This window comes from Bacteroides sp. An51A (genome assembly GCF_002161565.1).
Taxonomy (GTDB): Bacteria; Bacteroidota; Bacteroidia; order Bacteroidales; family Bacteroidaceae; genus Phocaeicola; species Phocaeicola intestinalis.
In genome coordinates this window covers 57,672-173,014 of sequence record NZ_NFIC01000004.1, presented here as the reverse complement: position 1 = coordinate 173,014, position 115,343 = coordinate 57,672, and the positions used below count along the sequence as shown (strand labels likewise).

At 44.5% G+C, this 115,343-nt stretch carries 97 protein-coding genes, 1 tRNA gene and 1 pseudogene (2 of these 99 cut by a window edge); 38 read left to right on the top strand and 61 right to left on the bottom strand.

Going from position 1 to position 115,343, the window contains the following annotated elements; genetic code table 11:
• The 5 genes from B5G04_RS09040 to B5G04_RS09020 form a co-directional block, all read right to left on the bottom strand.
• Positions 1-605, bottom strand: the 5' portion of a protein-coding gene (locus tag B5G04_RS09040; RefSeq protein ID WP_022041308.1) for a 2-C-methyl-D-erythritol 4-phosphate cytidylyltransferase. 61 nt of this gene lie to the left of the window's left edge; the window shows 605 of its 666 coding nt (coding positions 1-605); its start codon is at positions 603-605; its stop codon lies beyond the left edge, outside the window.
• Positions 602-1,153 carry a DJ-1 family glyoxalase III gene (locus B5G04_RS09035; RefSeq protein ID WP_087207245.1) on the bottom strand — a complete coding sequence of 184 codons (552 nt, stop codon included), beginning with the start codon at positions 1,151-1,153 and terminating at the stop codon, positions 602-604. The genes B5G04_RS09040 and B5G04_RS09035 overlap by 4 nt, the downstream gene beginning before the upstream one ends.
• Positions 1,154-1,157: 4 nt before the next feature.
• Positions 1,158-1,991 carry a TonB family protein gene (locus B5G04_RS09030; RefSeq protein ID WP_022041310.1) on the bottom strand — a complete coding sequence of 278 codons (834 nt, stop codon included), beginning with the start codon at positions 1,989-1,991 and terminating at the stop codon, positions 1,158-1,160.
• Positions 1,992-2,135: 144 nt separating this feature from the next.
• Positions 2,136-2,552 (bottom strand): biopolymer transporter ExbD, encoded by a 417-nt coding sequence (locus B5G04_RS09025; protein WP_022041311.1) that lies wholly within the window; start codon positions 2,550-2,552, stop codon positions 2,136-2,138.
• A 4-nt stretch (positions 2,553-2,556) separates the two neighbouring features.
• Positions 2,557-3,279: a MotA/TolQ/ExbB proton channel family protein gene (locus tag B5G04_RS09020; protein ID WP_022041312.1), complete on the bottom strand. Its 723-nt coding sequence runs from the start codon at positions 3,277-3,279 to the stop codon at positions 2,557-2,559.
• Between the two features lie 118 nt (positions 3,280-3,397).
• Here B5G04_RS09020 and B5G04_RS09015 point away from each other — a divergent pair, with 118 nt between their 5' ends.
• Entirely contained in the window at positions 3,398-4,285 is an 888-nt protein-coding gene (locus B5G04_RS09015; RefSeq protein WP_087207251.1) for an NAD kinase, read from the top strand.
• Between the two features lie 71 nt (positions 4,286-4,356).
• Entirely contained in the window at positions 4,357-7,263 is a 2,907-nt protein-coding gene (locus B5G04_RS09010) for a M16 family metallopeptidase (protein WP_087207253.1), read from the top strand.
• An 85-nt stretch (positions 7,264-7,348) separates the two neighbouring features.
• Here the strand turns inward: B5G04_RS09010 and B5G04_RS09005 are convergent, their stop codons facing one another.
• Positions 7,349-8,026: a hypothetical protein gene (locus B5G04_RS09005; RefSeq protein ID WP_143270452.1), complete on the bottom strand. Its 678-nt coding sequence runs from the start codon at positions 8,024-8,026 to the stop codon at positions 7,349-7,351.
• A gap of 112 nt (positions 8,027-8,138) precedes the next feature.
• Between B5G04_RS09005 and B5G04_RS09000 the strand changes: the two genes are divergently transcribed.
• From B5G04_RS09000 to B5G04_RS08980, 5 genes are all read left to right on the top strand, one after another.
• The gene (locus B5G04_RS09000) at positions 8,139-8,630 is read left to right on the top strand and encodes a GNAT family N-acetyltransferase (RefSeq protein ID WP_022041316.1); all 492 of its coding nucleotides are present in this window, start codon (positions 8,139-8,141) and stop codon (positions 8,628-8,630) included.
• 511 nt (positions 8,631-9,141) lie between these two features.
• Positions 9,142-10,407: a GTPase HflX gene (gene hflX, locus B5G04_RS08995; RefSeq protein ID WP_022041317.1), complete on the top strand. Its 1,266-nt coding sequence runs from the start codon at positions 9,142-9,144 to the stop codon at positions 10,405-10,407.
• A complete protein-coding gene (locus tag B5G04_RS08990) occupies positions 10,404-12,407 on the top strand; it encodes a DUF4954 family protein (RefSeq protein ID WP_087396902.1) in 2,004 nt (667 codons plus the stop codon). The genes hflX and B5G04_RS08990 overlap by 4 nt, the downstream gene beginning before the upstream one ends.
• A 30-nt stretch (positions 12,408-12,437) precedes the next feature.
• Positions 12,438-14,210 carry a TlpA disulfide reductase family protein gene (locus B5G04_RS08985; protein WP_087397090.1) on the top strand — a complete coding sequence of 591 codons (1,773 nt, stop codon included), beginning with the start codon at positions 12,438-12,440 and terminating at the stop codon, positions 14,208-14,210.
• Positions 14,211-14,359: 149 nt separating this feature from the next.
• Positions 14,360-16,006 (top strand): fumarate hydratase, encoded by a 1,647-nt coding sequence (locus B5G04_RS08980; protein ID WP_022041320.1) that lies wholly within the window; start codon positions 14,360-14,362, stop codon positions 16,004-16,006.
• 123 nt (positions 16,007-16,129) lie between these two features.
• Here the strand turns inward: B5G04_RS08980 and B5G04_RS19790 are convergent, their stop codons facing one another.
• Together B5G04_RS19790 and recQ are read right to left on the bottom strand one after the other, a co-directional pair.
• Positions 16,130-16,300, bottom strand: coding sequence for a hypothetical protein (locus B5G04_RS19790; RefSeq protein ID WP_158098033.1), 171 nt, complete (start codon positions 16,298-16,300; stop codon positions 16,130-16,132).
• A 35-nt stretch (positions 16,301-16,335) separates the two neighbouring features.
• Positions 16,336-18,153: a DNA helicase RecQ gene (gene recQ / locus B5G04_RS08975; RefSeq protein ID WP_087247681.1), complete on the bottom strand. Its 1,818-nt coding sequence runs from the start codon at positions 18,151-18,153 to the stop codon at positions 16,336-16,338.
• 506 nt (positions 18,154-18,659) lie between these two features.
• Between recQ and B5G04_RS08965 the strand changes: the two genes are divergently transcribed.
• The 5 genes from B5G04_RS08965 (at position 18,660) to B5G04_RS08945 (ending at position 28,128) form a co-directional block, all read left to right on the top strand.
• Positions 18,660-19,130 carry a helix-turn-helix domain-containing protein gene (locus B5G04_RS08965; RefSeq protein ID WP_022041322.1) on the top strand — a complete coding sequence of 157 codons (471 nt, stop codon included), beginning with the start codon at positions 18,660-18,662 and terminating at the stop codon, positions 19,128-19,130.
• Positions 19,131-19,148: 18 nt separating this feature from the next.
• Positions 19,149-21,110, top strand: coding sequence for a dipeptidyl-peptidase III (locus B5G04_RS08960; protein WP_022041323.1), 1,962 nt, complete (start codon positions 19,149-19,151; stop codon positions 21,108-21,110).
• Positions 21,111-21,405: 295 nt separating this feature from the next.
• The gene (locus B5G04_RS08955) at positions 21,406-22,056 is read left to right on the top strand and encodes a DNA alkylation repair protein (RefSeq protein WP_087210114.1); all 651 of its coding nucleotides are present in this window, start codon (positions 21,406-21,408) and stop codon (positions 22,054-22,056) included.
• A gap of 556 nt (positions 22,057-22,612) precedes the next feature.
• Positions 22,613-23,932: a family 43 glycosylhydrolase gene (locus tag B5G04_RS08950; protein ID WP_087396900.1), complete on the top strand. Its 1,320-nt coding sequence runs from the start codon at positions 22,613-22,615 to the stop codon at positions 23,930-23,932.
• Entirely contained in the window at positions 23,929-28,128 is a 4,200-nt protein-coding gene (locus B5G04_RS08945; protein WP_239414066.1) for a two-component regulator propeller domain-containing protein, read from the top strand. The genes B5G04_RS08950 and B5G04_RS08945 overlap by 4 nt, the downstream gene beginning before the upstream one ends.
• Before the next feature lie 20 nt (positions 28,129-28,148).
• Here B5G04_RS08945 and B5G04_RS08940 read toward each other — a convergent pair whose 3' ends face one another.
• The 4 genes from B5G04_RS08940 to dnaE form a co-directional block, all read right to left on the bottom strand.
• Positions 28,149-29,648, bottom strand: coding sequence for a S41 family peptidase (locus B5G04_RS08940; RefSeq protein WP_087396896.1), 1,500 nt, complete (start codon positions 29,646-29,648; stop codon positions 28,149-28,151).
• A gap of 171 nt (positions 29,649-29,819) precedes the next feature.
• A complete protein-coding gene (locus B5G04_RS08935) occupies positions 29,820-30,155 on the bottom strand; it encodes a hypothetical protein (RefSeq protein WP_022041330.1) in 336 nt (111 codons plus the stop codon).
• A 169-nt stretch (positions 30,156-30,324) separates the two neighbouring features.
• A complete protein-coding gene (gene trxA, locus B5G04_RS08930; protein ID WP_087396894.1) occupies positions 30,325-30,642 on the bottom strand; it encodes a thioredoxin in 318 nt (105 codons plus the stop codon).
• Between the two features lie 44 nt (positions 30,643-30,686).
• Positions 30,687-34,484, bottom strand: coding sequence for a DNA polymerase III subunit alpha (dnaE, locus tag B5G04_RS08925; RefSeq protein WP_087396892.1), 3,798 nt, complete (start codon positions 34,482-34,484; stop codon positions 30,687-30,689).
• Between the two features lie 195 nt (positions 34,485-34,679).
• Between dnaE and B5G04_RS08920 the strand changes: the two genes are divergently transcribed.
• The 3 genes from B5G04_RS08920 to B5G04_RS08910 are packed head-to-tail and all read left to right on the top strand — an operon-like array spanning position 34,680 to position 36,442.
• Positions 34,680-35,369, top strand: a complete 690-nt coding sequence (locus B5G04_RS08920) for a phosphatidylserine decarboxylase family protein (RefSeq protein ID WP_022041333.1) — start codon at positions 34,680-34,682, stop codon at positions 35,367-35,369.
• 25 nt (positions 35,370-35,394) lie between these two features.
• The gene (gene pssA, locus B5G04_RS08915) at positions 35,395-36,102 is read left to right on the top strand and encodes a CDP-diacylglycerol--serine O-phosphatidyltransferase (RefSeq protein WP_087247504.1); all 708 of its coding nucleotides are present in this window, start codon (positions 35,395-35,397) and stop codon (positions 36,100-36,102) included.
• A gap of 58 nt (positions 36,103-36,160) precedes the next feature.
• Complete coding sequence (locus B5G04_RS08910) at positions 36,161-36,442, top strand: DUF4834 family protein (RefSeq protein ID WP_087396890.1); 282 nt, start codon at positions 36,161-36,163, stop codon at positions 36,440-36,442.
• Positions 36,443-36,492: 50 nt separating this feature from the next.
• Here B5G04_RS08910 and B5G04_RS08905 read toward each other — a convergent pair whose 3' ends face one another.
• Positions 36,493-36,969, bottom strand: a complete 477-nt coding sequence (locus B5G04_RS08905) for an Lrp/AsnC ligand binding domain-containing protein (protein ID WP_022041336.1) — start codon at positions 36,967-36,969, stop codon at positions 36,493-36,495.
• Positions 36,970-37,100: 131 nt separating this feature from the next.
• On the opposite strand from B5G04_RS08905, the gene B5G04_RS08900 reads away from it, so the two are divergent.
• The 4 genes from B5G04_RS08900 (at position 37,101) to rpsA (ending at position 41,854) form a co-directional block, all read left to right on the top strand.
• Positions 37,101-38,390, top strand: a complete 1,290-nt coding sequence (locus B5G04_RS08900) for a M64 family metallopeptidase (protein WP_087396888.1) — start codon at positions 37,101-37,103, stop codon at positions 38,388-38,390.
• A 180-nt stretch (positions 38,391-38,570) separates the two neighbouring features.
• The gene (locus tag B5G04_RS08895) at positions 38,571-39,122 is read left to right on the top strand and encodes a GNAT family N-acetyltransferase (RefSeq protein WP_087247506.1); all 552 of its coding nucleotides are present in this window, start codon (positions 38,571-38,573) and stop codon (positions 39,120-39,122) included.
• A gap of 127 nt (positions 39,123-39,249) precedes the next feature.
• On the top strand, positions 39,250-39,954 hold the full coding sequence (locus B5G04_RS08890) for an SIMPL domain-containing protein (RefSeq protein WP_022041339.1): 705 nt from the start codon (positions 39,250-39,252) through the stop codon (positions 39,952-39,954).
• A 112-nt stretch (positions 39,955-40,066) separates the two neighbouring features.
• On the top strand, positions 40,067-41,854 hold the full coding sequence (gene rpsA, locus B5G04_RS08885; RefSeq protein WP_022041340.1) for a 30S ribosomal protein S1: 1,788 nt from the start codon (positions 40,067-40,069) through the stop codon (positions 41,852-41,854).
• A gap of 302 nt (positions 41,855-42,156) precedes the next feature.
• On the opposite strand, the gene B5G04_RS08880 is transcribed toward rpsA, so the two are convergent.
• From B5G04_RS08880 to B5G04_RS08785, 21 genes are all read right to left on the bottom strand, one after another.
• The gene (locus B5G04_RS08880) at positions 42,157-43,098 is read right to left on the bottom strand and encodes a GDP-L-fucose synthase (protein ID WP_087396886.1); all 942 of its coding nucleotides are present in this window, start codon (positions 43,096-43,098) and stop codon (positions 42,157-42,159) included.
• 51 nt (positions 43,099-43,149) lie between these two features.
• A complete protein-coding gene (gene gmd / locus B5G04_RS08875; RefSeq protein WP_087396884.1) occupies positions 43,150-44,241 on the bottom strand; it encodes a GDP-mannose 4,6-dehydratase in 1,092 nt (363 codons plus the stop codon).
• A 170-nt stretch (positions 44,242-44,411) separates the two neighbouring features.
• A complete protein-coding gene (locus B5G04_RS08870; RefSeq protein WP_087396882.1) occupies positions 44,412-45,134 on the bottom strand; it encodes a WecB/TagA/CpsF family glycosyltransferase in 723 nt (240 codons plus the stop codon).
• 384 nt (positions 45,135-45,518) lie between these two features.
• Positions 45,519-46,712 (bottom strand): carboxypeptidase-like regulatory domain-containing protein, encoded by a 1,194-nt coding sequence (locus B5G04_RS08865; RefSeq protein WP_239414065.1) that lies wholly within the window; start codon positions 46,710-46,712, stop codon positions 45,519-45,521.
• Positions 46,713-46,804: 92 nt separating this feature from the next.
• Entirely contained in the window at positions 46,805-47,539 is a 735-nt protein-coding gene (locus B5G04_RS08860; RefSeq protein WP_087396878.1) for a YjbH domain-containing protein, read from the bottom strand.
• On the bottom strand, positions 47,536-48,438 hold the full coding sequence (locus B5G04_RS08855) for a hypothetical protein (RefSeq protein WP_087397088.1): 903 nt from the start codon (positions 48,436-48,438) through the stop codon (positions 47,536-47,538). The genes B5G04_RS08860 and B5G04_RS08855 overlap by 4 nt, the downstream gene beginning before the upstream one ends.
• A gap of 490 nt (positions 48,439-48,928) precedes the next feature.
• Positions 48,929-49,555: a DUF3226 domain-containing protein gene (locus B5G04_RS08850; RefSeq protein ID WP_087396876.1), complete on the bottom strand. Its 627-nt coding sequence runs from the start codon at positions 49,553-49,555 to the stop codon at positions 48,929-48,931.
• Positions 49,552-50,601 (bottom strand): AAA family ATPase, encoded by a 1,050-nt coding sequence (locus tag B5G04_RS08845; protein WP_087396874.1) that lies wholly within the window; start codon positions 50,599-50,601, stop codon positions 49,552-49,554. The genes B5G04_RS08850 and B5G04_RS08845 overlap by 4 nt, the downstream gene beginning before the upstream one ends.
• Before the next feature lie 86 nt (positions 50,602-50,687).
• On the bottom strand, positions 50,688-51,953 hold the full coding sequence (locus tag B5G04_RS08840; protein WP_087396872.1) for a glycosyltransferase: 1,266 nt from the start codon (positions 51,951-51,953) through the stop codon (positions 50,688-50,690).
• A 22-nt stretch (positions 51,954-51,975) separates the two neighbouring features.
• Positions 51,976-53,127: a polysaccharide pyruvyl transferase family protein gene (locus B5G04_RS08835; protein WP_087396870.1), complete on the bottom strand. Its 1,152-nt coding sequence runs from the start codon at positions 53,125-53,127 to the stop codon at positions 51,976-51,978.
• 48 nt (positions 53,128-53,175) lie between these two features.
• Positions 53,176-54,417: a Coenzyme F420 hydrogenase/dehydrogenase, beta subunit C-terminal domain gene (locus B5G04_RS08830; RefSeq protein ID WP_239414064.1), complete on the bottom strand. Its 1,242-nt coding sequence runs from the start codon at positions 54,415-54,417 to the stop codon at positions 53,176-53,178.
• Between the two features lie 11 nt (positions 54,418-54,428).
• Positions 54,429-54,599 carry a hypothetical protein gene (locus B5G04_RS19785; protein WP_158100078.1) on the bottom strand — a complete coding sequence of 57 codons (171 nt, stop codon included), beginning with the start codon at positions 54,597-54,599 and terminating at the stop codon, positions 54,429-54,431.
• Positions 54,596-55,477: a glycosyltransferase family 2 protein gene (locus B5G04_RS08825; protein ID WP_239414063.1), complete on the bottom strand. Its 882-nt coding sequence runs from the start codon at positions 55,475-55,477 to the stop codon at positions 54,596-54,598. The genes B5G04_RS19785 and B5G04_RS08825 overlap by 4 nt, the downstream gene beginning before the upstream one ends.
• Before the next feature lie 388 nt (positions 55,478-55,865).
• Positions 55,866-56,147 (bottom strand): hypothetical protein, encoded by a 282-nt coding sequence (locus B5G04_RS19320; RefSeq protein WP_143270451.1) that lies wholly within the window; start codon positions 56,145-56,147, stop codon positions 55,866-55,868.
• A gap of 136 nt (positions 56,148-56,283) precedes the next feature.
• Positions 56,284-57,138 (bottom strand): hypothetical protein, encoded by an 855-nt coding sequence (locus tag B5G04_RS08815; RefSeq protein WP_087396864.1) that lies wholly within the window; start codon positions 57,136-57,138, stop codon positions 56,284-56,286.
• The gene (locus tag B5G04_RS08810) at positions 57,126-57,950 is read right to left on the bottom strand and encodes a glycosyltransferase family 2 protein (protein ID WP_087396862.1); all 825 of its coding nucleotides are present in this window, start codon (positions 57,948-57,950) and stop codon (positions 57,126-57,128) included. The genes B5G04_RS08815 and B5G04_RS08810 overlap by 13 nt, the downstream gene beginning before the upstream one ends.
• Before the next feature lie 9 nt (positions 57,951-57,959).
• Positions 57,960-58,619, bottom strand: a complete 660-nt coding sequence (locus tag B5G04_RS08805; protein WP_087396860.1) for an acyltransferase — start codon at positions 58,617-58,619, stop codon at positions 57,960-57,962.
• Positions 58,620-58,659: 40 nt separating this feature from the next.
• Complete coding sequence (locus B5G04_RS08800) at positions 58,660-59,916, bottom strand: nucleotide sugar dehydrogenase (RefSeq protein WP_087396858.1); 1,257 nt, start codon at positions 59,914-59,916, stop codon at positions 58,660-58,662.
• A gap of 11 nt (positions 59,917-59,927) precedes the next feature.
• Positions 59,928-60,779, bottom strand: coding sequence for a glycosyltransferase family 2 protein (locus tag B5G04_RS08795; RefSeq protein WP_087396856.1), 852 nt, complete (start codon positions 60,777-60,779; stop codon positions 59,928-59,930).
• 61 nt (positions 60,780-60,840) lie between these two features.
• Positions 60,841-61,515: a CatB-related O-acetyltransferase gene (locus B5G04_RS08790; RefSeq protein ID WP_087396854.1), complete on the bottom strand. Its 675-nt coding sequence runs from the start codon at positions 61,513-61,515 to the stop codon at positions 60,841-60,843.
• A gap of 1 nt (position 61,516) precedes the next feature.
• Complete coding sequence (locus tag B5G04_RS08785; protein WP_143270450.1) at positions 61,517-62,746, bottom strand: hypothetical protein; 1,230 nt, start codon at positions 62,744-62,746, stop codon at positions 61,517-61,519.
• A gap of 142 nt (positions 62,747-62,888) precedes the next feature.
• Between B5G04_RS08785 and B5G04_RS08780 the strand changes: the two genes are divergently transcribed.
• Both B5G04_RS08780 and B5G04_RS08775 read left to right on the top strand, forming a co-directional pair.
• Positions 62,889-63,305: a helix-turn-helix domain-containing protein gene (locus tag B5G04_RS08780; RefSeq protein ID WP_087396117.1), complete on the top strand. Its 417-nt coding sequence runs from the start codon at positions 62,889-62,891 to the stop codon at positions 63,303-63,305.
• The gene (locus B5G04_RS08775) at positions 63,221-63,904 is read left to right on the top strand and encodes an IS630 family transposase (protein WP_143270429.1); all 684 of its coding nucleotides are present in this window, start codon (positions 63,221-63,223) and stop codon (positions 63,902-63,904) included. Before B5G04_RS08780 ends, B5G04_RS08775 begins: the two co-directional genes overlap by 85 nt.
• A 43-nt stretch (positions 63,905-63,947) precedes the next feature.
• Here B5G04_RS08775 and B5G04_RS08770 read toward each other — a convergent pair whose 3' ends face one another.
• The 6 genes from B5G04_RS08770 to B5G04_RS08745 form a co-directional block, all read right to left on the bottom strand.
• Entirely contained in the window at positions 63,948-64,943 is a 996-nt protein-coding gene (locus B5G04_RS08770) for a hypothetical protein (RefSeq protein ID WP_087396850.1), read from the bottom strand.
• A gap of 29 nt (positions 64,944-64,972) precedes the next feature.
• Complete coding sequence (locus tag B5G04_RS08765; protein ID WP_087396848.1) at positions 64,973-65,983, bottom strand: glycosyltransferase family 2 protein; 1,011 nt, start codon at positions 65,981-65,983, stop codon at positions 64,973-64,975.
• Positions 65,973-66,989, bottom strand: a complete 1,017-nt coding sequence (locus B5G04_RS08760; RefSeq protein ID WP_087396846.1) for a glycosyltransferase family A protein — start codon at positions 66,987-66,989, stop codon at positions 65,973-65,975. The genes B5G04_RS08765 and B5G04_RS08760 overlap by 11 nt, the downstream gene beginning before the upstream one ends.
• The gene (locus B5G04_RS08755; protein WP_087396844.1) at positions 66,986-68,533 is read right to left on the bottom strand and encodes a hypothetical protein; all 1,548 of its coding nucleotides are present in this window, start codon (positions 68,531-68,533) and stop codon (positions 66,986-66,988) included. Before B5G04_RS08755 ends, B5G04_RS08760 begins: the two co-directional genes overlap by 4 nt.
• A gap of 553 nt (positions 68,534-69,086) precedes the next feature.
• Entirely contained in the window at positions 69,087-70,493 is a 1,407-nt protein-coding gene (locus B5G04_RS08750; RefSeq protein WP_087396842.1) for a hypothetical protein, read from the bottom strand.
• Positions 70,494-70,582: 89 nt separating this feature from the next.
• Positions 70,583-71,056 (bottom strand): hypothetical protein, encoded by a 474-nt coding sequence (locus B5G04_RS08745; protein WP_143270449.1) that lies wholly within the window; start codon positions 71,054-71,056, stop codon positions 70,583-70,585.
• 153 nt (positions 71,057-71,209) lie between these two features.
• Between B5G04_RS08745 and B5G04_RS08740 the strand changes: the two genes are divergently transcribed.
• Together B5G04_RS08740 and B5G04_RS08735 are read left to right on the top strand one after the other, a co-directional pair.
• On the top strand, positions 71,210-71,716 hold the full coding sequence (locus tag B5G04_RS08740; protein ID WP_087396838.1) for a DNA-binding protein: 507 nt from the start codon (positions 71,210-71,212) through the stop codon (positions 71,714-71,716).
• Between the two features lie 269 nt (positions 71,717-71,985).
• Positions 71,986-72,402, top strand: coding sequence for an N-acetylmuramoyl-L-alanine amidase (locus B5G04_RS08735; RefSeq protein ID WP_087396836.1), 417 nt, complete (start codon positions 71,986-71,988; stop codon positions 72,400-72,402).
• 213 nt (positions 72,403-72,615) lie between these two features.
• On the opposite strand, the gene B5G04_RS08730 is transcribed toward B5G04_RS08735, so the two are convergent.
• The 5 genes from B5G04_RS08730 to B5G04_RS08710 all read right to left on the bottom strand — a co-directional run bounded on the left by B5G04_RS08730 (position 72,616) and on the right by B5G04_RS08710 (position 79,533).
• On the bottom strand, positions 72,616-73,341 hold the full coding sequence (locus B5G04_RS08730) for a CpsB/CapC family capsule biosynthesis tyrosine phosphatase (RefSeq protein ID WP_087396834.1): 726 nt from the start codon (positions 73,339-73,341) through the stop codon (positions 72,616-72,618).
• Positions 73,342-73,346: 5 nt separating this feature from the next.
• Complete coding sequence (locus tag B5G04_RS08725; RefSeq protein ID WP_239414078.1) at positions 73,347-75,659, bottom strand: polysaccharide biosynthesis tyrosine autokinase; 2,313 nt, start codon at positions 75,657-75,659, stop codon at positions 73,347-73,349.
• 403 nt (positions 75,660-76,062) lie between these two features.
• On the bottom strand, positions 76,063-76,833 hold the full coding sequence (locus B5G04_RS08720) for a polysaccharide biosynthesis/export family protein (RefSeq protein ID WP_087397084.1): 771 nt from the start codon (positions 76,831-76,833) through the stop codon (positions 76,063-76,065).
• A gap of 150 nt (positions 76,834-76,983) precedes the next feature.
• Positions 76,984-77,484, bottom strand: a complete 501-nt coding sequence (locus B5G04_RS08715; RefSeq protein ID WP_087397082.1) for a UpxY family transcription antiterminator — start codon at positions 77,482-77,484, stop codon at positions 76,984-76,986.
• 762 nt (positions 77,485-78,246) lie between these two features.
• Positions 78,247-79,533 (bottom strand): site-specific integrase, encoded by a 1,287-nt coding sequence (locus tag B5G04_RS08710; RefSeq protein WP_087396830.1) that lies wholly within the window; start codon positions 79,531-79,533, stop codon positions 78,247-78,249.
• Positions 79,534-79,834: 301 nt separating this feature from the next.
• Here B5G04_RS08710 and B5G04_RS08705 point away from each other — a divergent pair, with 301 nt between their 5' ends.
• The gene (locus tag B5G04_RS08705; protein ID WP_087396828.1) at positions 79,835-80,983 is read left to right on the top strand and encodes a M50 family metallopeptidase; all 1,149 of its coding nucleotides are present in this window, start codon (positions 79,835-79,837) and stop codon (positions 80,981-80,983) included.
• On the opposite strand, the gene B5G04_RS19780 is transcribed toward B5G04_RS08705, so the two are convergent.
• On the bottom strand, positions 80,919-81,149 hold the full coding sequence (locus tag B5G04_RS19780) for a hypothetical protein (protein ID WP_158100077.1): 231 nt from the start codon (positions 81,147-81,149) through the stop codon (positions 80,919-80,921). The genes B5G04_RS08705 and B5G04_RS19780 overlap by 65 nt on opposite strands.
• A gap of 250 nt (positions 81,150-81,399) precedes the next feature.
• On the opposite strand from B5G04_RS19780, the gene rplU reads away from it, so the two are divergent.
• Both rplU and rpmA read left to right on the top strand, forming a co-directional pair.
• A complete protein-coding gene (gene rplU / locus B5G04_RS08700) occupies positions 81,400-81,717 on the top strand; it encodes a 50S ribosomal protein L21 (protein ID WP_022038690.1) in 318 nt (105 codons plus the stop codon).
• Between the two features lie 21 nt (positions 81,718-81,738).
• Entirely contained in the window at positions 81,739-82,011 is a 273-nt protein-coding gene (gene rpmA, locus B5G04_RS08695) for a 50S ribosomal protein L27 (RefSeq protein ID WP_087396825.1), read from the top strand.
• Positions 82,012-82,093: 82 nt separating this feature from the next.
• On the opposite strand, the gene B5G04_RS08690 is transcribed toward rpmA, so the two are convergent.
• From B5G04_RS08690 to B5G04_RS08640, 12 genes are all read right to left on the bottom strand, one after another.
• The gene (locus B5G04_RS08690; protein WP_087396823.1) at positions 82,094-82,741 is read right to left on the bottom strand and encodes an HAD-IA family hydrolase; all 648 of its coding nucleotides are present in this window, start codon (positions 82,739-82,741) and stop codon (positions 82,094-82,096) included.
• Between the two features lie 135 nt (positions 82,742-82,876).
• Positions 82,877-83,059, bottom strand: a complete 183-nt coding sequence (locus B5G04_RS19775) for a hypothetical protein (RefSeq protein ID WP_158100017.1) — start codon at positions 83,057-83,059, stop codon at positions 82,877-82,879.
• On the bottom strand, positions 83,056-83,241 hold the full coding sequence (locus B5G04_RS19770; RefSeq protein ID WP_158100076.1) for a hypothetical protein: 186 nt from the start codon (positions 83,239-83,241) through the stop codon (positions 83,056-83,058). Before B5G04_RS19770 ends, B5G04_RS19775 begins: the two co-directional genes overlap by 4 nt.
• A 196-nt stretch (positions 83,242-83,437) precedes the next feature.
• Positions 83,438-83,782 carry a DUF2149 domain-containing protein gene (locus B5G04_RS08680; RefSeq protein ID WP_022039822.1) on the bottom strand — a complete coding sequence of 115 codons (345 nt, stop codon included), beginning with the start codon at positions 83,780-83,782 and terminating at the stop codon, positions 83,438-83,440.
• Entirely contained in the window at positions 83,779-84,372 is a 594-nt protein-coding gene (locus B5G04_RS08675) for a MotA/TolQ/ExbB proton channel family protein (RefSeq protein WP_087396819.1), read from the bottom strand. The genes B5G04_RS08680 and B5G04_RS08675 overlap by 4 nt, the downstream gene beginning before the upstream one ends.
• 31 nt (positions 84,373-84,403) lie before the next feature.
• A complete protein-coding gene (locus B5G04_RS08670) occupies positions 84,404-85,114 on the bottom strand; it encodes a hypothetical protein (protein WP_087396817.1) in 711 nt (236 codons plus the stop codon).
• A gap of 1 nt (position 85,115) precedes the next feature.
• Entirely contained in the window at positions 85,116-89,471 is a 4,356-nt protein-coding gene (locus tag B5G04_RS08665; RefSeq protein ID WP_087396815.1) for a cobaltochelatase subunit CobN, read from the bottom strand.
• A gap of 498 nt (positions 89,472-89,969) precedes the next feature.
• Positions 89,970-92,123, bottom strand: a complete 2,154-nt coding sequence (locus tag B5G04_RS08660; RefSeq protein ID WP_087396813.1) for a TonB-dependent receptor — start codon at positions 92,121-92,123, stop codon at positions 89,970-89,972.
• Positions 92,124-92,155: 32 nt separating this feature from the next.
• Positions 92,156-92,824 carry an HmuY family protein gene (locus tag B5G04_RS08655; protein WP_087396811.1) on the bottom strand — a complete coding sequence of 223 codons (669 nt, stop codon included), beginning with the start codon at positions 92,822-92,824 and terminating at the stop codon, positions 92,156-92,158.
• Between the two features lie 146 nt (positions 92,825-92,970).
• Positions 92,971-93,816, bottom strand: coding sequence for a calycin-like domain-containing protein (locus tag B5G04_RS08650; RefSeq protein WP_087396809.1), 846 nt, complete (start codon positions 93,814-93,816; stop codon positions 92,971-92,973).
• 230 nt (positions 93,817-94,046) lie between these two features.
• Positions 94,047-95,264 (bottom strand): L-serine ammonia-lyase, encoded by a 1,218-nt coding sequence (locus B5G04_RS08645; protein WP_013617249.1) that lies wholly within the window; start codon positions 95,262-95,264, stop codon positions 94,047-94,049.
• Between the two features lie 130 nt (positions 95,265-95,394).
• The gene (locus B5G04_RS08640; protein WP_013617248.1) at positions 95,395-97,890 is read right to left on the bottom strand and encodes an endonuclease MutS2; all 2,496 of its coding nucleotides are present in this window, start codon (positions 97,888-97,890) and stop codon (positions 95,395-95,397) included.
• Between the two features lie 157 nt (positions 97,891-98,047).
• On the opposite strand from B5G04_RS08640, the gene B5G04_RS08635 reads away from it, so the two are divergent.
• The 6 genes from B5G04_RS08635 (at position 98,048) to B5G04_RS08610 (ending at position 103,560) form a co-directional block, all read left to right on the top strand.
• Positions 98,048-98,132 (top strand) — tRNA-Ser (locus B5G04_RS08635).
• A gap of 412 nt (positions 98,133-98,544) precedes the next feature.
• A complete protein-coding gene (locus B5G04_RS08630) occupies positions 98,545-99,795 on the top strand; it encodes a site-specific integrase (RefSeq protein WP_087396807.1) in 1,251 nt (416 codons plus the stop codon).
• A 10-nt stretch (positions 99,796-99,805) separates the two neighbouring features.
• Positions 99,806-101,362 (top strand): RNA-binding domain-containing protein, encoded by a 1,557-nt coding sequence (locus B5G04_RS08625; RefSeq protein ID WP_087396805.1) that lies wholly within the window; start codon positions 99,806-99,808, stop codon positions 101,360-101,362.
• A complete protein-coding gene (locus tag B5G04_RS08620; protein WP_087396803.1) occupies positions 101,341-101,748 on the top strand; it encodes a hypothetical protein in 408 nt (135 codons plus the stop codon). The genes B5G04_RS08625 and B5G04_RS08620 overlap by 22 nt, the downstream gene beginning before the upstream one ends.
• Positions 101,749-101,993: 245 nt before the next feature.
• On the top strand, positions 101,994-102,344 hold the full coding sequence (locus tag B5G04_RS08615; RefSeq protein ID WP_087396801.1) for a helix-turn-helix domain-containing protein: 351 nt from the start codon (positions 101,994-101,996) through the stop codon (positions 102,342-102,344).
• Between the two features lie 4 nt (positions 102,345-102,348).
• Positions 102,349-103,560: a primase-helicase family protein gene (locus B5G04_RS08610; protein WP_087396799.1), complete on the top strand. Its 1,212-nt coding sequence runs from the start codon at positions 102,349-102,351 to the stop codon at positions 103,558-103,560.
• 87 nt (positions 103,561-103,647) lie between these two features.
• On the opposite strand, the gene B5G04_RS08605 is transcribed toward B5G04_RS08610, so the two are convergent.
• The gene (locus tag B5G04_RS08605; RefSeq protein WP_087395476.1) at positions 103,648-104,601 is read right to left on the bottom strand and encodes an IS30 family transposase; all 954 of its coding nucleotides are present in this window, start codon (positions 104,599-104,601) and stop codon (positions 103,648-103,650) included.
• A 354-nt stretch (positions 104,602-104,955) separates the two neighbouring features.
• Here B5G04_RS08605 and B5G04_RS08600 point away from each other — a divergent pair, with 354 nt between their 5' ends.
• The 5 genes from B5G04_RS08600 to B5G04_RS08580 all read left to right on the top strand — a co-directional run bounded on the left by B5G04_RS08600 (position 104,956) and on the right by B5G04_RS08580 (position 111,918).
• Complete coding sequence (locus tag B5G04_RS08600) at positions 104,956-105,894, top strand: toprim domain-containing protein (protein WP_087396797.1); 939 nt, start codon at positions 104,956-104,958, stop codon at positions 105,892-105,894.
• A 144-nt stretch (positions 105,895-106,038) separates the two neighbouring features.
• The gene (locus tag B5G04_RS08595) at positions 106,039-106,392 is read left to right on the top strand and encodes a MobC family plasmid mobilization relaxosome protein (protein ID WP_087396795.1); all 354 of its coding nucleotides are present in this window, start codon (positions 106,039-106,041) and stop codon (positions 106,390-106,392) included.
• Entirely contained in the window at positions 106,373-107,314 is a 942-nt protein-coding gene (locus B5G04_RS08590) for a relaxase/mobilization nuclease domain-containing protein (RefSeq protein WP_087396793.1), read from the top strand. Before B5G04_RS08595 ends, B5G04_RS08590 begins: the two co-directional genes overlap by 20 nt.
• A 21-nt stretch (positions 107,315-107,335) precedes the next feature.
• The gene (locus B5G04_RS08585; RefSeq protein WP_087396791.1) at positions 107,336-108,034 is read left to right on the top strand and encodes a hypothetical protein; all 699 of its coding nucleotides are present in this window, start codon (positions 107,336-107,338) and stop codon (positions 108,032-108,034) included.
• A gap of 131 nt (positions 108,035-108,165) precedes the next feature.
• Entirely contained in the window at positions 108,166-111,918 is a 3,753-nt protein-coding gene (locus tag B5G04_RS08580; protein WP_087396789.1) for an Eco57I restriction-modification methylase domain-containing protein, read from the top strand.
• Positions 111,919-112,099: 181 nt separating this feature from the next.
• Here the strand turns inward: B5G04_RS08580 and B5G04_RS08575 are convergent, their stop codons facing one another.
• Positions 112,100-113,551, bottom strand: coding sequence for a transposase (locus B5G04_RS08575; protein WP_087394992.1), 1,452 nt, complete (start codon positions 113,549-113,551; stop codon positions 112,100-112,102).
• Positions 113,552-113,620: 69 nt separating this feature from the next.
• Between B5G04_RS08575 and B5G04_RS08570 the strand changes: the two genes are divergently transcribed.
• Positions 113,621-114,715, top strand: a complete 1,095-nt coding sequence (locus B5G04_RS08570) for an ISAs1 family transposase (protein WP_087396241.1) — start codon at positions 113,621-113,623, stop codon at positions 114,713-114,715.
• Between the two features lie 114 nt (positions 114,716-114,829).
• Here B5G04_RS08570 and B5G04_RS08565 read toward each other — a convergent pair.
• Positions 114,830-115,343 (bottom strand): annotated as a pseudogene (locus B5G04_RS08565) (TaqI-like C-terminal specificity domain-containing protein); its annotated part runs 269 nt beyond the window's last position; the annotation flags it as partial.

Sequence of the window (115,343 nt, the reverse complement as noted above, 5' to 3'; positions counted from 1 at the left end):
CGGTTTCCTTCCACCAGTTCTACCCGATGTCCCCAAGCTTCTACCACCGAAGCATCATCCGTGAAACACGATGTGTAAGGTTGGGAATAAGCTTGTTTCAATAACGAAGAAAGAAAAACCTGAGGGGTCTGAACCAGCTTATAGCAGTTGCGTGGAACTGTCTGGCTATTTCCATTTTCTGTAACCTGACGCAGTGTTTCTACAACATCGGTTACAGGTATTGCTGCTCCTGATACTTCTGCCATACGGTAACACTCCGATATGACCTTGGATGACACAAAAGGGCGTACTCCGTCGTGTACACCGACTAATGCATTATCTTCTACCAGTGCCAACCCGTTTTTAACTGAATGGAAACGGGTTTCTCCGCCATTGGCAATACGATGAGAAAGTGTAAATCCATAGATTTTACACAAATGCCTCCAGTAGTCCTGTTGGTCTACCGGAAGCACTACAATCCGTTCGATAGTCTCATCGCAAGTGGAAAAGGTTTCCAGCGTACGCATCAATACAGGCTTCCCTTTAATAGGAAGAAATTGTTTGGGGATTTCTCCTCCCATGCGCAAACCTTTTCCTCCGGCAACAATTATTATGTATTTTTTCATTCAGCGAAAAGCATTCCATTTTTTACTTCTGCCACTTTGGCTGCTCCGGCCATTTTTTCAAGAATGGCAAATCCGAAAGCTGATGCAGCGGCAGGGCCTTTTCCCAAAATGAAGTTGTCGGCGATTTCTACCATATTGCCGGTATACTCAGCACCGTCCAGGTATTTGTCGAAGCCCGGATAACAAGTTGCCTTTTTCCCTTTCAGTAAGCCTCGGTTTCCGTATACCATCGGAGCTGCACAAATAGCTGCCAGTGGTTTGCTGGCTGTAGCAAAATTACGGACCAGTTTGTCTATTCCTGCATGTGCATCAAGGTTAGTGGCACCAGGAAGTCCTCCCGGCAATACAATCATCTCAATATCTTCTTCTTTCAAATCTTCTATCAGGCAATCGGCAACTACAGGTACACCATGGGCACCTTTTACCGTCGGTTCTCCCATTATAGATACGGTTTTTACATTCAGACCGCCACGACGCAAAATATCGAGCGGGAAAAGAGCTTCCACTTCTTCAAAGCCCTCAGCTAAAAAAATACAAATCGATTTCATACGCTTATTTCAATTTAAAGTAATAAGTTATTGTTCCTGACTGATTATTTACACCGTCTACCCGGTTGAATTGTGCCCGTCGTGCAGCTTCTTCCGCGGCACGGCGTAAAGTAGGATTTACAGTATTGGTACGCTTGTTGATTTGTGTACTGATAACCTTTCCTGCCGGGTTAACGACTATTGTAACCACTACACGTCCTTCGTCCTGTACATTGTAAGCCGGTAAAGGCAATCCTTCAGTCCCCAGTGACCGGCCGTTTAAATCGAATACTCCTGAGGCACCTACGCCCGAAGTCTTTCCTTCTTTTCCATTCCCTGTAGGGCTTCCTTGCATTCCTTCACCACTACCATTGCCGGTACTTCCCATCTTGGAGCCTTTTCCGAAAGCTCCGGCCACTTTACTGGAAGCCGCCTGTGCCGCAGCGCGTTCTGCTTCGGCACGCTTCTCTGCTTCGGTTTTTTCTTTCGGCTTTGGATGTTCTGTAGTTTTTTTGGGTTTTACGTCAGATGTTTCTTTTTGTTTCTGCTCCTGACGGGGCTCTTCCTTTTTCACTTGCAAGGAAGGCTCATCGGCTTGGGTTATCAACGGAGAGTCATCTCCACCATCAGGTAAAGATGCTTCCTGTTCTGCTGTTTCGGGCTGCGGCAACAAGTCTACCTCTGTCAGGGTATAAGGGTCGGCATCTCCTTCTCCTGTCTCAGTATTGCCCAGCATAACGGGCACTCCTCCCTCTTCTTGTTTGGGAGGAAGCGTCAGCACGTACAGGTACAAGAATACAAGGATTGCCACGTGCAACACCACTGTTCCTATAAGTCCGATTAACTTGCTTCGTTTCACGATTCTGTTGTTTTAAGTTGACAAGTTTGACGAGTTGACAAGTTAACAAGTTGACGGGTTGGCAAAGTCTTAAATACCTTAGTAAAGCCGTTCAAACCTTGTCACCATGTTGCCTTGTCACCTTGTCGCCTTGTTTCCTGTAATTCATTCTTTATCTGGTCTCCGTGTAGCGAGCACCATTTTGTAATGATTTTCATTAGCAATGTTCAATACCCGTACAATTTCACGGTAAGGGATTGATTCATCGGCATACAAAGCCACATACATATCCGGTTCTTTAGAAGCACATTCTTGCAAAAACGAAGGTACCTCATCAAGTGATAAAGGCATTTCGTCATCATTGCCGAATGCTCCGTAATAATTCAGATCCTTGTCGATAATCACCCGTACCATCGGTTTTGCCGAAGTCTGCTCAGATCCTTGAGGCAACAAGACCTTAATAGCATTGGGTGATACCATCGTAGAAGTAATCATAAAAAATATCAGCAACAGGAAGATAAGGTCGGTCATGGATGACATACTGAAGCTGGGTGATATTTTCTGTCTTCTTTTCAGTGCCATAAGCCTATCGGTTTTCGTCGGGTTCGTTCAATAGATCCATAAAGGCCATCGTGCGGGCTTCCATCTGACTGACCACTTTGTCTACCCGATAGACCAAATGATTGTAGGCAAACATCGCTGCAATACCCACAATCAGACCTCCTACTGTAGTAATCATTGCTTCGTAGATACCGCCTGACAGCAGAGTGATATCAATGTTATTACCAGCATTAGCCATATTCCAGAATGCACGTACCATACCTGTTACTGTTCCTAAAAAGCCTAACATCGGAGCCCCACTCGACACGGTAGCAATAATCGCCAGGCCATTTTCCAGTTTGGCTACTTCGATGTTGCCTGTATTTTCGATAGCTGCCTGTACATCCGAAACCGGACGTCCCATGCGCGTAATACCTTTTTCTATCATCCGTGCCGAAGGTGTGTTTACCATCCGGCAATAGTTGATTGCAGATTTTATTTCACCGGTTTTGATATAATCCCGGATACGGTCCATAAACAATGGGTCGTCTTTTGATGCCTTTCGGATAGCAAAAGCCCGCTCGAAAAATACATAGAAGGCTATTACCGACATCACTGCCAATACAATCATTATCCATCCGCCTTTGCAGGCCATATCCCATAAATTCATTTCCGGTTCTCCCGATGCAACTGGGGTAAGTACCGGATTCGCTCCCGCCAATGTGTCTGCAACGGCTTGTGCCGCCGCCAACAATGTCATAGTTACCATAATATTAATTGTTTTCAATTTATTTTTCTATCTTTGCGTCAACAAAGTGCAAAGTTAGCAGAAAATACGGACAACCTGCTTACTTTACTGAATAAAGATTGATAAAAAGCTACAAGATATGCAACGGACTCTTAGATTCGCCCTTTTCGGGAATACATACCAAGAGCATAAATCGGCACATGTCACACACCTGCTCGACATTTTACGGAGCAAAAAAGCCGAAATATGCATCAGTAATGACTTTTTCGATTTTCTCAAGCAACATACAAAAGCCAATCTGAAAGGCCTGCAGGTATTTCAAGGAAATGATTTCAATGCCGATATGGTGCTTAGTATCGGAGGTGATGGGACTTTTCTGCGTGCGGCAAGCCGGGTAGGTAAAAAAGAAATCCCTATTTTGGGAATCAACACCGGAAGGCTGGGGTTTCTTGCCGATGTATCACCCGACCAGATGGAGGAAGCCTTCGATGAAATCTATGCAGGGAAATACCTTGCCGAACCACGAAGAGTATTGCAGCTCCATACTGACAATTATGTCCTGAAAGGGTATCCTTTCGGCTTAAACGAAATTGCCGTACTTAAACAAGACAGTTCGTCAATGATTACCATACACGCTTATATCAATAATGAACTGTTATGTACCTATCAGGCAGATGGGCTGGTCGTAGCTACTCCTACCGGCTCTACCGGATATTCTCTCAGCGTGGGAGGCCCTATTCTTGTTCCACAAAGCGGTACCATCAGTCTTACAGCCGTAGCTCCGCATAGTTTGAATATCCGCCCCATTGTGATACGTGACGAGTGGGAAATCATACTCGATGTGGAAAGCCGGAACCATAACTTCCTTATTTCGGTAGACGGACGGAGTGAAACTTGTCGTGAGGGCACCCGTTTGCGTATTCGTCGTGCCGACTATTTCGTACGCATTGTCAAACGGTGTCATCATTCATTTTTCAACACACTTCGGGAAAAGATGATGTGGGGAGTGGACAGCAGAAACATTTAGAAACTATTTTGAAGAAATCCGAAACAGTTTCTTAAAATCAAAGCAAACAGAACTATTAAATCTATTTAAGTATGAACAAATTCAAATCAGTGCTTGGGGTATTCCTGCTTGCCTTCGGGCTGCCTATTATGGCAAAGGAATACCAGTATCAGACTGTGGAAGGCGATCTGATGAATGCCCGTATCTATACTTTGGACAACGGGCTGAAAGTCTATCTGTCGGTCAACGACGAGAAACCACGTATTCAAACCTACATTGCCGTACGTACAGGAAGCCGGAATGATCCGCCTGAAACCACGGGACTTGCCCATTACCTGGAACATCTGATGTTCAAGGGAACCCGCCAATTCGGCACTTCTGACATAGATAAAGAAGCTCCTCTTCTTGATGCTATAGAAAAACATTTCGAAGTATACCGAACCTTGAAAGACCCGGATCAGCGCCGTGCATATTACCACGAGATAGACAGTATCTCACAACTTGCAGCCCGGTACTTTATTCCCAACGAATATGATAAGCTGATGTCTGCCATTGGAGCCGTGGGGACTAATGCCTATACCAGCAACGATGTGACTTGTTACATAGAAGACATTCCGGCAAATGAAGTGGAAAACTGGGCGCGTATTCAGGCAGACCGTTTCCAGAATATGGTTATCCGTGGATTTCATACAGAGCTGGAAGCTGTATACGAAGAGTATAACATAGGTTTGGGAAGTGACACGGATAAATTGTTCAATGCACTGATGGCCCTGCTCTTTCCGGGGCATCCTTATGGGACGCAAACCACTATCGGTACACAAGAGCATCTGAAAAATCCTTCAATCACAAACATCAAGAACTATTTCCGCCGTTACTATGTGCCCAATAACGTAGCTATCTGTATGGCGGGAGACTTCGACCCCGATCAGGTAATCGCTACTCTTGATAAATATTTCGGTACTTGGCAGCCTAATCCGTCCCTTTCTCAACCCCAGTATGCCCCGATACCCGACCGCACTATGCCGAAAGATACAACAGTTGTAGGACAAGAAGCCGAACGCGTCTATATGGCATGGAAGTTTGATAAGGCTGCTTCGTTTCAAAACGACACTCTTGATGTAATAGCTGACATGCTCAGTAATGGCAAGGCAGGATTGATGGACCTCAACCTCGACCAGCAGATGAAATGGCTGGGAGGAGGTGCCTTTACCCTTCCGCTTGCCGAGTATTCAGGCTTTGTCGTAGCCGGATTTCCCAAGGAAGGACAATCGCTTGATGAAGTAAAAGCTTTACTCCTTGATGAAATCGGCAAGCTGAAGAAAGGCGACTTCGATGAAGACTTGATTCAAGCCGTGGTGAACAATAAAAAACTTTCTTTCTATACTACCCTTGAAAGCAACGAAGGACGTGCTGACCTGTTTGTCAACGCATTTATCAACCACCAGAAATGGAGTGATGTGACTGGTAAAATGGATCGCATCTCGAAAATAACCAAACAACAGATAATCGATTTTGCCAACCGTCATTTCCGTGACAATTATGTAACTGTGTACAAACGTATCGGAAACGATTCTACTATCAAGAAAATAGACAAACCGCAAATCACGCCCATTCCTACCAACCGGGATATGCAAAGTGCATTCGTGACTGAGATTGTAAATGCGGAAACAGCACCGATACAGCCCAAATTTGTCAACTTCGACAAAGACCTGACCAAAGGAATGACGTCTAATGGCTTGCCTGTACTCTATGTGAAGAATAATGAAAACGGACGTTTTTCACTTAATTATTATTTCGATTGTGGAGAAGAATGGAACAAATGGTTGCCTTATGCTGCCGATTACCTGGATTACCTGGGGACCGACAAGCTAAGTGCCGAACAACTCAAACAGAAATTTTATCAACTGGCATGTGACTTCGATATCAGCATAGGTTCTAAAAAAAGCAGCATCGCTTTGCGTGGCCTTTCCGAAAACATGACAAAAGCCATGGCGTTGATGGAAGACTTCATCGCTCATGCACAGGTGGATACAGCAGCATTTACCCAGTATGCGGCTCTGGAGATGAAAGGACGTGCCGACAATAAACTCGACCAGCAGAATAATTTCAGTGCACTTCAGGCATACAGTGTATATGGTGCCTACAATCCGGTACGTAACATCCCTTCTGCACAGGAGTTTGAACAAATCGACCCGCAAGAACTGGTTGACTTGATTCGAAACCTCAGCAACTACAAACATACTGTGCTTTATTACGGTCCGATGAATCTTGACGAGGTGACTGTATCCGTTGACCGCTATCATAAAACCGCAGCAATCCTTGCTGATGCTCCCGTTGGAAAGCCTTACACATTGCAGCCGACTCCGGCTAACGAAGTTTTCATTGCTCCATACGATGCGAAAAACATCTATATGATGCAATATCATAACGAGAACCATCCGTGGAATGCTGACCGGCAACCTGTCATCGCGTTGTTTAATGAATATTTCGGAGGTGGCATGAACACAATCGTATTCCAGGAATTACGCGAAGCACGCGGGCTGGCCTATAGCGCAGGAGCCAGCTATGTTACTCCTGCTTATAAGGATAAACCTGAATATGCCACGACATTCATCATTTCGCAAAATGATAAGATGATGGACTGCATACGCACATTCAATCAGATTATCGATACAATACCGCAAGCAGGTAAGGCATTCGACCTTGCCAAGCAGGCACTTCTGAAACGTCTTGCTACTGCGCGTACCACCAAGATGAATATCATCAATGCTTACCTCAACGCCACAGACAAGGGCATCGACTATGATATCAATGAAAAGATTTACAATACCGTTCCTTCGCTCACAATGGATGACATAGTCCGTTTCGAACAGGAAACGATGGCAGGCAAACCTTACCGCTACATCATTCTGGGGAACGAAAAAGAACTGGATATCAAATCACTTGAGAAAATCGGTCCTGTCAAACGTCTGACTACCGAAGAAATCTTCGGATACTGATGAGAATATCATTCCGCGCAAGGCATTCTCTGTATACTTTGCGCGGAATGCACCATTTCATATCGTGCATGGTATAAACAGGCTCTCAGTTTCCAAACACAAACCGGTAGTACTGTTCTTTGCTTTCTATTGTATATAAAACTTCCCAACCATCCAAGGGCGTTTCGTACACCCGTCTGTATAATTCCAATTCGTGTTGTAAAAGCTGGAAGTTATCATACAGCAAAGAAAGATTCAATGCTTTCATTACACGGATTGCCGAATATTGCATAGTGTCACGCTGCTCTTTAGCATAATGTCGCAATGTCAGTTCATAAATCGAATCTGCTTTCCGGAAATCATGCTTTGCCGTGTCGCGGAAGCCTGCCCTGTCTTCCAGGACAGCCTTCAAACTCCACATATCTGCAGCTATAGAGTCGGGCACATTGGTTGCCATCTTCCGCAAAAGCAATAATATCTCGTCTGGTTTCCAGCTGCGCACCAGGTAGACCAATTTCGTCAGATATACCTTTTTCAGTGCCGGACACATCAGCATTGCGTTGTCCAGTTTCTTCCTGATTGCTGAGTCGTATCGGCATATGGCCGGATGAGTACGATTTACAGCGGCCAACCAGAAAGCCGAGTCTGCACGCATCAGGCTGTCTGCTTCCATTAACAGGCGTTCTGCCATCTCCTGTCGGGGTAATACAGGTTGTTGTTTTCTCCCGCATGAAAGCACGGAAAGTAAAATAAACCCTAATATCAGGTTCCGGAATGTCTTCATAAGCATTATTCTCTTTTCTGTACAAAAATAAATAAAAAGCACTACCTTTGCATAGAAAAAGAGAAGATTTATCGCTTTCTTTATATAATCAGCAATAAACAATAACCTACAGATGAGAAAAGTTACCCTTCAAGATGCACGTGCCATAGCCGGCATTTATAATTATTATATCGAGCATACTACCTCTACTTTCGAACTGGAACCTGTAAGCGAGGAAGAAATACGCAATCGCATTCTCTCCATCTCTTCCCGTTATCCCTATTATGTCGAAGAGTCTGGCGGGCAAGTCACAGGATATTGTTATGCCCATCTGTGGAAAGAAAGGGCAGCCTATGCCCGTACCCTCGAAACTACGGTTTATGTTGCTCCGGGTGAAGAGCGCAAAGGCATCGGCACACGCCTGATGAACCGTCTTATTGACGACTGCAGACAAGCCGGCATTCACTCGCTGATAGCTTGTATTACAGCCGACAATCATCCCAGTCTTCTCCTGCACGAGCATCTGGGTTTCGTACAGGTATCACGTTTTCAGGAGGTCGGATTTAAGTTCGGTCGCTGGCTTGATATTGTCGATTGTCAGTTGTTGCTCTCTGCAGAGGAATAATCGGGCATAGGCCGGTAATGCTGGCACTTATACCGCGCAAAGTATAAACTGTATTTTATCATATTCAGATGATTTAAAAGGCTGTTGTTATTTTCTTCTTTTCTCAACTCAGATAGCTTCGTCTGGTGTAAGATTAATAATCTTCCGCTTGTAAGATTAATAATCTTGCAGCCTGAAGATTAATAATCTTACAGCGGATGAACCTATATGCGTTTGCCGACGCACCTCTATCCGCAGGCTTCTGCAACCGGCTGCATCTTGCAATGATACTATCCGGAAAGGCGGTAGTCAGTAGGCATTGGTTCGAATATTTACGAAATTTCGTCAGGCAATAAACTGTTTTGAATTTATCGTGCACACACGAAACGAACACATCAAGCCAAGAAAAACTTTTTGTAGAAATTCAAAACAGTTTCTAAAATAAAAGAATTTTGTCTTGATAAGGTTCCGTCAGTACTTTGTTTATATAGAAAATCTCTTTATATTTGCGTTGATTGAAATAAGAAGCTGGATGAAAGAATTTGTAATATCTGAAGCACAGACCGAAAAGGCTGTGCTGGTGGGTTTGATAACCCAGTCGCAAGACGAGCGAAAAACCAATGAATACCTGGACGAACTGGCTTTTCTTGCCGAAACGGCAGGTGCGGAAGTGGTAAAACGTTTCACGCAGAAGCTAGACACGCCCAATTCGGTAACTTACGTTGGAAAAGGAAAACTACAGGAAATACAGGCGTATTTGCAAGAACAGAACGAAAACGAAGAGACCGAAATCGGGATGGTCATATTCGATGACGAGTTGTCTGCCAAACAGATAAGGAATATCGAGAATGAATTGAAAGTGAAAATCTTGGACCGCACTTCGCTGATTCTGGATATCTTTGCTATGCGGGCGCAGACAGCCAATGCCAAGACACAGGTGGAACTGGCACAATACAAATATATGCTTCCACGCCTGCAACGGTTATGGACACACTTGGAACGCCAGGGGGGTGGTTCCGGTGCAGGAGGAGGTAAAGGCTCGGTAGGGCTGCGCGGACCGGGTGAAACGCAGCTGGAAATGGACCGCCGTATCATCTTGAACCGTATGTCGCTGCTGAAACAGCGTCTGGCGGAGATTGATACACAGAAGTCTACCCAGCGCAAGAACCGCGGCAGGCTGATTCGGGTCGCGTTGGTAGGATATACCAACGTGGGTAAATCTACGCTGATGAACCTGCTTGCCAAGAGTGAAGTGTTTGCCGAAAACAAACTTTTTGCAACGCTGGACACGACTGTGCGCAAAGTGATTATTGATAATTTGCCTTTCTTGCTTTCGGATACCGTAGGGTTTATCCGTAAATTGCCTACCGATTTGGTCGATTCGTTCAAGTCGACGTTGGATGAAGTGCGCGAAGCCGACTTGCTGGTACATGTGGTGGATATCTCGCATCCCGACTTCGAGGAACAGATACAGGTGGTGGACAAGACGATAGCCGAACTGGGGGCAGGCGGTAAGCCTACGATGATTGTGTTCAACAAGATAGATGCCTATACGTATGTACAGAAAGCCGAAGACGACCTGACCCCGAAAACCAAGGAGAATATTACACTGGATGAACTGATGCATACCTGGATGGCAAAACTGAATGATAACTGTATTTTCATTTCTGCCAGAAACAAGACCAATCTGGAGGAGTTGAAGAAAATATTATATAACAAGGTAAGGGAACTGCATGTGCAGAAGTATCCGTACAATGATTTTCTTTACCAGACTTACGATGAGGAGAGCAGCTTATGAATACCTATCGTTCGCTGACAAAAGAAGAAATCGGCAGGCTGGAAGTACAGGCTTGTACAGCTGCTGACTGGAACGAGGTGCAGGTGGCGGAAAGATTTACTACCGCACATGTACATCACGCCCGTTTCTCGGGGAAGATACGCCTGGGAGTGTTCGAGGGTGAGTTCCAGTTGGCTGGAGGGGTACGCAAGCATGCCGGACTGTCGTACGTGGTATTGCACAATGTAACGGTAGGCGACAATTGCCTGATAGAGAACGTAAAGAATTATATAGCCAATTATGATATCGGAGAATCGACGTTTATCGAGAATGTCGACATCATTTTGGTGGACAAGAAATCGCGCTTCGGCAATGGCGTGGAGGTTTCTGTACTGAATGAAACTGGAGGGCGTGAGGTGGTGATACACGACCATCTTTCCGCACATCAGGCATATATTATGGCATTGTACCGGCACCGGCCGTTGTTGATAGAGCGTATGAAAGCGGTAATAGAGGGATACGCTGAAGAACATGCCTCCGAGCGGGGAACCATCGGAAACCATGTGACAATTGTCAATGCTGGGTACATTAAGAATGTACGTATCGGTGATTGTTGTGAAATAGAAGGGGCCGGGCGGTTGAAAAATGGTTCCATCAATAGCAATGCTGTTGACCCGGTACATATCGGATATGGTGTGGTATGTGATGATTTCATCGTGTCGAGCGGTGCCCACATCGAAGACGGTACGATGATAACCCGTTGTTTTGTGGGGCAAGCCTGCCGGATGGGGCACAACTATTCGGCATCCGACTCACTTTTCTTCAGCAATTGTCAAGAAGAAAACGGCGAAGCATGTGCCATTTTTGCCGGACCGTTTACGGTGACACATCATAAGTCGACCCTGTTGATAGCAGGAATGTTTTCGTTTATGAATGCAGGCTCTGGGTCTAACCAGAGCAATCACATGTATAAGCTGGGACCGATTCACCAAGGTGCTTTGGAGCGTGGTGCAAAAACCACTTCCGATTCGTATGTCTTGTGGCCGGCACGCATCGGAGCCTTTTCTTTGGTAATGGGTCGCCATGTCAATCATCCGGATACGTCCAATCTTCCTTTCTCTTATCTGATAGAGGACAAGAATACGACTTATCTGGTTCCTGGAGTTAACTTACGGAGTGTAGGAACCATTCGCGATGCGCAGAAGTGGCCGAAACGTGATTTGCGCAAAGACCCGATGAAGCTGGACCAGATTAATTACAACTTGCTCAGCCCGTACACCATTCAGAAAATGATGAAGGGGCGTGAAATCCTGAAAGAACTGGAAAGAGTATCGGGCGAAACATCGGAAACTTATGCATACCAAAGTGCCAAAATCAAGAACTCGGCCTTGAACAAGGGAATCAGGTTTTACGAAACTGCCATTCATAAGTTCTTGGGAAATTCGGTCATCAAGCGGCTTGAAAACATTCGTTTCCGGAGCGACGAGGAAATTCGTCAACGTCTTGTGCCCGATACATCCATAGGAAAGGGCGAATGGGTGGACGTCTCGGGACTGATAGCACCTAAGAGCGAGATAGAACGGGTGATGAGTGAAATCGAGGCTGGAACATTGTGCACGGTGAAGCAGATGCACGAGCGTTTTGCCGAAATGCATGCTTGTTATTATACGTATGAATGGACATGGGCTTACGAGAAAATGTTGGACTTTTATCATCTGGAGGCCGACAAGGTGACTGCCCGGGATATTGTGGCTATCGTACGGCAATGGCAAGAGTCTGTGGTGTGGCTGGACCGGATGGTATACGAAGATGCCCAAAAGGAGTTTTCATTGACTTCGATGACAGGCTTCGGTGCCGATGGAAGCAAGACGGAACAACAGCTCGACTTTGAACAAGTGAGGGGGGTGTTCGAAAGCAATCCGTTTGTAACGGCGGTTCTGGAACACATCAAGGTTAAGACAGCCTTGGGCAATGAATTGATTGACAGGCTCAAGGGGCTGTTGAATGAAAATGAAGCGTGATGTATGAATAAAGATAAGGAGGAGTGTATTATGAAAAAGTATGTCTGGATATTGTGTTTGTTGGGCTGTATTGCCTTGACGGCACAGGCTGAAAATTATCGGAAAAGAGATGTTACCAATCCCTGTTTTGTGACTGCTACCACGTCGAAGATAGAAATCAAGAAAATCATTCAGACCGATGAACAGACACAGGTAGATGCTGTTTTGTATGGCAGGCCGGGTGAAGTGGCGGTCATTTCATCGAATACCTGTTTGCGGAGTGGCAAGCAAGAGTTTCCTTTGCGCGAGGCTGCTCATGTGTCTATCGATGGGAAAACGGTTCCCGAACGGATTCCGGATTCTGGAAAAATGGATATTATCTTGTCGTTTGCTCCGATACCCCAGGGTATACATACAGTAGATTTTGTGGAAAAAGACGAGGGGTGGACCATCTATGGAGTACAGCTGACGGGAATAGAGCCGTATGTATACGTACCCAGTTTCTTACAGACTCGACGTTTCGAACAAAGCCGCACTTTGCCTCAACCTCAATTGAAATCGGGCAAGGCGGTTATCAACGGTTATATCTTGGGTTACAACCCCTCGATGGAATTGGAAGTTGTCTTTCGGCATTCCGACTGGTTGTTTTATAATGAGTGGGGGCAAACCGTGCGTATACGTCAGGATGGTTCTTTCCATATCGAAACCGACTTGTTGTTGGCAGGGGGAGCCAAATTGCAGATAAACAAAGCACAACTGGATATGTTCCTTGTGCCGGGCGAAGAAACTACGGTATATATCCATCTGCCTCGGTTGAGCATGTCGGCTTCCCACCTGTTGAAGGAAAAGTACGGACAACAGCAAAAGGCATGGTTCGATGGAAGTATGGCGAACCTGAATGATGAGTTGGCTACGTGGGGCTATCCGTTATCAATGGAAGAAGACCCGGATTTTAAGTTCATGGCTTCTGAGCAGTCGGCAGACAAGTTCAATGAATTCGTAAAAGGACATTACGACAGGTATGAGCGTAATTTACAGGATGATAAAAAAGTGGGAGAAGCTTATCGTCAGTATGTCTTGTTGAACTTGAAAATGAATGAACTGGTAGTACTGGGGAAAAAAGGAGCGATGCCGGGTATCGTGAAGTCGCCCTATTTCCGTTACGGATACGACTATACCACATACCTGGAATATATGGAGCGCGATAAAGGACAGGTGGTAGACTTGTGGGAAGATGTGAAGAAAGCACGTGAGGTATATCAGAACTTTGTGAAAGAACATAGGTTCTCTTCCGATGACAAGGAGCTGATGAAAACCATAACTCAGCCTGAAATTCAGAAATATGTCAAGGAAAGGGCTGAGGCTCTTGAAGCGCAAGCTGCTTTGGCACAATCGAACAAGAGTTTTGTGATAGCCGAACTGGACAAGAATGTATCGGGGGCGGATATTCTGCCGTCTATCATTTCTTCTTACCGGGGACAAGCTGTCTTGATAGACTTTTGGGCAACATGGTGCGGACCGTGCCGGAAGAGCATGTTTGCCATTCGCGATTTAAAGAAAAAACTGGCATCGAAAGATATCGTGTATATCTATCTGACCGGACCTTCTTCACCTGAAGCTGAGTGGAAGACGGCTATTACGGATATCAAAGGAGTACATTATCGCCTGAAAAAAGAACAATGGGATTACCTGTGTCAGACGTATGGCATAAAAGCCATACCGGGTTATCTGGTAATCAGCTATGATGGCAAGCTGCAAGACCAATACACCGGTTTCCCAGGAACCGATGTGCTGATGAAAGACTTGCTTCGGGCAAGCGAGTGAATTTCAGAAACTCTTTTGAAAACGGAAACATCAAGACGAGAAAAACTTTTTGTAGAAACTTGAAAAACTCGTTTATTTAAGGAAATATTTCAATAATACTTTGTAACTTTGCTCACACGTAATAACTAACAATTAATATCTTATCGATTATGGCAACAACTCCAGAATTCAAGTATCAGCCGATGTTCGAAAAAGGTAAGGATACTACTGAATACTATCTGCTTACAAAAGATTATGTTTCTGTAAGCGAGTTTGAGGGAAAACCTGTTCTGAAAGTGGAAAAGGAAGGTCTGACAGCTATGGCAAATGCCGCTTTCCACGATGTTTCATTTATGTTGCGCCGTTCACACAACGAGCAAGTGGCAAAAATCTTGCACGACCCCGAGGCAAGCGAAAACGACAAGTATGTAGCACTGACATTCTTGCGCAATGCCGAAGTGGCAGCCAAAGGTGTATTGCCTTTCTGCCAGGATACCGGTACGGCAATCATTCACGGAGAAAAAGGCCAGCAGGTATGGACCGGTTATTGCGACGAAGAAGCATTGTCACTGGGAGTGTATAAGACTTATACCGAAAACAACTTGCGTTATTCGCAAAATGCGCCACTCAGCATGTATGAAGAAGTGAATACCCGTTGCAATCTTCCGGCGCAAATCGATATTGAGGCTACCGAAGGTATGGAATATGAATTCTTGTGCGTAACCAAAGGTGGAGGTTCTGCCAATAAAACCTATTTGTATCAGGAAACCAAGGCAATTCTGAATCCTGCTACGTTGGTTCCGTTCCTGGTAGAAAAGATGAAAACGCTGGGTACCGCGGCTTGTCCTCCTTATCATATCGCTTTTGTCATTGGCGGTACTTCTGCCGAAAAGAATTTGCTTACGGTGAAATTGGCTTCTACCCATTATTACGACAACCTGCCTACTACGGGCAATGAATACGGACGCGCTTTCCGCGATGTGGAGTTGGAAAAGAAAGTATTGGAAGAAGCTCATAATATTGGATTGGGTGCACAGTTCGGTGGTAAGTATTATGCACACGATATACGCATTATCCGTTTGCCTCGTCATGGTGCTTCTTGTCCGGTAGGCTTGGGAGTGTCTTGTTCGGCCGACCGTAACATCAAGTGTAAAATCAACAAAGACGGTATCTGGATTGAAAAGCTGGATTCGAATCCAGGCGAACTGATTCCGGAAGAATTGCGTCAGGCAGGAGAAGGAAATGCGGTTAAAATAGATTTGAACCGTCCGATGAAAGAAATTCTTGCCGAACTTGACAAATATCCGGTAGCAACCCGCCTGTCATTGAACGGTACGATTATCGTAGGACGTGATATCGCTCATGCCAAGTTGAAAGAACGTCTGGATAGAGGTGAAGACCTTCCGCAATACATCAAAGACCATCCGATTTATTATGCTGGTCCGGCAAAGACCCCGAAAGGAATGGCTTGTGGCTCAATGGGACCGACTACAGCAGGACGTATGGACCCGTATGTGGACTTGTTCCAGAGTCATGGAGGTAGTATGATTATGCTTGCTAAAGGAAACCGTAGCCAGGCTGTAACCGATGCCTGCAAGAAACACGGAGGTTTTTATTTGGGTTCTATCGGTGGTCCTGCTGCTATCCTGGCACAGAACAACATCAAGAGCATCGAGTGTGTGGAATATCCAGAACTGGGTATGGAAGCTATTTGGAAGATTGAAGTAGAAGACTTCCCGGCATTTATTCTGGTGGATAACAAGGGAAATGATTTCTTTAAACAAATCAAACCACGTTGTACCGGTAATTGCAAATAAGCTGCAGCTTTATACGCAATAAATAGAATGCGGAAGCACGGTGACACAAAGATTATCGTTAATCGGGTGTCGGAGTGCTTCCGCATTTTTTGTTTGGCAGTAGGGATAGAAATCGGGCTCTTATTAAGAAGCTGTTTTGAATTTCTCCAAAAAGTTTTTCTTGGCTTGATGTATCCGTTTTCGTGTGTGCTTTGGGCGATTTTTGGGTCCTTTTCGCTCCTGTTCTTCGTCAGATAGCCCGCTATCTTCCTCATCACAGAAGCGAAAATGCCTCAAAAACTCATCCCAAATCATCGCACGATAAATTCAAAACAGCTTCTAAAACGTTATCAGCTAAACCGTCGGATTACTTCGATAAATTCTTTCCCATAACGTTCTTTCTTGTATTCGCCAATGCCGCTTATTTCTCCAAAGGCATCGATGGTAGTAGGTCTGGAAGAGGCTAGCAAATGAAGTACCTTATCCGACAGGACAATGTAGGCAGGGATAGCCTGTTGGTCGGCAAGTTTTTTGCGAAGTGCCCGCAAGGCTTCGAACAGCTGGAGGTTTTCATCTTCAAACATTGTAGGTTCCGGTTGTACGGGAGTAATGTGTGACGCCGTTTTCTTCCTTTTACGCTTCTCGTGAGAGAGGAATTCTTCTCGTTTGATAACTACTAATTGTGCACGTTCGTGCCCGAACAATACTTTTTTTCCTGTCTCTGTTATTTTGAGATGATTTTTTTCGTTGTAGGCCACTTCAAAATATCCCAGGTTCAACATTTGTAACAGATAGTCTTGCCAGTCGCGTGCCGGTACATCTCGTCCGGCTCCATAGGTTTTCAGCTTGTCGTATCCGCGTTCGATGATATCTGCTGTTGCAGCCCCTTTCAGTATGTCTATTAAGGTACTTGTACCCACCTGTTGGTCAGTACGGGCTATGGCGCTTAGTGCCTTTTGCACCAAGATGGTTCCGTCGAAACGCTGAGGAGGATTGCGGCATACATCACAATTTCCACAATCGTGGTCCATGCTTTCGCCGAAATAGTTCAGCAGAATACGCCGGCGGCAAATGTCCGCTTCGGCATACTGTTGCATACGTTTCAATTTTTCCATGTTCAACTCTTGTTGTCCGCTTTCTGAGGCAAAACGTGAAAGTAGCACAATGTCTGCTAAAGAATAAAACAGTAAAGTGTCACTGGGCAGTCCGTCACGTCCGGCACGTCCTATTTCCTGATAAAAACTTTCGATACTTTTCGGAAGATTGTAATGGATGACCCAGCGTACGTTTGATTTGTCAATGCCCATTCCGAATGCAATGGTAGCGCATACCACCTGTATACGGTCGTTGATGAAATCCTCTTGAGCCGCATCGCGTGTAGCTGCACTCAATCCGGCATGGTAGACAGTAGTGGATATGCCGTATCCTTCCAAGATTTCTGCTACTTTTTCAGTTGTGTTCCGGCTCATGCAATAGATGATGCCGCTTTCTCCGGCATGGCGGCTGATGAAGTCTACGATGGTACGTATCTTCTCTTTCTGCTGATAGCCCCGTTTTACGTCAAGACTTAGGTTCGGACGGTCGAAAGATGATATGAATATCTGTGGGTCACGCATTGCCAGTTGCTTCACGATGTCTTGCCGTGTTATTTTGTCGGCAGTAGCAGTCAGTGCTACCACAGGTATTTGCGGAAATTGTTCACGCAATGTTTTCAGTTGGGTATATTCAGGACGGAAATCATGTCCCCACTGTGAAATGCAGTGGGCTTCATCAATGGCGAAAAGTGAGATACGGATGTCTTTCAGCAGGTAGTTGATTTCCGTCAACAGCCGTTCGGGAGAGATGTAGAGCAGCTTTACCCTGCCTTGCCGGCACTCGAAACGGATATTGGCATTGCTGGTTTCATCGTTGGTGCTATTCAAGGCACGTGCAATGATACCGTTGTTCTGTAAGGCTTCTACCTGGTCTTTCATCAAGGAGATTAGCGGAGAGACTACGATGGCGGTTCCTTCCATCAGCAATGCCGGTATCTGGTAGCAGAGTGATTTACCGCCGCCGGTAGGCATCAGTACCAAGGTATCTTTTTTTTGCAGGATGCAGTTGATGATATCTTCTTGCAACGGTCGGAAACTGGTATATCCGAAATAAGATTTGAGTGTCTTAAGCATTTCTGTATTCATATCAGGGTACAAAGTTAAGCGAATTTGAAGTCGGAATGCGCGGAATTGCTGATTATTTTTTCACTTTCATGTTTACAAGCCGTTTTTCCGGTGTGTCGGATAGGAACATCATGAATAGCAAAAAATCATTTGTCATTGGTAACGAAGTAAAGTATCCCGGAAACGTTCACATGGATGTACACGAGATTTTTCACAACCTTTCCTTAGATGGCAAGACCTCAGAGTTTTTTTGCAAGTCAATTTGGTACTACTAGAAAGGTCAATAGTCCTGCTTCTGAAACCGAACCCCGAAGTATTAGCTTCTAACTTCCAGCTGCCCGGCGGGCGATAACTTCTTCTGACTCCCTTTTTACTCCCGATTGGCATAAATAAATAAAAAAAATGGCATAATTCAAAAATAAGCAGCTAAATATGTTGTAGAATAGAAAAAAACTTACGTAATTTGTATAATTGCAACTATTCAATAAAATTACACTTATTATTTTAAAAGACAGATGAGGGAAAATAATCAACTAGAAGAAGTAGAACGTAAAGAAGAAGTCTCCGTGAGGAAGCCTTACAATGTGCGTGAACGCAAGATTAAGGAAGCTGCCTATCGCGATATGATCCGGGCAGAACTTGCGGATGAATTGTATGATAAGGTTCTGAATATTTTGGTCGTACAGAAAAAGTACAAAGACCCCAATTATTCGGCAAAAGACTTGGCAAAGGAATTAAAGACCAACACCCGTTATTTATCGGCAGTAATTAATTCCCGTTTTGGTATGAATTATTCGTGTCTGGTGAACGAATACCGGATTAAAGAAGCATTGCATTTGCTGGTAGACAAGCGCTATGCAGATAAAAATGTAGAAGAAATCAGCGCAATGGTAGGCTTTTCGAACCGGCAGTCGTTTTATGCAGCTTTTTATAAGAATACAGGAGAGACACCGAATGGCTACCGAAAACGTAAACGGGGAGTTTAAGAAACTAAAAATGTATTCATGGAAGAAACATTCTCTTATACGGTAGAGCAATTTGCGGATTTACAAATCTTGCGTTACCGGGTACCTGGGTTCGAACAGTTGTCTTTGAGACAGAAAATGCTGGTGTATTATCTTTCAGAGGCAGCATTGGAGGGACGTGACATCTTGTTCGACCAAAACGGGAAATACAATTTGCAAATCCGTCGTTTGCTCGAAACACTCTACGTACATTTCAACGGAAACCGTGATACGGAAGAATTCCGTTTGTTCGAAATTTACCTGAAACGCGTATGGTTCTCGAATGGAATTCATCATCATTATGCATGCGACAAGTTTGTACCGGGATTTTCACCCGATTATCTTTCCATGCTTATTGATGCTGTAAGTCCGTCGGTATTGCCACTTGCAGGAGAGGAAGATGTACAGGCTATGTGCAATAAACTCTTTCCGGTAATTTTTTCTCCGGATGTGATGCCTAAACGGGTTAATCAGACAGATGGAGAAGATTTGGTTCAGACCTCTGCCGCGAACTATTATGAAGGAGTAACGCAAAGTGAGGCGGAAACTTTCTATGCAAGACAAAAAGCATTGGGAAGTACCGATGAACCGGTAATGTATGGAATGAATAGCAAGTTGGTGAAAGAACAAGGTCAGATTACCGAACAGGTCTGGAAGGTGGGCGGGATGTATTCCGAAGCTATAGAGCGTATCATCGACTGGCTGGAAAAAGCCGAGACCGTGGCAGAAAATGAAAAACAAATCCAGGTCATCCGTCTGCTGATAGAGTTTTACCGTACGGGCAGTCTGCATACATTCGATGAATATTCCATTGCATGGCTGAAGGACACTAGTTCGCGGGTGGATTTCGTCAACGGATTCATCGAGAGTTATGGCGACCCGTTAGGGATGAAGGCAAGCTGGGAGTCGATTGTCGACTTCAAGGATTTGGAGGCTACACGGCGCACCGAACTGATTAGTGGCGAAGCACAATGGTTTGAAGATCATTCGCCTGTTGATGTGCGTTTTAAAAAGAAATCCGTAAAAGGTGTTTCGGCAAAAGTCGTTACTGCTGCTATTTTGGGAGGTGATTTGTATCCGTCAACAGCTATTGGCATTAACCTGCCTAACTCGAACTGGATACGGAGCGTGCATGGCTCAAAGTCTGTCACTATCGGCAACCTGACCGAAGCATACAATCGTGCCGCCAGAGGAAACGGTTTCCGTGAGGAATTTGTATATGGCGATACCGAACTGGCTCTGCTTGACAAGTATGCCGACATTACAGACGACTTGCACACCGACCTGCACGAATGCTTGGGGCATGGTTCGGGCAAGCTGCTTCCGGGCGTGGATGCCGATGCCTTGAAAGCATATGGATCAACGGTTGAAGAGGCGCGTGCCGACTTGTTCGGCCTGTATTACCTTGCCGACAGCAAACTGCTGGAACTGGGACTGCTACCCGATGCCGAAGCCTATAAGGCTGCGTATTATTCGTATATGATGAACGGTCTGATGACTCAGCTGGTACGGATAGAACCTGGTCATACGGTAGAAGAAGCACACATGCGGAATCGTCAGCTGATAGCCCGTTGGGTACTTGAACAAGGAAAGACAGACAAGGTGGTCGAAATGGTGGTGCGCGAAGGAAAGACCTATGTACGCATTAACGACTATCTCCATCTGCGTACACTCTTCGGACGCTTGCTTGCCGAAGTGCAGCGCATTAAAAGCGAAGGCGACTACGAAGCGGCACGTCTGTTGGTGGAAACGTATGGAGTACAGGTAGACCCGATTCTCCATGCCGAGGTGTTACGCCGTTACAAACGTCTGCACTTGGCTCCTTACAAAGGTTTTGTCAATCCCGTTTATACCTTACAGACCGATGCCGAAGGCAAGGTGACCGATGTACTGGTATCTTATACCGAGGGATATGCAGAACAGATGTTACGTTATGCCCGGGAGTATGCGAATGTGAAATAATAGAAATTCCATTACGAAGCGCATGGTATATCATTCAAGGTGGATATCAAAAGATAAAACGGCTTTTATTTTGTTGTCCTGAGGGAGGCTGTATCAAAAGAAAAAACGACTGTCAAAAAGTAATGTCATAATCGAATGGGTTTTCCGCAGGAAATAGGCACTCAGGATGACAAAATGAAAGTTGATTCCGATTTTGATACACTCTCTACTCAGCATGACAAATGATTTTTCGCAAATCATTTTTGTGCTACTATAACTTTTTTGTGGCTAAATGCCGACATTCAAAAAAAGAAATATGGACTTACACGAAACACTTAAAGAAATCAAATCAAAATTCCGTTTGTTTATGAACGGTCCCATATCGCAAAGCATGCGGGAGAAAGGGATGAATTACAAAGTTAACTTCGGGATTGAGTACCCACGTATTAAGGAGATAGCGGCAGAATATACTCCCGACCACGATTTGGCACAAGCCTTGTGGAAGGAAGACATTCGGGAGTGCAAGATTATGGCAGGGTTGCTTCAGCCGACGGAAACTTTTTATCCTGAAATTGCCGATATCTGGATAGAAGACATGCGTTATCCCGAGTTGGCAGAGTACACAGTGATGAACCTTTTCCAGCGTTTGCCTTATGCTGCGGAAGTCGTGTTCCACTGGATGGCAGATGAGCGCGAATACTTCCTTTTGTGTGGTTTCTTGCTGATGGCACGCCTGCTGTCGCGGGGACTTGTATTGAACGAACGTGCCGAAGCAGAGTTCATCGACCAGGCTTTTACCTCTGTTGAAAGCGAATATCTTGTAGTACAGCGGGCAGCCGCGCTTGCCTTACGCAAATATGCAGAGCAGTCTGATGCGAATGCGAAATTTATCCATAAACAACTCTCAACTTGTTTGAAATCGAAAAAGCCGGAAGTGAGAGCATTAATCGAAAGCTATATTGGATAAGAGCCTGTTTTATGCAACCTGCAAAAACAGGTACCGAAGGCGATGATAAATAAATATGGATATCCGCATTTTGCCCCCTACATGGGATGCTTTTTAAATAAATGCATGTCTGCCAACAGCCAATATATACCCCTGAAAAATGAATATATACTGCATCCGCGGTTGAATATATCTCCATCCGCGGTTGAATATATCTTCATCAGCAGTTGAATATATCTTCATCAGCGAATGCAGTACTACTGCGTTTTCAACTCATCGGGATGGGCTGATAGCGGATATTCAATTAAAGTATTATTACATCTCAGTTTTTGCATCTGTTTCCGGTTCGTTTTTCCGGTTTTATTCGTCTGATAGCCCGTTATCCTCCTCATTACACAAGCGGAAATGCCTCAAAAACTCATCCCCAATCAATACACGATAAATTCAAAACAATTTCTTAAACAAATTCCCGTTTTTTTTATTCGGAATAGAAAGATTTTCGTTCGGATAAAAGAATGATAATTATAGGTATTTGTGTATCTTTGTTGAATCATTTAGAATTGTTGGGTTTAGTATTATGAATAAAAGAGTGTTGTTTGTCTTATTGCTGTGTCTGGGGGCATTCTCTGGACTTGTAGCGCAAAATCCGATTATTTCCGGACAGTTTACGGCTGATCCCACAGCCCGGGTATTCGAAGGGAAAGTGTATCTTTATCCTTCGCACGATATTCCTAGTCCTGTAGAACGTTTGCAGGAATGGTTTTGTATGGAAGATTATCATGTGTTTTCATCAGAGGATCTGGTGAAGTGGACAGACCATGGGGTTGTACTTTCCCAGTCAGATGTGCCATGGGGTGATGCCGGCTCTTATTCGATGTGGGCTCCCGATTGTGTGTATAAGAACGGAACGTATTATTTCTTTTTCCCTGCCAGTCCAAAGGGTGAGAAAGGCTTCCGTATCGGTGTAGCTACGTCCGATACTCCGTTTGGGCCATTCAAGCCTTTGGCCGAGCCGATAGCTGGGGTACAGGGGATTGACCCTTGTGTGTTATTGGATAAAGACGGACAGGCTTATCTGTATTGGTCGGGAAGAGGATTGAATGTAGCTCGTCTGAAGGATAACCTGACAGAACTGGATTCGGCTCCAGTACTTGTGGCCGATGTGAAAGATGGGTTTAAAGAAGGGCCTTTTGCTTTCGAACGCAATGGTAAGTATTATCTGACTTATCCATGGGTAAAAGATAAAACGGAGTGTCTGGCTTATGCAATGAGTGATTCTCCGATGGGACCGTTTGAATATAAGGGCATCATCATGGACCAGTCGCCTACAGGATGCTGGACCAATCATCATTCGTTGTTGGAGTATAAGGGACAATGGTATTTGTTTTATCACCATAATGATTATAGCCCGGATTTCGACAAGAATCGTTCGGTATGTATTGACTCGTTGTTTTTTAATGCTGACGGGACTATCCGGCAAGTGGTTCCTACCTTGCGTGGAGTCGGGATTGCGGATGCCCGTAGCCTGATTCAGATAGACCGTTATAGCACAAAAAGTGAAGAAGGAGTTTTTATTGATTATGTGAATCAGGATGATAAATTCGAAGGGTGGAAGACATTTTTCAGTCATGAAGGTGCATGGGTTACTTTTCATCGGGTGGATTTTGGCGATGGAAAGTTGCAAAAGGTGAGCGCCCGGGTAAGTTCGGAGATGGGTGGAACGTTACAGGTCTGTGCCGATGGACATGTGATAGCTGATATAGAAGTGCCTGTTACTGTAGGACGTTGGCAGACGTTGACGGTGCCGTTGACCGGGTTGCAAGAAGGGGTTCATAATTTGTGTGTTTCTTTGTCGTCGGGAAGAAATGTGCAAGTTGATTGGATACGTTTCGAATGATATATAAAAGGAATAGGATGAAGCCGCTTGCCTTGTTGCTGGTTGTGCTTGGTTTGTTGGGTGAAGCCTTTGGGGGTATTTTATGTGCCCAAAGTAATTCTGCATCTTTTAATTACCGTTATGTAACGATGCACGAAGGTTTATGCGACAATACCATCCGTGCCATTCACCAAGACCGTTTCCACTTTGTATGGTTAGGGACTTCAAACGGATTGGACCGTTATGACGGTTATGAATTCAAACATTATTCTGTATCTTCCGGTTGGGAAGAAAGGGTTATTGAAAGCAATTATATTAATGACATTACCGAAGATAATAGTGGGCATTTGTGGGTAGCCACCGAGGCAGGAGTAATGTTCATTGATTTGGAAAGTGAGCAGGTTGAATCGTTTCGGGATTATGCAGGTGAACATCAGGAGATACTTCATTCGCCGGTCCAGACGATTTTAATTGATGAGTTCGAGAATTTGTGGATTGGGAAAAGTGACGGGTTGGTGTATGTCAGGCTGGATAAGTTTCGGCATATCCAGGATGTGCAGATTCTGAAATCGGATGTAGATATCCGTGTATTGGTCCAGCACGGTAACGAGGTATGGGCTGGCGGATACGGGTGTCTCTTCCGTTTTGCTTCTTCCGGAACCCAGTATTATGCATTGACGTCTTTGTGGACTGGACTTGATGTCTCGAAGCTGATTTTCACCAGTGCTTATGCTTATGGAGATTATTTGTGGCTGGGCACTCAGAGTGGATTGTATTGTTGTGACACACAGAATATGAAGTTTGTTTCTTATCGTCATGCATCTGATGACCCGGAAAGCTTGTCTTCTGATTTTGTAACAGATATCACCCGGAATACTTCGGGCGATATGGTGATAGGTACACGCAATGGTTTGAATGTGCTCAGGCAGGGTGGGCATTTTGCTAGGTATGGTAAGGGAGATGCTCCTCAGTCGTTGAATGATAATTTGATTAATCGGGTCTGGGTAGATGACGATAATGTATTTTGGGTAGGTACAGAATTTGGTGGAGTCAATATTTTGTCACCGGTACGGATTTCATTCACTTATTTTTTGCGTGGGTATGAAAAAGGCAGTCCGAATGTTATCAGTACGGTGATAGAAGACGATGAAGGAAATATTCTGGCTGGCCTGGTCGATGGAGGCTTGGCTATCCGTAGAAGAGGAAGCCGGTCTTTTCGTTTTTACAGGCATGTTCCTGGAGATTCCCGTTCTTTGTCGCATGATAATATATCACGCATTGTGCAGGATTTTGAAGGGAATTATTGGATAGCAACCATAGGTGGCGGAATTGACCGGTTGCCAAAAGAATGTCTGGATGCTCCTGTGTTCGAACATTATGATGTATCTACCACTCAGTTGCCGTCGAATGATGTTTACGATATCGCTTTGGATAGTCTACGCAATTCGCTATGGATTTGCTGCAATAATTACATTTATCTGTTAGACTTTTCTTCGGGAGCTATCAGTCAGTTGCATTATTATACCCATACGGGAGAGGAAATGTATAATATGCATACCATACTCGTAGATTCGCATTCCCGCTTGTGGATAGGTGGCAATGGAGTGGGGGTTATTGATTTGGCAAATCCGCAGGATACTTATGAATGTTTTTATTATCGGTATAAGCTGGATGCTTCAGAGCATGCAGTCAGTGAGAGGGTAACATGTATATTCGAGGCACAGAACGGTGATATTTATTTGGGTAGTCAGGGTAATGGTATTTATTTATTGGAGGATGCAAGGCTTTTGTCGGCGTGTAAGTTTAAAAATTACGATGTGAGATGTGGATTGTCGGATACAAGCATTTCAAGTATATTCGCAGATGATAGTGGAAACTTGTGGATTTGTACATTGAAAGGCGTTTATTTTTTTGATATTCTTACTCGGAGGGCTTTTAAGTTTGATCAGGAAGACGGATTGTTGGTGCCTCAGTTTTATCGGCGTTCAGGATGCAAGACCTCGGATGACCGTTTGCTGTTAGGTACTACCGATGGGTTGGTGGTCTTTTGTCCGGTTATGAACTTTCCAGTGCCAGAGCAGCGTAAGGTGGTGCTGACCAATGTTTCTTTTGGAGGACGGTCTTTGGTGCCTTATCTGGATGAGACCAATCTTTTATCGAGTATTGTCAATGCCCAAGAATTGCATCTGTATCCGCCCCAGAATTCGTTTGAAGTGACTTTCAGTTGTCTGGAGTATTTGGAACCGGAAAAGGTTTTTTATACTTACCGTATTCTTGAATTGGATAAAACCCCCAATATCGGATTGATGAACCGGATTGCAAGGTATACCAATCTGTCTCCTGGAACCTATACGTTGGAGATGCGCTGTACGAATCATGATAATACGTGGTCATCGCAACTGACCCGGCTAAAGATAATAGTTCATCCTCCTTTTTACCGTACCGGATGGTTTTATACGTTGCTGGCATTGGTCGCTATATTGGCATTGGGATATACCGTTTATGCATATAATTCCCGGCAAAAATATGTTCAGCGTCTATTGAAAAGGAAAATAGATGAACGTACACAAGAGTTGCATCAGACCATAACCGAGTTGACGACTTCGAGAGAAACCATTATCCGGCAACGGGATGAAATAGTGTCGATGTCCAAACAAATGGATGAGATAAATCGGGAGAAGTTGTCATACTTTACTAATATGGCACATGAGTTCAAGACACCTTTGACATTGATTCAGGGACCAGCCCAGCAACTGGAAGGTCAGCTTGTCGGAAAAGAGCAAAAGGAAAGTTTGCAAATTATCTTACGTAATGCCCGTTATTTGTTGTCATTGGTCGAACAACTGATAGATTTGCGTAAGATTGATACAAAGAAATTGACCTTGAATTATGAATGTTTTGACTTCAGGCGTTTTTTGAATGCTGTTGTAACCGATTTTTCCGGATTGATGAAAGAGCATCATCTGATTTTTTCTTGTAAGGTTCGTCTGAAGGCAGATTTTATTTCTTCCGATAAAGAGCATTTGCACAAGGTGCTGTTCAATTTGTTGTCTAATGCAGTCAAGCATACTCCCGAAAGAGGAATGATTACGTTGTATGCTTGCCAGTTTAGGAATAAGGAGGGAAAGATGTTGCTGTATTTATCAGTTTTAAATACGGGGAGTAACATCCCGCCTGAAGAGACCGAGCGCATATTTCATCGTTTTTATAGTATTAAAGGGCAAGAACGTTATTCGGTATATGGGCAGCGGAATACGGGAATCGGACTTCACATTGTAAAAGAAATTGTAAATTTGTTGGGTGGAGTCATTAAAGTTAAAAGTTCGGATAGGCGAGGGGTGGCTTTCCGGCTTTATTTCCCGGTTACATTGGCAGATGCCGAAAAAGAACCGGATGCCGTAATGCATCAGCAGCCTGTATTATTGGGTAATGATGCTGAAACTTATGTACCGGTAGATGGAAGTAAGCCGCTTTTATTGTTGGTTGAGGATAATCCGGATATGCGGTGTTATTTAAAAGTGATACTTGAAAAGTTTTATAATGTGGCAGAGGCCAGTGACGGCAATCAGGGGTATGATTTAGCATGCAAACTGGTACCCGATTTGATTCTTTCCGATTTGATGATGCCGATATGTGACGGTATTGCCTTTTGTCGGAAAATACGTGCAGACCGTTCATTGAAACATATTCCTTTTGTTTTGCTTTCGGCCAATTCGGACGCTGAAGCACAGACCGAAAGTTTTGGTAGTGGCGTTGATGGGTATCTGACCAAACCTTTTGATGAGGCTGTTTTGTCGGCCTGTCTTCAGTCTGTAATAAAAAACCGTGAGATACAGCGACGTAGGTCGGATGTTGAGCAGGAATTTATGCCGGAGTTGAAAGACCTTGCCCAGCCAGACAAGGTTTTTATGAATGAAGTTTTGGCAGTATTGGAGCGTAATTATGCTGACTCTGATTTTGGCGTAAAGGAGTGGATGGAGATGTTGCATGTCAGTTATGCAGTCATCTATAAGAAAATGGTTTCGTTGACAGGGCTTTCGCCTGTACGTTTCCTGCAGGTTTACCGTTTGCAGAAAGCGAAGTTGTTGTTGGAAAATAGTAGTAATGTAATTGTGTCTGAGGTAGCTTATAAGGTTGGTTTTAACGATCCGAAATATTTTACCAGGGTTTTTGTCCGTCAATATGGACAGACCCCCACCGCTTTCGTCAAGACTTGACGAAAGCGGCAGATGTCTGCTTATTGTATATCGGGCATTATCGTGTCGGAATGTTTTATAGCCGCCGGAGGAAGGAGAATCCGTTTCCCGAATGTGGCTTTTTGAGGCATAGGCAAACTTGGATACAAAGGAAGTTGGCTGTGGCTTCTTGTTGAGAGGTTTTCGTATTTACGTCCGGCACGGAGTAATGCTGCTTGCAGCAAAGGTTCGTTTACATCGCCTAGCTGGTAAGGAAGCATCGGATTGTCTTCTACCGTTACATCGGGTTGTAGTCCGTCGGGCATACAGGGCGTTTCTCCATTGGCGTTTTGGTAAATGCTGACCATAATATATACGCCCCAATTTTTGATTTCTTCCGGACAGCGTTGGTATGTATCTTCACCACTTAGCATCAATCCGGTACAATACTTGCCATGTGAGGCCGTACCTATCAGTTCTATGTCCATATAAGGCATTAGTCCGCTTAGCAGAGCTTCGGATGCTGAGGCTGTGCCGGAAGAAATGATTCCGTATATTTTCTTTAACCCGATGTTGGCGTCTTTGGTACTTATGTGCAGGTTAATATCATCATAGTTATATTCTGTGGTGAAGCGTGTTTCCAGGCTGATGCCTTCTTGGCGGTATATTTCTGTCAGATAATCATTGTAAGTTTCTTTTTCGAATATTTTTTTCGCTTCTACATCAGCTTGTGGGGCAAACATTGATGCCAGGACGTTTTCGGTTATGACATATCCTCCGCCGTTATATCTCAGGTCAAGTATCAGTTCGGAAATGTTTTCGCTTTTGAATTTCTTGCCGATTTCTACCAGTTCAGGGATAGCAATCAGGTCGAAACTGGCATAAGCCAGGTAGCCCACTTTTTTGCCGTTGAATTCGTAGACCGTATCGCATAATATCGGATTTTCATACAGGGTTGTGGCTGTCAGTTCTACTTCTTTGCCCGAAGCGGCAATCGAATTGCTTTCCCAATCTATTTCTGCAAGTGCAACGGTCAGCGAGGAAGCGTAATAAAGTTCTTGATAATTGTCTGTTGTAATGTTTTGTCCGTTTATCCATAAAAGGATGTCTCCCCGTTTCAGTCCGGCTTTTTCTGCAGGGCTTCCTGCTGATACATAATTGATTACACCGATACATTGGTTGTCGTCAGACACCAGGTAAACGGTCAGGTTCCATCCGAATGTTGTGGACACACCGCCTACGCTGCTGGTAAACGAATCCATATCATCGGTCATCATGGTCCATTTGTCGATATACTTGTCGCCTTCGTGGTATCTGATTTTATCTACAGTTTCAATAGGGTCTTCATTGGTTTCGATATTCCATGCTTCCAGGTCATCGTTGATATTTTTATTCCAATAATAATATGTACTCAAGATGTCTTTGCCTAATTTGTTGGCATAATAGATTTCATTGCTTATTGTTGTCGTTTCTGGTGTCTGGTCGGGCGTATCATCAGAGCAGGCTGTCCATATACAGCTCCCTGCCAGCAGAAAAAAGATTTTTAAAAGTGCTTTTTTCATACAGTCTTTTGTGTGTTTAATGTTGTCTTAATATTGAACTAATTGTGCAAAAGTAACAAAAAAAGCAGAACGAGCAACATTTTGTAGGAAATAAAGTGAATGGTGAATAAAAAATCCACAAAGACATTGGTGTATGTCTTTGTGGATTTATAAGAGGTAAGGGATAAGTGTTTATTCTACTTCTCCCAATGAGTTGCCGTATTCCATTTCGCCTTGCACCACGAAAAATACATCATCTGGGTCGAAAGGACCCATTCCGTCTTTCTTGGCTTCACCGACTATGTAGTTTACAATTTCATCCTGGTCGATGTTGATGTATCCTTCTTCATCGGGTTGAGCATCCAAACAGCCGCTGGTTGTATAGTAATCTACTATCAAGTCGAGCATATAATACAGTTCGTCATCCGAGAATTTGCCTTTTAAATCTTGCGGCAAATAATTCTTGATGAATGCGATGGTCTTTTCATCGTCTTCATCTTCCAACAAGAAATTGTCATCCATTCCCATAGTTCAGTTCTTTTTTTAGAATGAATATCCGCATTTTGTCAATCTGTCAGGTGCTATTTGGTATTAGCCTTGTATCTTTTGTAGGATAAATACAACTTTAGCCTTTGTTTCAGAATGGGGCAGATTGCGGATATTCATATTTAAGATTAATGATATTTACTTGAAGAAATTACTTCAACAAAGCTTCTACTTTTTCTTTCAGAGCGGCTTTTGTAGTAGCTCCTACTTGTTTGTCAACGACTTTACCATCTTTGATGAAAAGTACGGTTGGAATATTACGAACTCCAAACTGTCCGGGCAGGTCTGAATTTTCGTCCACATCACATTTACCGATGTTTACAGTGTCTTTGTATTCTTCGGCCAGTTCTTCAATATACGGGGCAATCTGGCGGCAAGGTCCACACCATGTTGCCCAAAAGTCCAATACTACTGGTTTTCCTTCTGCTACGATTGCATCAAAATTGTCATCTTTAATTGTCAGTGCCATAATTCAAATGTTTATTGTTATCAAAATATCTACGCAAATATATACTAATTTATTTTATAGTCCAACAAAGGTTGGGTTTTTAAATAATTTACTAGGTTTTTATGTACTTCAATCTTCAATGTGCGTGAAAGCAAGTTGACAAACATTTGTCCGTCTTCATCGCGGATGAAGAAGTATAATTCGGTATTTCCCGGACTGTCTTTTACCATAGACCCCAATTCCATAATCATTTCGTCATTGATAGCAGACAGTGGAGCTGTTACGGTCAGTTTTTCTATCAGCCGGTCTTTTACGTCTGGTAGCAGTTCAATGGTGTTGACTTTTATTTCCCATTCGTCAGGTTTCCATTGCTTGGGCTGGCATTTACCTTTTAGATAAAGGAACATACCTTCTACAAAAAAGTTCTTTTTATCTACCCATTCGTTGCCGAAAAATGCAAATTCACCTGTTCCTGAGTAGTCTTCTATTTTGGCTATGCCATAGGGTTTTCCTGTACGGGTATATCCTTCGCGTACACCAGTAACGATACCTCCCATGGTCAGGTCATGATTTTGCAGTGGTGTCAGGTCTGCCAGTTGTATCATGTGCGTATTGCATACATCTTCCAGTATGACAGCATATTCGTCAAGCGGATGGGCGGAAAGGTAGATACCTACCAGTTCACGTTCTTTATTCAAGCGTTCCAAATCGCTCCATGTCGGTGCGGAAATGATTTCCGGAGTTGCTATTTCTATTTCTTCGGTACCACCAAACAGAGAATTGGCCGTAGCTGCTTTGTCCAGCTGGTACCGGTTACCATAACGTACCAGTACTTCGGTGAACGTTTCTTCTTTGGCGTTTTTCATAAAGAAATCTTCACGTTTGATACCTGTAAAGCTATCAAATCCGCCTGCCAATGCCAGGTTTTCAATGTTTTTGCGGTTGCAAGCCGACAGGTTGACACGTTGCACGAAATCGAAGATGTTTTTGAACGGTCCGTTTTTTTCCCGTTCTGACAAAATGCTTTGTACAGCTGATTCGCCTACTCCTTTGATGGCACCTAGTCCGAACCGGATGTCTCCGTGGTAGTTTACCGAGAATTTCAGGTTACTTTCATTTACATCCGGTCCCAGTACATTGATGCCTGTAGCCTTACATTCATCCATCAGTTTGGTAATTTCGGTGATATTTGAAATGTTCCGGCTCATGGTTGCAGCCATGTACTCAGACGGATAATTGGCTTTCAGATAAGCTGTCTGGTAGGCTACCCACGAGTAGCATGTAGCGTGCGATTTGTTGAATGCATACGAAGCGAATTTCTCCCAGTCAGCCCAAATCTTTTCAAGGGTCTTCGGGTCGTGTCCGTTTTTCTTTCCCCCTTCGATAAATTTGGGTTTCATGTGATCCAGCTTGTCACGCAATTTCTTTCCCATCGCTTTACGCAGGGCATCCGATTCGCCTCGTGTAAAATCAGCAAGCAGGCGTGAGAGCAGCATCACCTGCTCTTGGTATACTGTAATGCCATAAGTATCTTTCAGGTACTTTTCCATGATAGGAATGTCATATTCTATTGGCTTCCGTCCGTGTTTCCGGTCGATGAAGTCTGGAATATAATCCATCGGTCCCGGACGATACAGGGCATTCATGGCAATCAAGTCTTCAAAAGTGGAAGGCTGAAGTTCACGGAGATATTTCTGCATACCGGCGGACTCGAACTGGAATGTACCGATGGTCCGTCCGTCGCTATATAATTTATAGGTAGCAGGGTCGTCAATCGGAATTTCGTCTATATTCAGTTGTATTCCCTTGCTGTGACGGATGTTTTCAAGGGCTTCTTTGATGATAGACAGGGTTTTCAGACCTAAGAAGTCCATCTTGATTAGTCCTGTTTCTTCGATAACAGACCCTTCGTATTGAGTCACCAGCATCTTCTCGCCGGTTTCTTTATCATCAGCTGTACTTACTGGCACCCAGTCGGTGATGTCATCGCGGCAGATGATTGTACCACATGCATGTACCCCTGTATTGCGTACATTGCCTTCCAGCATCTTTGCATATTTGATTGTGTCACGCAGGATTGGGTTCGGAGAAACCTCTGCCTCCTGCAGTTCGGGGACATAAGCAATGGCATTCGGGAGATTCAGCTTTTTGTCTGGAATCTTGTCGGGTATCAGTTTACATAGCCTGTCAGACTCGGAAAGAGGAAGCTTTTGCACTCGTGCAACATCTTTGATGGCAAGTTTGGTAGCCATGGTTCCATAAGTGATGATATGTGCTACTTTCTCTTGTCCGTATTTTTCTGTTACCCAGTTTAAAACGCGTCCTCGACCATCATCGTCAAAATCGACGTCAATATCAGGCAATGAGATTCGGTCAGGATTTAAGAAACGTTCAAACAGCAAGTCATATTTGATAGGGTCAATCTGTGTAATGCCCAGACAGTATGCTACAGCCGAACCTGCCGCTGAACCACGTCCGGGTCCTACGGAAACATCCAGCAGATTACGTGCGGCCGAAATGAAGTCTTGCACAATCAGAAAGTATCCGGGGAAACCCATGGTTTTCATGATGTGCAGTTCGAATTTGATACGTTCCTTTACTTCTTCACTCAGCTCGTCACCGTAGCGTCGGCGGGCACCTTCGTAAGCAAGTTTTGCCAGATAGTCTGCTTCCAGTTTGATACGGTATAATTTTTCGTAACCTCCCAGTCGGTCTATTTTTGCTTTGGCATCGGCTTCACTCATGACAATGTTCCCGTTTTCGTCTTGCGTGAATTCGTCGAACAGGTCTTTTTCAGTATATTTTTTACGATACTCTTCTTCTGTGCCGAAATCTTCCGGAATGGCAAAAGTCGGCATAATCGGAGCATGGTCTATTGAATAAAATTCAACCTTATCGCATACTTCACAGGTGTTGGCCAGTGCTTCGGGCACATCGCTGAAGATGGCGTTCATCTCTTCGCGCGTCTTCATCCACTCTTGTTTGGTGTAAAGCATGCGTTTAGGGTCGTCCAGGTCTTTGCCTGTGCTCAGGCATATCAACCGGTCGTGTGCTTCAGCATTTTCTTCGTCAACAAAATGTACGTCGTTGGTGCAGACCAGCTTGATATCGTATTTTTTTGCATACTCGATAAGTTTCTTGTTGACCGTTTCCTGCAATTTATAGACTTCGTGATTGGCGCGTGGCACAGTAGCTTTATGGCGTTGCAACTCCAGATAATAATCATCGCCAAACAGATTCTTGTACCATTGCATAGCTTCTTCTGCTTCGGCAAACTGTCCTGCAGTGATGCGTCGTGGTACTTCTCCTCCCAGACAGGCAGAACAAACAATCAGTCCTTCATGATATTTTTCAAGTTCTGCCCGGTCGGTGCGGGGGCGCATATAGAATCCTTCTGTCCAGGCTTTCGATACCAGTTTGATAAGGTTGTGATAACCTTGCAGGTTTTTGGCAAGTACAATCAGGTGATAACCACTTTGGTCGGGTTTACCGTTTTTATCGCTCAGCCGGTTGCGTGCGACATACATTTCGCATCCGATAATTGGTTTGAACAATCTTTTTTGGGCAGCTTCCAGTTGTTCGCGGCAGGTTGCCAAATCGGCTTCTACGTTTTCCGATTCTGTCTTTCCGCTTTCCAGTCCGGCTATTTTTTTCTTCAAGTCTTTTATTTCTCCGTTTGTGGCTCCGTTTTTCTTATTTACATAATTGAAAAACTCTTTGATACCGAACATATCACCATGGTCAGTAATGGCAATACCTTTCATACCATTTCCGATGGCTTTGTCTACCAGGCGGGTAATGGATGCTTGCCCGTCCAGAATAGAATATTGAGTGTGAACATGTAAATGAACAAAATCCTGCATAATTCAGTTTATATGGTAAAATCAGCCCAAAGATACCGAGTTTATGCGAAGAATCAAAAGACAAAGTTGTAAAGAAGGCAGAATTTTATGAAAAAAAGAAAGAAAGTCACAATTCTGAACGTTGTTTATTTGCAGGGTAGATAAATTAACTTTATTTTTGCACGATAAATAAAAGTGTGACCCATTGTTTCAAGTATGAATAAGATAAGAAAAAAGATAAAGAAGATTAGGCTGCATCAGGAAGGAACCCATATCTTGGTGAGCGCTGCCATCATACTCCTTATTATAAATATAGCTCTTTATTGGGGGCTGGAGTGTAAATGGCCTTTTTATATCGTGGCTTTAGCCAGTCTTTTTTTGTATTCGATGATGGTCAACTTTTTCCGTTGTCCGATACGTCTTTTCAATAAGGATACGGAGAAAATTGTCGTTGCACCTGCCGATGGAAAGGTGGTGGTGGTAGAAGAGGTGGACGAGCATGAATATTTTCACGACCGCCGGCTGATGGTTTCTATTTTTATGAGTATCACTAATGTACATGCCAACTGGTATCCTGTAGATGGAACCGTGAAGCATGTTTCCCATCAGAAAGGACGGTTTATGAAAGCATGGCTCCCGAAGGCAAGTACCGAAAACGAACGCTCGACCATTGTGATTGAAACACCTGAAGGACATACGGTCATGGCACGCCAGATAGCAGGAGCTGTGGCGCGACGTATCGTTACGTATGCTGAAGTGGGAGAAGAATGTTATATAGACGAGCATATGGGATTCATCAAGTTTGGTTCCCGGGTGGATGTCTATTTGCCTTTAGGTACAGAAATCTGTGTGCGGATGGGGCAGAAAACGGTCGGTAATCAGACGGTTATCGCCAAACTGAAATAAAGAATTAAAGGAAGGAGGAACAGAAATGGCCAATGCAATGATTCGGAACATTCCGAATACACTGACTTGTTGCAACTTGTTTTCGGGTTGCATTGCCTCATGCATGGCTTTTCAGGGCAATTATGTATGGGCGTTTGTTTTCATTATCATCGGTGCGGCTTTTGACTTTTTCGATGGTATGGTGGCACGTTTACTGCATGTTTCGTCTCCTATCGGTAAAGAATTGGATTCGCTGGCCGATGATATTACTTTCGGTCTGGCGCCTGCAGCTATTGCTTTTGCCTTGTTTCAGGAGGTGCATTATCCCGATTTTATCCAGAGCCTGCGTCCGGTATTGCCTTATACGGCATTTCTGGTTGCTGTATTCTCGGGGCTACGTTTGGCTAAATTCAATATTGATACACGCCAGGCCAGTTCGTTTATCGGTATGCCTACTCCTGCCAATGCTTTGTTCTGGGGTTCGCTGGTGACAGGCGAGCATGCCTTTCTTACTTCGCCTCATTTTAATGCCGTGTATTTGTTTGTACTGGTTGTGGTAATGTCACTTCTGCTGGTAGCTGAATTGCCGATGTTTTCACTTAAGTTTAAAGATTTGTCATGGCAACATAATAAGGTGAGTTATATCTTTTTGATTGGCTGCATACCTTTATTCTTGATTTTCCAGTGGAGTGGTTTTGCAGCTGTTATCATCTGGTATGTTATCTTGTCTTTGCTTTTCCGTAAAAAATCATAAAGAGACAATCGGTGGCACGGTTGTTGTACGATAAAAACAAACCAAAAGCCAATAGCTTATGTTTCATATTTTAGGATTTTTGTTTTTCTTCGTTCTGGTAATCTTGATTATCGGGCTGGTATTATTGTCTAAAATTGTCCGCACGATATTCGGATTTGGACGTAAGATGACACGGAGCGGTACCGCCGAAGACACTTATCGGCAACGTACGACCTATGCAGAAGATACACATCGTGATGACGAATCGCAATATTCGGATAAGGATTCCCGGCGCCGTAAGAAGGTTTTTGATAGCGATGAGGGGGAATACATTGATTTTGAGGAAATCAAAGATAAATGAAGAATGAAGAATACCTGCGGAGGAGAATTCTTCATTCTTCATTTTTCATTTTATTCTTCTTCTACCAGATCCTGGATAGGCATTTGCCGTTTGATGGCTTCGCGGAACGAGATGATGGTTTCCGAGCGCGAAAGCCCTAAAGGCTGTAGCTTGTCATGGATGATGTTAAGGAGATGGTGGTTGTTTTTTGCATAAATCTTAATAAACAAATCATATTGTCCGGTTGTAAAGTGGCATTCCACAACTTCGGGAATGAGTTTCAACGCTTCCGTTACTGAATCGAATTGTTCAGGGTCTTTCAGATACAGACCGATATAGGCACATGTTTCGTAACCTATTTTTTCTGGATCTATAATAAACTCGGAACCTTTCAGGATACCTAGATTGGTCAGCTTTTGAATGCGCTGATGAATGGCTGCACCCGATACATTGCAAGCTCGGGCGACCTCTAAAAACGGAATACGTGCATTATCTGCTATTAATCGCAGAATCTGTTCGTCTAATTTGTCTAATTGATGATGTCCCATTTATTTTATTTTAGTTTGATACAAATATAATGATTTTTCTTTCAAATGCCTATATGTGACTAACTTTTCTCAAGTTTTTAGCATGAATTTGCCAGATAGTCTTATCTTTGCGTACTAAAAACAGATGCGTCATGAGAAAAAGAATTATGTTTACACTCTTGGCTTTGCTCTTTTGGTGGAATGGAGCAGAGGCCCAAAGTTTCGATGACTATTTCATCGACAAAACACTTCGTGTTGATTATTTGTTCAATGGAGATGCCAGCAAGCAGGTCATCAGCCTTGATGAATTGGTTTCGCTTCCCGGATGGGCGGGGAGGAGACATGCGCTCGATCGTCTTCCCTTGGAAGGGAATGGAGATATCACGATGGTTGACAAGGCGAGTGGCAAAGTGATTTACCGTACTTCCTTTTCCAGTTTGTTTCAGGAATGGCTGGGTGAGAAAGAGGCACAGCTGCTTACACGTGGTTTTGAGAATACCTTCTTGTTGCCATATCCTAAATATCCGGCTATTGTGACCGTCCGTCTGAAGGATGTCCGGCATCAGCCTTGTGCCGTGCTGAAGCATGAAGTCAATCCGGAAGACATTCTTATCCACCAGAGAGGTACTTCTCAAATCACGCCACACCGTTATTTGCTTCAGAATGGAGCTTCGGATGCGTGTATCGATATCGCTATCCTTGCCGAAGGCTATACATCGGATGAGATGGAGCTTTTTTATAAGGATGCGCAAGACGCTTGCGAGGCTATTTTTTCTCACGAGCCATTCAAGCGGCTGAAACATAAATTCAATGTTGTCGCGGTAGAATCGGTTTCACAAGATAGTGGGGTCAGCATTCCTCGGAAGAACGAGTGGAAGAATACGGCAGTCAGTTCGCACTTCGATACTTTTTATTCCGACCGCTACTTGACGACCCGTTCGGTGAAGGCAATGCATAACTGGCTTGCCGGCATCCCTTACGAACACATTATTATATTAGCCAATACCGATACCTATGGAGGCGGAGGTATCTATAACGCCTATTTGCTTACGACGGCTCATCACGCTATGTTCAAGCCCGTGGTGGTGCATGAGTTCGGGCATAGTTTTGGAGGGCTTGCCGATGAGTATGCCTACGATGAGGCTCCCAGTCCGCTTTATCCCTATGAGGTAGAACCGTGGGAGCCTAATATCACGACCTTGGTCGATTTCGGAAGCAAATGGAAAGACCTGGTGCCTGAAGGTATTCCGGTGCCTACACCGGTGGAAACCGATCCGGCAAAGATTTATACCAAGGTAGGTGTTTACGAAGGTGCCGGATATACGAAAAAAGGCATTTACCGTTCTACCACTGAGTGCCGGATGAAAATCAACGAAGCTCCCTGTTTCTGTCCGGTATGCGAACGGGCACTCGAACGTCTGATCCGTTTTTATACTGAATAAAGAGGACAATCACACGTTTCGTGGCATTGTGTATTTGTGGATGTCATCATAGTAGAGATATACCGCGCATGATGTAAAAAACTCACAAACTTAAAAACTCACAAACTTAAAAACTCACAAACTTATAAACTCACAAACTTATAAACTCACAAACTTATAAACTCACAAACTTAAAATCTTATGCTTGTTTTTACACGTATAAACACCCAGCATCCTCATTACCCTTTTGTAGAAAAATTGCTGCATCTGTCTTTTCCCGAAGAAGAACGCCGTGACGATGAGGGGCAACGCTGGAACACGGACTATAACGAACGGTTTCATTGTTATCTGCTGACTGATAAGGATGAGAACGGAAAAGAAGAACTTATCGGTGTGATTACCGTATGGAAACTGGACGGTTTTTATTACGCCGAGCATCTTGCCACTTCGCCCCAGATTCGTAACCGTGGTTATGGGCGTCAGGTTATGGAGGCACTGAAGATGCAGTTTGCAGGGAGTGTCATTGTCTTGGAAGTGGAAAGACCTGATGACGAGATGAGCCGGCGTCGTATCGGTTTCTACCAACGTTGCGGCTTTAACTTATGTATGCAGGATTATTATCAGCCCCCTTATCGGGCAGGAGGAAAAGGGTTGCCGCTTTACTTGATGTATGCAGGTGCCGACGAGATAGACTCATATTATCCGCAGATACGTGACGAAATTTATCGGAATGTGTACGGAGTAAAGGTGTAGGGCGAACATTTCTCTTCTTCTGATTGTTTTATTTAACAGGCAAGATACTTGAATATTGCATATTTATTAGTATCTTGCCTGTTCTTAATCAGTATAGAGACCAAACGTTTAATTAAAAGGAAAGAGTATGAAAAACTGGAGAATGGAAGCCATTATACTGGCTGTAGGTATGCTTTTGTTGGGAGTGTTTATTAAAAACGGATTTAGCGAATTTGCTCAAAAAGACCGCAGTGTAAACGTGAAAGGACTAGCCGAAATGGAGGTTCCAGCCGACAAGGTGACGTGGCCTCTGGTATACAAGAGCTTGGGGAATGACTTGGGAGCATTGTATGATGACATCAAACGCTCGAACCAGACGATTTTGGAATTTCTGAAGGAAAAAGGACTTGCCGAAACGGAAATCAGTGTCAATGCTCCTGAAATCATCGACCTGAAGGCGGAACGGTATAGTAATAATAATGATACACCGTACCGTTATAATGTGACTTCGGTTATCACCGTTACTTCGATGAAGGTGGACCTGGTGCGTAAGCTTATCAGCGAACAGGGAGAATTACTGAAACGTGGGATTGCCATCACGGGAGGCGACTATCGGTATAATGTGTCATACGAATATACCAGTCTGAACAAAATCAAGCCGGGCATGATAGAAGAAGCTACCAAGAATGCCCGTGAGGCAGCCGAAAAGTTTGCCAAAGATTCAGAAAGCGAACTGGGCAAGATCAGACATGCCAGTCAGGGACAGTTCAGCATCAGCGACCGCGATGCCAATACTCCTTATATAAAGAAAGTGCGGGTGGTTACGACAATAGAATATTCGCTGGAGGATTAAAAAAACGGTTAAAAGTTTTCACTTTCAGGAATTTGTTATACCTTTGCACCCGATTTAGATCAATATAAAGTCTAACACAATTAGTTATTTACAAAACAATTATTTAAACTTAATGGAAAACTTAAAAGACGTAAAGCCCATTGAAGATTTCAATTGGGATGCTTATGAGAGCGGTGAGTCAGCATCAAGCATAAGCAAAGAAGAACAAGAAAAGGCTTATGACAACACCTTGAACAAGGTAGGCGACCATGAGGTGGTTGACGGTACCGTAATCGCAATGAACAAACGTGAGGTTGTAGTGAACATCGGCTACAAGTCAGACGGTATCATCCCGCTGAGCGAATTCCGCTACAATCCCGACCTGAAGGTGGGCGACACTGTAGAAGTGTACATCGAAAACCAGGAAGACAAGAAAGGCCAGCTGATCTTGTCGCACAAGAAAGCACGTGCTACACGCTCTTGGGACCGTGTCAACGCAGCGCTCGAAAACGAAGAAATTATCAAGGGTTACATCAAGTGCCGTACGAAAGGCGGTATGATTGTAGACGTATTCGGCATCGAAGCATTCTTGCCGGGTTCGCAAATTGATGTGAAACCTATCCGCGACTACGATGTGTTCGTAGGCAAGACGATGGAATTCAAGGTTGTAAAAATCAATCAGGAATTCAAGAATGTGGTTGTTTCGCACAAGGCGCTTATCGAAGCCGAACTGGAACAACAGAAGAAAGAAATTATCAGCAAGCTCGAAAAAGGCCAGGTACTGGAAGGTACTGTCAAGAATATCACTTCTTACGGCGTATTCATCGACTTGGGCGGCGTAGACGGTTTGATCCACATCACCGATTTGTCGTGGGGCCGTGTAAGCGATCCGCATGAAGTCGTTCAGTTGGATCAGAAACTGAATGTAGTTATCCTCGACTTCGATGACGAAAAGAAACGCATCGCTTTGGGCTTGAAGCAACTGACTCCGCATCCATGGGACAGCCTCGATCCGAACTTGAAGGTAGGCGACCATGTGAAAGGCAAAGTTGTCGTTATGGCTGATTACGGAGCATTCGTTGAAATCGCTCCGGGCGTAGAAGGACTGATTCACGTATCAGAAATGTCTTGGTCGCAACACTTGCGTTCGGCTCAGGACTTCATGAAGGTAGGCGATGAAATCGAAGCCGTTATCCTGACACTCGACCGCGACGAACGCAAGATGTCTTTGGGTATCAAGCAGCTGAAACCGGATCCATGGGAAACGATTGAAGAGAAATACCCCGTAGGTTCTAAGCACACGGCTAAGGTACGCAACTTCACCAACTTCGGCGTATTCGTAGAAATCGAAGAAGGTGTAGACGGATTGATTCACATCTCTGACCTGTCTTGGACGAAGAAAATCAAACATCCGTCAGAATTCACTCAGATCGGTGCAGACATCGATGTAGTAGTTCTGGAAATCGACAAGGAAAACCGTCGCCTGAGCTTGGGTCACAAGCAATTGGAAGAAAATCCGTGGGATGTATTCGAAACCGTATTTACAGTAGGTTCGGTACACGAAGGACGCATCATCGAAATGCTGGATAAGGGTGCCGTTATCGCATTGCCTTACGGTGTAGAAGGTTTCGCAACTCCGAAACACCTGGTAAAAGAAGACGGATCTCAAGCTCAGCTCGATGAAAAGCTTCCGTTCAAGGTCATCGAATTCAATAAGGACGCTAAACGCATTATCTTGTCTCACAGCCGTATCTTCGAAGATGCTCAGAAAGCAGAAGAAAAGGCAGAAAAGAAAGCTAAGCGTGCAGCTAAGAAAGAAGAAACTCCGATGATTCAGAACCAGGCTGCTTCTACTACTTTGGGTGATATCGATGCTTTGGCAGCATTGAAGGAACAGTTGGAAGGAAAGAACAATAAATAATTTCTTCTTTATATCAGAAAAAGGGATATGCTTTTGGGTATGTCCCTTTTTTAGTAGTACGCTCGGCATGAGTATTAGCTAACGGGTGCAAGTCCCTAATGAGCCCTAATAGCGGGAATCATACAGCCCAAAGCAAGAGTGTCCATTGCGAGTTAGAAATTCTATTAGGATGTATCCGGTGAATAGAATCTTTATTAAAACTCTTTGGTTGTGTATGTTTGAAAAATAAAAAAGCACCTGACGGGTACCGTCAGATGCTTGATGGGAAAAGGTGTTTTCTTGCGGTTATCATCACCTTTATATCACCGTTCTGCCCTCATGGGATTATTCAGAAAATCATCGTAGGCGAGGCGTATACCGTCTTCCAGTTCCGTCTTGTAGGTCCATCCCAAAGCAAAGGCTTTCGACACGTCGAGCAGTTTTCTGGGGGTACCGTTGGGTCGGGTCTTATCCCAGTGTATCTCGCCTTCATAGCCTACAACTTTAGCCACCAGTTCCGTGAGCTGCTTGATGGTCAGTTCTTTGCCGGTACCTGCATTCACCGTTTCGTTGCCTGAATAGTTGTTCATCAGGAACACGCACAGGTTGGCAAGGTCGTTCACATAAAGGAACTCGCGCAAGGGGCTTCCGTCGCCCCAGCAGGTCACGTAGGGCAGTCCTTGTTCCTTTGCCTCATGAAAGCGGCGGATCAGTGCCGGAAGCACGTGGCTGTGTTCGGGATGGTAATTGTCATTGGGACCGTACAGGTTGGTAGGCATTACGCTGATGTAGTCCGTACCGTACTGCCGGTTCAGGAATTCGCAATATTTCAGTCCCGATATTTTGGCTAAGGCATACGCCTCGTTGGTTTTCTCCAGCGGACCGGTCAGCAGGCAATCCTCCGTCATAGGCTGCGGTGCCATGCGCGGGTAGATGCACGACGAGCCGAGAAACTCCAGTTTCTTGCATCCGTTTTTCCATGCCGAATGGATGACGTTCATTTCCAGTATCATGTTTTCGTACATGAAGTCTGCCAGTGCCGATTCGTTGGCAACGATGCCGCCTACCTTCGCGGCGGCAAGAAACACGTATTCCGGCTTTTCTTCGGCGAAGAACTTCTCCACCGCTTCCTGCCGGGTCAGATCCAGTTCCTTATGGGTACGCACGATTATATTCGTATATCCTTGCCGTTGCAGTTCCCGCACGATGGCAGAGCCCACCATGCCCCGGTGTCCTGCCACGTATATCTTCGAATCTTTCTCCATATTACAAAATTCTCAATTGTCAATTGTTAATTATTAATTATTAATTGTCAATTACTTAACGACTCCCTTCTCCAGATACTCTTCCAGATTGGTTCGTACCCGTTCTCCGGCACGTTCCACGGCTACCTTTGCCATGTCGGCATCCACCATCAGCTTCACCAGTTCCTCAAACGTAGTCTTCTGCGGATTCCAGCCCAGTTCCTTCTTTGCCTTGGTCGGGTCTCCCCACAGGTTCACTACATCGGTCGGCCGGTAGAAGTCAGGCGACACTTCCACCAGCACTTTGCCGGTTTGGATATCGATGCCTTTTTCGTTTTCCCCTTCGCCTTCGAAACGCAGCTCGATGCCCACGTGGTGGAAAGCAAGCTGGCAGAATTCCCGTACGCTGTGCTGTACGCCTGTGGCAATGACAAAGTCTTCCGGTTTGTCGTTTTGTAGAATCAGCCACATACATTCCACGTAGTCTTTGGCATATCCCCAGTCGCGTAGGCTCGAAAGATTTCCCAGATACAGTTTCTCCTGTTTGCCTTGTGCGATGCGTGCGGCAGCTAAGGTGATTTTGCGTGTCACGAAAGTTTCTCCGCGTCGTTCCGATTCATGGTTGAACAAGATGCCCGAACAGCAGAACATATTATACGCTTCGCGATATTCTTTCACAATCCAGTAGCCGTACAGTTTCGCTACCGCATACGGGCTGTAGGGATGGAAAGGCGTATGCTCGTTTTGCGGCACTTCTTCCACCTTGCCATACAGTTCCGACGTTGATGCCTGGTAGATGCGGCATGTATTTGTCAGGTCGCACTGGCGTACTGCTTCCAAGATACGCAATACACCGGTTGCGTCTACGTCTGCCGTAAATTCTGGTGAATCAAATGATACTTGCACATGGCTTTGGGCGGCAAGGTTGTATACTTCGTCGGGTTTCACTTTTTTCATTACTTGCAAGATACTCATCGAGTCGCCCAGGTCGGCATAGTGCAGGTGGAAATGTGGAAGTCCTTCCAGATGTGCGATACGTTCACGATAGTCCACAGAGGAACGGCGGATGGTACCATGCACGTCATATCCTTTTTCCAGCAAAAATTCGGCAAGATACGAACCGTCTTGCCCGGTGATTCCAGTGATTAATGCTTTCTTTTTCATGTAGATATTTTTGAGTTTTTAAGTTTTTGAGTTTTTTTAGGTAACAAGTTGACGAGTTGACAGGTTGACGAGTTGACGAGGTCTTGAATAGTTTTGTCAATGGTATCTAAAACCTAGTCAACTAGTACCTGGTACCTTGTCAACTGAATAACACCTAGCCTGATAGTGTCTTATGTGAACTTTTCTTTGCTGATTAGCCATAAGAACTGAATGTTTCCTAAGATGTAGCGTTTCCACATACGCTTGGGTTCCCTTAATAACCGGTATAGCCATTCCAGTCCGTTTTTTTGCCAGGCGAGAGGTGCCCTGTGTACAGTTCCGGCGAAGAAATCAAATACGGCTCCGATGGTACCCGTGTGGCAGTTGATGTTCAGTTCGTTCCAATGCTGATATGTCCATTTTTCCTGTTTAGGGGCTGTCATTCCTATCCATAGCAAGTCCGGTTTAGCTCTGTTCACCACTTCTATCATTTTCCGGTTGTCCTCTTCCGAAAACCGTGCTTTGTAAGGTGGCGAGAACGTCTCTACTACGATTTTCGGGAAGTCTGTAGCACATCGCCGTTTTATCAACTCCAGCACTTTTTCGCTGCTTCCCATGAAGAAACATTTTCCTCCGTGGGCGTTCAGCCTTTTCATTTCCATCATAAACAAGTCCCATCCGGCTATCCGTTCTGTCGGTTTTGACAGTGCGTTCAGCCATTTGCAAGCCTTTACAATGCTTGCCCCATCCGGTATCAGTGCATCTCCGTTTTCCAGGGCTTCGGCAAATAGTTTGTCGTTTTGAGCCATGTTATACGAATAGGCATTGATGGTGTTTATCAGGACTTTTCCTTTAGGCAATGCTTTTAGTGTGTCCATGTTTTCCACGATGGACAAAGATTTTAGTTTTAACATGATTACCGAAAAAAAAGTTGTATTTTGTGTAGGTATTGTCTTGACCTTCAACAGATAGTCTCCCGCGTGAGCTTTCACCGTAATGACATATAGAAAAGTAGTGTGAAAGCACGTGATGAACAGGTACGGGAGAATTGGCAGATTACAATGTTGGCTTTGTCATCTCGTAAGGAGGTGGTTATCGAGGTATACGGTAGAGGTATTTTTTTTAGTTGACTAGGTACTAGGTACTAGTTGACTAGGTTTTAGATAGTTTTGTGGATGTTTGCCAAACTATTCAGAACCTAGTTCCTAGTACCTGGTTCCTAGTTACCTAGTATCTGTACCTAATTCCTAGTTCCTCTGACTCCGTTTAATTACTGGTTCTTTGGGGATATTCGATAATTAATTGCTTCCTCCAGTATGTTGACGGTTTGCCGTATAAGTTCCTATAGTGACGGTACCATAGTGTGTACCGCTGACAGAACGGTTACGGGCACTGACGGAGATTTGTTGAATCTCTTGCGTACCACTGATAGTGAGCAATGTTCCGATAGGCAAAGTTACGTTCAGCGGATAAGAACCGTTCACGGTTGTTGAACCGGCACCGAACATTTGTGCTAATTTTTCTATCAGCAAGGCGGTCAGCACATTGGTTCCGCTGGTTGTTATTTCTGTACCTATCCGGTAGGTATAAGTAGCGTCCCCTACGGTCATGTCGGCAGAACCATACAGGTTATCCCAGGTGTCTTGCGTGAACACGATAGGCTCTGAAGAATTTGAAACCGAAACTGTTACGTCAAGGAACATGGCGTATGAAGTAAATTCGGTTGCTTCGATTGTCACTTTTCCGTTCTCTACACTGATACGGCTGGGGTCTATGTTTACCCATTGACCGTTGACGTATTCTTTAGCTTGTGCTTCTCCTGCCAGTTCTTCATCCAGGGTAAATCCCAGTTCAATCGGTTCGCTTAAGGTAGCATTACTGTCACTACAACTCAAGGATGCTCCGGTCAGTAATGTATTGCTGGTTTCTTCTGCACGGCTCAACAGGTCGCTGTTGGCTGTGTATATCGGGGTGATTTCGATAGTCACGTTCTCCCCTTCTACCGCATTGGCAGGTACCACAGCGTCTACTACGATGGCGGCGTGGTCATTTCCTGTCAGATGTTCTGTGGTTACATTTCCCGAGGTCGACTCTGTTGTGGATACCGTGATTTCAGTTTTTACTTCGTTCGGAAGTACGGTATTCCATGTCAGGTTTTGCGTCTTGCCTGTATCCGTTACGGTCAGGCTGGTTTCTTGGGATTGTTTTCCGTCAGCTTCAGCTTTCAGGGTGTAACTTCCTGCTTTTACATCTTCGAATACATACATACCGTTGCTGTCTGTTTGAGAAGTGGCAGTGCTTGTTCCGCTCAGTGTTACGGTAGCTCCTTGAATGGCGCTTCCGTCCATGTTGCTGATAATTCCCGTCAATGTGTTTGACGCTACGGCTACGGTCGGAGGAGTTACATTGCTGTAGTCCGGATCGTCGTCACTACATGCTGCCATCCCGAATGTCAGGCTTGCAGCAAGGAGCATGAAAGCTCCTTTTCTCATAGAAAATCTCATTTTTTAAGTTTTAAAAATTAAACAAATTATTGATTTTTGTGTCGTTTTCAAGTATAAGGTTCGTGGCAAGCAAAGGTTTTTTATAGTTGTATCTGTAGCATAATGCCTCCCGAAAAATATTTTCCGTTTTGCAAGTTGGCTTGTACGAACAGCAGTTTCCAGAGGTAATAATCCACGCCGATATTGATATCGTTTCCGGTATATTCCACGATACCCCTCAGGTTCTTTTCAAAGGCTGGCCGGTAAGTGATGCCCCCTACGATGCCTTGCCATTTCTTGTTTGTCGTTTCTTTGTACCACCGGTAAGCAAGATGCACTCCCAATTCGTGTCCGTGCAGGTCGAAATGTTTCGTGGCGGCTGCATAGAAATTCTGGTAATAACTTGGCAAATCGTTGCTGACGATATGATAAGGGTCGTTTGTCCCGATGGCAATTGCCGGTATGTATTTTCGTTCTTTCAATATCCGTATTTTGACAGAGAGATACCGGTCTTTCATGAAATATTTCGGTTTCCCGTCTTTTATTCCTTTCAGCAGCGTACATGTATAGGCGAGTTCAATCCAGCTGAACGGGACAATGGACAGGAAATGGTTGAAACTGTGGAATTTATGCTGCACCCCGTCTTGTGTGTATTGCATGACGTCCGGTAAGAATTCTTTGTTGAGGAAAAATGTCCCGATACGTGCCGTACCTGTCGGGTTCATTTCTGCCGATGGTACATGGATTAGTCCAGATATGCCTGTATATTCTTGTGCTTGCAGACGGATTATTCCGATAAGCAGGGAAATTGTGAGGATAATGAGGGATTTTTTCATTGTTTGCCTCCTCCCTTGTCGTAAAAATCCGTTGTCATTCGGTTGACTCCCCACTGGAATGCATGACGGTCAAACCAGCCTTCCCGTTCGTTCTCTTCCGGGTCGGTTGTGTACATCTGGTTGGAGTATGGTTCTGCATTGAAATTGTTGGTCAATCGGAAGTTGGATGTCGGTCGGAAGTTTACTTTCCGGTATTTTCGTTTGTAGGGCGGAATCATCATTACCACCTTGAATCCGGCATTTTCTTCCCATTGGTCGCTATATTCGGCATATATACCAACGGTGCAATGCTTGAAATGCCGCATGATTTCCAGTTGTGCGCCATAATCTTTGTATACGTAGCGTCCTCCCCGAAGGCGGAACTGTGTATTATAACGGTTCAGGTATGCGTCCGCCCCTATCAATGCGGTCCATCGTTCGGGCGTACTGGCACGCCAGCCGGCTGCCATCGAACAAAAGCCTGTCCATCCCAACTGAGCTTCCAGTGCCAGCCAATCATTCAGGATGCACATTGTTTTGATGTCCAGTCCGTAGCGTTCATTTCCGAACCATCCGCCGCTTATTTTCAGGAAATACTTCTCTTTCCATGAATTTTCTTTCGAGATTACCGCCATATTCACCCGTACCCGTTTGTAATAGTCTCCATAGTCGTTATACACAGGGACGTAGATTTGGGCGGCAGCCTGCCATCCGTTACGTCCATACCATTTCACACTGGGGGTCAGGTTGATGAGTGCTTCATACACTTTGTTGTGAAAAATGTCCCGGTAGTGGAAATCCACTCCCATAAAGATATCCACATATCCCGTTCGGATGCTGTCTTGTGCTTTTCCCGCAACGCTTCCGAACGATAGCAGGAGCAACAAGCAGAACCATGTCCGTTTGTACGAAAATGTCATAAGATAAAGGGTTAGTCCGAACAGCTGGGCAGCGAATGGTTGGCCGATGGCAGTATGGTTTATCGGTGCAAGACGATATGCCGGGCTGTTTTTGGGAATATCATTGGTTACTTGCCAAAGTATCCTAGGATACTTCAGCATTTATTATAGGATACTTGGTCGTTTATCCTAGGATACTTTTTTATATGAATATTCGTATTTAACCAAATGACTTGTAGGGGCAGGGTCTGCCTGCCTGAAAACATCCATGTTATAGTCAATCAGAAATGAATTGCGAAAAATCTTTTGTCATGTTCTTGTGAGGATATGTCGAAATAGAATTTGACTATCAAAAAGCAATGTCTAAGGGAACGAAGTGAAGCATTTCGTATCCATCAGCATCCATTTTCGAGATTCTTTGCCAGTGCTCAGGATGACAAAATGAAAGTTGATTTATATTTTGACACACCCTCACTATTTTTTTCGCAAACCAATTTTGTTTTACTATGATTCATTGGGATAGAGAACTTTTCAAGAACTTTGTAAGTTCAGATAAAGCTTCAGCGTTTAAATTCCAATGTTTTTTATTTTGGTAATCTCTGTTTTTTTCTTTTATTTTTTCTTTTTCCGACCTTGATGTACCCAGCAGTGCTTCAAGGTAAGCGTATATTCTGGTTTTTTTGGCTGGAATAGTTAACGGGATACCGTTTCTCCACGGCAAGTGGATTTCTTTTAATGATTGCTCATAATTATCCCAACATTCCATGATTTGTTTGTTTTCCGGATTGATGATTTGTTCCAATAAATTTTCCAATTCGCCTTCGTCTTTGTTGTTTGGAAATAGGAATAATTCAAAGTTTGTTTGGGTTCGTCTTTTCCAATCCAATAATTCTGTTCGGCGTATTTTGCAATCGTCATCAGCATCAAATATCACGAGGTTGATGCCACCGTCGTCAGTTGTCCGTTGCATTTCATTAATAAATGTACCTTCTTTGTCTGTAGCGGTTAGGTTTGTGTAGCCGTTAGTTGATATGATGTTGTCCGAAGGGATTTTTTCATTGAAAACAAATTCCATAAGTTGTTCAATGAATCGTTTGTCGGCGGGACCTTCCACGAAAATTCGATAGATTTCTTTCATCTTCTGATTTCAATTTCATTGTCAATAGCTTCTTTCAATTCATTGTAACCATAGCGGTACACTTGGAAACCACGTTGTTTTGTTTTAGCTACGTTATATACGTTTGTTAGGTTTTGCAAATCTTTCGATTCATACATGGCATTTTCAAGTCCCATCAGACAATCCAAGTTATGAGTTGTGACGAAGAGTTGGATATCGTGTACTTGGATAAATCTTAAGATGGTTTTCCATATCAGTTTGTGTGCACTATAATGCATGCCGTTGTCTATTTCATCAATGAATACGATGTTGAAATCTTCACTGGTGATGGTTGACAAAATATTTATCATGCGTCTTGCTCCATCTCCTGCCATGCTGATGGGTAGAAGTTCCTTTAGTCCTTTTATTCTTAAATACAATCCGTCAGGCAATGCTTCTACGGATTCAATAGCAGGGTCAAAATCATGCAGGGCATTGATTACGATTTGTTTTCTGTTGCGTTTTACCAGCGTGGAAAAATGGGTCGTGGCGTTCGTGTCGTTTTTGTCAACCGGTATGAATAGCGCATTCAAGCTTTCATTATAATTATTGTCGGTTTCTTGTTGCAGGTTTCCGTCTTTCCCGACGATGATTTTCGAATGATAGGCAAACCCTTTTTCGTCTTCTTTGTCGAAATCGAAATTCAGCTGTTTGATAACCGATTGATTGGTCGAATTGCCTGTTGATGCATTTGTTTCATCATAAGCGGTTATGGGTGAGAAAGTCAGTCTCCTCATCTCTTTATTTGTCATCACTCCTTTCAGTAAAGGCTTGTTGTTGAAATCTACGTTATGAAACAAATACCTGCTGTTGTCTATGTTGTTGAATATAACCCCTCTGAGGTAATTTACCCGATTGGAAATGAGCGGATTCGACATACCGCTTAGCATAAATGCGGCTTCCAGTATGGATGTCTTGCCCACATTGTTCGCTCCTACAAAAACGTTGAGTTTTCGCAGGTTATTGATGTCCAGCGAGTCGAAACCTCTGAAATTCGTAATGGTTATTTCTTTAAAGTGATTGCTCATATCTTTGAGTTTTGTTTGCTTGGACAAAAATACTCAAACGGTTTGTAAATTCAAATCTTCGGGATTATAATAATTTAATTCTATGGTTATATATTTTGTCCGTTGTCTTTTTTTGCAGGCGTTGCTTTTTCAAAAAATATGATTTTAGTATACAGTTCCACCATCTGTTTGGCTTTGTTATCCCACGAAAGTTCCAGTTGTCTGGCTTTGCAGTTGATGGAATAAGTTTTTAACAGGTTTCTGTTGTTTTCAAAACGGTTCAAGGCTTCTGCAAAATCCTTGATGGATTGTTGCGGATTAGTTAGTTCGATTTTGTGACCGACTTTTTCATTTACTGAATCACCTTGTCCACATGTATTAAAACATAATACAGGCAGATTATTTCCGATGGCTTCCAATACTACGTGAGGTGTTCCTTCTGCCACACTGGTAAAAAGGAATACATCGCTTTTTTGCATGATGCGCAGCACTTCATTGTGTGTAATCGTTCCATGCCATTTGCATTGCTTGTCTATATTCAGTTCTTTAGCTAATGTTTGGTAGGGTACGCTGTCACCTCCACCCACTATATGTAGCTTGATTCTGGGATTCGCTGTTTTAGCTATACTTTGAATAGCTAAACCTAATTGTTTTCTGAAATCCATTTTTCCCACCCATAATACATCTAATGTATCTTTTTGGGTTTTGTCTATTATGGGGTGTTCTTGCACGTAGCAACCTGTTTCGTTTAGCAGTGGAGAATCTATGTGGAAGAACTTTTTAAATGCTTGCTGTGAGTTTGAAGATGCAGAGACAACGACAGATGCTCTTTCTACAGCTTGGTGTACACGTTGGGAGTATCGTAATTGGATGCCTGTCAGGAAGTTTTTCAGTTTCATGAACAGTTGTATTTTTAGTCCGGCTCCTGCTAAATAGGCAACAGGAAACTTTTCTTTCGCGTCTACAGGTCCCCATACGAAAGGAACATCAGAAATCTTCCACAAATACCCCGGCTCACGGAAACCGATCATGTTCAGTTGGTGCAGAATGTCAATGTGTGTATGCCGGCAAATATCCCTTGCCATTTCGTAAGTTTTCCCTTGCCACTCCTTATAATATTTATAGAAACGCCAGTCCCCTTGATTCCAGCACATCTTCCTGATTTCGTCCGATACGGGATTGTAATAGAAGTGCATGTTCTTACCTTGGGGTAGCGTAGGGACAACCGCTTCTATTTTGTCCTGGAATTCACCTTCAGTGATGATATGCAGTTCGCAATGCTTGGCAAGGTTTACGCACCAGTTCCAAGCCATGCCGGGTTCGCTGCCCATGTTAGGAGAGCAGGCATAGGCGTTGATGAGGATGGAAAGCATGATAAGTATTTATATCAGGAGCTTAAATATTGGTTTTCAAGAAAGCTATTGATTGTTCCCGAACTTGTTGGAGTTTCTTTTGTGCTTCTTTGAAATCTGGCATGTTAATGTTAACGGTATTTATGTCTATGTTATCAGACAACAATCTGTTCAGTAAACCTGTTGATGCCAATAACGATTCCATTCTCGAATTGTTTTTCTTGGCAGAAGAAACTACAGTATAAAAAGGGACACTGAAATTGACAGAAAAGGCTGTGCCGTGGAAAGAATTGGTTATCACATATTCGGCATGAGCTATTAAGAACAGAAATTCTGCCGGACCTGCATCGAGAATGTTGATAACTCCCGTGTCCTTCTTTACGTGGAAAGCCCGTTTGCAAATGCGGTATATAGGAATATTTCTTTCTATTCCTATTTGTTTTGCCAATTTGACGATAGCATCCGAATCCGAAAGTTGGTAAATCAGCACATATCGTTTAGGCATGTCGGGATATACTTTCATGTAAGGCATCCATTCCTGCTTGTTTAATAGCAAGGTCGGGTCAACCACCAACTCCGCATTTCTTCCTGTAAGTTGCTTTACCAATTCCACTCCGGATGCCTCCCTGACCGAAATCACATCTATATTGCTCAGCAGTTTCTTGAACCGTTCCTGTAATTCCGGAGCGATGTGCGAGACACCAAAACTTGAAGCATACGATATCTTTTTTGCTTCTTTAGGAGCAAAAGTAAGAAAATAGGGCTCGATGGAAGAATTGGCTGAAGGGTTCCACACTTGGTCACTTCCTACGATGTAAGTGTTATAGTCAAGGTTCGTTCGGTAAAGTTTTGCCATCGAATTATAGGGTTGGCTGAACTTCGTATTATCCCGGTGAAACGTCTCAAACCGTTTCAGTCGTATTCTTGTTGCCTGATGAAACAGAGGAAATACTTTATCCAGCAAGAAGTTGGCAAAACGGTACTTCAACCAATAGGCTAACTGTTCTTTTCCGCTCATCGGCACAAAGGGCTTTGACTGGTTTGTATCCTTGTATTTCCAGTTTTTATAATAGAGGTAATCTATGATTTCACAAGCGTATCCCAGTTTCTCCAATTTTTTCTGCAAAGCGAATGCCTGTAACTCTGCACCATAATTGTTTACCTTGTCAATAGTGATAATTCCTATTTTATTCATAGCACTATCATTTTTCTATTAAAGAAATATTTGATGGTTTAGGCCATTTTACCCCCCCCCTGTATTTGCATTTGTTAACAAATGTCGGAGCCTTTGGTCTTTACTCAATCGTTTCATTAATTTTGTCCGTTTGTATTTGATATGAAGCATCGTGGCTACTTTGAACACAGCCCAAAACAATTTATGTGGCATTCTATTGGTCAGTATGGCAAATCTAAGCTTGTCCGGAAGTAGCTTCTTCATCAATCCCGGTGCTAATACCATGGGGTGATACTGAATGAACTTATATCCTGTAAACAGGTGCGGATTACCGCCAATGGCTGTAGTCAATGCTTCATCAAATACATATATATCATCTGCCGATTTAACGAAATCGTTTGCTTTATCATTATTAGTCATGATAAGCGACACGCCTTGTTTGTAGTAGTCGGGTATAGATAACCCCCAAAAGTCGGCAAGGGTAATGTCCGCTACTCTTTCTATGCTGGCATAACGGCAATTGCTGCAACTCCTTCTGTCAAGTAGCCAACCTGAATAGATAGCATAAAACATATCTTTCTCTCTGGATAGTTTGCAAGGTTTTCCGTTCACTTCAATCGTTGTGCATTGTGAATATTTCCAGTCTTGCGTGCCTTGGCGTTTATCCCTGAAAGAGTAAATGCGTGGTGACTGATAGTATTTCAGATGCAAGTCCAGTGCTTCCTGACAGGCAATACCATGACACACTACTTCCACGGTAATCAAACGTTCGTTGTTTCTTTTGCTGCCCAGCAATCCATAAAGTGCAGCCACTTGGCATGGACAACCCGAGAACATAACCCAATAACCTGCTTTGAGTTTATTGACTACATCCTTGTATATGCCCGCGGTATTGCTTTGAATGTATTTACTATTGGCCAGTAATGATATGTCTTCCTCACGTTCTACCATAATATGCGATACACGATTGTTGGTTAGATTAGCTCCGACTACAGCTACTTTCTCTTCCTTGTGACTATGGAAGAAACTATGGGCTAATCCGGTGAAAGCACCACCTGAAGCGGCATCCAACCTTTCTTGTTCGTCTTTAGCCCAACCGCCATACACATGTGCTTGGGCCAATTCGTTCTTTCTCACAGGTGTAACAATCGGACAGGCTTTTTCGCACAATCCGCATTCCACGCAGTTCTTTGAATCCACGTTTACATACGTCATCCCGTTCTTTTCTATGACTTGAATGGCATTGTGCCTGCATGTGTCATGGCATGCCAAACATCCTGTGCAGTATTTGTCAGAAGCTAATCTTGGCATATAGGTTACAATTAAGAAGCTGTTTTGAATTTCTCCAAAAAGTTTTTCTTGGCTTGATGTATCCGTTTTCGTGTGTGCTTTGGGCGATTTTTTGGTTCTTTTCGCTCCTGTTCTTCGTCAGATAGCCCGCTATCTTCCTCATCACAGAAGCGAAAATGCCTCAAAAACTCATCCCAAATCATCGCACGATAAATTCAAAACAGCTTCTAAGTTTGGAAATTATTCTAAGAAAAAGAGACCATATAATTAAGTATGCGTAGCGTATATTCTTTTTTATTAAAAAAGAAGTAGTACTCCATCTTTTGTTTAAGAGAGAGAGGATAATCCCTTTTCCTATGATTTCAGCATTTAGTAATTGATGATATTTATTTGTGACAGATATACTTAGATAGCTGGATATGTTTTTTGTATAATCGTGATGAATATTGCTTAAAGAACTATATTCTCTATCGTATAACATAATGGGAATAGGCGTATAAGCAACTTGAAAACTCTCTAGCAATGTATCTGTGAAATAGGTATCTTCTCCTTTACATATTATAGGATGAAATCTAATTGTTGTAGAAAGAGAGGCTTTTTGTACAATAAATGCTCCAAGTCTAAGATTCCATACTTTGTACCAACGTAGTTTGAATGGATCGTTTATTATCCCTACTTGTTGGTAAGAGCAGCCAATTATTATTTTGTTTTTTGGAAATTGTATTTTATAATTAGCTGCACAAATTTTTACAGTTGGATATTTCAAGTGTAAATTCCATAAGACAGATAAGCAATCCTTTCCCAATTTGTCATCTGCATCCAGAAACAGAAGCCAATCTCCTATGGCTTCCTCAATGCCTTTATTACGAGCTTTAGAAACACCTTGATTTTCTTGGCTTATCAAGCGGATTCGATTATCTTGGAAAGATTTTACTATATCCGGACCATTGTCAGTCGAACCGTCATCAACAATAACTATTTCGAAATCTGTATAATCTTGAGATAAAACCGATAGGACTGTTTCTTTAATGCTGGAAGCTTTATTATAAAGAGGGATAATTATCGAAATCAGTGTATTCATCTTGATAAATTGTTATTGTTGCCTTCGTTTTTTATATGTCTGATATATTTCATTATTGTTCTTTTTTATTTACATGATATTACTATACTTATTTCGGTGAACTTCATTGACTGCATCATCTTATGAGTCTGTTGTATAGTATCTTACTGATTTCCTCTTAAAAAGCTGATAGGATTTAGCGATTGTTTTATTATTTTTCTTTCTTTTATTGAAGTTGGTAAAATCTTGAGTTTCACAAACCGCTTATTTTTCTTTCAAGAGGGTATGGACAGAATGCAGACACAACGGCATTAGTCCTCTATAGCAATACTTCTAACCACAGCCAATTACCAATTTATTCTACGAGGATTTTCAGACATCAACTTTAATAAAGAACAAAGGTGCTCTCTTAGTCATTGATAAACTCTTCTAAGCGTATGTAACTTTGCTTTATTATATTTTTGCAAAGTTTGTCTATGCCTATTAAATAAGATGAATAGGAGGGATTCCTGTTCTTTTTTACTCTATAAAAATCAGTAAATGCACATATTGCTCCTATAACAAGACTACCTCCAATTGAAATTATACTAAACGGATTTGCTTTAAGGGTACCCAAAGTACTTAAAACAGCCATAGAAACAGGTATTCCTGTTGTAATTGACGAAAATCCCATATTCCTCCAATTATCCATACTTTTTTATATTGTTCTTTAGAGTCTAATAAATCTTTCACGAAATCCATACTCACTTGTCCTGCATACTGAATATTTGAAATCCTAGCAAGATGACTGGTTAAATCATCAAATCTCTCTCTCAATAACTTCCCATTCACACCCTTTTCTTATATGCTTGATATAATTGTGAAATAAAGCCTTTTATTGTTTTGCATAATCCAATTCTTTTTATAGTAAAAGCAATAGGATTATGTAATTTATTTGCCCATTTCTTCAATTCTTTCCCATTAGAGTTCAGTACGACAGGCAAAGCTGCTTTTAAGAACGGAATACCGTGATGATTTGAACTGAATGGTATCTGATATAAGTTATGTTGTGGCTTTATATATTTATGCTGTTCCTTATCCCATGGGGAATGTTTGGAATAGAAATAGTAGATTTCAGTCTTCTCATTAATAAATGGGACAATGTCATAGTATTTATCTCTTTCATTTCTTAATCTAAATATCAATGGATTGATGGTTTCTGAGCTTTGTTCCAATAAAGAACCAATTTCAAATTGAGGATTAAATGCAAATACAGTCTGTGCATTGATAAGTGACCCATAAAGTATTGCAGCGTAACCTCCTGCCGAACTTCCCAAAGTAATGACATCTGTATAACCTTGTGTTTCTTGTTTTAGAAATGCTGCAAGCTTTTCGGGGGAATTGATGTTGGTATTAATGCCGGCTAAGTACCATTGCTTAAATACATCACGTATAAAGATGTGTTTGCTTGCCCTGTTTATCCGTGTATGATACCACTCGTAAAAGTCCTTGTTAACAATACGTTTCGTGAATATTCCTTCTGAGTTTGGATAATAGATGTCATTGCTACTAAAATAAATGACACAAGTATCAGCATCTCCATTTTTAGAACACTCTATCAAATAGTTATTGTTTGTTTCATATACTCTTCTGACGAGTGCAGAATCTGTTTGAAATACATAAGTGTTATCTAACTTTTCCATAGTTGTGGGAATAAGACTCTGATATGTATAGTAATGAAATGCCTGACGGCCGTCAATAGTCCGAAATTTTTTCTTTCATAGTGAAAAAAAGGCAAAGGTTCTGCATAGCCTAAAGGTGAATACAGGTTCTTTATTCTTTTTCGCAAGGGAACTTCCGGACGTGCCCATGCCGGGAGCTTGGGATTATTTTCACAATATCCTATATAACAAGGTACCACGAAGTTCTTTAGTCCTGCATGCGTAGAACGATAGCCATAATCCAAATCTCCAATAGCATGTCTGAATGTCCAATCTAAGTTTCCCAACCTTTCATACACAGATTTCGGAATCAGTACACAATTCCCATGAAATGTGTCGCACAGTTGAAGTTCTCCATTGGGGACAAGTATTTTGTTATTTTTATATCCGCCATAGGTCGCAATATCTTTATGCTTAGAGGTTGTAGTCCCCACAATAATAGATTGATGGTTTTGTTTATAGGAAGATTCTATCATAACTTTTAATGCATCTTCTATAAGATTTGTATCATCATTCAACCAAAGGTAAAAATCGTAATTCTGGCTTTTTGTTGCTACTTCCCATGCGGTGTACATCCCTCTGTTCCAAAATAAATTGCCATTTCCTTTTATAATATGCACTTGCGGATATTGTGCACGTATGGCTTCGGGTGTTCCATCGGTACAACCGTCATCCGTTAAGTACACATCCATTTGGTAGTCGACAGGAACTTCCTGTTTGAACAGGTTTTGGAGGCAGCATAATGTTTTTTCTTTACGGTTGTGAACCGTGAGCAGGACTGCGATTGATTTCATAAAAAGTCTTTAGGATTTTGAAATGTTAGAGCGTGTGTATCTATATCGGTCTCTATCCCAATTAATATCGGTTTTTAGCATTTTGGCTGGCGTTCCTCCATAAATAGCGTTTGGAACATTTAATTGATTAGTTACTATACTGCTATTGGCTATAATTGAATTATCAGCGATACAACTTCCTTTCAATACCCGTACATGAGCAGTTAGCCAGACGTGATTTCCAATAGTAACAGATTCTGCCCAATTGATTCGTTCATCAGTATTGGCTTTGATGATAGAATGGCTATCTCCGTTTCTTATTTCAATATCATTGGAAAACATACAATCATTTCCAATAGTAATAGTTTCACCCTCTGTTGAGGCTATATGTCCTCCTTCCATCGTAAAATTATTTCCAATAATTATTTTGCAATTGTCATCTTGTAGCCAAAAACTTGCATTTGAAATTATGGTACTTCCATCTCCAATTTTTAGAAGACAATTATTTCCGTATATTTTTATTTTACAATCTCTTAGCCTCGCTTTTCTTCCTATTACTATTTTATTGTTTTTGCCTGTAATAGAGAATTTTACATTCTTTAGGAAAGCTCCTTTGGCAATAATGTGTTGATAGTATTTCCAAGTATTATTTTTATGGATAAGGTTGTAGATAAATGCAATAAAATCCATAAGAAATGGATGTTTTTTCATTAATTGTTTGAGCATAGATTTAATCCCTCCTGAAAATATCTCGTGTATAAACTTTCTTTTTTACATCATCCAAGCAAATATCATAGCGGTTGGCAATGATGGCGTGGCTTTGTTGCTTGAAGCTGTCCAAGTTATTCACCACTTTGCTGCCAAAGAATGTGCTACCATCCGTCAAGGTCGGTTCATAGATAATTACCTCAGCACCTTTGGCTTTGATGCGCTTCATTACGCCTTGAATAGACGATTGGCGGAAGTTATCACTGTTCGACTTCATGGTCAAGCGATAAACTCTAATCACGCATTTCTTTTCTTCTGTCGGATTGAAATCGCCACGATTATAATAATCATAGTATCCGGCTTTATGGAGAACTCTGTCGGCAATGAAATCCTTGCGTGTCCGGTTGCTTTCCACAATAGCTTGTATCAAGTTTTCCGGCACATCCGCATAGTTGGCCAGTAGTTGTTTGGTGTCTTTGGGCAGGCAGTAACCTCCATAGCCGAAACTGGGGTTGTTATATTGCGTGCCGATACGTGAATCAAGACATACGCCGTCGATTATCGCCTTCGTGTCAAGTCCTTTCATTTCGGCATAAGTATCCAGTTCATTAAAGTAAGACACACGCAACGCCAAGTAGGTATTGGCGAAGAGTTTCACCGCTTCGGCTTCAGTTAATCCCATGAAAAGCGTGTCGATGTTCTCCTTAATGGCACCTTCTTGCAAAAGGGCAGCAAACATCTTTGCCGCTTCATCTAACCTTGCATCTCCTTCAGGACGACCGACAATGATGCGGCTCGGATAGAGGTTATCATACAGAGCTTTGCTTTCACGGAGAAATTCAGGTGAGAAAATGATATTGTCGCTATTCATTTTCGTGCGGATATTTTCGGTATATCCTACGGGAATCGTACTCTTTATCACCATAATGGCATTCGGATTCACCCGTTTCACCATCTCAATAACTTCCTCCACATGGCTGGTATCGAAGTAATTCTTTACCGGGTCATAATTGGTGGGAGTAGCGATAACTACGAAGTCCGCTTCTTGGTAAGCCGTTGCACCATCCAAGGTCGCAGTCAGGTTCAGCGGCTTTTCTGCAAGATACTTTTCGATATATTCGTCTTGGATGGGCGATTTACATTGGTTTATCAAGTCCACCTTTTCAGGTATCACGTCCACGGCGGTCACCTGATGATGCTGGCTTAGCAAGGTAGCGATGCTAAGTCCTACATAGCCTGTTCCGGCTACAGCTATTTTTAGGTCTTTGAAGTTTGTCATAGATAAATATCTTAAACTCTTTTCAAATATTTCTGATTCCTACGATTCCACAACTTTGGGAAGAGACATCTTAAATATATCGTACAATAATGGAAAGATGCTTTCATTACTCCACAATGCTTTTTTTCTAAATGAAATGTTTCTTTCGGAGGCATACCGGTAGGACGATGTAGTGCTTTCCATCGTTGATTGAATGGTATTTCAGGATTGCACCATCTGTCAATGGTTTCATGTAAATCGCATTCTCCGAGGAATTCTCCTGCCTGATACATTTTGATTCCTTTTTCTTTTGCACGAAGTCCATAATCAAAATCACCTTTGCTGTGAGTGAAATAGTAATCCAAGTTCCCTAATATATGGTAGACATACATTGGTACCAATACAATATTGCCATTGAAGTGGGTTACTTCCACAGCCGTTCCATTTGGAATAGGAATTTTTCCATTGCCCAATCGTCCTCCATAAGTAGGTTGGCTATGGTTTAATGATTGGGTAGCTCCTATGATTATGGCATGATTGCCTTTTTCTTCGGAGACCTTCAGTAGTGTGGTTAACATTGTAAAATAGACAAAAGTGTCATCATTCAGCCAAAGGTAATAATCGTAATCTTGGCTTTTTGCTGCTGCCTCCCATGCAATGTACATTCCTCTGTTCCAAAACAAGTTGCCATCTCCTTTTATAATATGCACTTGTGGATATTGTGTGCGTATGGCTTCGGGAGTTCTGTCCGTACAACCGTCATCCGTCAAGTACATATCCATCTGGTAATCGACAGGAATTTCCTGTTTGAATAGGTTTTGTAGGCAGCACAATGTCTTTTCTCTACGGTTATGTACTGTGAGCAGTACTGCGATTGATTCCATGGTAATTCAATAGGCTTAATTTATACATGAATTTAGCTGGATTAATTATAGCATTTAGATGTCAAATCATTCCAGACCTTTCCTTGATTCTTTTATAGATTTCTTCCGGTTGTTCGTTCCACCAATCTGTCCCTATAAATTCCCGATATTGTTCTTTAACTTCCCGATAGCGAATAATGCGTGCAGGAACTCCACCAACAATAGCGTATGGTGGAACATCTTTGGTTACAACAGCTCCTGCTGCTATTATTGCTCCATTTCCTATAGTTACACCATCAAGAATGGTTACACGTGCTCCAATCCAAACATCATGGCCTATTTTGATCGGAAGATAATCTTGAAAGTTACTGTCTTCATTGACAACTTCTACTTGGCTGGCATTATGTTTGCGATAAAAAATAGTCGATGTAGAGAAGTTATTTATTGGATGGCGTCCAAGCCCACATATCAATTCATGTGAAATAGAACAATAATTTCCAATAGTCGTATTTTGAATCAATGCATTCCGGCTGATATACGTATAATTCCCTATTTGAGAGTGATTAATAATGCATCCAGAATATATATGGCTATGTATTCCAATCTTTACATCAATAGTTGCTGAGCAACCACTATCAATTATAGATTGTGGAAACCGTTTTTTCATTTCTATATTCCGTGCACCGTTATTAGCTATTTTCACAAGCTCCTTTAATAGCCCGGGTATGGCATAAAATAATCGCGAAAGAAGGTTCATATTAATATTTTGTTAATGTTCTAAGCCATATATAAAATTCCCTGTTTGACATGCCTCTAAATTGAGGTGAATAACAAATGCCGATCATAATCCATAAGAATAAATAATTCAAGTCAAATCGTGAAAAATCTTCTATCCATGCAAACAACCACCTGAAAGCGACATAGATACCGATTAAGGGTACAAATAAATTATGAGACTGGGTCACTCCTTTATAAGAGGCGGTTACAAATATTATAAAGTATAATATAACGCCGATGATTCCAAAATAATTAAACACGTTAAGAATAGATGTCTCACAACTTTGTCTTTCACCTCGTTGTATGCCTAAATCTTTGTCTATTGATTTACCGAATGAATAAGATTCATAACCTCGTGCTATACTTCTTCCTTGTATTACATAATTATGCTTTATGGCGGATTTTATTTCTTCTTGATATAAGAAAGTCCGTGTATCTATTAAGGCCGAATATTTATTGTCTGAAGTGGAACTTGTTAGTTCAAATTTTCCTTCCAATCCTAATTCCTTTTCTATTTGGAATACATTGAAAATACCGGTAATACCTAAAACGAATAGCATGATTGGAGTAAGCCACAATAGATATAATATCTTTCGCTGGAAAGAATAGAAAAATCTTCTAATAATAGGGAAATACAATGTGCCACCAATTAATAGGCAAACCGTGAATTTAAGGACATCACTTCGAGAGGCATATCCAAAAGTGATAGTTACTAAATAGGCTATTATTAAAATGATTTTATTCTTTCTGTTAACAAAGAATATGAATAGACTAAGAAATGAATAAGGAACTAAAAAACGGCCAAATGCGTCAGAAGATAGAAATGGCGTTAATATAATCAATAATATCCATGCATATTTCAACCAGAATTGTAACACTTTTTGTAACAGATTGGCGTTACTAAATATGTAAACTGCAATTGGCAATAGAAAAACCATCAGATTATAAACCAATAACTTCCAATCCCAATAATTCTCGGTCATGTAAATGGCGCCGTAAATAGCAGAGAAGGCAACGTAAATCAGGAATATCTTTATGGGGAATATTGAGTAGCATTTTGGTGACAAGTAAAAAAAAATAAATAGTATTGTACTCTGTAGTAGCCACCACAAAAATGTATTGCCAATAGGAAGGCTGCACCATTGAAGAATGGAGGAAATACTAATTAACAATATTGTATAGGGCAATATATTTAATAGTTGCTTTTTCATAATCATTAGATATTATATCGAATAAAGTTTTAGGGTACTGATAACAGATAGTTATGAATTCTGTTCCTTAAGTAGATGTTCATAATTAGTTTATATCATATAGATTTGATACCTTTGCCTCATAAACCTCAAAGATACACTTATGGGCAAAGTCAAATCAATCATATTAAAGGACTCCGAACGCTTGGCGTTGGAAACAGGTTTCCGTCAGGGACTCAGCCATTGCTTCCGCATGCGTTGCCGTGCCGTATTGCTCAAATCGTCAGGGCTTTCAAGCAAGCAAGTAGGTTTGCAGACGGAGATGTCGCATGTATCCGTCAACTTTTGGGTGAAACGTTTCATGCAGGAAGGCATCAGCGGCTTGCATACCCGCCCCGGGCGTGGTCGCAAACCTATCATGGACTGCACGGACGAGGAAGTTGTCCGCAAAGCCATAGAACAGGACAGGCAGAGCGTCAGCAAAGCCCGCGAAGCTTGGCAGAAAGCCACGGGCAAGGAAGCGAGCGACCAGACATTCAAGCGTTTTTTATCAGCATTGGCGCAAGATATAAGCGAATAAGAAAACGCCCAAGGGGAGTACCCTCGCCGCAACTCTATGCGTATAAGACCGAGAAGTTGCAAGAACTTGAACAACTGAACATGGACGGCAAGATAGACCTTTATTACGCCGATGAGAGTCACGTATGCACCGAAGGCTATGTGCCTTACGGCTGGCAATTCCGTGACGAAGACGTGTATGTCCCATCCCAAAAGGCACAAAGGGTCAACATCTTCGGCATGATAGACCGGAACAACCGCTATCATGGGTTCACCACGACTGAAAGCATTGACGCGGACAAGGTCGTTGAATACCTCGACGCCTTTTCCTTGAGCATTAAGAAAGACACGTTCATCGTGCTTGACAATGCGAGCGTACATCGAAACAAGAAGGTACGAGAACTGAGGACATTGTGGGAGAAACGTGGGCTTTTCCTCTTTTATCTTCCGCCGTATTCCCCGCACCTGAACCTTGCGGAAACATTGTGGAGGATAATGAAAACCAAATGGATCAGACCGCAGGATTATGCGAGTAGCGACAACCTCTTTTATACCGTCAATAGGGCATTGGCGGCTGTCGGGGATACTTTGGGAATTAAACTTAAACATAATGCTGCTTAATTTTGATTAGTTACTTATTCTGTATAAACTTTATTATGCAATATTACCAATAACATCCGCTTTCTACTTGATTTGCATTCATTGGACGTTCGTTTTCTCCTGGACGTACCCAAAATTTATTCATTAATGATGAATAGCTTCCATACGGAATTCCCCATTCTCTAACTCCATAAGAAGGATTTTCCCATCGCTTGCCTCTTATTCCAAACAATAGCTGCAAAGCACCGCCTAAATGAACAGCTTTTTTTCCTTGCCGTTTGACATGAGCAGCCAAAGGAAAACCATACGCACCGCATCCTATCAGGCATACATCGTAGTCTTCTTTATCAATCTCATCTTCCATCCATTTCAATGCTTCAAACCAGTCTTTGAAACCATTGTCTTCACCTCCAAGGCTTTGTACAGCTTTTACAGTGCGTAATGATGCAAATTTAGGTAATGTATCCGGGTTGCTAAATAATAAAGTACGGTTGTTGTATTGTGAAAGGATGTCTTCTGTAAAGGGATGAACGACAACGATATTTTTATTTTTCAAACAACGTGTCCAAGGCTTGTCTGCCCAAAAAGGTTCCAATAACCGAAGATGTACTCGCTGTATATGTTCCAGCTCTTTTGTAAAATATGCTTCATTTTTTATCCAACATCCTAACAAATCCAATTCTTTCATATCTTGCATCATCAAGTCACCGAAGCGTTGCATATTCTCTGGGGTGGGAGGAAAGAAACCGCTCCATTGTTGCATCTGATTCATAATGCTTTTGTTCCACCACCATTCCGGTTGTTCTCCTCTAATATATTTTAGTATGGAATGATGTTTAGAATTGACTCCTAAATAGTTTACCAATGCTGAAAGTTCGGTACTTCCGAACCGTGCAATCATACAAGGCTCGTTGTCTATAAGCAGATTGAAAATTATTTCCGAAGCTTTATCGGGATTTTCTTCTCTTTGGATCGGTGGTAGTTGGTAGCTGTCAAAGGTTTTTGCGTACAGCTTGCGGAGAACTTTCAGAATGAAGTGTTCAAAAGTGTTTTTCTTCATGTTTCATTGCGTTAATGAAAAATCGACAATTACTTTAGCAACTTATAAATAAGCGGAATTGTATGCTTATACAATGTAGGCGAAAGTCTTAAATACCGCAATTCTATTTTTTTCATTTTTGAAATCCATTCCGGATCCATCTCAGATTTACTGAACGGTATTGCCAGTATATTGGAAGACAAATAATTGAAATAGTTTTTCGGAAAATAGGTTGGATATTTAGCTACAAGTCTGAGGTTTGCTATGCACATGGAGATTGTTATACTTTTCAAGTAAGGCATGATTGACTTGTATTCCGGATATTGAGCAACAAAAAGATATCTTTCGAGACGTGCGTTTGTCCGGTCATAATATTTCTTTAATTTCCCCTCTAATGAATCATCCATACAAATGCTTCCTTGTCTGTGGAAGTAAAAATAGTATTCATCTTTGAAATAGACTGTAGACTTTGCGTGGTGAAATACTTGATGCATTACGCTTGTATCATCGTCCAAACCTCTTCCTGCTGGGAACTGTACGTTTTCAAACAATTGCCTCCTGTAAATTTTGTTCCAGAAATATGAACGCCATTCTTTTTCTTCGATAAGTTTACAGAAGGAATCAATATGATTATATGTGGTATAAATATTATTGTAGATATCTTGATAACGATGTTTAGGAGTATCCCCCCACATGTCACATACACCGCATTGGGCTATATCAGCATTTTCATTTATCAATGCGTCCATCATGTGCTGATACATATCCGGGTGTATCCAATCATCAGAGTCTACAAATGTGACAAATTCGGAGTTAGAATTGTTTATGCCAATTTCTCTTGTTAATGAAGAACCTTTATTTTCTTGATGGATTACTTTTATTCGTTTGTCGGATGAGGCTATTTCGTCACATAAGGAAGATGTGCCATCGGTGCTTCCATCGTCTATAAGCAGGATAGAAATGTCTTTATAGGTTTGGTTCGCAATCGATTCCACACATTTCCTTAAATATCCTTTCACATTGTAGCATGGTACAATGACGGTAAGCGTTTTACTGTTCATGTGCTATATAATATTTTTGAACGGATTCGGTATTGTATTTTGATATGACACCTACTCTTGGGAAACCGTGCATTCTCCAAAGCAGTTTTGTAACATAAATGTATATGACACATATCGAATAGGCTTGGTGATCACACAGATATATTGGGATTCGGAACATTTTTTGGAGAGATGCGCTAAATCCTGCGTAAGCAAGTTTTAGCATGTGATATTGTTGTCTTTTCAGTAACCCTAAAATAAAATGCCTGCCTCGGTATTTGATAGAAATGGGCACTAATTTATTCTTTTTTCCCTGTTTCAGATACAGTTGATATAGTTTGTTCAGAACTTCAATTTTATCTTTAGTATATTTATCCTGTTTTGAAATATCGCTTGTTGCCTGTCCTTCTACGTTCCCTACGTACACATGGAGACATTGTCCAATGTAGATAAAGTTTCCCTTCATTGCAATAGATCCTTGCAGCAGCAAGTCTTCATTATTTTTTAGTTCCGGATCAAATCCGCCTGCTTTTATGAACTTCTTCTTACGTATAATGGTTGCGCCGATATGAGTCATCTTATCAGGATTCATGAAGTAGTTAATTTCTACTGCCTTGTCTTTATACTTGTCGATGAGTGCGTTTGCTGATACTTTTCCTGTTTGGAAATCTTTATAATAACTAGCACAGCCGATCATGTTTGCAGTTGGGTATTTTTGTAATACGTCAATTAATGTTTCCAAATATTTTGGTAACCATTCATCATCCGCATCTAGAAAAGCTATCCAATCGCCTTTTGCTTCTTTTACACCCTTATTGCGTGCTGCACTGACACCTGCATTCTCTTGATTAATAATTCTAATTCGAGGGTCATGAAAATGTCTGTCAATTACTTCCACGCCATTGTCTGTAGAACCGTCGTTGACAATAACAACTTCAAAATCTTGATATGTTTGGCTCATCACAGAAGTCAAAGTATTAGCTATTGTATGAGCCTTATTATACAAAGGGATAACGACCGAAATCATACGTTTTTATGAATCTTGTTTAATATTTCAGCTTTGATTGTATAAAGTATCTGTTTTTCCTGTTTTCCACAGCCTATAAAGAAGAATGCGATGGAAAATATCATAACAGCAAGTAGGATAAAAATCAATAGTTTAAAAATTGAATTTATTTGAATAAATTGCTCTACCATATATAGAATCATTATACTTAGTGCCAATGTTTCATATAATGGTAATGTTACTTTTTGCACATATTGAATAATTGAAATTCCAACTAACTTTTTTGTAAATAATATAGCTGCAATATAAACCAAAACATTCCCAAATATTATGCTTGTGATATACAAAAAATAAGGTGGCATTCCAACTTTAAACAACAAATACATAACTGGCAACTGAAAGAAATTGAATAAGCAGCTCCAAATTGTGTACTTTCTTATATGTCCGGTTGCTGAGATGGCAGTAGGAAATGTACCAAATTGGAATTCGATAAAGGTTTTGATTAATTGAAAGCGTACAAAAATGATAGTCCATTCGGGTATTTCTTTAAGCCAAATCTTTAAAATATAAGGGGTCTCAATAAAAAAAGGTATGGCAACAAGTAGATAAAGTGCGGTAGAATATTTTGCTCCAAATAATGTAGATTTGATTAACAATTCTTCATTCTTTGCTCCCGCGCTTTTTCCCAATATAGGATTTAGGGCTTTAAGCATATTGGAGGATAAAATTTGCAATTGCCCATTTACTTGACTGGAAATGCCTTGAGCCGCATTCAATATCGTACCAAAAAAGTGATTTAAGACAACTCCTTGTCCTTGGGCACTAATCATAATTATTGCTACGCTGGAAAAGTTCCACCCCGCAAACGAAGTCATTTCTTTCATCAATCTTTTGTCCCAATACTTTTTGATTCGAATGGAGCATTCCTCATAATGTTTGTGACAATACACCCGCATGATGGTCAACGTAATCAAAGGAATGCATGCCATGAGCGAACCGTACACTATGAGTTTGTCGTATGAAGTATATACACAGGCAAAAGCTACTGCCAGTTTCAAAAATGATTCCAAAATCCCCACAATGGCATAATACTTCATATTCTCATGGGCATTCATCGCCGCATCGTAGGGGACGGTCATTACCGTAAACATGGTGCTGACAATGAGTGAGCCATACACCACTTGTGCAGCAAAGGTACGGTCGGCAGGAATGTTCAATATGCCATTGAAAAAGAAATAACCGGCTATAAGCAAGGCAATCCCTACAATGAAAGCAATGCCGAAGTGTAGTATCAGACTGACGTTGAAGATACTCTTTTGTTTTTCCTTGTTTCCTTCTCCCTCCGAATAGGACATGAACCGTTGGGTTGCACTCGCCATAGCCCCATTCAGGAAACCCAGCATGGCGATAGCTCCTCCCACGATGTTGAAGATACCGAAATCGGATGCTCCGAGCGAGTTAAGAATCAGTCGGGTTGTGTAAAGCGAGATGAACATCGTGATGCCCATCTTGGCATAAAGGTATCCTGTGTTTTTAATGACACGCGTAGCAGTGGAGGATGGCATAAACAACGTATTTATAAAAGAAGGTAAGCACTTAATTTAGGGAATGCCCCTTTGAATGGGCACTTTTCAGTGCCATACGAGTTTTGTTAATTAGCTTTGAATTTAACATGGGCAGGTAGCCAACGTGATTTTGGCAGGCATCCTATTCACATAGTTCCTGCACCCGTTAAAGGTATTTTTGAAAAAAGTTCCGATGAAATTTCATGCGGGATTGCCGTGAAGCTTTACCGCACTTATAACACTGTGATGCTTAACCGTTATTTTGGCTCTGGTATCACTGCCATAATAAGAGTTCTTCGTCAGATAGTCCGCTATCCTTCCTCATAGTAAAGACGCAAGATTTTGCGTTTCTACAAAAACTCATCCCAAATCATCGCACGATAAATTCAAAACAGCTTCTTAGAAACAATTTCTTATATGAATATCCTCATTTTGCCAAATTACCTGTATGGGCGTATCGCATACGCCCGAAAGCGTTCACGTAGATAAGTTGGCGCATCTGGGCGTATGCAATACGCCCCTACATTGGCTGTTTGCGGATATTCATAATTTCTTATCCCAACCACTCCCTTAAATCTATCTCTTTCAAGTCTGCCCCAATTACCGTGATGCGGTTGTCGTACTTCCTTGCCGGATGCCCCTGTACTGTAATGGGGGTGTACCGGTTTGCCGGTTGCTGGAGGGTGGCGCAGATGTCTTTGCAAGCCGCTTCCATGTCGCGGGCGATGACGAGGATGTCCGCAAGGCGGTTGGCACGCAGCATGTCGTTGAAGAAGGCATCGCCTCCACGAAGGGAATGCCCTAAGACGAGGATGCGCTTGGCATGGGCGAGGGCTTCCGCCGTGCGGTACCATGTCGTGACATACTTGCCCGTGATGACGGGTTTCAGCTTCAGCGGCGGCATGAACGACGGGATGGGGAGGGCGATGCGGTCGCCTTCCAGGCTCAATTCGCCAGCCAGGCGGTCCTGGAAGAAGCGGGCGAGGTCGAGGGCGTGCAGGTTTTCCACCTGCAGGTCGTTCTTGTTCTCGATGTCCACATAGCCGGTCAGGTTGCCGTTGAAATAGATTGCCGTGGGCGAAGCGGATGCTGCCAACGTAGTATAATTAAAGGTGATGACCAGTATCTGTGCTTTGCCACGCAATTGCCCGTATACCGGGAATGCGGGTTCGTTCTCGTTTGGGACTGCCAGCGTCTGTTCTTCGTGGACGAGGTATGCCCACAGCGTCCAGGCGATGTACAGGTATGTCTTGATTTCGCTCTGCTTGTTGGCGAAGAAGCCGTAGAAATGTTGCGCCAGGAGTTGCCCGATGTCGAGCAGGTTGGTGTACACATGGCGCAGGATGGGATTTTCCGTGTCGTGCAGGCTGGTTTGCAGGATGTACTTGATGATGCCTTCGAATGTCTTGGTATAGCTGACGTGCGAGAAGTCGATGATGGTTTCTTCGGTCGGGTCGATGCCCGTCACTTCGCGGATCAGTGCTTCCGTCTCCTCGTCGATGGCAGCACCGACTTTCACTTCGGTAATCTTATGGAAAAGACGGACGATAAGCTGCCCCATCTTACGTTGTCCTTCATCGAGGCAATCGTTCTGCTCCAGTTCCCGGCTGATGTTGCCGCAAATGGTCTCGCGTTCCCGGTCGAGGTCGTGGGCAAGTCGTTCGATGGCGTTGTCTACGAATTTGGCATAACTGAAACGCAAGCCTTTGAGCCGTTTGTGCAGTGCCGCGTCCACCGCCTTTCCTTCTTCCGTCTCCAGCCACTCGGTTATCTTGGGCACCAGGCTGCATGGCGCGGAAAAGCCGATGGCTGCATCCACTCCGGCACCAAGCACGACTACGGTACGGGCGGAAGCCGTCTCATGGAGGGGGACGGGCGTGCCGAAGTAGTTGTTCTGTATGGCTTGGGTGGCGGAGGGATTTATCTGGGCGTTTCCGCCATACATGTCGATTTCGTTCATATCAGGAAAGCGTTTGGATGAACATAAGTGAGTGAGCCGTTTCACATAAGTAACTCGGGCGTTTCACATAAGTGAGTCAGCCTTTTCACTTATGTTCGTTTGCGGGGCCTCTTCGCCAGTGCATTGTTGATGGCTGCCCGCAGGTTGTCGATGGTGTTGCCTTTGGTGAGCCGGGGACATAAGGCAAGGAGTTTTTTGATGAATGCAGCCTTGACCACCAGCTCTGCCGTGACTTTGTCCTCTTGTTCCAGCAGGAGCATCGCCACATCCGCCAGCGCGCTTGCCGACTCGCATTGCGCGAGCTGAGCGATGTAGCGGGGCAGGTTTCCAGCCTGGCTGATATGGACTGCCAACGCTTGCGCTTCGGGCGTAAGGCCGGATAGGTTGAGGGATTCCTCGCGCAGCTTCTCGGCGGCGAACTGGTCGCCGTAGTAATTCTGGATAGCTGTGGCAGCCGTAGGGTTTATCTGCTGGCTGCCTCCATAGATATTGAATACAATCTGTTTGCCGTCTTCCATAGGGCTTTTGCTTGTTTGGTTCAACGAATCCTCAACGGAATTCAACCGATGCTAAACGGATTATAAACGCCTTTCAACGGATTTGCAAACCGCGCTTCCGGCGCCTTATCTTTGTTGTGTCGAAAGGATGAAGCGCGCAGACATCACGAAAGACAAGTAACCCGAAGTTTTACCATTAAAAAAAGAAAGGAACGTATTATGTTAGATTACAGTGTTTACCTGCAGACCAACCACCTGACACCCGAAGCCGGCGAAAGAGCCTATGCCCGGCTGCAAATCCGCGAAAATTGGGACGGCGACAAGTTTATCAACCACCTGGCAGCGCACAATGCCGTCTTTACGCGGGGTACATTCAAGGGGGTGGTGAGCGACCTGTGCAACTGCATTGTAGAGCAGGTGCTGAACGGTAACAAGATTGCCTTGGGCGAACTGGGCACCTTCCACGCTTCCATCAGTTGCGAGAGTGCCGATAGTATGGAGAAGTTTACCGCCGCCAATATCAAGGCAGTGAACCTGGTCTTTACACCCGGACCCGATTTTGAGAACATGATCGGCAAAGCCACGTTCAACCTTGTGGCGAGCCGTAAGGCACAAAAAGCCACCGTTAAGGCGGAGAAAGCCGGAGAGGCAACCGTAGACTTGGAAGCAGCCAAGCGTAGCGGAACGGGCAACGATGCCTCGGAAGGCACCGGTGGTTTAGACTAATCCACCTATCCGCTGAGAACTGCCGGCATTCTCGGCGGATTCACTTCAAAGCTTATGCAATTTATATTGTTCATTTATTTAAAGACTACACGTATGAAAACAAGTTGGAAAAAAGTGTTGCTTTACATCGTAAAGCTGGTTGAACTGCTGATAACCGGTGTTGCCGGTGGTATGGCAGCGAATTTGTAGTTTCAATTGACAACCCAATGTCACGCTGGATTGCAAATCCGGTGTGACAAGTGCGCAAAAACTTAAGAACTCAAAAATTTATGAGACCCATTACCCTGATTATCGTACACTGTTCCGCCAACAAGGCGGGCAGTGCCCTCCGGATGGCAGACATTGACCGCTACCACCGTTCCCTGGGCTGGATAGGTTGTGGATATCACTACGTCATTCCTACGGACGGGACGGTTGAACCCGGCAGGCCGGAAGAAATGGTGGGAGCGCATTGCAAACGCCACAACCGGTACTCGATAGGCGTCTGTTATATCGGCGGCTTGTCTGCGGACGGGAAGCCGACAGACACGAGAACGGAAGCGCAACGTACCGCCTTGCGCAGCCTGCTGGAACAGCTTCACCGGAGATACCCTAACGCCTTGATCGTCGGACACAGGGAGCTGGACCCGCAAAAGGCCTGTCCGTGCTTCGATGCCGTGAGGGAGTATCGTGACCTGAATCCTTGATCTCTTTATCTTAGAAGCTGTTTTGAATTTCTCCAAAAAGTTTTTCTTGTCTTGATGTATCCGTTTTCGTGTGTGCTTTGGGCGATTTTTTGGTCCTTTTCGCTCCTGTTCTTCGTCAGATAGCCCGCTATCTTCCTCATCACAGAAGCGAAAATGCCTCAAAAACTCATCCCAAATCATCGCACGATAAATTCAAAACAGCTTCTTATTATCTTATTCCGGAAGATGTGCTGCCGGGATGTCCCGTAACATCCGCAACGTGTTTTCCGGAATTTGTTTGCTAAAAACTTTTTCTTCCCAAATGGTCAGACGGTGCAGGTCACTGCCCACAAAATCATACAGACCGTTTTTCAGCAGCCAACCGGCTTTTTTCCCTGCATCCGCCGTATACATCTTGGCTAAAGAAGGCAGGTTCAACTGAAACTTTACGCCCATAGCCTTCAGCCGGTGGTATTCGGCTTCCTCCATGTATACATAACGTTCGGGATGTGCCAGTATGGGGTAATAGCCTTTGGTCTTAATCCGCATCAGGATGTTTTGTAAGCCCATCGGCGGATTGAAGTAGCTGGTCTCTATCAAAAGGTGGTCGCCGTTATCGCCCATGGGCAAAAGGTCATTCTTTGCCAGGCGTTCCTCGAACAGGTTGTCCAGCATGTTCTCGGCGGCAAGGTGTAAGGTGATATTTCCCGGGTACGCAGCCTGCAGTTCGGCGAAGCGTTCGCGCAAACGGGCGGTCGTATTGGGGATATCTTCCATGATGTGCGGTGTAAGCCACACGTCTTTCACCCCAAATTGTTCGTATGCGGCAAGGATTTGCAGGGCTTCTTCCAGGGTTTCCACCCCATCGTCTACACCGGGCAGGATGTGGCTATGCCAATCAACGAAGCCACGGAAGAACCCGCTTTCTGCCAATGTCTGCTTCTTTCGGAACAGCCACATAGTAGTTACTTTTTCCCGTACCCATAATGGTATCCGTACTTATACCCGTATCGGTAGCCATAACGGTTGCCGCCTCCTTCGGTACCGTTCAGGATGACTGCCATGTTCTTGAAACGTTTCTCTTGGTAAGCGCGTTGCAGTTCGGGCAGCATGTCGCGCTCCAGCAAGCCGGCACGGACGATGAAGAGGGTGCGGTCGGCAAGTTTCTCGATGATTTGCGTGTCCGCTACAATCTCGATGGGCGGACAGTCGATGAAGATGCAGTCGTATTCGTCCCGCATCCGTTCTATCAACGTGCTCAGGCGCGGTTCGGCAAGCAGTTCGGTAGGATTGGGCGGGATGGTGCCCACGGGCAGGATGTGCAGTCCGGGATAGCCGGGCATCTCTTGTATCAGCGTCTGCGGATTCTCTTCCCGTTTGCCTAAATAGTCGCTCAGCCCCTTGGCGTGTGAACGCAGGTAGTGCGAAAGGGAGCCACGGCGCAAGTCGCCGTCTATTACCAGTATCTTTTTGCCTTTCAGGGAAAAGCTGGCGGCAGTATTGATGGCAAGGAACGTTTTTCCGCTGCCGGGATTGAACGAGGTGAAAAGGATGACATCGGCTTTTCCCGTATGGCCTGCATCGAGCATGAACTCCAGATTGGTACGCAACACGCGGAACGCTTCGTTGATGATGTCGCGGCTGCCCTGTTGGATAAGAACGGTTTTTGCCGTTTCCTCTTTGTCTCCTTTCTTCTTACCGCCAGCCAAGGGAATTTCTCCGGCAAAAGGCAAGGACAGCGATTCCAGGTCTTTCCGTCCGCGCACTTTGGTATTCAGCTGCTCGCGGGCGAAGATGACCCCTATGGGGATGAAAAGCCCCAAGGCAAAGGCTATCAGGAGGAATTTCTTTTTATTGGGGGCGGTAGGCACCATGCTGCCAGTGGGCGGCATGATGACGCGGGTGTTGTATGCGGTGAAAGCCTGTGACAGTTCGTTTTCCTCACGTTTCTGCAAGAGGAACAGGTAGAGAGCCTCTTTCACTTTCTGCTGGCGTTCTACCGAGAGCAGGTATTTGCCCTGAGAAGGATTGGCAGCTATCCTTGCCGTGGTCTGCCGCTCGCTTTGCTGCAAGGCGCGCAGTTGGGTATTCAGCGTAGTAATGTGGTTGTCGATGGAGGAAATGATGGCACGCCGCATGTTCTGCAACGACTGGTCGAGGTCTACTACCAACGGGTTGCTTTCGCTACTGTTCGCCACGAGGTTGTTGCGTTGCAGTTGCAGGGCGTTGTAGTCTGCTATCTGTTTCTCGATGCCGGAACTTTCAATGCCGGAATTGGCAGGGAGCAGCTGGTTGCGGCTGTTGCCTCCGGTAAGGTAGTTGCGCACGTAGCGGGTCATGGCAAGCTGGGTGTTCAGGGCGAGGATTTGCGAACTGGTTTCGCTGCTTTGCGTCATGTACATGCTGGCGGCTGCCTGCACGTCGGGCAGCAGGTTCTCGCTCTTGTAAGAAGAGATGTTCTCGTCTACGTTCCCCAATTCCTGCTCGATGACTCCCAAACGCTCGTTGATGAACATGGAGGTGCTGACGGCTATCTGGTTCTTGTCTTTCACCCAGTTTTCGTTGTAGACGGCTATCAGGGTATTGAGCACGTCTTCGGCACGCTGGATGCACACGTCTTCCAACGAAAGGTTGATGACGGTGGACTTCTCGTCGTTCAACGCCACGTTCAGCTTGTCTGAATAGGCAGCAGCGGTGCTTTGCAAACCGGAACGGGATACATAGACCGCCTCCTTCCATGTTTCCGCACCCGCCATAGGTTTGACCAGCAGCCTGCCCACGGGGGTGGATACGGTATCGTTGAACAAGGCTTTGACGGCTTGTCCGGATTCTTCTTCACCGCGTACAAAGTCGGTCAGTTCCACGCCTTTGTTGCCGGAAACGGGAAGGATGGTGAGCGAAGCTCCCTCGTTGTCCAGCAGGTCGAAGAACTCCACTTCGTAGGGGCAGGCTTGTCCGTACAACACCTGTTTGTAGAAAGTGCCGTCGGTGGAATAGTTGATGTTCAGGTGCAGGCGTTTCACCACGTCGTACATCACGGCAGGCGACTGCAACGACTGCATTTCATTGTTTACGTTAGTATTGGTCTGGAACAAATCCAAATCGCCTAATACACCCGCGGAATTGGACAGGGAGTTTCCTTTGCTGTCTTCTTTGATAAGCAGGGACGCCGAGCGGGTATAGACCGGTGGGGTAGTGAGCAAATGCAATGCGGTAAATCCTAACAGGACTACTAAAGAGATGACAAACCAATACCATTTGGCAAGGCAGAGGTACATCAGGTCTTTGAAGTTGATTCCGCTGCTGCTTGATTTTTCTAATTCGTCCAAAAATAATTCGGTTTCTTTATCGCTGAGGGTTGACATGGATATTGAGTTTTTGAGTTTTTAAGTTTTTAAGTTTTTAAGTTTTTGAGTTTTTAAGTTTTTTGAATGTCCTCATTTTGCCAATAACTTGTAGGGGCGTATCGCATACGCCCGAAAGCGTCCACGTAGATAAGTTGGCGCATCTGGGCGTATGCGATACGCCCCTACAGTCAATTAGGTAAAATGCGGATATTCATTAATAAATATATCGAGAAGGCAAAGTTTTCAGAGTCAGATATTTGATTTGTGAGTTCTGTTCTCTCAAAAAATAAAGCTCTGTGCCTTTGTGTCTCTGTGTCCTATTCCATTTCGGTTATCAATTGAATATCAGGATGGCAACGGAGGTCAGCAACGAGGCGAGCGAAATCCAGAAGGAAGTGGACCGCACGTTGTTGCCGTTGACGGTGGACTGGCGTGACCTTACGTCGTTGGGTTCCACATACACCACGTCGTTCTGTTGCAGATAATAGGCTGGGGAAGTATATACGTGTTCGCCCGAGGTGAGGTTGACACCATAGACCCGTTGCTGCCCGTCCTCCTGACGCAACACCATCACTTTCTGCCGGTTGCCGTAGATGGTCAGGTCGCCCGCCATGCTCAGTGCATCGAGTATGGTTATCCGGTCGCGGTCGATGGAGAAACGTCCGGGATTGTTTACTTCACCCATTACGGATACACAGAGGTTCATAAACTCCACGGTTACCACAGGGTCTTTCACCAGGTTCTTCGTAACCAGTTCGTTCTTGATATGTTCGGCTATCTCTTCACGTTTCAATCCAGCCACATGCACCTTGCCCAATACAGGGAAATCGATGTTACCTTCCGCATCCACGGTATAGCCTGATACGCCGTTATTGGTTCCTGTAGACAATCCGTTGGTACGTAACGACTGGCCTAACTGCCGGCTGACGTAAGGCAGGTTGAAGAGGTCGGTCAGTTGCGGGTCGCGGCTATTGACGATAATCGAAATCTTGTCTTCCGGCTGTACGGTAATGGTTTGTACTTCCGGCAAAGTTATCTCACTCTCTCCCGGTTTCAGGTCCTGAAAATAGACTACTTCTTTCGATGAGCCGCAAGAGCTCAACATAACGGTTCCTGCGGTGAGCAGGAATAAGGCGCATAGCAAGAAAATCTTTTTCTTCATTTTTACAATTTGGTTTTGGCTGATTGATATAAGAAACAGTTCCTTAAAACAGTCTCTAAGTCTTTGCATCATTGTTATTATAGTCGGATTGAATCAGTCAATCAGGCGGATAAATTCCGGCTGTACTTCTACAGCCGCTGCCAACAGGGTAGGAAGTTCCACTAGTAGCCGCTTCACTTTCGAACCGCGCAGGGTAAGCAGCGTGCCTTCGTATCCGTCCAGTTGCCCGCCGATAATCCGTATCTTGCGGCTCAGCATGTCCGGAGTAATTTCGGAGGGACGGTAAAACTTCGGGTTTTCGGAAGATTCCACAGCCTGAATGAAACGTTCCATATCGGCATTGCGGACGGTCATGGGCTTGCGCTGTTTTAGAAAACGGTATTGGAACGTATGTACGTTTTCCACGATTGGGTCGATGACTGCCTGAACCTCATGCACGAAAATCAAGTCTTGCATAAACGGCACTTCCCTGTCTTCCCGCTTGCCGTTGACCATGACCAGCTTGTGCACCATCGGCGTGAAGAAGTCGATTTTCATCTTTTCCAGCATTTTGTAGGCGGGCATTTTGGCATTGGGACGGGTCAAGTCGCGCATCACGAACCATTGCCTGCCTGTGCCATTCGCTTCGTGCCTGTTTATGGCTTCCTGCGCCTCTTGGCTATTCGTTTGCGTATCTTCCATTTCCAGTCAGGGCAAAACCTTCTAATCCTGCAAGTTCTTCTTATTTGTTGAAGTACAGGCAGTTATAGTCGTTCTTTCCAAAAGTTCGGGGCTTTCTCCCGTTATTTTATCATTCATAATCCGCTGTTGTACGGTTTTGTTTGTTTTGCTTTTTCACAGGGGATTCCCCGCAATCTGCAGTCGTACATCTATTCGTAAGAGATGTATCGGCACATACTTCCGTGCTTAAAAATTTGATAAATAAGAGAATAAAAGACATAATAAATGTCATTTGTATCACATTTGTCGAGCAAAAGCATTTTTTTTATGTCCCAAAACTCAACTTTTTTTTCATTTACCGCTGTTTTTCAACAATAATATATATCTTTGCGTCCGTGATACATCTCTTACGAATAGATGTATCGATTTGTGCAACATACTTCCCTTGAAGTTAGTAGAGATGTCACATTGTGGCATCTTTGAATGCATCCATGTAGACACATTCAAAATGCTTCATTCCGTTCTGCATGAACAGGTGGTTTTCCTTTTTATGAATGTCCTCATTTTGCCAAATTGCCTGTAGGGGCGTATCGCATACGCCCGAAAGCGTCCACGTAGATAAGTTGGCGCATCTGGGCGTATGCGATACGCCTCTACATTGGCTGTTTGCGGATATTCATATTTCCTTTTATGGAGCTATGTTATGTCCAGGGTATGTTTTGTGCGGCACGGATGCGCAGGAATCGTGTCATGCAGGACAGTCCGGTTTCTCTGTTGTACAATGGAATTGATGACCTTGCTGTTTGCTCTGTCTACCACGGCTGTATCCAACAGGGCAAGGTAGATTCGTGTGGTGTCTTCCGAATCGTGTCCCAGTGCTTCACTGATGACAGGTAAGGGGATGTGTTGGCTTTGGGCAATGCTTGCCCAGCCGTGGCGGCTGACGTAGAATGTGAGCTTGATGGGACAACCTATCATTCTGCCGATTTTCTTCAACTTCCTGTTCATCAGGTGCGAGGCATTCAGGTATTGCCTCCTTTCGTCTTTTCCGGATTCTTTGATGATGGGCAGCATATAGGGTGATTCAGGGTCACTATATTTGCGGACAATTTCCTGCATGAACGGTTCCCATTTGATGCAGAGCTGCTGGCCGGTCTTACGTCTGCGGTAAACCAGCACGCCATTTTGGAGATCTTTTTTCTTCAGAAAAGCCAAGTCTACGAAAGACATGCCGCGCAGGTAGAAGCAGAGTAAGAACAGGTCCCGTGTGAACTCCAGTGCGGGATGCAGGCTCAGTTCCAATTCCTTGATCCGGGCAATTATCTCGGCTGTCACCGCCCGTTTGACGGTCTTTTCCACCCTCGTGTTGACGCGCCGGAAAGGGAAGCGGTTTTCCGTGAGTCCTTCTTCCACCGCCCGGTTGTAGAGAGTGCGTAAGTTGCGCATGTAAAAGGAGACCGTGTTCGGGCATTTGCCGTCCTGTTCCAGATACGCTTCGTATTCCGTCATCAGAGCTGCATCTATGTCTTCGAAAGCCATGTCGCCCTGTTCGCCCCAGAAACGCTGGAAGCTGTTCAGCGAACTGGCATAAGCCTCCGCCGTGCGAACTTTTCCCATGCGTCTTGTCCGGTCCACTTCCTTACGCGCGTATGCGATAAAGTCCGAGTTGCTGTCGGAAGCCAGGTAGGCGGCTACAATTTGTCCCGGTGTATAATAGCCCGATTGCTCTAACTTCCGGATTGCCACCCTCAGCCTTTCGGTGTCTTCCTCGATGCGAGCTGCCAATATGTTCAAATAACGGTTCCTTTCCAGATTGTCTGCTGTCTTCCGGATTGTTGATGCTGCTTTGTCCCACTCATCGGGGAATAATTTATAATTTGTGCTGACGGAACGCACTATCCGGTTGTGTATCACCTGATAATACAATGTGCCCTCTTTGCCGTTGATCGATGAAGGACGGAATTTGATTTTTATTGTTGCCATATTGTTTTGAATTTAGATTAGAAAATGCATGCAAATATCCAGTCATTTCTACAAAAAGTTTGTCTTGGCTTGATGTATCCTGTTTTCGTCCGACTGGAACTGGTGTATATCTTCAAAGAAGTGAATGATGTGAAATTGGATGCGGACAAGAAAGTTAGACTGAAGAAACGGTTTATACTATGGTGGTGAGAGGTCGGAAAACGAAAGTAGGAAGAAAACTACTTCGTTTTCCTCCTACTCGATTGGCTGAAGTTCTTGGAAAATGTGTTATTTTTGCTCCAGAAAAATAATCTTTATATCTATGAAACAGGCATTGAAACTGGTAGGCATGTTCCTTATAGGAATTTTATTGGGGGTGATGGTAAGTGGAGCAGGTATAGCCCTGTTTACCGATATGACCTTGGCTGCATTTTTCGGGAAACTCTTCAGACTGCATATAGCAGAAGTTATTGGTTTCCCACTCTTGTTTATATGCTTTTTTCTGATAACCCTATTCTTGCAGGTTACTTTGCACGAGGCAGGACACCTGATATGCGGATTGGCTTCGGGGTATCGTTTCGTGTCGTTCCGTATCTTTAATTTCACGTGGATACGCAAGGATGGTAAATGGGTCTTGAAACGTTTCAGTGTGGCAGGTACCGGAGGGCAATGCTTGTTGGCTCCGCCTGATAGGCCTGAGGAAGAGATTCCGGTATGCGGATATAACATGGGTGGTGTAATGATGAATATTTTGACTGCCCTTGTGGCTTTGGGATTTTTATTGTGGATGGAGGATTTGCCTTTCATGTTATCGGTTTTTCTGGTGTTTTGGGTAATAATCGGATTGTTTTTGGGAGTGACAAATGGTGTTCCGATGAAGCTGGGTGGAATAGGGAACGATGCTTATACATTGCGTTTGCTGAGACATAATCCGGCAACGAAGCATGCTCTGATATTGCAACTTCGTATAAATGCGCTGATACAAGAAGGGATGCGTCCGAAAGATATGCCCGAAGAATGGTTCAAGCAAGATGCGGCAACGATAGATTACAAAGACATTCTGCAAGCGACAATCGGACTGATGAACGTGTCCCGCCTGCTAGATCGGGAAGAGTGGGAGGACGCTTATCGTCTTTTGGAAGATGTCAAGAGCCATAGCTCCGAACTGATAGGTATTTTGCAACAAGAAACGGATGCTGAGCTGCTTTTTACAGCTTTGGTAACTGGGAGGATGGAACGTGCCGGTGAACTTGCGACTGATAAATTGCTGCGTTATATTCACCTATATAGTCGTGTCAGTTCTTCGAAACAGCGTCAACTTTTCGCACTGGCTTTGTATCAGGAACACGACAGGGAAAAGGCCGAAACTATATACCGCAGCGTCGTGAACCTTCGTGAGAAATACCTCATGCAAGGGGAGGTGAATATGGATATTGCCTTGATGGAAGTCTTGCTGGCGCAGGAGGCTTAGAAGCTGTTTTGAATTTCTCCAAAAAGTTTTTCTTGGCTTGATGTATCTGTTTTCGTGTGTGCTTTGGGCGATTTTTTGGTCCTTTTCGCTCCTGTTCTTCGTCAGATAGCCCGCTATCTTCCTCATCACAGAAGCGAAAATGCCTCAAAAACTCATTCCAAATCATCGCACGATAAATTCAAAACAGCTTCTGAGAGCCTGTCGTTTAAATTTTGCTTAATATAGACCTGATATCATACTGCTTATCGGAAAATTGGAAAATTTAAACAAACTCTGCGTGAAAATGCTGCATAAAAAGTTGGTTATATGGATTTAAAGCTATATCTTTGCAGCCGATTTAGTCCGTGGAGGTAGACAAGTAATCTGTGAGACGGATTCACCTTGCGGAGAAAACCCGTTTAATAATTTAAAAAGAAATGTACGTAATTGTAGAAATTAACGGTCAACAGTTCAAGGTTGAAGAAGGAAACAAGCTCTTCGTTCAGCACATTCAAAACGCAGAAAGCGGTGCAACTGTTGAATTTGACAAAGTTTTGTTGGTAGACAACAACGGTGAAGTAAAAGTGGGTGCTCCTACCGTAGAAGGAGCCAAAGTGGTTTGCGAAGTAGTTTCTCCGCTGGTAAAAGGCGATAAAGTGCTGGTATTCCACAAGAAGAGAAGAAAAGGCTACAGAAAACTGAACGGTCATCGTCAACAGTTTACTGAATTGACCATTAAACAAGTTATTGCTTAATCATTAAAAACGTAGAAGAAAATGGCACATAAAAAAGGTGTAGGTAGTTCTAAGAACGGTCGTGAATCGGCAAGTAAGAGATTAGGCGTAAAGATATTCGGCGGTTCAGCTTGCAAAGCTGGTAACATCATTGTTCGTCAGAGAGGTACAGTTCATAACCCCGGCGAAAATGTAGGTATGGGAAGCGACCATACACTTTACGCATTGGTAGATGGAACCGTATGCTTCAAGAGAGGCCGTAAGGACAGAAGTTATGTTTCTGTAATTCCTGCTCAGGCTGAGGCTGAAGCATAATCAAATCCGAAAACGTATTTAGGTAGAAAAAGAGGCTTTCATTGGAAAGCCTCTTTTTTATGCCAGATGGACGTAGAACGTGTTATTCGTTTTTCAGCAATGCTGTAAGGTCGTTCATAATGCCGGTATGCGGATAGGCGGCAAGCTCTTCCAGGGTGGTTGTTCCGTGAAGCACGCCTGCAAAGTCTATTCCTGCCGCCCGGGCAGTTTCCGCATCTACAGTGCTGTCGCCTACGTACAGGACATCCGTTTTTTCTGTTTGTAGCTTTTCGAGGGCGATGAATACGCCTTCGGGCGAAGGCTTAGGAGTCTGCACGTCTTCTCCACCTACGATGAGGTCGACCGTGCTTTCGGGAAGCGCATGTCCCAACAGTTCCATGATGCGGTAACGGTATTTGGTGGAGATGATGCCCAGTTTCGCTCCGCGTGCTTTCAGCGTTGCCAGCACGTGTGAGGTTTCGGGGAAGAGGCGGGTGTTTGCCGTCATATACTTGTCCGCTTCCTTTACGTATTCCTTCCGGTAGGCTTCCAGGGTATCGGCATCGGTGATTCCGCTGAGGAGGGAGAACGATTCCACCAGCGTTTTGCCAATGGTCCGCTTGATGGCTTCATCGCTGATGCCGGTATGATGATGGCGTTCGAGCACGTTGCGGTAACACATCACGATGCCTTTCGACGAATCTGCCAATGTATAGTCGAAATCGAAAAGATAAGTCTGGTATGTTTTCATTTGTCTGGATATATGTTTGGTGAATTGTGCCGCAAAGATACGTGAAATTGCCCGATTTTCCTAAAATACGGCACACAGACGGATAACGAATAGCATACAGCACACTGATGGAGCACAGATTTGCACCGGTAAAATTTAGAAACTGTTTTGAGAAGCTGTTTTGAATTTCTCCAAAAAGTTTTTCTTGGCTTGATGTATTCGTTTTCGTGTGTGCTTTGGGCGATTTTTTGGTCCTTTTCGCTCCTGTTCTTCGTCAGATAGCCCGCTATCTTCCTCATCACAGAAGCGAAAATGCCTCAAAAACTCATCCCAAATCATCGCACGATAAATTCAAAACAGCTTCTGAATTTCTCCAAAAAGTTTTTCTCGTTTTGATGTATTCGTTTTCGTGTGTGCTTTGGGCGATTTTTTGGTCCTTTCCGCTTCTGTTCTTCGTCAGATAGCCCGCTATCTTCCTCATCACACAAGCGGAAATGCCTCAAAAACTCATCCCAAATCATCGCACGATAAATTCAAAAACAGTTTCTTAACAGTGCTGCCTTGTCTGGTGTAATCAAGGACATATTCCTAAAAATGAATATATACTGCATCCACGGTTGAATATATACTGCATCTGCCGATGAAGTATATATCCGTAGGCAGATGCAGTACTACTGCGTTTTCAATTCAACCGAATAGGCTAATGGCGGACATTTGTCATTCCCCTTCGGGCACGTAGATGATTTCACCGTTTTCCAGTTCGTAGGCGATGCCCACTTTCTTGCCTCGCTTGCCGCTGGACGACTGGTCCTGACTGGGCGTGTAACGGTTGATTTGCTTGCCTTCCTTGGTGATGATTTCCATGTTGTCTTTGCCGGGATTCTTTACGATGGTGAAGTCTTTGTCGGTGAACACTTCGGTCATGTTCATGTGCATCACCATCGCTACCATCAGGGAGACTGCGAATACCATTGCTACGTCGAAGAGGTTGACCACTACACTCAACGGGTCGGTGTCTTCTTCTTTCTTGAAGAAGCTGACACGGCGGTTACGTCTGCTCATACTTGCCCTCCTTTCTCAATCAACAGGCGCGACACATAGTCGAGGTTGTTGACGCACTTGGCATACCAGCGTTGCTTGAATTGCATCGAAACCAGCCCTACGGCACTGACTACCAAACCCACTACGGTGGTGGCAAACACCACTTGCATGTTGTATGCCATGCCGGCAATGTCGCCTGTTGAGAGTCCGACCAATGCTGGACTCATTGCAATTAGCGTACCGATAAGTCCGAGTACCGGTCCTAACTTGGAAAGCATTTTAGAAAGGGCCACGTCTTTTTCAGCTTCTACTTCGAATTTTGAGAGCGTAAAGTCGGCATAGTCTTCGTTTACGGGGCGGTTTAGCATGTCGCGCAGGTAGCTGACGTAAAGAGAGTTGTCCTTGTCGGGCAAGGCTTGGCGCAGTTCGTCGGTATGTCCTTCTTTTATCAACTGGTCGAACGCTTTGTCGTTCTTACGCTTGGTGATGTACATATTGTAGGTGCCTCCGATAAGGATAAGCGCACGTACAAAGAGGAAAAGTAACAAGATAACATCGGGTATCAGCAAACTGTTGGCAACCCAGAAAAGCATTTTTGAAATAAATTCCATTATTCTTGAATTAATAATTAATAGTGAATAGTTAATAACGTTTTTTCATTTTCCGTTCTTTCCATCGCTGGATAAGTGGATACTTGATTTGGCTCCATACATAACCTACGATGAATAGGATAACGAAGAGCGAAAGGGCGAGAATAACCGCGTTCCAGTTGACCGGTTCGTCTGCGGCGGCATAGACCGTCTTGCCGTTTACGGTGGTGAGCAGTCCGAGGATGCAGACGAAGAGGCTGATGAGGAAATGGATTTCCAGCCGCAGGTCTTTTTCCGGAACGAAGTATGTTACTGTCTTTGCCAATGCCGGAATGCCCATTAGCATCAAAGCCGCCACGATGTAAGCGGTTGTGCTGAATGCGGTTCCTACAAAGGTAAAAATGGCTTCGGTGAGGCAATAGAACACCACGGGGAACAAGAGCAGGCTGGGGTACCACCACAGCAGCTTTGCCCACCAGGGATTCTTCTTTCCGTAAAACCCGCGCAGGTAGGTGACGCAGAACCCGAAGCAGAGGGCGGACTCAAGGGTGATGATGACCGCCATGTTCTGCAGGGCTTCGGTGTTCTGCAGGTAGTCGGCTATCTGTGTTTTCGATTGCAGGATGGCATATGGATATGCCAGCACGGTGAATGCCGCCACAATCAGGCTATAGATGCCTGCCTGCCACCACCGCCACAGACTGAGCTTGAAAGCGCAGTTTATGGCGATGAACAGCATCAGGATGATAATGATTTGTTCCATTTTATTTATGGTTTTGTGAACGTTTTCTTTTCAGTATCATCAGCAGGATGATGAAGGCGGCAAGTACAACACTGATTACTACGGTGCTGCTCAGCTTGTTGGTTTCCTCTTCGGGCTGACTGGAAGCGTTTACGGTGCTCTTCTTGAGAGTCATGCCTTTCTGTACGGTTCCGTCGGCAAGGGCAGCTTCTTTCATCCCGTCTATGCGTTGTTTGTAACCGGCTGCTTGCGGGACACTGACGTTTGCGGCGATGAAGTCTTGCAGTTTGGCGTTGTTGTCGGCGAATCCTCCTCCCGAAGTGCCGTACTTGGCAACCAGTCCGGTGTGCAGTTCTGCCACGGCTTTCAACTGCTGGGGCGATGCTTTCCAGTATCCTTTGCGGGCGGTTTCCAGCATCACGGCGGTCATGTTCTGCAGGGCGGCAGGATTTTTGCCTTCGAAATAGCCTTGTGTGCCGAGATGGTATTTATCCTTGACATACACGTCGTAGATGTCGTTCCAGAGTTGCTGGTCGATGGCCTGGGGCTTCATTACGTTCCAGCCGTAGGTGTTCTGCACGATTTCGGCGATGGAGCTTGCCGCTCCGGCATCGCCTTTCATCTTTTCGCGGATGTAGGCGGGATTGAGGATGGTGGTGCGGCTCTCTACTCCGATAGCTTCTTTCACTTCCTGCATCCGTACGTTGTTGCGGTTGCGGTAATCGCTCAGGTAGGCATCGGGGTCTTTTCCGGTGACGTTGCGCACCGCCAGGTTCATGCCTCCCATGAACTCATACACGTGGTCGAGGCTCAGCGCACCCCATGTGTTGCTTTGGCGGGGCTGTACGACGGCATCGGTACGGGTCAAGGCGGCTTCGAACGCATATTGGCGGAAGGCTTCCCAGTTCTTTTCGCTTCCGTAATAAGCTCCCATATTGTGCAGGTAGGTGCCGGCTATCTCTTTTTCGTTTTCCCAGCGGTCTCCGGCTTCTACCATGCCTTGGATGCCGGTGCCGTATCCGCCGTTTACGCCTCCGAATACACGGTATGCCGACATTTCGCGGGCATCTTTCGGTGTAAGCCCTTTCTCTATCAGGGCACGTTCGGTTTCGACGATTCCTGCAGCTACCTGGTTTTCGTACATATCGTCTTTGGCTGCCGCAGCCATTTCTACGGCACGGTTAATCAAGAAGAGGCGGGATGCCGCTAAGTCGCGCAATTGTCCGCTGGTCTGCACTACCACATCGATGCGCGGACGGCCCAATTCTTTCGACGGAATCAGCCGGATGTCGTTTACACGCCCGAAAGCATCGCGGATGGGTTCTACGCCCAGCATGTACAGGATTTGTGCCACGGTGGCTCCTTCGGTCTCGATGAATTCGCTGCTCCATAACGTATAGCTCACCTTGCGCGGGATGGAGTCGTGGTGGCGGCTCTTGTACATCTCGATGGTGTTGTTCGCCAGGCGGATGCCTTTTTCCCATGCTGCTTCAGACGGAGTGGCTTCGGCATTGATGGCATAGAGGTTGCGTCCGGTGGGCAAGGTGTTGGGATTGGCTATCGGGTCGCCTCCCGGCGAGGGTTGCGTATAGCCTCCGGCAAGGGCGTTCATCATGCTTTCCAGTTCCTTGGCGGGGCTTTCCAGCAGGGCAGTGCGGTAGAGGTTTACGTTCTTGACGGCACGTTCCACTTCCATGATTGCCGTGGCGCGGGCGATTTGTTCCTTGGTGTATTCTTTGCGGTGCATCATCTGCTTCATCATTGCCGCCATGCCTCCTCCGGCAGGTTGGGAGGAAGTGGCGTGACGCTTCATCGCTTCTTCCATTTTGTGGAGCGAGGCGGAGTCGGCACCCATTTTTTTTGCCATTGCCAGTGCCTTGTCGGGATCCATGCCTTGTCCGGCTTTTTTCATCCGTTCGTGCATCTTTGCGCTGATGCCCGACGGATGTCGGACAGGCATTGAGGCGGGTTTTTCCTGCATCTCTTCGGCTGCCTGCATCATCATCGACAGCATGCCTTCGGGACGCTGGCGCGAGGCTTCTATCTCGCGTGCTTCGTCCAGCTGGGCTTGCGTGATGCCGGTGGTGCGGCATACCAGTTCGTCGGTGGCAAGCGAGGGATTGGCAAGCAGGCGGGCAACCAGCGTGCGTGCCGGAGTGAGGTACAGGCGAGTGAACCGGCTGCGGTGCTTCTCGGTCTGCGGACCGGTTTTCCCGTTCAGCTTGTCCAGTGCCAGCAGGCTATAGGCTATGGGTTCGGTAGCCATGGCGTATACGCTCGATTCGATACGTGCCTGTTCGTAGGGCACGCCCATCGTGTATAGCTGCCCTGTTATCTTTTCGTTGGCAAGCTCTTCGGCGAAATTTTCGACACGTGCCACTTCGTCTTCGGTGTAAGGACGGGTCAGCAGGCTGTCCAGCCCCAGGTCGCGGTGGATGCCCAGCTTGACGGTCAGGGCTTTCACCTTCAGCGATGCCCGGTCGAGGGCGGAACGGTCGGGAACGTTTTCTTCCAGCAGGTTGTTGTAATCCTTTACGGCTTCGCTCAGTTCGCGGTAGGTGCCGCGCACGTTGCTTTCCATAAACGGAGGTGTGAGGTACGATTGCAGCCCGGCATACGAGCGGCGTTTGGCGATGACCCCTTCGCCCACATTGCCGATGGTATAGATGTAGAAATGGGGCAGGGCGCCTACGAGGCGGTCGGGCCAGTCTTTGCTGCTCAGCGCCACCTGCTTGCGCGGAGTGAATTCCAGGCTTCCGTGGGTGCCGAAGTGAATCAGCGCATCTGCCTTGAATCCGTATTGCACCCATAAGTAGGGGGCGATGTAGCTATGAGGAGGTGCGGCATCGGTGCCGTGCACTATCTGGAACGAGTTGCTGCCCGCTCCTGCCGCCGGTTGGGGAAGCAGAACGACATTGCCGAACTGCAGGCGGGCGATACCCAGCTTGCCGTCCGCCGTTGCCATGTATTCGCCCGGAAACTTTCCGTTCGCCTCTGTCACTTGGGCATACTGTTCGGGGCGGATGCTTTGCTTCACCCAGTTTTCGTATTCGTCTTTCGTAATCAGTTGCGGATGTCCTTCGCGCATAAACCGGTCGGAAGCTCCTTCGGCGTAGGTGCTGAACACGGTGCCGCGCTCTTGGATGAGCCGTCCGAGGGCTTCGCTGCTCTCCGGCATCCCGTCTACCCGGTATCCTTCCTGGCGCAGGCGCACCAATAGGTTGTAGAGCGAGGGCACTACCTCCATGCCCGAAGCGGTCAGGGCGTTCTGTCCCGGTCCTTTATAATAGACGATGGCAATACGCTTTTCGGCGTTGGACTTGCGTTGCAGGGTGATGTAATTGTTCACGGTCTGCACAAAGGTCTCCAGCCGTTCGGGGATGGCGGACGCATGTTGCAGCCCCTCCTTGTCGGCATAGTGGCCGAAGAGCGCGAAGGGGCGGATGGCTCCGTCAATCTCGGGTGTCACCACGCTTTGCGAGAGGAATCCGCCGTTCATCCCCATCGGGTCGTTTTCCCAGTCTTCCACCAGCGTGTTCACGTTCAGCGGGGCGAAGAGGGGGATGTTCTGCCGGGTCAGGTAATCGGTGATGTAGTCGCCCATGCGCCCGTGTGCCATGTTGATGACGGCAGAGGGACGCACCGAGTCTATCTGGTGGCGGGTGATGAAGCTCTTCATGCGGCGCACGGGATAGACCACGTTGCCCGTCTCTTCCAGCCGGCGGATGAGGTCGGTGGGTTCGCCCATCTGTCCGGTGATGATGATGCGTGGCGCACCGTCTTTCCACAGGTCGTGCTCTTTCAGAAATTGGTTGTATCCGGCTACGGTGTTGAAGCCTTTTGCCTCGTCATCGGGGTGGGAGGGGTCGATGTGGTACAGCATTTCGTTTGCCGCTTCCTGCACAGGTTCCGGCTCACGGGTGGAAATCAGCTTGCCGTCCACCGTGCCGCGCACATACTCCAGCATGCTGCGGTAGTTGCGCCTTCCGCCGCCAGCCAGGTAGGCACGCAGGGGAGCGGCGGTGGCGGAGTCGAGCGAGCAGATGTCGTTAGCAGGGTTGGTGACCGCCGTCGAGAGGACGGGCAGCCCTCTGTCGGCGGCTTTTTGGATAAGGGTGCGCTGCTCTTCGGTGATGCGGATGCCCATCGCGTTGATGAAAACCATGTCGCAACCGTCCAGCTTGTCCAGTTCGTCGGTGCCGATTTCGGCGAGGCGGATGAACGGGTTGTCATTGGCTTTCGAAATTTCGCCCAAGGTAATGGCCTGGTAGTTGATGAAGCCTATCTTCGTGGCGCTGAACCAGCTGTTCCATACGGCGAACAGCAGGAGGGCGGCTACGAGGAGGCTACCCAACACAATCATTCTTTTCTTTTTCATTGCTCATTTGTTTTTAAGTAGATGTTGAAACTATAATTTGTCTGTTCAGAAACGCAGATTGACACAGATTTTCGCAGATTCTCATTTTGATTATCTGTTTTAATCTGCGTTAATCCGCGAAAATCTGTGTTTTTACTCTGTGGTGAGAGGTTTTATCCTGTCTGTCTCCGCCCTTCGGAGAGGTGGAAAATGTGCGGCGAGGGGTCGCCGCAGACCTTCGGACACCCGGAAAATGGATTTTAGCCCCTCGCCGCAGACCTTCGGACACTTGCAAAATGTGTTTTAGACCTCAGTTTCGGACTTTGCACGTCTGCAAAATGGATTTTAGACCTCTAAAACTGATTTTGCAAGTGTTGCAAAGTGTATTTTAGACCTCAGTTTCGGACTTTGCACGTCTGCAAAATGGATTTTAGACCTCTAAAACTGATTTTGCAAGTGTTGCAAGGTCGATTTCAGACCTCTAAATTGCATTTTGCACATGTTCCGATGCCTTTTCCGTCAGAACAGCTGGTTCACGTCGAGCGAAAGCCCCACGGAAACGGTGGTGCCGGTGGTGGTGGGCGTGCTGTTGTAATAGTGGTCTGGGCGGTAATTGAACAGGTTGTCCACCACTACGTTCACGCGGATGCCCCGGTACACGCGCTGCGCAAGGTTCAGCTTCCACAGGGTGTATGCCGGATAGGTGGTCGAGGTGGTGCCTGCGTCGGGGTCGGTATAGCTCACGTATTCGTCCGTGGTGACGCGCGAGAGGACGCGGCCGGTCAGCGTCACGTCGAAACCGTAGTTTTTCCACTGCTTGCCGTAGTCCAGCTTGGCGGTGGCGGAATGGGGACGGGTGGACGAGAAGTAAGGCTCGCCATCGGGGATGTGTACGTGGGTGTAGGCATACGAGAGGCGCACGCCCAAGCCGCAGGGATACTTGGCGGCTACGTCGGCGTTTAGCCCGGCGATGTTCATCTGGGTGATGTTGGAGTAGACCATTCCGTTGCGGCTCTGGTCCCACACGGTAGTGATGCGGTTGTCCACCAGGTTGAAATATCCGGTCAGGGTGACATTGTAGCGGCTCTTCAGGTATTCGGCGGAGAGCGAGAAGTTCTGGCTGCTTTCGGGTTTCAGGTTCTCGTTGCCGTATATCATGAAGACGTTCGCCATGTTGAAGTCCATGTACATTTCCTTCAGCGTGGGGGCGCGGAATCCGCCGGCGTAGGAGGCGCGGAGCGAGCAGTTGCGCCATTTGTACATGATGCCGAGTTTCGACGAGGTGTTCTTCACGTCGGCTTCGGAATAATAGTCGAAGCGGATAGACGACATCACGTTGAGGTTTCGGATGGGGTTCAGGTCGAACTGGGCGAAGGCGTCGGCGGTGTATTGCTCGTGGTCGCCGTTGTCGGTGAACTGGTAGCTCATCAGGTAGTCGCGCATGAAGTCGCCTCCCACGGTAAGGGTGTTCTTGTCGTTCATCGCATAGTTGTAGAGGGCGCGTACGGTGTGCTGCACGTTGGTATAGTCGCGCAGGTCATAGTCTTGCGCAGGGTCGTAGTCGCTCTTGTCGTACTGGTCGAAGCTGTACGACATTTCCAGGTCGCTCCGCTTGTTGAAGGTATAGTTGCCCCGGAGCCCTCCCGAAAAGTCGCGGTAGCGGTCCTTGCTCGATGTGCTCTTGTCACGTTCGCGGAAGAAGTATCCCAGCCGTCCGGTCAGCTTCAGCCGGTCGGTAGGGGTATAGACGAGGCGTTCCTTGAAGTTCCACGTGCGGTTGCCGTACACGCGGCTGAAGTCGTTCTCCTCGCCGTCCTTGCCCACGGTGCCCACTTCGATGGGGTCGGTGGAGGTGTGCTGCACGTTGAGGCTGTTCTGGAAGTCGCCCGCGCGGAAGGTGAAGGTGCCTCCGTAACGCTGGTCGTTGTGCGCGCCGTACTTTCCGTTCAGGTTCAGTGTCCACGGCTCGGTAGCTTCCTTGGTGATGAGGTTGACCACTCCGCCCACGGCATTCGAGCCATAGAGCGACGATGCCGCCCCTTTCACGATTTCGATGCGTTCCACGTTGTCCAGGTTCAGGCGGCTGTAGTCGATGTTGTCCAGCGTTTCGCCCGCCAGCCTTTCGCCGTCGACAAGGAAGAGGACGGCGTTTCCTCCGAAACCCTGCATGTTGAGCGAGGTCTGCTGGTCCATGGAGTAGGAGAACTCGATGCCCGGCAGCTCTGCCTGCAGCAGGTCGCCGATGTGTGTGGCGTCTACCTTGCGGATGTCGTCGGCGGTGATGACGCGTGTCACGATAGGCACGTCTTTCAGCAGCTTGGGCGTGCGTGTACCCGTTACCACTACAGTTTCCATACCTATGGCATCTTCTTCCAAAGCGAAGTCCAGCCGGTCTTGTCCCGGTTGGAGTGCATGGCTTTGCGTCACGTATCCGATGAACGATGCCTGCAGGGTGTATGCTTTCCCGTCGGGGAGGCGCAGGCGGTAGTTCCCTTCGGCATCGGTGGTCATTCCGATGGCTCTGTTCTCTTTCACGAACACCGTTGCTCCGGCAAGCGGCCCGTTGTCCGCATCGAGCACTTTCCCCGAAACGTAGCGTTGTGCGGCGGCGCTTGCCGCGATGAGGAGGCAGCCCGCCAGCACGATAAGATTTTTCAGTATAGGTTGTTGCATATTCTTTTGTTTTTTATTAAATGGGCTGGGGGCTACAGCGGATAAGCATATTCGATAGTGAGGTGTCCCGAAGTATTCTGCTCGTTGCGGAATGCCGTGAGGCGCAGGGCGGCATAAGTGCCGTCGGCCATGCGCAGGATGTACACCTTATTAGATAAGGTATAAATAGGTGGCATCGTGCTGGTGTCCACGTCCAGCCATTTGGCAAGCTCGGCGTTGTAGCTGGAGGTGGCATACAGGATGTTGCCCTCCATCATACCCGACATATCGATGGTGATTTGGGTCTCGGTGTCGCTCACGTAGTTTTCCGTGGGGATGCTGCTCATCAGTAGTACGGCATCCAGGCTGGTCGCCTCGGTCTCCAATACAGCACCGCCGTTGGTCTTTACATCGTAGCGGTGGATAGCGAAGTCCCACTCGGCAGGCAGTGAGGCGTTTTCTCCCATTGGTACCTCCGTGCCGTCCGTTCCGGTGATGCGGGTGGAGTCTATTTCTTCGGTATGCAGGTTGATGTAAGTCCACTGGGCATAATCGGTGGCATCAATGAAGAGTGTTCCCGTTCCGTCGCCGTTCGGGTTGAATCCGTAGCCGGTAGTGGTGCGGGGCTGGTCGTAGATGCCGTCCAGTATGCCGTCGCACGCCGGGAACAACAGCATTGTTGCCCCCAGCGCGAACAATTGATAAAGACGAAACAATTTCATGTACTATTTACTATTTGATTATTTACGATTTGCCTTAAATCGTACCTCGTAAATCGGAAAATCGTAATTTCATGTACTATTTGACAATTTATTTATTTACTATTTTGCCCTAAATCGTACCTGTAAATCGGAAAATCGTACATACATCAGTTGGCTGCAGGCATATCGCCCAGGGTGAAGGTGATGGTAAGCCCGCCCATCACGCCGGGTACGGTGAAGGTGAAACTAACGTTTTCCTTGCTTTCATCGATGCTTCCGCTCAGCGTGCAGGGATATTCGCTCACGTTGCCGTTCATTCCCATTTGGGTGGTACCTTCGCCGCTCAACGTATAGGTTCCGTTGGCTTCGGTTGCGCTTACACTTGTGAATGAAAACTCGCCCCACGTATCCGATGTGTATGCCAAGGTGAAGGTACCGTCGTTATTGGCAGAGAGCGTGATGGTTTGGTTTTCGGCCGTCATGCTTTCAAAATAAGCGCAACTGGCATTGGTCCATCCTTCGTAGGAGCCGGCAAGAAGTTTCTCTGCCGGAATGTCGCCCAAGGTGAAGGTGATAGTCATCCCACCCATTACCGACGGTACGGTGAAAGTGAACGTGCCTTCGGTCCGTCCTTCGTCCAGTGTGCCTTGCAGGGTGCATTCGTATTCGTTTTTCGTGTCTCTCATTCCCATTAAGGTCGACCCGCTTCCGCTTACGCTGTACGTGCTACCCGAATGCGTCACTTCGGCTCCACTTACGGTGAACTCACCAAAGCTGGCAGAAGTATAAGTAAGGGTGGCTGTGCCGTTTTCCCCGTCGCTGGTTATTGTCAGCGATTCACCTGCCGATACCAGCGGCGTATCGGTATATTGGAATGAGGCTTCGGAATAGCCTGCATATGTGCCGGCGATGTCTGCTGCCGGATTCTCGTTGATACTGTTGTTTTCATCGTCGCTGCATGCAGCCGCAAATAATACAAGGGCCGCACATGTTAATAGATTCTTTAGTTTCATGTTGCTATTTTGATTAGGTTTTGGTTTTACGATGCAAAGGTAGAGTGGTTTCAGAGGGTGGTCAATACCTAAAATTCATGAAAAAAGACGGTGGCCTTGAGTCTGAAAGGAAGTGAGAAAATCAGTATTTTTAGGTATTTATATAAAAAAGAAACGTCGGAAACTCCGTGTTTCCGACGTTTGGGGTAGTAACTTTTTGTTAGAACAAGATGATGAGCCTTTGGTAATTGTCAATTGTCAATTGCCATCGGGTGATAGTCTTTGGCAAGCCCACCCTCGCTGGTCTCTTTGTAGAGTGAGGGGAGGTCGTGTCCAGTTTCTTTCATTACTTCTACCACACGGTCGAACGATACGCGGTGGTGTCCGTCGGTGAACGCAGAGTAGGTATTGGCGTCAAGGGCACGGGCAGCGGCGTAGGCGTTTCGTTCGATGCAGGGAATTTGCACCAGTCCGCACACAGGGTCGCACGTCATGCCCAAGTGGTGTTCCAGTCCCATTTCGGCAGCATATTCTATCTGTGCGGGACTTCCACCGAAGAGTTGGCTTGCCGCTGCAGCCGCCATCGAGCATGCCACGCCTACTTCTGCCTGGCATCCGGCTTCGGCTCCCGATATCGAGGCGTTATGTTTGACGATATTTCCTACCAGTCCTGCGGTGGCAAGGGCACGCAGGATGCGGGCATCGCTGAACTCCCGGGTTTTCTGTAAATGATAGAGCACGGCAGGCACCACGCCACAGGCTCCACACGTGGGGGCAGTTACGATTTTTCCGCCCGAAGCGTTTTCCTCGCTTACAGCAAGGGCGTACGCAAACACCAGTCCGCGTGAGCGGAGCGAGTCTTTGAATCCCTTTGCCTTGATGTAGTATGCCGATGCTTTCCGGCGCAGGTTGAGCGGTCCAGGCAATACGCCTTCAGCATCCAATCCACGCAGGATGGCTGCCTTCATTGTTTCCCATACTTCGGCGAGGTAGTCCCATATCTCTTTACCTTCGCATTGTTCTACATATTCCCAGTAGCTGCGTCCGGTGTGTTCGCACCAGTAGAGTATCCGGCTCATCGTGTTCATTTCATAGATGTCAGGAGTGCTACCTTGCGGATGCCCTTCTTCAGCAAGTGCCCCTCCCCCGATGCTGAACACGGTCCACTCATCGGTTTTCTTTCCGTTTCCATCGAAAGCCTTGAAAGTCATTCCATTGGGGTGGAAGGGAAAGAACACATGCGGTTTCCATACGATTTCGACCGGTGCGTGTGGTTGGAGTACGTCTAAGATGGCCACATCGGTCATGTGTCCCTTGCCTGTAGCGGCAAGGCTTCCGTAAAGCGTCACTTCGAAGGATTTTGCTTCGGGATGGCGGGCAAGGAATTGTTCGGCTGCCTTCCGCGGTCCCATGGTGTGGCTGCTAGAGGGTCCTGTGCCTATCCGGTATAATTCTCTGATTGATTTCATCTTTTTAAGTATGTATGTGAAATGGTTATCTTTTACCACAGATGACACAGAGTATCACAGAGGAGATAAAAATAAAAAACGCTGTGTCCCTCTGTGTTCTCTGTGGTGAATGGTTCATTATAAATGTAAGTCATTTCAAATCTACCACCGTGATTCCCGCCCCGCCGAACTGTACGTGCTCGTCTTGGAAATGCGCTACGCCGGGTACGGTGGCAAGGTATTGGCGTATCAGTGTGCGCAGGATGCCCGAGCCTGTTCCATGCAGGATGCGGACACGGCTTACGCCTACTTGAATGGCATCATCGATGAAATAGGTGACCGCCTGTATGGCTTCATCGCCGCGCATGCCCCGTACGTCGATGTCTTGCTTGAAGTTCAGTTTCTTCTGGTACATCTGTTCTTGCGTCTCGCTGCTTACGAAGGTGGCTTTTGCCATCACGTTTGAAGTCTTGGGTGGGTCGGCGTGTTCCAGCCGTTCGGTCTTGACATTGGTCTTCATCAGTCCGAACATCACCACGGCGTTCTGTCCGTTCAGTTCCAACACCTGTCCTACACTTGTCTGACCTTTGATGCGCACATAGTCTCCCGTGCAGATGGGCTTTGCTTTCGGCTGCATGGGGGCAGTTTCGGCTTTTTTGTTCTTCCGTTCTTCTTTGCGTTTCTGCTTTTCGCGCAGGCGTTCCATTTTGCGGGCTATTTGTTCTTCGAGGGCTGCGGTGTCAATGGTCTCCACTTCTTGCTTGAAATCGGCAAGTTCCTGGCGTGCCGTGCGTGTGCGTTCTTTTTCCGCTTGTGCTTCCTTGATGGTGCGGATAGTGTTCTCTATCTTGGCGTTCGATTCCTGGAGCAGGTGTTCGGCATCCTCCTTGGCTTTTTGCAGGATTTCCTTCCGCTTGCGCTCCAGTTCTTCTATCTCTTGCTGGTAGCGGGCAATGGTGTCTTCCATCTGCTTTTCTTTCTTGCGGATGTTTTGCCGCTTGGTTTCCCAGTAGCGTTTGTCGCGCACGATGTCTTGCAGGTATTTGTCGCTTTGAATGTATTCGCTGCCCACAATTTCCGAGGCATCGGCTATCACCTCTTCGGGCAATCCGATTTTACGGGCTATCTCTACGGCGAACGAGCTTCCGGGATTTCCTATCTGCAACTGGAAGAGTGCGCGCATCTCGTGGCGGTCGTAGAGCATGGCTCCATTGATTACGCCTTCGTGGTCTTCGGCAAAGTGCTTCAGGTTCTGGTAATGGGTGGTGATGACCCCGAATGTCTGTTTCTGGTTAAACCGTTTCAGTACCGCTTCGGCAATGGCGCCTCCGATTTGCGGCTCCGTACCTCCGCCGAACTCGTCTATCAGGATAAGGCTTTTGCCGTTGCAATATTTCATCATATTCTTCATATTGGTAAGGTGTGAAGAATAGGTGCTCAGGTCGTCTTCGATGCTTTGTTCGTCGCCGATGTCGATAAAGATGTTTTCGAAGATGCCCGCATGGCTCCGTTCGTTCAGCGGTATCAACAAGCCACATTGGAGCATGTATTGCAGCAGTCCTACGGTTTTCAGACATACCGATTTGCCTCCGGCATTGGGACCCGATATCAGCAGGATGCGTTGGCGGCTGGTCAGTTCGATGTCCAGCGGCACTACCTTCTTATTGTGTTTCGCCAGCGATTTCTGAAGCAATGGGTGTACGGCTTCTATCCAGTCGATGATTTGTTGTTCTTCGAAGGCGGGCTTTACTGCTTTGATATCCATACAGAAAAGGGCTTTGGCACGGATAAAGTCGATAAGTGCCAGGAATTCGTATGATTGCAGGATGGCGGGTACTTGCGGGCGGATGGTTGCCGAAAATTCGGTCAGTATGCGGATAATTTCCCGTCGCTCTTCACCTTCCAGTTCCCGGATGCGGTTATTGGCTTCTACCACTTCTGCCGGTTCAATGAAAACGGTCTTGCCTGTAGCCGATTCATCGTGTACGATGCCTCGTATCTTGCGCTTCATGCCCGGAGCCACAGGAATGACCAACCGTCCGTCGCGCATAGTCGGCGTCACGTCTTTTTCCACGAAACCTTCTGCCTGTGCACTGCGCAAGATGCTGTTCAGGCTGCGCGAGATGCTGCCTGTCGTGTCAGCCAGTTCGCGCCGGATACGCAAGAGCTCGGCAGAGGCATTGTCTTTTATCTTGCCGAACTTGTCAAGAATGTTGTTGATGCGTGCTATGAGCTGTGGAAATACCAGAATATCGGCAGCCAGGGCGTGTAGGGCAGGGTAGGGTGAGTGCGAATCTTCGTCTTCCTCGTCCTCTTTTTGCAGAAAACCCACGATGTCGCGTATCGTTTCCAGCGAGCGACGCAGGTCGAACAGTTCCTGTTCGTCCAGATACAGTCCTTCCACCCGGATGCGTTTCAACGAAGGGCGCACATCGAAAAAGTATTGGCTGGGAAATTCGTCTTCCTCTTCCAGAATGCGGACGAATTCCACTACTTCCTCCAGCCGGCAGTTGATTTCTTCGTAGTCGCTGGAGAAAGCCATTCCGTCTGTTTTTTCTTCGCCCAATGTGCTCAGGCACTTGGCTTTTATAAGGTTCCTGATTTGGTCGAACCCTATTTTCTGTTCAAAGTTTTGTGGATATATCATGCCTTGTTAATGTCTGTTCTAACAATTTGGTTATCGTCGGCAAAGTTACGACAATGCGAAAAAACAATCAAAAAAAGTGATGAAATATTTGCCAAATTGAAAATAATCCGTACCTTTGCAGCGCTTTTGAAAGGAAGCACATCGCGAAAAGCGTTTTGGAGAGGTGGCAGAGTGGTCGATTGCGGCGGTCTTGAAAACCGTTGTACCGCGAGGTACCCGGGGTTCGAATCCCTGTCTCTCCGCTGAATATATTGGAAAAGAGTAGGAAAGTTTCACAAAATTAATTTTGTGGAACTTTTTTTTGTTGCCTTGTGTCTGCTTTTTTGCATCAACCGTTACGGGGTCACGTTACGTCACCGCCACAGTTACAAGAACCGTTTAAAAAGCAAAAAGCATCGACAATCATCAGATTATCAATGCTTTTTCACCAGTCGGGGTGACTGGATTCGAACCAGCGACCACACGCCCCCCAGGTGACAATTTTAAACTTTGATATTTTTATATCTGCCTGATTTATAGGAGTAATATTGCTATGAATCAAATGCTTAAATTCTATAATTTTTCTTCGATTTATTGGTGTTTTCTGAAAAATGTGTCATATTTGTGTCATTCAAATAAAAGAAAAACCTTTGTCTTACATAAAAACAGTGGGATATGGCACATTATAAATTTATGCTTTTAGAATATAATGCAGGTAAAGATGGTAAGACTGCTGTAACTTTACGTATAACCAAAGACAGAAAGCGTAAATATATCAAGACTGGACTGTTAGCAACAATTGAACAATGGAACAGTGAAAATGATAGATTTGTAGCAGATAAGAAGCTTGTTCCAAAATTCAAAGAATATAATGCTAAGTTATCAGAATTGGAAACTCGTGTAAATGCTGTTCTAAGAGATTTTGAAGCCGATAGAATTGATTGGACTTTAAATCAGTTTGAAGACGCTTTTGTTGGAAGAACTTCAAAAGGTAAAGTGAAAGACTATTTCAATAATACTATTACCACTCTAAAAGAAACGGGTCATATAGGAAATTCAACCTGTTATAGTCGTACATTACATATGCTTGAGCTGTTTGATAGTAAATTTGACAAGAAGGTATTTTCTGAAATAGACATTAAATATGTAAAAGCTTTTGATGTGTTTCTTCAAAAACGTGAGTGTAAAGGGAATACTCGGAAATATTATTTTAAAGCTTTGCGTGCTATTTTAAATAAGGCTATTCAAGATAAAGAGGCATCGGAGAGTACTTATCCTTTTGGTAAAGGGGGATTCAATATCGCTGCATTAGAGGAAGAAACCGCTAAACGCTATTTGCCACATGATAGCATGATAAGGTTAAAAACAACAGTGATGGATAATGCTGTACTTGAACGGACACGAAAATTATTCCTTTTTTCGTATTATTGTTATGGTATATCGTTTATAGATGCAGCATTGCTGACTAAGAAGAATATTATTCGTTATAATGGTGGGAATTATATTGTATATAAGCGGAATAAAACAAAAGAGGCCAAGAAAGTTAAACCTATCCAAATTAAGATAACTCCTGAAATTCAAGAATTAATGGATTGGTTTTCAGCCAATACATTGTTAGTAGAAGATTACTTGTTACCAATAGTTTCTATTGCAGGATATAAAGGAGAGCAACTTTATAATCATATCCGTAGCCGTTTTGGACGTAATAACAAGAATTTGGCTAACTTAGCGAAAGTTTTGGAGATTACAGACATGAAGTTGACAAGCTACGTAAGCCGCCATACAATGGCAATGACTTTGCAGGACAATCAAGTACCGAGAGAAGTTATCTCACAGATATTGGGGCACAGCGATTTGGCAACCACCAATACTTACTTGGATAGTTTTGCCAGTAGTGTAATAGACGAAGCGGTAAAAGTATTATAAACGAAACAGTATGTTACTAACAGATAAAATAAAGGACTTGCTTTTGCATGGTGAGAATAAGCAAGTAGAATTTAAGAAATGCACGGATAAGGTTTCGGCTTCTGTGTATGAAACGGTATGTTCTTTTTTGAATGCAGAGGGAGGATATATCTTTTTAGGAGTGGATGATGATGGTACAATATTGGGAATTAATCCTAAATGCGTAATAGATATGACCAAAAGCATTATCAATACGCTGAATAATCCTGAACAGTTTCTTCCTCCAATGCCAATCACGCCGGAGCAGACAGAGATAGACGGTAAAATTATCCTGTATCTGAATGTGCCGGAGAGTGAACAGGTACATAGATACAAGAATCGCTTCTTTGACCGTTGGGGTGATGCGGACAATGATGTGTCAAAGCATACCTATCTGGTTAAGAATATGTTCATGCGAAAAGAAAAGGAATCTTCCGAAAACGAAGTGTTTCCCGATGTGACCTTGGAAGATATGGACGAAGAATCGTTCAAGATTATGCGTAGCCATATTTCCATTCATAACTCCAATCATCCATGGCTGAGCATGACAAATGAAGAATTCCTGAAAAGTCTGTTTTGGGGTAAACAACGGGGGACAAACAAGGAAGGATATAAGTTAGCTGCTATTCTTCTATTTGGCAAGGAACAGACTATCCTGAACTGTTGTCCGTGGCATCGCACAGACGCCATTTACCGTAGTATGTCTTACGAGCGTTTCTTGCATCCGCTTCCGACAGACCCTGATATTCGCTACAATGACCGGGATATGATATGCACAAACCTGATTCAGTCATATATCCGTTTGTTGAATTTTGTGCAGCGCAATATGCCTGATAAATTCCGTTTAGCAGACAACGGCATAGACCGTTTGGATTTACGGGTAATGATATTCAGAGAAGTAATCTCGAATACACTTCTGCACCGTGAGTATATCAGTTCATATACCAATAAGTTTCTCATATTCCGAGACCGGGTTATAACAGAGAATTGGACGAAACCTTTCCAAACAGGGGATATAGATATAAATGATTGGCGCACCCGTACAAAGAATCCGCTAATAACAAAGGTGTTCCGTGAAATGAAATGGGCTGAAGAACTTGGCTCTGGACAGAAAAATATTCGAAAATATGCTCCGTTATACTTCGAAAGCTCTGAAATAGAAATACATAGTGGAGAGGAGTTTATCTTTTCTATTACCTATCGTGACCCCAAAGAGTTTGAGTTTGCGGAAAATACGCCAACAAGTCGGGAGCAAGTCGGCACTAAGTCGGCACTAAGTTGGAACCAAGTCGGCACTAAGTTAGCACTAAGTCAAAAAGAAATAAGAACTATTTTGGAAATGTGTTTGTACGAAAATACTTTAACACAGATTATTGCTTCGCTCAATTTTAGCGATAGAACGAAATTTAAGAGAAAATATATAAACCCTTTGATTTCAGAAGAACTACTGGCAATGACTGTTCCTGACAAGCCAAATAGCCGTTTACAGAAATATTATACCACCGAAAAAGGAAAATCACTACTACTATGCCAAGACGCAAGCAACTGACATTCAAAATCAAAGACCTGAGATGTGCTCAGTATCTGATTGCGGAGTTGTCCCAACTCCCTCAGCTGGCAAACTTTGATATGACTTCTATCGAGATAAGCATCAAGGAAAACAGACCTGCCCCTAAAATCATAAAGAAGGACATTGATGTACTGATAGACCGTTTGCAACGTGGATTCTCCGCAAACAAGCATACTCTTACCCAACTGAACGGAAGATATTTGGTGACAAATACCCATTTATCCAAATGGATGAGAACCACTCCTGCATCTGTAAACAAATGGATAAAAGACGGATTAATAAAACCCTGCCAAGACCCGCATGTATGCTTTGATTATTTTAATGTGGATGAAGTAACGGAGCAATTACGCAACCAAAAACAATAAAATCACATTTCAATTTATCATCTATATCAAAAGTGCCATTTGATGCCATTCTGAAGACAGACGCTGCCAAACCTCTGAATGGCATTATTTGTATGTCCTCTTGTGGCAGCTAATGTCTTCTTTTGTCTTTGTTAATGCAGATATTTATTCGTTTTATAAGCTCTTCTTTTTGTTTTTCCTTTGCATCATCAACGTTGAGATAGCTGTGACGACAGCTTATTGTTTAACCCCTAAAATGTTTGATTATGGCAAATATCATTGTCGCAACAGAGGAGCAAATTCAAGAAGCTGTATTTAATGCGGTTTCAAAATTCTTTTCAGGAAATCAACAGACTATGTTCGGTTCTGATTTGCCTGATACATTAAGTATGCCCAATGCGCTGAAAGTATTGGAAGATAACGGATTCCCGACTTCAAAGGCAAAATTGTACAAAATGACTTCGCAAGAACAAATACCTTTTATGAAGTATGGAAACAAACTTGTCTTTTCCCGCAAAGCTCTTATTGAGTGGGCACACCAACAACTGGTTTCAAGCAGTAGTGAAAATTGTGATTCGGCAATCAGCATTCAGAAATGTTTCAAACGTAAACGCTAAAACTATGAGTACAAAAGAAACATTAAAAAATGAAAGTCCGTTTGTGCGGGTAGGGACAACACTTTACAAGATAGTAAGCCAGCCCCGACTAAATGGGGGACATATCAAGAAACGTATCGTATGGAACAACGAAACGCTCCGTCAAGATTATGGCAAGGATTATTTAGCGAGTGTTCCCAAATACGACGGCTTCTGTACCGTCCCTGACCATGTGAACTATTGTCACGTGATAGACAATTTTCTGAATCTGTACGAGCCAATAGGAAACGAGCCAAAAGAAGGAGATTTCTCTCACATTCAGGTTTTAGTGCGCCACATCTTTGGTGAACAGTATGAGTTGGGAATGGATTATCTGCAACTTCTCTACTTGCAACCTGTACAGAAATTGCCGATTCTGCTATTGGTATCGGAAGAACGTAATACGGGAAAGAGTACGTTTTTGAACTTCCTGAAGGCTATGTTCCGCAATAACGTAACCTTTAACACGAATGAAGATTTTCGTAGCCAGTTCAATGCAGACTGGGCTGGAAAGCTCATCATTGTGGTGGATGAAGTATTGCTAAACCGTAGGGAGGATTCAGAGCGATTGAAGAATCTCAGCACCACATTGTCTTACAAAGTGGAAGCTAAGGGTAAAGACCGTGACGAGATAGCTTTCTTTGCCAAGTTCGTACTTTGTTCTAATAATGAAAGTCTACCTGTTATCATTGACCCGGGTGAAACACGTTATTGGGTACGGAAGATTCATTGCCTTGAAAGTGACGATACGAATTTTCTGCAAAAATTGACTGCGGAAATCCCTGCTTTCCTTTACTTTCTTCAGCATAGGAAACTGACCACCCGACAGGAAAGCCGTATGTGGTTTTCTCCGAAGTTAACCGAGACAACGGCTTTGTTGAGAATCATCCGTTGCAACCGTGGCAAACACGAAGTGGAGGTCATGGAACTGATAAGGGAAATAATGGACAACGTAGGAACTGACAATTTTTCCTTTTGTTTGAATGACCTACTTAACCTACTAAATCTTTCAGGAGTGAAAATCGAAAAGCATCACTTGCGCAGAATCATTACAGAAAGTTGGAAACTTACACCTGCCCCTAATGGACTGACTTATACCACCTATCAGTTTGATTATAATAAGGAATGCAGGTTTGCTCCTGTCAGGAGGGTGGGACGCTTTTACACCGTCAACAGAACATTGCTGGACGAACTCTGATTCTTTTGTTGAATTGTTGAGACAAACAAGTAACTTATTGACACTTAGCTTGCAATTATTTGGCAGAGTCAACCAGCGAGTGCAACATTACGAAATATTTTTGAAAAAGACCTCAGCCGGAGTCAAGAAATTGAGTTTTTCTCTCGGTCTGGCATTAATTTTCTTCCTGATCTTGGTTATTTTTCCTTCTGTAACCGTACTGATGTCGGTTCCTTTCGGGATATATTGCCGTATCAGCTTGTTGCCGTTTTCTATGGCTCCTTTCTGCCATGCGCAATAGGAATCGGCAAAATACACGGGCACGTTGAGCTTCTTGGTTATCCATTCATGCTCGGCGAACTCACTGCCGTTGTCCGTGGTGATGGACTTCAAGGCCTCTCCCTTGTATGGCAGCAGCAACCTCCACACGGTTCTTGCCACAGGCTTCGCTTTCTTCCCGTGCTTGAGCCTTTCCATCAACAGGAAGTTCGTGCTCCTTTCCGTCAGCGTGAGGATGGCGTTGCTGTCCTTGTCCACGATGAGGTCCATCTCCCAGTCCCCGAAACGTTTGCCGTCGGCTTCCGCCGGACGCTCGTGTATGCTCACACGGTTACGGATGTTCGTGGCCTTAGTCTCATGACGGTGTGAGGCCTTGCGCTTGTATTTCATCTTATGCCGGCAATGGGAAGCCAGTTCCCCGCTTTCGTCCTTGCGGATGAGGGCGTAAATGGCTTCATGGGAGACGTTTATACCCTCCAGCTTCAAACGTCCGGATATCTGCCGGGGAGACCACTGCTCGTTTTTTATGAACTCAATGATGCGCCATTGCAGCACATCATCCAGCCCCCTGTTGCCGGGCGTATGACACCGGCGGGATTCTGCCATGTCATGCGCCTTGTTCCATACATACTTGCCGCTCGGCGTGGAGTTACGCTTTATCTCACGGCTTACCGTCGATTTGTGGACTCCTATGGAACGAGCAATCATTTCCAGAGTCTCACCCTTTTGTCGTCCCAGGTAAATTGCGTACCTTTGCTCACGGGTTAAGTGCTTATACTTCATAGACAATACAAAAGTAATTAATCCGTGGGAGACAGAGGTCTCCCTTTTTTATTTTGTATTGCCGGATGACCCTGATTCCGGGCTTCCACCGCCTTCCTCCGCCCTTTCCGCTACGCTCCAAGGACGGAGGAAGGCGGTGGCGGAGTTGCACTTCTAACTTGACGGTGGGGCTTGCAATTATTTCAACAAAGGCTCAACATTCAAAATATGCTGTTGAAAAGAAAAAATAATTGTTTCTCTTTTCGTTGGCATTTGTTGAGCTACTGTTGAGAGGTACATCTTTGTGTTTCAATTTAATACAAGATGCGTTCAACAATTCAACAGTTTTCACTAACAATCAAATCCGTATAGAAAATGACAATTGAAGAAGCAAAGAATATAAAGCTGACAGACTATCTGCATAGTTTGGGTTATGCTCCTGTCAAACAGCAAGGGGCAAACCTTTGGTACAAATCACCGTTTCGGGAAGAAAACGAAGCATCATTCAAAGTGAATGCCGAAATCAATAAATGGTATGATTTTGGATTGGGTAAGGGAGGGAATATCATCGCATTGGCTTCGGAACTTTACTGTTCTGCCCATGTGCCGTACCTGCTGCAACGGATTGCAGAGCAGACACCGCACATCAGACCCGTGTCCTTCTCTTTTCGGGAGCAATCCTCTACCACACCAAACTTTCAACGTATGGAAATAAAAGAACTTACTTCTCCCGCCCTGCTCTCCTATCTGCGAGGCAGGGGAATAAACTTGGAACTTGCGAAAAGAGAATGTTGTGAGGTATACTTCGAGAACAACGGTAAGCGTTATTTTGCCATCGGATTTCGAAACATGGCTGACGGTTACGAGATACGCAACCGATACTTCAAAGGCTGCATCGCACCGAAGGACATCACCCATATCCGGCATGAAGGCAGAAGAAATGATGCCTGTTTCGTATTCGAAGGATTTATGGACTATCTCTCGTTCCTGACCATAAGAATGGAGAAATGTCCCAATATGCCATGTTTGGACTGGCAAGACTATATCATACTGAACTCTGTTTCCAATCTCTCCAAGGCGATTGACAACTTAGCCATCTATGAGCGCATCCATTGTTTTTTCGATAATGACCGTGCCGGAATGGAAGCCTGCCAAAAACTGACAAACGAGTATTCCTATCGTGTCCGTGACGCTTCACACACCTATAAGGATTGCAAGGACTTGAACGAGTATCTTGTCAAGCAACGTCCTATACAGGAGAAGAAAAATGTACAAGTTGCATCGCCTAAGAAGTCAAAAGGGCGGAGTTTGTAATATCCACATGTATTATCGCTGTACTGGCGGAAGCCGTATTGTTTAAGGGAGCAAGGTTATGGAAATGTATACATTTCCGACCTTGCTTTGCCGGAAGCAAAGACAGTCCGCTCCCGTTGGTCGCAACCAAAAAGGAATTTCAGAATGGAAAAAGACAGACAACAATTACGACAGACCAAACGTAACAAAGTGCGTGTGGTCAGCGCAAGATTTACAGATATTGAGTACCAAGCGGTAGAGAAACGCAGGAAAGATGCAGGCGTTTCACTCAGTAGGTTCGTCCGCTCCGTAGTGCTAACGGGTAAAGTAGTACAGCGCATCAGCAAGGCGGATGCGGACGTGCTCCGTAAATTGGCAGGGGAAGCCAACAACATCAACCAGCTTGCCCATAAAGCCAATGCCGGAGGATTTGCAGGAGTAGCAGCCGAACTTATGTTACTGAAGAAAAAGATAGTCCAAATTATAAAGCAGTTGTCCGATGATTGGAAAAATAAGTAAAGGAGCAGGATTCAGAGGCTGTGTCAATTATGTATTGGGTAAGCCCGATGCAAATCTGCTGGCAGCAGAAGGAGTGCTGACAGACAGCATTCAGACAATAATGGATTGTTTTCAATCCCAAAGAATGATGAAACCACATATCCGCCAACCTGTAGGACATATATCACTCAGCTATGCACCCGAAGACGCTCCGAGAATGACGGATGAAATGTTGGTCAGTTTGGCAAAGGAGTATATGCAGAAAATGGGAATCAAAGATACCCAGTATATCGTTGCCCGACACAATGACCAAAAGTATCCGCATGTTCACATTGTTTTCAACCGTGTGGATAACAACGGACGCACCATCAATGACAAGAACGACTGTTATCGGAATGTCAAGGTCTGCAAGGAGTTGAAAGAAAAATATGGACTTTATTTCGGTAAAGGAAAGGACAGGGTACGAACTCACCGCTTGAAAGGAAACGATAAGACGAAATATGAGATTTACCATGCCGTCAAGAACTCGTTAAGTAAATCCAATAGTTGGAAGCAGTTCATATCGGAATTATCCAGACAAGGAATAATAACGGAATTCAAATATAGAGGTAGGAGTAATGTTATTCAAGGTTTATCCTTTACCAAAGACGGCATTACGTTTAAGGCTTCGGACATTGACAGAAGTTTCAGCTATCTAAAACTGGATAGACAATTGGGAGAAACTGATAACCAATACCTACAGGGTATCGGACTGGCGACCAACAATGGACAACCTGCAATACAGCATGAGAATGCTTATAACTCAAGCAGCCATATGGCGGAAAGCCTTGTCGGAGCGTTTGGTGGACTGTTCAACCCTACACTCAACCATGCCGATGAGAATGCGGAAGCAACCTTTCAGCGAAAGTTGAAAAAGAAGAAAAAGAGAAGAATAAACTGGTAATCACTTAAAACAGATACGAAAATGAAAGAAATGGAGAACAACGATTTTATCCACACGCTGGATGCAGTATATAACCTCTGTTCCGAAATCAAAGAATTGGTAAATGTAGAAACGGAGAAACAAGAAGATGAGGGTAGTGAAGGAATTATCCTGCTCTCAGACAACCTACAACGGCTTCAATCGGAAATAACGGAAATGAAAACCGGACTATCTTATGACAGAGAAGAACGGGAAAGACTTCGTACTGCTATAAATTTGCAGTTAAAAGAAGTCAAAGAAGTATATTCAGTTCTGAGTACAACCAACGGAAAAATATTTGCCGAGCAGGAACGAATCAGTAACGAATTGCAACGTTTGCAAAATCTGAAAGTCCAAAACAACCATACACATGTTATTGACTTTAAGACATCCAGACCGTTTCTATGGCAAGTGGTCATGTCTATGATAATTCTGTTTCTTTTGGTAGGTAATGCTTATCAGTTCAAGCAGAACCTGAATTTGTCGGACAATGACTTGAAGTACCGCCTTATCAAAATGTACGGTGGCATTTCGGGCAATCAATTGGATACACTGGAAGAGGTGTTCCATCGTGACAGGGATAAAACCGTCATTAGGAATATTCGTAATGAAGTAGAAGATTTTGAGTACCGCATACGTGTAAGGACTGAAAAATTGGAACGAGCAAGATTATTACAACAGGAAGCAGAACGACTAAAATAAAGGTTAAAGTTCTCTATACTACAAAGGAAGTGCAATCTATAAATCAGATTCTACTTCCTTTTTTCGCTTGCTATGGAATATATGTCAATGATTTAAATTACTTTTGCTTACAGTTTATAAAAAAGAATATCATGGGAAAATTAAAACCGAATCAGGTACTAAATAAAGCATACAGGCAAGTAGCAATAGAAACAAAGGATTTTAATCGTTTTAAGGACGCTCTTAGAGCACTATTACTTACTGTGGTAGACGGTCAGAGAGAAGAAACTCAAAAAGTACATTTAAAGAATTTCTTAAGTGATACTTTTTATAAGTCCTACTATATAGCTCCGGAAGGAGATATAGACCTGGCAATAAGATTAGATAAGACAAACAAATCAAATATAGGCTTGTTGATTGAGGTAAAAAGTACAACTAATAAAAACGAAATGATTTCTGTTGATAACCTGAATAAAAAAGCTCTTCAGGAATTACTGCTTTACTATTTGAGAGAAAGGATTTCCAAGAAAAACACAGATATTAAATATTTGATAGCAACCAATATATATGAGTACTTTATTTTTGATGCCCAAGAGTTTGAACAGAAATTCTATCAGAATAAAAAGTTAAGAAAAGAATTCCAAGATTTTGAAGATGGCAGAAAAACAAGCCGTAAGACAGACTTTTTTTATGCCGAAATAGCGTTTTCATTTATAGAAGAAGTAGCAGACAGTCTTGACTATACTTATTTTGACATCCGTTCTTATACAAAATATTTAGAGGACGGTACCTCCTCAAAGAAAATTATAGAATTGTATAAGGTACTCAGTGATACACATTTGCTGAAACTACCTTTTCAGAATGATAGCAACTTTTTAAATAAGAGGTTTTATGCAGAATTATTGCATATTATAGGCATTGAAGAAAAGAAAGAAAACAACAAGATTGTAATTGTACGCAAAGCTGTTGAGCGACGTAATGAAGCTTCTTTGTTAGAAAATACAATCAACCAACTTGATGCAGAAGACTGCTTACGAAAGGTTCCCAATGCCACTGTTTACGGAAGCACACAAGAAGAGCGTCTGTTCAACGTGGCAATGGAACTTTGTATCACTTGGATTAATAGAATCTTGTTTTTGAAGTTATTGGAAGCCCAAATGCTGAAATACCATAATGGAGAGCAATGCTACAAATTTCTTTCGATAAAGAAAATACGGGATTTCGATGACTTAAACACTCTATTTTTTCAAGTTCTGGCAAGAAGTGTTCATCAGAGAACAGCTTTTATTTCGAAAGATTTTGAGTATGTCCCTTATTTGAACAGTTCACTTTTTGAAGTCACCGAACTTGAAAGTAACACAATAAAGATAAACAGCTTATCACAAAGAGCAGAGTTGCCATTATTGGCAAATAGTGTATTAATCAATCGTAAAGGGAAACAACAGGTCGATAGTCTTCCTACCTTGAATTATCTGTTTGCGTTTTTGGATGCGTATAATTTTGCAAGTGAAGGTAGTGAAGATGTACAAGAAGAAGCCAAGACTTTAATAAACGCTTCTGTTTTGGGACTTATATTTGAAAAAATCAACGGACATAAAGACGGTTCGGTGTTTACCCCCGGATTTATCACCATGTATATGTGCCGTGAAGCTGTTGCCCATACTGTGTTGACTAAATTCAATAACTTTTATGATTGGCATTGTACATCTATCGCAGATTTGTACAATAAAATAGATGATATATCACAAGCTAACCAACTGATGAATAGCATTACTATTTGTGACCCTGCTGTTGGTTCCGGTCACTTTCTCGTATCCGCTTTAAATGAATTGATATATTTGAAATACGAACTTGGAATTTTAGTGGATTCCGAAGGCAAACGCATCAAGAAGTCAGATTATACATTTTGTATCGAAAACGATGAGCTGATTGTAACAGATGCGGATAATAATTTGTTTTCATACAATCCATTGAATGAGGAAAGTCGACGCATTCAAGAAACATTGTTCAAAGAGAAAAAGACAATTATTGAGAATTGTTTGTTTGGCGTGGATATTAACCCAAACTCTGTGAAAATATGTAGGTTGCGCTTGTGGATTGAATTATTGAAGAATGCCTACTATACAGTAGATAGCGATTATAAAGAACTGGAAACCTTACCCAATATTGATATAAATATCAAATGTGGTAATTCTTTGGTACACCGTTTTGATTTGACGGATAGTATTAAGTCTGTATTAAAAGAAATGGGTATCTCTATCAGTCAGTATAGAAATGCAGTGAGTAAGTATAAGAATGCTCAAGATAAAGCAGAGAAGTGGGAGTTGGATTCAATGATAGCTGAAATTAAATCCAAACTTGCTACTGAAATCAGGGCAAAAGACCCTAAGAAGCTCAGATTAAACAAACGTAAGGCAGAACTAATGAACTTGCTTGCACCGCAATTGTTTGAAATGAGTAAAAAAGAACAAAAAGATTGGCAGAAACGAGTGGATGTTGTTAAAAAGGAAATAGCGGAACTTGAAAGTTATTTTGAAGAAATTAATTCCAATAAGATTTATTTGGGCGCTTTTGAATGGCGTATAGAGTTTCCGGAAGTATTGGATGCGGATGGAAACTTTATTGGATTTGATTGTGTTATTGGCAACCCTCCTTATATTCAACTGCAATCTATGGGTACAGATGCTGATGTCTTAGAACGAATGGAGTATAAAACTTATGTTCGTACTGGAGATATTTATTGTTTATTTTACGAGCAGGGGATGAATTTGCTTAAGCCCAATGGTTGCCTATGTTACATTACTTCCAATAAGTGGATGAAAGCCGGATATGGAAAAGAATTACGCCAATATTTTGTTTCAGAAACAAATCCTGTCTTGTTAATAGATTTTGCAGGAGTAAAGGTTTTTGATACAGCGACAGTTGATGTTAACATATTGATGCTTCAAAAAGCTATAAATGTCCAAAGGACATACGCTTGTGTAACACAAGGAATAAACGGTTTACAGAATTTGAGCGTTTTCGTGCAGCAACAAGGCGTTGAGTTTAATTTCGCTTCCTCTGATTCATGGGTGATACTGTCGCCCATTGAACAGAGCATCAAACGTAAGATTGAAGCGATTGGTACTCCGCTCAAAGACTGGAATATTCAGATTAATTATGGAGTTAAAACCGGATTCAATGACGCTTTTATTATAAGCACCGAAAAACGGAATGAAATATTGGCTAATTGCCAGACTGAAGATGAACGTACACGAACGGCTGAACTTATACGACCGATTTTAAGAGGACGTGATATTAAACGATATGGTTATGATTGGGCAAGCTTGTACCTAATTGCGACTTTCCCATCATGTCATTACGACATAGAACAGTTTCCTGCCGTGAAACAGTATCTTCTTTCGTTTGGTAAAGAAAGGTTAGAACAAACTGGTAAAACATATATCATCAATGGAGAAAAGACAAAGGCTCGCAAAAAGACAAACAACAAATGGTTTGAAACGCAAGATAGCATTAGTTATTGGGAGGATTTTTCTAAGCCAAAAATCGTGTGGGGTAATCTTAACCTTACAGCAAGTTATGCAATGATTCAAGACAATAGCTTTATCAATGCGCCTTCACCTATGATTGTACCGGCAAGTAAATTTTTGTTAGCTGTATTAAACTCAAAATTAGCAGATTATTACATTCGTCAACTTGGAGTTACGCGAAATGGTGGATATTTTGAATACAAACCTATGTTTGTAGAAAAACTTCCTGTTCCTCAAAATGTAGATGCTAAAGTCATAGCTGACATAGAATCTTATGTAGATTCAAAAAACGAAACTGCAATAGATGAGGCTGTGTATATGCTCTATGGACTTACTGAAGAAGAAAGACAGTATATTAATCAGAAAGGCAGATAATTGTTTCTGCCTTTCCTTGTTAATTAATAATTTGAAAGGGTCTGATTTATATATGCTTTTTCCTCATCTGTGAAGTTATAAATGTCAGCAATAACATTGTTAAGAATTTCACAAACCTCTTGTTTGTTCTCTTTTGTGATAGTCGCGACTATTGAGATTATTTTATTCAAGTTTCGCAAGTTCAACTTGCAGGTTTTAATCTATAAATGTCGCAAATATGTTTCATATCTTCCTCCCTGTTGATGATAGCCTGATAGATATCTTCATCAGTCAATCCGAAGAGTTCCGCAACCGCAATGACCAGTTCTTGCATGACGCCCCATATCCTTTCCGCAACGGACAGTTCCAAAGAATCCTTGGTTACGTCTTCAAAGAGCTTTCCCATGGTCTCGTAGGCTGCAAACCTCTTCACTAAGGAAAGGATGTTGTATTGCAAAGCCGTCAGGGATGTCGCCGCGATTTGCGAGGCGAAGTTGCCGGCCTGGCATTTGCCCAGCCCCAACAGCCCCTTCGCTTCCTTGAACACGACTTCCAAAGACCACCTTTGGGCATAAATCCGGTACGCTTCAAGGAACTCAAGCCGTATGTCCGTGGTCATCAGGCCGTTCCATGCGCCCCGTTTGCTTCTCCTGACAAAGTACAGGCGTACCTTGGTATCCGCAAAGGTCACGTCCGCCACGATGTAATAGCAACGCAGTCTCCTGCTGTACTTCCGCCTGCCTTGCCTGTTAAGGTGCCTGATCAAGGCCGGCGCGGTATAAGGCTTCCCGTCCAGACAGTATTTTGTCCTGCTGTTTTCTCCCACCTTGATCATGCCCAGGTAATCGCACCTGACGTGGCGGGAGCGGATGAACCGGATGACATCCTTGCAGGCGAACCAGCTGTCTGCCAGCACATACCTGAACCTGACCCCTTTGCGGATGGCGCGTCTTATCATGGCAATCATCAGGTCGGTTTTCTTTGCCGTGTATTCACCGATACGCTCCTGCAAGGCGTCGCCGCTGTCACGTCCTTTGGTGAAACGTCTTGCGAGCTCTTCATCGGACATCCCGAACTTTCCATCCTTTCCTTTTTCACCCAGCAGTGCAAAATCCAGAAGCATTTGGGTTGTCCCGTCCGTGACGGCAAGGAACAATGCCTTGAAACCGAGGATGCACCTGTGATGGACATGGGAAAACACCCTGCCGATGTTCTCCATGCGCCGTCCCGTCTTGGGATAGTCCGTGTCATCGACTATCAGACAGACCGTGCCTTCCTTGCGCCCGGAGCGGAGTCTGATCTTCGACCAAAGCTGGAGGGTGAGGTGATAGACGGACTTCCGCCAGTTTATCTTGGGATTACTCATGAAACGGTAGAACACGTCTTTCTTGCATCCCAGCAAGCCGCTTAAGGAAGACCCGGTGAAACGATAAGGGTTACGGACCATGAAACACGGGTACAACAGCAAAGCCTGGAACACCTGCAACAACGGATACACATTGTTGCACTTGCTCTTCATGCCGAACAAGGTGGATTCATTCATTCTTAACCATTTGATAACGTCCAGTATGGAATACATCGCTTTATGCGCGTCATTTTTTCTAAAAAATGCGCTGATTTCTGAAAGAAAGTCTGTAACTTTGTGCAAGGGCATAGGGCCAGGGCAAACGCATCTAAATTTTGCATAAAGATTAAACATTGCTATCTTTGAAAGCAAAAAACGATGACAAGTCCTTTACCATTCTTTTCAGAGTTGACCGATCCTCGTGTTGACCGTACTAAAGCCCATATGTTGGAAGATATCCTGTTCATAGCCATAGCGTCCGTAATCTGCGGGGCGGAAAGCTGGAATGACATGGAGAATTTTGGCAAAGCCAAGGAAGGATGGCTCCGCACCTTTCTCCGCTTGCCTGAAGGCATCCCCTCTCATGACACGTTCAACCGCGTGTTCTCCGCCCTCAATCCCGAAGAGTTGGAATCCTCTTTCCTGTCGTGGACCCGTTCCGTTGCAGAACTGACAGACAATGAAGTGGTCAGCATTGACGGGAAAAGCATGCGCGGCACTCGTGAGCACGGCTCCAAAAGCATCGTCCACATGGTCAGCGCATGGGCCTCGGCGAATCATATCGTGCTCGGGCAGTTGAAGGTGGACGAGAAAAGCAACGAGATAACCGCCATTCCCAAGCTGTTGGATTTGCTTGTCGTCAAGGGATGCATCGTGACCATTGACGCAATGGGCTGTCAGAAAGACATCGTGTCCGCAATCGTTGAAAAGGAGGCGAACTACCTGATTGCCGTAAAAGGGAATCAAGGCAGCCTTCAAGAGCAGGTGAAGGACAGCTTCCGTTTTCTGCCCGCCGTGTCCGTTTCAGAAGATACCGACTGCGGCCATGGGCGGGTTGAGACAAGACGATGTTCCGTCATCAGCGACTTGTCACTGATAGAACACAGGGAAGAATGGAAAAACCTGCGCTCCTTGATAAAGATAGAGACGGAACGTTACGACAAATGCCGACAGGCGACATTGAAGGAGACCAGACTGTATATTAGCAGTCTTGAGGCGGATGCGGACCTGATAAACAGGTCTGTCCGTTCCCATTGGGGAGTCGAGAACTCCCTTCATTGGGTGTTGGATGTCGCTTTCAATGAGGACCATAGCAGGAAGAGGGCTGGAAACGCAGCGCAAAACTTTTCGTTGATTAATAGAATCGCATTGAATCTGCTTAAGAACGAGAAGTCTGCCAAAGTCGGAGTCAGGGGAAAAAGGCTCAAAGCCGGATGGGACAATGATTATTTGCTGAAAATATTGACAGATTAGATGCGTTTGCCCTGGGCATAGGGCTGAGTAATGTTTTGATTTGCAACTATAAAATTACTCATTTTCTGCGATATGTGGAAATCCCTGTGCCTCTTTTATATCCCAAGAAGAAGGTTATCTATTAACTTGCGAAACTTGAATTATTTTATTTTTATCTATTAAAGGAGGCACTCTTAGCTGTTCTACAAATAGCCGCAACCATCTCCATCCGTTTTCATCGAATCGGGTTGTAATCTGATTTAACGAATAAAGCATAGAACGAGAGTTTAGAAATGCCAGCAAATACAAGAGTTCATCTTGATTGTTATTGGGAACTGTCAGTATATATCCTGTGTTACCCACCATGTTATTATCAAAGTCAAGGGCAAAAGCGTTTCCTGTTCGAGCGAGTTCAGCCCACACGATTTTTGGCTTAGAAAAATCCTCCAAATAAGCGCAGTTTCGTAAATTATATGGAGTATCACCTTTATCCACTCTTTTTGAGATTTTATTCCAAAATTGGTCTAAATGAACTTTAACAGCAGGGTAATCTTCGATATGAATACGAGGAGTCTTACCTTTTATACCATTGTGAGTATTGATTAGCCATAAGTTTGCCCAGTCACAGCCATACCTCTTTATATCTCTG

Bases quoted from the DNA above. Each gene is read 5' to 3' on its own strand.
- dnaE (WP_087396892.1), bottom strand. From the start codon at position 34,484: ATGCAGGATTTTGTTCATTTACATGTTCACACTCAATATTCTATTCTG.
- B5G04_RS08645 (WP_013617249.1), bottom strand. From the start codon at position 95,264: ATGAAATCAATCAGAGAATTATACCGGATAGGCACAGGACCCTCTAGC.
- rpsA (WP_022041340.1), top strand. From the start codon at position 40,067: ATGGAAAACTTAAAAGACGTAAAGCCCATTGAAGATTTCAATTGGGAT.
- B5G04_RS09010 (WP_087207253.1), top strand. From the start codon at position 4,357: ATGAACAAATTCAAATCAGTGCTTGGGGTATTCCTGCTTGCCTTCGGG.
- B5G04_RS09000 (WP_022041316.1), top strand. From the start codon at position 8,139: ATGAGAAAAGTTACCCTTCAAGATGCACGTGCCATAGCCGGCATTTAT.
- B5G04_RS08595 (WP_087396795.1), top strand. From the start codon at position 106,039: ATGGAAAAAGACAGACAACAATTACGACAGACCAAACGTAACAAAGTG.
- B5G04_RS08890 (WP_022041339.1), top strand. From the start codon at position 39,250: ATGAAAAACTGGAGAATGGAAGCCATTATACTGGCTGTAGGTATGCTT.
- B5G04_RS08790 (WP_087396854.1), bottom strand. From the start codon at position 61,515: ATGAACCTTCTTTCGCGATTATTTTATGCCATACCCGGGCTATTAAAG.
- B5G04_RS08675 (WP_087396819.1), bottom strand. From the start codon at position 84,372: ATGGAATTTATTTCAAAAATGCTTTTCTGGGTTGCCAACAGTTTGCTG.
- B5G04_RS08780 (WP_087396117.1), top strand. From the start codon at position 62,889: ATGGGCAAAGTCAAATCAATCATATTAAAGGACTCCGAACGCTTGGCG.
- B5G04_RS08670 (WP_087396817.1), bottom strand. From the start codon at position 85,114: ATGGAACAAATCATTATCATCCTGATGCTGTTCATCGCCATAAACTGC.
- gmd (WP_087396884.1), bottom strand. From the start codon at position 44,241: ATGAAAAAGAAAGCATTAATCACTGGAATCACCGGGCAAGACGGTTCG.
- B5G04_RS08715 (WP_087397082.1), bottom strand. From the start codon at position 77,484: ATGCGCGACTTGACCCGTCCCAATGCCAAAATGCCCGCCTACAAAATG.
- B5G04_RS08940 (WP_087396896.1), bottom strand. From the start codon at position 29,648: ATGAAAAAAGCACTTTTAAAAATCTTTTTTCTGCTGGCAGGGAGCTGT.
- B5G04_RS09025 (WP_022041311.1), bottom strand. From the start codon at position 2,552: ATGGCACTGAAAAGAAGACAGAAAATATCACCCAGCTTCAGTATGTCA.
- B5G04_RS08650 (WP_087396809.1), bottom strand. From the start codon at position 93,816: ATGAAACTAAAGAATCTATTAACATGTGCGGCCCTTGTATTATTTGCG.
- B5G04_RS08935 (WP_022041330.1), bottom strand. From the start codon at position 30,155: ATGGGAATGGATGACAATTTCTTGTTGGAAGATGAAGACGATGAAAAG.
- B5G04_RS08610 (WP_087396799.1), top strand. From the start codon at position 102,349: ATGAGTACAAAAGAAACATTAAAAAATGAAAGTCCGTTTGTGCGGGTA.
- B5G04_RS08815 (WP_087396864.1), bottom strand. From the start codon at position 57,138: ATGGAAAAGTTAGATAACACTTATGTATTTCAAACAGATTCTGCACTC.
- B5G04_RS08710 (WP_087396830.1), bottom strand. From the start codon at position 79,533: ATGGCAACAATAAAAATCAAATTCCGTCCTTCATCGATCAACGGCAAA.
- B5G04_RS08985 (WP_087397090.1), top strand. From the start codon at position 12,438: ATGAAAAAGTATGTCTGGATATTGTGTTTGTTGGGCTGTATTGCCTTG.
- B5G04_RS08860 (WP_087396878.1), bottom strand. From the start codon at position 47,539: ATGAAAAAATCCCTCATTATCCTCACAATTTCCCTGCTTATCGGAATA.
- B5G04_RS08850 (WP_087396876.1), bottom strand. From the start codon at position 49,555: ATGAAAGAAATCTATCGAATTTTCGTGGAAGGTCCCGCCGACAAACGA.
- B5G04_RS08615 (WP_087396801.1), top strand. From the start codon at position 101,994: ATGGCAAATATCATTGTCGCAACAGAGGAGCAAATTCAAGAAGCTGTA.
- B5G04_RS08655 (WP_087396811.1), bottom strand. From the start codon at position 92,824: ATGAAATTGTTTCGTCTTTATCAATTGTTCGCGCTGGGGGCAACAATG.
- B5G04_RS08765 (WP_087396848.1), bottom strand. From the start codon at position 65,983: ATGAACAGTAAAACGCTTACCGTCATTGTACCATGCTACAATGTGAAA.
- B5G04_RS08705 (WP_087396828.1), top strand. From the start codon at position 79,835: ATGAAACAGGCATTGAAACTGGTAGGCATGTTCCTTATAGGAATTTTA.
- B5G04_RS08830 (WP_239414064.1), bottom strand. From the start codon at position 54,417: ATGCCAAGATTAGCTTCTGACAAATACTGCACAGGATGTTTGGCATGC.
- B5G04_RS09015 (WP_087207251.1), top strand. From the start codon at position 3,398: ATGCAACGGACTCTTAGATTCGCCCTTTTCGGGAATACATACCAAGAG.
- B5G04_RS08740 (WP_087396838.1), top strand. From the start codon at position 71,210: ATGTTAGATTACAGTGTTTACCTGCAGACCAACCACCTGACACCCGAA.
- B5G04_RS19320 (WP_143270451.1), bottom strand. From the start codon at position 56,147: ATGGATAATTGGAGGAATATGGGATTTTCGTCAATTACAACAGGAATA.
- B5G04_RS08690 (WP_087396823.1), bottom strand. From the start codon at position 82,741: ATGAAAACATACCAGACTTATCTTTTCGATTTCGACTATACATTGGCA.
- B5G04_RS08990 (WP_087396902.1), top strand. From the start codon at position 10,404: ATGAATACCTATCGTTCGCTGACAAAAGAAGAAATCGGCAGGCTGGAA.
- B5G04_RS08920 (WP_022041333.1), top strand. From the start codon at position 34,680: ATGAATAAGATAAGAAAAAAGATAAAGAAGATTAGGCTGCATCAGGAA.
- B5G04_RS08625 (WP_087396805.1), top strand. From the start codon at position 99,806: ATGTTACTAACAGATAAAATAAAGGACTTGCTTTTGCATGGTGAGAAT.
- hflX (WP_022041317.1), top strand. From the start codon at position 9,142: ATGAAAGAATTTGTAATATCTGAAGCACAGACCGAAAAGGCTGTGCTG.
- B5G04_RS08870 (WP_087396882.1), bottom strand. From the start codon at position 45,134: ATGTTAAAACTAAAATCTTTGTCCATCGTGGAAAACATGGACACACTA.
- B5G04_RS09020 (WP_022041312.1), bottom strand. From the start codon at position 3,279: ATGGTAACTATGACATTGTTGGCGGCGGCACAAGCCGTTGCAGACACA.
- B5G04_RS08835 (WP_087396870.1), bottom strand. From the start codon at position 53,127: ATGAATAAAATAGGAATTATCACTATTGACAAGGTAAACAATTATGGT.
- B5G04_RS08900 (WP_087396888.1), top strand. From the start codon at position 37,101: ATGAGAAAAAGAATTATGTTTACACTCTTGGCTTTGCTCTTTTGGTGG.
- B5G04_RS08865 (WP_239414065.1), bottom strand. From the start codon at position 46,712: ATGAGAAAAGGAGCTTTCATGCTCCTTGCTGCAAGCCTGACATTCGGG.
- B5G04_RS08665 (WP_087396815.1), bottom strand. From the start codon at position 89,471: ATGAAAAAGAAAAGAATGATTGTGTTGGGTAGCCTCCTCGTAGCCGCC.
- B5G04_RS08895 (WP_087247506.1), top strand. From the start codon at position 38,571: ATGCTTGTTTTTACACGTATAAACACCCAGCATCCTCATTACCCTTTT.
- B5G04_RS08795 (WP_087396856.1), bottom strand. From the start codon at position 60,779: ATGGAATCAATCGCAGTACTGCTCACAGTACATAACCGTAGAGAAAAG.
- B5G04_RS08725 (WP_239414078.1), bottom strand. From the start codon at position 75,659: ATGTACCTCTGCCTTGCCAAATGGTATTGGTTTGTCATCTCTTTAGTA.
- trxA (WP_087396894.1), bottom strand. From the start codon at position 30,642: ATGGCACTGACAATTAAAGATGACAATTTTGATGCAATCGTAGCAGAA.
- B5G04_RS19770 (WP_158100076.1), bottom strand. From the start codon at position 83,241: ATGATTTGGGATGAGTTTTTGAGGCATTTCCGCTTGTGTGATGAGGAA.
- B5G04_RS08735 (WP_087396836.1), top strand. From the start codon at position 71,986: ATGAGACCCATTACCCTGATTATCGTACACTGTTCCGCCAACAAGGCG.
- B5G04_RS08945 (WP_239414066.1), top strand. From the start codon at position 23,929: ATGATATATAAAAGGAATAGGATGAAGCCGCTTGCCTTGTTGCTGGTT.
- B5G04_RS08825 (WP_239414063.1), bottom strand. From the start codon at position 55,477: ATGAATACACTGATTTCGATAATTATCCCTCTTTATAATAAAGCTTCC.
- recQ (WP_087247681.1), bottom strand. From the start codon at position 18,153: ATGCTTAAGACACTCAAATCTTATTTCGGATATACCAGTTTCCGACCG.
- B5G04_RS08585 (WP_087396791.1), top strand. From the start codon at position 107,336: ATGAAAGAAATGGAGAACAACGATTTTATCCACACGCTGGATGCAGTA.
- B5G04_RS08880 (WP_087396886.1), bottom strand. From the start codon at position 43,098: ATGGAGAAAGATTCGAAGATATACGTGGCAGGACACCGGGGCATGGTG.
- B5G04_RS19785 (WP_158100078.1), bottom strand. From the start codon at position 54,599: ATGATTTGGGATGAGTTTTTGAGGCATTTTCGCTTCTGTGATGAGGAA.
- B5G04_RS08590 (WP_087396793.1), top strand. From the start codon at position 106,373: ATGATTGGAAAAATAAGTAAAGGAGCAGGATTCAGAGGCTGTGTCAAT.
- rpmA (WP_087396825.1), top strand. From the start codon at position 81,739: ATGGCACATAAAAAAGGTGTAGGTAGTTCTAAGAACGGTCGTGAATCG.
- B5G04_RS09035 (WP_087207245.1), bottom strand. From the start codon at position 1,153: ATGAAATCGATTTGTATTTTTTTAGCTGAGGGCTTTGAAGAAGTGGAA.
- B5G04_RS08605 (WP_087395476.1), bottom strand. From the start codon at position 104,601: ATGAAGTATAAGCACTTAACCCGTGAGCAAAGGTACGCAATTTACCTG.
- B5G04_RS08950 (WP_087396900.1), top strand. From the start codon at position 22,613: ATGAATAAAAGAGTGTTGTTTGTCTTATTGCTGTGTCTGGGGGCATTC.
- B5G04_RS08750 (WP_087396842.1), bottom strand. From the start codon at position 70,493: ATGAACGAAATCGACATGTATGGCGGAAACGCCCAGATAAATCCCTCC.
- B5G04_RS08755 (WP_087396844.1), bottom strand. From the start codon at position 68,533: ATGCCATCCTCCACTGCTACGCGTGTCATTAAAAACACAGGATACCTT.
- B5G04_RS08630 (WP_087396807.1), top strand. From the start codon at position 98,545: ATGGCACATTATAAATTTATGCTTTTAGAATATAATGCAGGTAAAGAT.
- B5G04_RS08785 (WP_143270450.1), bottom strand. From the start codon at position 62,746: ATGAAAAAGCAACTATTAAATATATTGCCCTATACAATATTGTTAATT.
- B5G04_RS08570 (WP_087396241.1), top strand. From the start codon at position 113,621: ATGACAAGTCCTTTACCATTCTTTTCAGAGTTGACCGATCCTCGTGTT.
- B5G04_RS08760 (WP_087396846.1), bottom strand. From the start codon at position 66,989: ATGATTTCGGTCGTTATCCCTTTGTATAATAAGGCTCATACAATAGCT.
- B5G04_RS08980 (WP_022041320.1), top strand. From the start codon at position 14,360: ATGGCAACAACTCCAGAATTCAAGTATCAGCCGATGTTCGAAAAAGGT.
- B5G04_RS08800 (WP_087396858.1), bottom strand. From the start codon at position 59,916: ATGACAAACTTCAAAGACCTAAAAATAGCTGTAGCCGGAACAGGCTAT.
- B5G04_RS08960 (WP_022041323.1), top strand. From the start codon at position 19,149: ATGGAAGAAACATTCTCTTATACGGTAGAGCAATTTGCGGATTTACAA.
- pssA (WP_087247504.1), top strand. From the start codon at position 35,395: ATGGCCAATGCAATGATTCGGAACATTCCGAATACACTGACTTGTTGC.
- B5G04_RS08600 (WP_087396797.1), top strand. From the start codon at position 104,956: ATGACAATTGAAGAAGCAAAGAATATAAAGCTGACAGACTATCTGCAT.
- B5G04_RS08810 (WP_087396862.1), bottom strand. From the start codon at position 57,950: ATGAAATCAATCGCAGTCCTGCTCACGGTTCACAACCGTAAAGAAAAA.
- B5G04_RS08720 (WP_087397084.1), bottom strand. From the start codon at position 76,833: ATGTTGAGCTCTTGCGGCTCATCGAAAGAAGTAGTCTATTTTCAGGAC.
- B5G04_RS08770 (WP_087396850.1), bottom strand. From the start codon at position 64,943: ATGAAGAAAAACACTTTTGAACACTTCATTCTGAAAGTTCTCCGCAAG.
- B5G04_RS08845 (WP_087396874.1), bottom strand. From the start codon at position 50,601: ATGAGCAATCACTTTAAAGAAATAACCATTACGAATTTCAGAGGTTTC.
- B5G04_RS08955 (WP_087210114.1), top strand. From the start codon at position 21,406: ATGGACTTACACGAAACACTTAAAGAAATCAAATCAAAATTCCGTTTG.
- B5G04_RS08680 (WP_022039822.1), bottom strand. From the start codon at position 83,782: ATGAGCAGACGTAACCGCCGTGTCAGCTTCTTCAAGAAAGAAGAAGAC.
- B5G04_RS19775 (WP_158100017.1), bottom strand. From the start codon at position 83,059: ATGATTTGGGATGAGTTTTTGAGGCATTTTCGCTTCTGTGATGAGGAA.
- rplU (WP_022038690.1), top strand. From the start codon at position 81,400: ATGTACGTAATTGTAGAAATTAACGGTCAACAGTTCAAGGTTGAAGAA.
- B5G04_RS08855 (WP_087397088.1), bottom strand. From the start codon at position 48,438: ATGACATTTTCGTACAAACGGACATGGTTCTGCTTGTTGCTCCTGCTA.
- B5G04_RS08640 (WP_013617248.1), bottom strand. From the start codon at position 97,890: ATGATATATCCACAAAACTTTGAACAGAAAATAGGGTTCGACCAAATC.
- B5G04_RS08965 (WP_022041322.1), top strand. From the start codon at position 18,660: ATGAGGGAAAATAATCAACTAGAAGAAGTAGAACGTAAAGAAGAAGTC.
- B5G04_RS08580 (WP_087396789.1), top strand. From the start codon at position 108,166: ATGGGAAAATTAAAACCGAATCAGGTACTAAATAAAGCATACAGGCAA.
- B5G04_RS09005 (WP_143270452.1), bottom strand. From the start codon at position 8,026: ATGAAGACATTCCGGAACCTGATATTAGGGTTTATTTTACTTTCCGTG.
- B5G04_RS08730 (WP_087396834.1), bottom strand. From the start codon at position 73,341: ATGTGGCTGTTCCGAAAGAAGCAGACATTGGCAGAAAGCGGGTTCTTC.
- B5G04_RS19780 (WP_158100077.1), bottom strand. From the start codon at position 81,149: ATGATTTGGAATGAGTTTTTGAGGCATTTTCGCTTCTGTGATGAGGAA.
- B5G04_RS08620 (WP_087396803.1), top strand. From the start codon at position 101,341: ATGCCAAGACGCAAGCAACTGACATTCAAAATCAAAGACCTGAGATGT.
- B5G04_RS08840 (WP_087396872.1), bottom strand. From the start codon at position 51,953: ATGCTTTCCATCCTCATCAACGCCTATGCCTGCTCTCCTAACATGGGC.
- B5G04_RS08910 (WP_087396890.1), top strand. From the start codon at position 36,161: ATGTTTCATATTTTAGGATTTTTGTTTTTCTTCGTTCTGGTAATCTTG.
- B5G04_RS08905 (WP_022041336.1), bottom strand. From the start codon at position 36,969: ATGGGACATCATCAATTAGACAAATTAGACGAACAGATTCTGCGATTA.
- B5G04_RS08805 (WP_087396860.1), bottom strand. From the start codon at position 58,619: ATGGATTTTATTGCATTTATCTACAACCTTATCCATAAAAATAATACT.
- B5G04_RS19790 (WP_158098033.1), bottom strand. From the start codon at position 16,300: ATGATTTGGGATGAGTTTTTGAGGCATTTTCGCTTCTGTGATGAGGAA.
- B5G04_RS08575 (WP_087394992.1), bottom strand. From the start codon at position 113,551: ATGCCCTTGCACAAAGTTACAGACTTTCTTTCAGAAATCAGCGCATTT.
- B5G04_RS08660 (WP_087396813.1), bottom strand. From the start codon at position 92,123: ATGCAACAACCTATACTGAAAAATCTTATCGTGCTGGCGGGCTGCCTC.